We start from the raw sequence: 108347 nt of genomic DNA on the forward strand, positions 1-108347 counted from the left end.
CGGAGGTGGCTTCGGCGGCGGCGGTGGCGGCGGTGGCCGTGGCGGCGGAGGCGGCTTCGGCGGCGGCGGTGGCCGTGGCGGCGGAGGCGGCTTCGGCGGCGGTGGCGGGCGTGGCGGCGGCGGCCAGGGTGGCCGCGGCGGCGGACGTCCCGACCTTTCCGGAGGGATCTCTCGCTAATGCTGTCTCCTAAGCGCGTCAAGTTCCGCAAGGTGCATCGCGGGCGCCGGCATGGCCTCTCGCGGGGCCAGCAGACGGTCGCCTTCGGCGATTACGGCCTGAAGGCCCTCGAGGCGGGTTGGCTCACCAACCGCCAGATCGAGGCTGCTCGTATCGCGATGACCCGCAAGATCAAGCGTGGCGGCAAGGTGTGGATCAACGTCTTCCCGGACAAGGCCTTCACCAAGAAGCCGGCCGAGACCCGCATGGGTTCCGGTAAGGGCAACCCCGAAGGCTGGGTTGCCGTCGTCAAGCCGGGCCGCGTCATGTTCGAGCTCTCCGGCGTGCCGGAGGATCTCGCTCGCGAGGCCATGCGCCTCGCGGGTCATAAGCTGCCTGTGAAGACCAAGTTCGTGTTGCGAGAGGACGGTCAGTGATGAAGTCGACCGAGCTCCGCGACCTCAGCGACAAGGAACTGCGCACGCACGTCGCCACCCAGCGGCGTGAGCTGTTCGGCCTGCGTCTCCAGCACGCCACCGGCGAGCTGGAGAACACGGCGGGCATGCGCACCGCCAAGCGCGACCTTGCTCGTGCCCTCACCGTCGCGCGTCAGCGCGGCGTCGATCCGACCCAGAAGAACGATGGCTGAATCCGAAGAGACAACTGAAAACGTGGAGGAGGTCTCCTCCGAGGCGACCGCCGAAGCGACGGCCTCTGAAGAGACGACCACCGCTGCTGCCGACGAGTCGGGGACGCGCAAGGAGCGCAACGCCGCCAAGCGCGCTGCCAAGGCCGAGCCGGCGGGGAACGCTCCGCGTACGCTCGAGGACCGCCTGGCCGACCGCGCGGCGCACAAGGAGCGCAACGCGCGTCAGCGCCGCGCGTACCGCGCCAAGCAGAAGGTCAAGCGCGCCGAGGTGCGTGCCGCCGCGCCTGCCGCGGTCGAAGAGCACGCTCCCGAGCATGGTCCCGGCCGTCCGAAGGTGCGTCAGGGCATCGTCGTGTCCTCCAAGGCGGACAAGACGATCACCGTGCGCGTGGACATCGCGCGCCGGCACAAGCGCTACCACAAGATCCTCCGCAGCTCCGTCACGCTCCACGCGCACGACGAGAGCAACAACGCCAACGCCGGTGACACCGTCCGCATCCAGGAATGCCGGCCGATGTCGCGGATGAAGCGCTGGCGGCTGCTGGATGTGCTGGAGCGTGCCCGATGATCCAGAACGAGACCCGTCTGCGCGTCGCCGACAACACCGGCGCGCGCGAGATCCTCACGATTCGCGTCATGGGCGGCTCGCGCCGCCGCTACGCGGGCGTGGGGGACATCATCGTGGCGACGGTCAAGGCGGCCAACCCGAACGGGACCGTCAAGAAGGGCGACGTGGTCAAGGCCGTGGTCGTGCGCACGAAGAAGGAATTCGGGCGTGACGACGGCACCTACATCGCGTTCGACGAGAACGCGGCCGTGATCATCGACGCCCAGAACAACCCGCGCGGCACGCGCATCTTCGGCCCGGTGGCGCGCGAGCTGCGCGACGGCGGCTTCATGAAGATCGTGTCGCTCGCCCCGGAGGTGCTCTAGACATGGCGAAGATCCGCCACGACGACAACGTGATCGTCATCTCGGGCAAGGACAAGGGCAAGATCGGCAAGGTCATTCGCGTCGAGCCCGACAAGGGCCGCGTGTACGTCGAAGGCCTGAACATGATCAAGCGCCACCAGCGCCCGGTCGCCGGCCGTCCCAACCTGCAGGTCGGGGTGATCGAGAAGGAAGGCCCGATCCACGTCTCCAACGTGGCCATCGTGGACCCGAAGGACCACAAGCCCACCCGCGTGGGCCATTCGACCAACGAGCAGGGCAAGCGCGTCCGCATCGCCCGCCGCTCCGGAGCAGAGCTCGACTGATGGCACGCCTCAAGGACCGATACAACGACGAGATCCGCGACGCCCTGATGGCGAAGTTCGGATACTCGACGCCGATGCAGGCCCCGCGCCTGCTCAAGGTGACGCTCAACATGGGCGTCGGCGAGGCCAAGCAGGACTCCAAGATGCTCGAGCTGGCCATCGGCCAGCTCGCGGACATCGCGGGACAGAAGCCGAACATCCGGCGGGCCCGCAAGTCCGTCGCCAACTTCAAGCTTCGCGAGGGCATGCCGGTCGGCCTGACGGTCACGCTGCGCGACGTCCGCGCCTACGAGTTCGTCGACCGCCTCACGTCCGTCGCGCTGCCGCGCATGCGTGACTTCCGCGGCCTGAACCCGAAGTCGTTCGACGGCCGCGGCAACTACAACATGGGCGTCAAGGAACACGTCATCTTCCCCGAGATCGATTACGACACGGTCGATCAGGTCCGGGGCTTGGACGTCGCGTTCACGACGACCGCTCAGAGCAACGCCGAGGCCTTCACGCTGCTCGACGCGCTCGGCCTCCCCTTTGCGCGCGATGGCCGCCCGAAGCAGTACGAGAGCATCCGTTCCGGCGAGCCCGTCGCGGCGTAAATAGCTAACCGACCAAGAGAGAACTTCTCGAATGGCTAAGACCTCCAAGAAAGTCGCGGCAAACCGCACGCCGAAGTACATGACGCGCTCGCAGTCGCGTTGTCGGCGTTGCGGTCGCCCGCGCGCCGTGTACCGCAAGTTCGGCCTGTGCCGCGTGTGCCTGCGCGAGCTGGCGCACAACGGCTTCATCCCCGGCATGACCAAGTCGAGCTGGTAGTCGCATCATGTCGATGACCGACCCCATCGCCGACTTCCTGACCCGGATCCGGAACGGCATCATGGCCGCGCACGAGACGGTGGAGATCCCCTCCAGCCGGCTCAAGCGCGAAATGGCCCGCATCCTGACCGAGCAGGGATACATCGAGGGCTTCGACGAGGCTCCGGGCGTGCCCGGCTCCGCCGCCGACAAGATCCTCGTGAAGCTCAAGTACACTGAGAACCGGACTTCGGTGATCTCCGGCCTGCGCCGGGTGTCCCGTCCCGGCCAGCGGCGCTACGTGGATTCGAAGCACATCCCGAAGGTCCTGGGCGGCATGGGCACCACGATCCTGTCCACTTCGCACGGCGTCATGACCGGCCACGAGGCCCGCGCAGCGGGCGTCGGCGGCGAGGTCGTCGCCGAGGTCTGGTAGGCACGCATGTCCCGCATCGGTAGAAAACCCATTCCCGTCCCCTCGACCGTCACCGTGACGGTGGAGCCTGAGGTCGTGCGTGTGAACGGGCCGCGGGGCAACCTCGAGGAGCGCAAGAACCGCGCGATCGAGGTGGTCCAGGAGGACGGCAACCTGCTCGTCACCCGCCCGACGGACCGCGCTGAGCACCGCGCCCTGCACGGCCTGACGCGATCGCTGATCGCGAACATGGTCGAGGGTGTCACCAACGGCTTCACGAAGACGCTGGAGATCCAGGGCGTCGGTTACCGCGCGCTCTTGAAGGGCCGCGATCTCGAGCTCGCCCTGGGCTACTCGCACCCGGTGCCGATCAAGGCGCCGGAGGGCATCGAGTTCGAGGTTCCGATCCCGACGCGCATCATCGTCAAGGGCAACAACAAGCAGGTTGTCGGCGAGATCGCGGCGATCATCCGCAAGCAGCGGCCCCCGGAGCCCTACAAGGGCAAGGGTGTCCGTTACCAGGGCGAGTACGTCGCCCGGAAGGTCGGTAAGCGCGCATGACCGTTCTGTCGCCCCCCACGCGGCGCCTCAAGCGCCGCCGTCGCGTCCGCGCGAAGGTGCACGGCACCGCCGAGCGTCCCCGGATCTCGGTGTTCCGTTCCAATCGCGGCCTCTTCGCCCAGCTCATCGACGACGAAGCGGGTCGTACCCTCACCGCGGTCCAGTGGACCGAGGCCGAGGTGCGCTCCCTCAAGCCGATGGAGCAGGCCACGGAGCTGGGCAAGCTGCTCGCTTCGCGTGCCAAGGCCGCAGGCATCGACTCCGCCGTGTTCGATCGCGGCGGCTACCAGTACCACGGCCGTGTCAAGGCCCTGGCCGAGGGCGCCCGCGAGGGCGGCCTCACCTTCTAAGACCGCTACCCTCGAAGGACTCCATGGCAGCCCCCGATCGATCAATCTCAGCCTCCGGCTTCGACCTCCAGGAACGCGTCGTCGAGATCAACCGCGTCGCCAAGGTCGTCAAGGGCGGCCGGCGGTTCTCGTTCACCGCGCTGGTCGTCGTCGGCGACGAGAACGGCGTGGTGGGTGTTGGCTACGGCAAGGCCAACGAGGTCCCACTGGCCATTCAGAAGGGCGTTGAGCGCGCGAAGAAGAACCTGTTCAAGGTTCCGCGTCACGGCTCGACGATCACCCATCAGACCACGGGCATCTTCGGCTCCGGCCGCGTCTTCCTGAAGCCCGCGTCCCCCGGTACCGGCGTCATCGCCGGTGGCGGCGTGCGCGCGGTGCTCGAGCTCGCCGGGATCCACGACATCCTCTCGAAGTCGCTCGGCTCCCAGAACCCGATCAACCTGGTCAAGGCGACCATCGCCGGTCTGCAGGACCTGCGTAAGCCGGAGGAGATCGCCGCCCTGCGCGGCATCTCCGTCGACAAGGTCCTCGGCCTGGGCGGCAAGCCGCCCGTCGTGGCCGAGGCGCCCGTCTCCGAGGAGGCTCCGGCCGAGACCGAGGCCGAGGCCGCTGAGGAGGTCGCGCCCGCATGAGCACGCTCGTCATCACCCAGGTGAAGTCCGCCAACGGCACCAACGGCCGTCAGCGGGACACGCTGCGCTCGCTCGGCCTGCGCGGCATCGGTAAGAAGGTGGAGCGCCCGGACTCCGAGCCGCTGCGCGGCATGGTCCACGCCGTCCGCCATCTCGTTGTTGTCGAGGAGAAGTCATGAGTGAGCAGGACGCCGTCAACGAGGAGCTCCGCGCCGAGGGCGTCGGGCTCCATTCGCTGAAGCCGGCTCCCGGCTCCAAGAAGGACCGCAAGCGCGTCGGTCGCGGCCATGGCTCCGGTCACGGCAAGACCTCGGGTCGTGGCCACAAGGGCTACAACTCGCGCGCCGGCGCCAAGCAGCGCGCCCGCTTCGAGGGCGGTCAGAACCCGCTCCACATGCGGATGCGCAAGCTGCGCGGCCCGAACAAGAAGATGTCGATGCCGTTCGAGATGTTCCGGACGCACACGCAGCACGTGAACCTGGACGATCTCGAGGCGCGCTTCGACGACGGCGCCGCGATCGGTCTCGCCGAGCTCAAGTCGACGGGTCTGGCCAAGACGCGCGACGTGCCGGTCAAGATCCTCGGCCGCGGCGAGCTGACGAAGAAGTTCAGCGTGAGCGCCCACAAGTTCTCGGCGAGCGCTCGCTCGTCGATCGAGGGTGCCGGCGGCACCTGCCTTCTCATCGAAGACTAAGCGAGCGGCAACGTCATGATCTCCACGATCTTCAGTTCGTTCCGGGTCGCGGAGATCCGCAACAAGATCCTGTTCACGATGGCCGTGCTGGCCGTCTACCGGCTCGGGTCGTTCATTCCCGTCCCGGGCGTGAACACCCAGGCCGTCGACGACATCCAGAACAACTACGCCAACGGCGTGCTTGGGCTGCTGAACACGTTCACGGGCGGTGGGCTCTCGCGCATCGCCCTGTTCGCGCTCGGGATCATGCCGTACATCACGGCATCGATCATCCTGCAGCTGCTGGTCGTCGTCTCGCCCGCCCTGGAGAAGCTCCAGAAGGAAGGCGAGGTCGGGCAGGCGCGGATCACGCAGTACACGCGCTACCTGACGGTCGGCCTGGCTGCCGCCCAGGCCGTCGGCTACACGTTCCTCTTCCGCTCGCAGGGCTCCGCCGGCGGCACGCCGGTGTTCGAGAACTTCAACGCGGGCACCGTGATCCTCGTCGTGCTGTGTCTGACGGCCGGGTCGGTGCTGGTGATGTGGATGGGCGAGCTGATCACCCAGCGCGGCATCGGCAACGGCATCTCGCTGATGATCTTCGCCTCGATCGTCGCCCGCCTGCCGCACGGCATCCAGACGTGGTGGACGAACCCTGACCCGGTCTTCAAGATCATCATGCCGTTCCTCGCCATCGGCGTGGTCGCGGCGGTCGTGTTCATCCAGGAAGGCCAGCGCCGGATCCCGATCCAGTACGCCAAGCGCGTGATCGGCCGTCGCATGAGCTCCGGCGGGCAGACGTACCTCCCGCTGCGCGTGAACATGGCGGGCGTGATCCCGGTCATCTTCGCCGCCTCGATCATGGCGTTCCCGCCCACGATCGGGCAGCTCGTCCCGGGTCTGGAGGGTCTCGCGACCTTCTTCAACCCCGGCGGCTGGGCCTACGTGCTCGGCGAGACGCTGATGATCATCGTCTTCACGTACTTCTACACCGCGGTCACCTTCAACCCGGTCGACCAGGCGGACAACCTGAAGAAGTACGGCGGGTTCATTCCGGGTGTTCGCCCAGGCCGGCCGACGGCCGAGTTCCTGGACCGGATCCTCGCGCGGTTGACCTTCCCGGGAGCCCTGTACCTCGCGTCCGTGGCCGCGCTCCCGACCATCATCATCGCCTCCACCAACGCGCCGTCGAGCTTCTACTTCGGCGGTACCTCGCTCCTGATCGTCGTCGGCGTGGCCCTCGACACCATGAAGCAGCTGGAGGCACAGTTGATGATGCGCAACTACGAAGGCTTCCTGAAGTAGGCATGAGCGAGCTGAATCTCATTCTCCTCGGGCCCCCCGGGGCCGGTAAGGGCACCCAGGCCGCGCGGCTGCGCGAGGACTTCGGGCTGCCCTACATCGGCACCGGCGACCTCCTGCGCGAGCACAAGGAGAACGGCACCGAGCTCGGCCTGAAGGCCAAGGAGTACATGGACAACGGCGATCTCGTCCCGGACGAGCTCATCATCTCCATGATCCTGGACAAGGTCGAGGAAGACGGCGACGACGGGTTCCTGCTCGACGGCTTCCCGCGCACGGTCGGCCAGGCCGACGCGCTGAGCGAGGAGCTCGACAAGCTCGGGCGCCGGCTCACCGCCGCTTTGAGCATCGACGCGTCCGACGACGTCGTGCTCGCCCGGCTGTCCGGTCGCCGCCAGTGCTCCAACGGGCACCTGTACCACGTGGACTTCGACCCGCCCAAGCACGACAATGTCTGCGACCAGGACGGCAAGCCGCTTTTCCAGCGCAAGGACGACGAGCCCGAGACCGTCAAGAAGCGCCTGAAGACGTACCACAAGATGACCGAGCCGCTGAAGGACTACTACGACGAGCGCGGTCTGCTGCGTCGCTTCGACGGCACGCGGGACAAGACGGAGGTGCACGACCACATCCGCGCGACGCTCGCGACGCTGCGGTTGGAGGAACGGCTGTGATCATCCGCAAGTCCCCGGCCGAGATCGAGATGATGGCGGCTGCGGGCGAGATCCTGGTGCGAACCATGGATCTCCTTGCGGGCAAGATCCGGCCGGGCGTCACCACGCTGGACCTCGACCAGGCGGCGGAGAAGTTCATCCGCTCCCAGGGCGCCACACCCGCCTTCAAGGGCTACAAGGGTTTCAAGGGCTCGATCTGCGCTTCGCCGAACGACATGGTCGTCCACGGCATCCCGGGCAAGTACAAGCTCCAGCGCGGCGACATCATCTCCGTCGACATCGGCGTGGTGAAGGACGGCTGGGTCGCCGACGCCGCCCGCACCTTCCCGGTCGGCGACGTCTCACCGGTCGCGATGAAGCTGCTGGACGTGACCGAGGGCGCGCTGTTCGCCGCGGTCGAGCAGTGCCGCGTCGGCAATCGGCTGGGCGACGTCTCCCACGCCGTTCAGGAGCACGTCGAGTCGGCGGGATTGTCGATCGTCAAGTCTTTGGTCGGCCACGGCATCGGCCGCGACATGCACGAGGAGCCCCAGGTCCCCAACTACGGAGCCCCGGGCAAGGGCGTCGAGCTCAAAGAGGGCATGGTCCTCGCCGTCGAGCCGATGGTCAACGTCGGCCGCCACATGGTCCGCATGGGCGACGACGGCTGGGCGATCTACTCGCAGGACGGCTCGCTCGCCGCCCACTTCGAGTTCACCATCGCCATCACCGCGGCCGGCCCCCGCATCCTCACCCCCTGGCACCACCCCGAAGCGCAGCCCGCCGCCGCGGCCTAGTTCTGGCGGCTGCGCCGTAGCGCAGCCGTGGCATCATTCCGTCCGATGGATCGACGGAGCGGCGGCTGGATGGCGGCCTTTTTGGTGCTCGCGCTGATGGGGATCGGCGCGCCTGCGGCTCGGGCGGGGACGTATGACGTGTACGCGTGCGACACGCCCGCGGGGACGTTCACGAACCACTCGTGGGACATCAAGGCTGCGTCGCAGTTCACGACCGGGACGTGCTCTGCACCTGGCGGCACGATGTTCCTCGACGCGAATGCGAACCGGCTGTACGAACCGGGCGAGAACGTTTCGATGACGTTCAGCGCGCCGGCTGGCGCGACCATCGCCGAGTTCCGACTGCAGCGGTTCCTGTTCGAGTTCAACCCGGTCGACAACGACCCCGCGCGCAAGAAGCTGTACGACCTTGGGCAGCTCGGCTCGGTGCCGTTCGAGCTGACAGGGCAGCAGGACCCGGCGGTGCAGGCAGGACTGAGCGATCGATGGTATGCGGGTGGCGAGGCCTGGCAGACCGTCGACCCGGTCGTGACGCGAGGCTCGTTCGCGGCGCTCGCGGGCTACAAGGGGGACGCGACCTTCCTGCGGTACACGGTCGGGTGCCACACGACACCGTGCACTCTCTGGACCAACGGCGCGGGCGCGGCCGGGTCGATCCTGGCGCAGATCTTCTCCGCCACCGTCACGGTCAATGACCCGACGAAGCCGGAGATCGGGCGGGTGGTGCCGGCGGGGCTCGCGGCCGGTGGGTTCGTCGGTGGCGATGAGCCGCTGGCGTTCGACGCGAGGGACAACTCGGGGATCAAGTCGGCGCAGCTCGTCGACGTGACGTCGGGTGCGAGCGAGATCGTGATCGGCTCGCGTGAGTTCGCCTGCGACTACTCGTATCCCGCGCCGTGCCCGCAGGCGACGGGGGCGGAGATCACGCCGAGCGGGCTGCCGGCCGGGAATCGCCTGCTGCAGCTGCGGGTCACCGATGCGGGCGGGAACACCGCGGCGTCGGCGGCCTTCGGCGTGCTGGTGAGCGGCGCGGCGAACGGGTCGCCGCCGGACCCGAGCGCGAAGCTGACGGCGACCTTCGCGCGCAACCGGCGCAAGAGCATCGACGTCGCCTACGGCGGGCGGGCGAGCGTTCGCGGGCGGCTGACCGACGCGGCGGGCACGCCGATCGCCGGGGCGACGATCCAGGTGCTCGATCGGGCGCTGAGCGCCCGGACGACCTACGCGCCGCGGCTGGAGGTCACGACGGACGCCGACGGAAGATTCGGCGTGCTGCCCGGGCCCGGGACGGCGCGGGCGATCCGCTTCGAATATCGCTTCCGGAAGGCGCTGAGCGCGCCGAGCGCCGCGACCAGGGTCGAGCTGCGGGTCGCGGCCGGGGCGAGTCTCAGGATCTCCCCGAAGCGGGTGCGGCCGCGCGGGACGATCACGATCTCGGGGCGGCTGCGGGGCCTGCCGCTCCCGCGGTCGGGCAAGGTCGTGGACCTGCAGGCGTTCGAGAGCGGTAAGTGGCGCACGTTCGACACCGCCCGCGCGCGCAAGAACGCCCGCTTCACGAGCCGGTACCGGTTCCTGCGGGCGGGCAGCGGCGCATCCTTCCTGATCCGTGCCCGGATCCGCCGCGACGACTCGTACCCGTACTACCTCGGCTACTCGCCGCGCGTCCGTGTCCGGGTTCGCTGAGCGCCTGGCGGCCGCCGCGGCCGCGGCGGTGCTCGCCTGCCTCGCGCTCGCGCCGAGCGCGTCGGCGGGGACGTACGACGTCTACGCCTGCAACACGCCGGCGGGCCGGTTCGCCAACCACTCGTGGACGCTCTACACGACCGCAGGCGACTTCATCGCGCGCGACTGCAACCTCGCGGACGCCAACCCGGAGTTCTCGATCTCGAGCCCCAACGGGCAGACGTACGGCGTCTACCGCGGCGCGCAGCTGACATTCCAGGCCGCGCCTCAAACGACGATCGTCGGCTTTCGCTGGAACCGCAGCCTGCGCCACTTCAACCCGACCGACGGCGCGCCCGCCGGCTACGGCGCGTTCCTGAGCTCCTACGCGATGATCGGCGGCATCCCGCTCGAGGGCACCGGCGCCAACGACGCCGCGATCCAGGGCCCGCCCACGGCGGTCGGTGCGTGGGACGCCACGGGCGGGAAGGTGGACCGGACGGGCGACGTCTCGCTGCAGGACTACGCCATGGGTCGCGAGTACCACGGTGACGGCACCATCCTGCGGGCCGGGATCGGCTGCGCGGGCAACGGCTGCTCGCTGATGACCGACGACACGGAGGGGCCGGGCTACATCAGCTTCGCCATCCGCGGCGCGACCGTCACGCTCAACGACCCCGTGGCGCCCCGGATCGACCGTGTCACGCCCACCGTGCCGGCGGCGGGAGCGATGCTCGTGGGCGACGAGCCGGTGGCGTTCGACGCGGCCGACAACACCGGCATCAGGCGCGCGGAGGTCATCGACGTCTCCTCCGGCACCGCGCAGGTCGTCGGCGGGCGCGACTTCGCGTGCGATCACTCCTACGCCGCGCCGTGTCCGCTGACGCTCTCCGGCGAGCGGATCCCGGTCAACATCCCGAGCGGCGGGCAGCGGACGCTGCGGGTGCGGGTCATCGACGCCGGCGACAACGTGGCCGAGAGCCCGGCGTTCATCGAGGACGTCGGCGGCCCGCTCAACGGCAGCGGCGCGACCCCCGTGGCCCGCCTCAGCGCGTCGTTCTCGCGCAAGCGCAGCCGCGTCGACGTCGCCTACGGCCGCAGCGCCCGGATCAGCGGCCGGTTGACGGACGCGACCGGCAAGCCGATCACGGGGGCGACGATCCAGATCCTCGACCGCGAGCTCCGCAGCGGGACGCAGTACGGCCCGCGGCTGGAGGTCACGACGGACGCCGACGGGCGATTCAGCGTCGTGCCCGGGCCAGGTGCCGCCCGGGCGATCCGCTTCGAGTTCCGCTCCCGGCGCCTCCTTCCCGCGGCGGACGCGGCCGATTCGGTCGAGCTGCGCGTGGCGGCGGCAGCAACGCTCTCGATCACGCCGAGGCGGGTGCGCCCGCGGGGGACGATCCGGATCTCCGGGCGCCTCAAGGGCCTGCCGCTTCCGCGCTCGGGCAAGCTCGTCGAGCTGCAGGCGTTCGAGGCCGGCAAGTGGCGCGCGGTCGGCACGGTGCGCGCGCGGGGAGCCAAGGGGCGCTTCTCGACCACCTATCGCTTCCTGCGGGCGGGACGCGGCGCGTCGTTCTTGATCCGCGCCCGGATCCGCCGCGACGACTCCTATCCGTTCTACCTCGGCTACTCGCCGCGGGTGCGGGTCCGGGTCCGGTAGCGCCGGAACCCGAACAATCCCAGCAACGCCAGGAACGGCAGCGCGGTCAGCGCCTTCTCGCGCCCGTCGCACTCACCCACCTGATCGCACGCCGCCCGGCAGGAGCCGGCGGACGCCGCGAACGCCGCCGCGTCCCAGCGGCCCGGCTGGAAGAACGGCCCGAGCGGCGAGTCCTGCTCGGGCGGCACGTACCACCGGCCTCGCGAATCGCCCCAGGGAGTGCTCCGTCTCATCCACGACGGCGAGCTGGGCGAGACCTCGACGAGCCTCGGCGCCGTGACCACGCCGCGTCCGTCTGCCTCATCGTTGGGATCGGGCCACATGCGATCCCGCGTGCCCGCCCGCAGGTAGGACGCATGCGAGCCGTGGGCGGAGAACACCACCGGGCGCCCGTCGCGCAGCGTCACGGACCCGAACCCGCACCGCTCGGCACCCGAGTGCTGCGCGTAGACCGCCTCGACCGGACGCCCGCGAGCGGTCACCCGGAACTGCACGAGCTCCCAATCACCCTCGTGGCGGCCGGAGCGCACGATCCCGCGATCCTGGTCCTGGTAGTCATAATGCAGCCAGTACTGCAGCCAGGCGCCGCCGTCCGGCAACGCCACCGCGTGCCCGTACGCGGCGGGCGGGCCTCCCCCGACGGCGCTCAGCGGGAAGCTCTCGCGCGAATCGTGGACTACGATCGGGTTAAGAGCAGCGAGCAAGACCGCGGCTTCGGTGAGCATCGAGCAGGAGTATCGCGTGCCCTGGCATTCCCCGGAACCATGCGAATTGCAGGGCCTTAGCAGGCGGCCCGGCGGCAACGGAGCCTTTGCTAATCTACTCTGTCGCGCTCGGAGCCGGGAGGCTTCTGCGTGTGAACCGCTCCGGGGGCATGGTAGCGGCGGCCGACCCGGCCGCCAGAGCCACCCCGTCTGGATCATCAGCCGAAAGGGATCATGAAGGTACGACCGTCGGTTAAGCCGATGTGTGAAAAGTGCAAGATCATCCGCCGCCACGGTCGGGTGCTCGTGATCTGCCAGAACCCCCGGCACAAGCAGCGCCAGGGGTAAGGATCAAGCATGGCTCGCATCGCAGGGATCAACATCCCCCTCAACAAGCGCGTGGAGATTGGCCTGACCTACATCTACGGGATCGGGCGCCCCACCTCGAACGACATCCTCGCCGCAATCGGGATCGAGCCGGACCGCAAGGTACGCGATCTCACGGATGACGAGGTCTCAAAGCTCCGCGACATCATCGACCGCGACTACGTCGTCGAGGGTGACCTGCGTCGCGAGCGCAGCCAGAACATCAAACGGCTGATGGAGATCGGGTGCTATCGCGGCCTGCGCCACCGGCGCGGCCTGCCGGTGCGCGGTCAGAACACCAAGACGAACGCTCGCACGCGCAAGGGTCCCAAGCGCATGCAGGTGGCAGGCAAGAAGAAGGCAGGTAAGAAGTAATGCCCGCTCCCCGCCGCCCCCAGCGCGGTCGTCGCAAGGTCAAGAAGAACGTCCCGATCGGCCAGGCGCACATCAAGACGTCGTTCAACAACACGATCGTCGCCCTGACCGACCGCGAAGGCAACGTCATCGCCTGGGAGTCCGCCGGCGGCGCCGGGTTCAAGGGCTCGCGCAAGTCGACTCCCTTCGCTGCGCAGGTGACGGCTGACGCCGCCGCGCGCAAGGGCATCGAGCAGGGCATGCAGAAGGTCGAAGTCTTCGTCAAGGGCCCGGGTTCGGGGCGCGAGACCGCGATCCGCAGCCTGCAGGCCGCGGGCCTCGAGGTCACGGGCGTCAAGGACGTCACCCCGCAGGCACACAACGGCTGCCGCCCCCGTAAGCGGCGCAGGGTCTAGGAACACATGGCACGCGATACCTCTCCACAGTGCAAGCAGTGCCGCCGCGAGGGACAGAAGTTGTTCCTCAAGGGCGAGCGCTGCCTGACCGACAAGTGCGGCGTCGAGCGCCGGTCCTACCCGCCGGGTGACCATGGCCGCGGCCGTCAGAAGCAGTCCGAGTACCGGGTCCAGCTGCGTGAGAAGCAGAAGGCCCGCCGCTACTACGGCGTGCTCGAAAAGCAGTTCCGGATTTACTACGACAAGGCTTCGCGGCAGCCCGGGATCACGGGCGAGAACCTGCTGCGCATGCTCGAGTGCCGTTTCGACAACGTGCTCGTGCGCCTCGGCTTCGCCGCTTCGCGCCGTCAGGCGCGGCAGCTGATCCGTCACGGGCACTGGGCCATCAATGGCCGTCGTGTGGACATCCCGTCGTATCAGGTGCGCGAGAGCGACGTGATCACGTTCAAGCCCGGCAGCGATGCCGAGACCGTGATCCGCGACGCCACCGAGCTCGTTGCCCAGGTCCCGGCCTGGCTCCAGGCCGACCACGATCAGCTGACCGCGAAGGTCCTGCGGAAGCCCGAGCGCGCGGAAATCGCCGCGCCGGTGCAGGAACAGCTCATCGTGGAGCTTTACTCGAAGTAGGTCATAGCCCTCCCCACCCCCCTGGCCGCGCAGCCGGCGCCGCCAGGGCTTGCCTCCCCACACGAGAACGACGTTAGGACCCTGATGCTCGACTTCCAGATCCCCCGGATCACGTCCGAATCGGTTGAAGATAACCGCGGGCAGTTCGTGGTTGAGCCGCTTGATCGCGGCTTCGGCTACACATTCGGGAACTCGCTGCGCCGCGTGCTGCTTGCCAGCCTCGCGGGCGCTGCGGTGACCTCTGTCCGGATCGAAGGGGTTGCGCACGAGTTCTCCACGATCAAGGGCGTCACCGAGGACGTGACCGACATCGTCCTCAACCTCAAGGGCATCGTGTGCCGCATGCACTCGGATGCGACCGAGGTCGAGGCGCCGCTCGTCGTGACTGGGCCGGGTGAGATCACCGCGCGGGACATCGATCTCCCTTCGGGCGTTGAGATCCTCAACCCTGACGCGCACATCGCCACGCTGGACAAGAAGACGAAGCTGGAGCTCTATCTCACGATCGGGCGCGGCCGCGGCTACCGTCCGGCCGAGGAGAACAAGTCGCCCGATCAGCCGATCGGCGTCATCCCGATCGACTCGATCTTCTCGCCGGTGCGCCGCGTCGCGTACTCGGTCGAGCAGGCTCGCGTCGGCCAGCGCACCGACTTCGACAAGCTGACGCTGGACATCGAGACCGACGGCTCGATCGACCCGCAGGCCGCGCTCCGCGAGGCCGCCGAGATCCTGATCTCGAGCCTGTCGATCTTCACCGACGAAGACCGCATCGAGGACCTGCGCGCCGGCCCCGGCCTCGCGCTGGACAACGGTGCCGGCCCCGGCGGCCAGATGCTGCCCCAGGGCGGCGGCAACCGTGGCGGCGGCCCGATGGACGACATCCTCATCGAGGAGCTCGAGCTCGGCGTTCGCTCGTACAACTGCCTCAAGCGGGCGGGAATTCAGACGGTCGGCGACCTCGTGTCGAAGTCGGAGGGCGAGCTTGCCGCCATCCCGAACTTCGGTAAGAAGTCCATCGACGAAGTCATCGAGACCCTCTCGCAGCGGGGTCTGACGCTGCGCACCGACTGACACAGCCATGCGCCATCAAAAGACCCGTCATAAGTTGAGCCGCGACAGCGCCCATCGCAAGGCGCTGCTCGCGAACCTCTGCATCGAGGTCATCGACCACGAGCGGATCAAGACCACCGAGGCCAAGGCCAAGGCGGTCAAGCCGGAGATCGAGAAGCTGATCACGCTCGCGCGCAAGGGCGACCTGCACGCGCGCCGCCAGGCGACCTCGATCCTCCAGCACCCCGACAAGGGCGTGATCTACAAGCTCTTCGAGGAGATCGCTCCGCGCTACACCGAGCGGCCGGGTGGCTACACCCGCATCCTCAAGCTCGGCCCGCGCATGTCGGACAGCACGGAAATGGTCTACATCGAACTGGTCTGACCACCAAGCTCGTTCTTGAGTACGACGGCGGCCCCTTCGCGGGGTGGGCACTTCAGCCCGGACTGCGAACGGTGGCCGCCGAAGTCGTTAACGCCCTCAGCATCGTCCTGCGCCAGCCGGTCGACCTGGTCGTGGCGGGCCGCACCGACCGCGGGGTCCACGCGCTCGGGCAGGTCGTCTCCTATGCCGGGCCGCCGCCCATCCTGCGCGGGGTCAACGCGGTGCTCCCCGACGAGATCGTCGTGCTCTCCGCCGAGGTGGCCGACCCGGAGTTCTCGGCGCGCCACGACGCGCGCACGCGCAGCTACATGTACCGCGTCCTCGCCCGCCGGACCCCGTCCGCGTTCGAGCGCGGCCGGTCGCTGTGGTGGCCGCACCGCGTCGACTTCGAGGCGCTGCAGGCCTGCGCGGCGGCGCTCGTCGGCACCCACGACTTCACCGCGTTCACGCCGACGGAGACCTACCACCGCCGCTTCACGCGCGACGTCCTCTCCGCGCGCTGGGAGCGCCACGGCGACGTCCTCGAGTTCCACATCGAGGCCGACTCGTTCATGCGCAACATGAACCGGATCCTGATCGGGACGATGCTCGAGGTCGCCGAAGAGCGCCGGACGCTGGACGACTTCCTCTCCCTGCTCGACGGCGCGCCGCGCTCGCGGGCGGGCAAGACCGCGCCGCCGTACGGCCTCTACCTGAAGGGCGTCAGCTACGGGCCGGGGCGGCGGCCGAGGAACTAGCGACCCGGTCCTTGCCCGTGCGCTTGGCGTTGGCGAGCGCCGTGTCGGCGTATTGCAGCAGCATGTCGCCGCCGCGAGACCCGATCGCCCAGCCGACGCTGATCCGCACGGTGCCGAGCCGCACGGCGTCCAGGAGCCGGTGCGCCAGCGCCTCCATTCCCGCCTCGTCGGCGCCCGGGACCAGGACGGCGAACTCGTCGCCACCCAGCCGCGCCGCCAGATCGCCCGCGCGGCAGCTCGCGCCCAGGCAGCCGGCCAGGAACACCAGCGCGCGGTCGCCGCCCGGGTGGCCGTGCAGCGTGTTGACCGCCTTGAAGTCGTCGACGTCGAGCATCAGCAGGCCGACCTGCTCGTCGCGTGCGCGGCCGCCGGAGCCGTCCATCGCCTCGATCAGCGCGCGCCGGTTCGCCAGGCCGGTGAGCGGGTCGGTGCGCGCGAGCTCGTCGGCGCGGACCCGCAGCTCGATCATTCCGCGCTTGCCGGAGATCAGCAGCCAGGCGAGCAGCCAGTAGCAGGGGCCGACGATCAGCAGCTCGCCGGCCAGGCCGGTGTCGAGCGCGCTGGAGTCGTAGGCGAGCGGCAGCTCGTGGAGGGCGAGGACGAACGGGAGGTACGGCCACGCCTCCGACGTGCGGAAGAAGTACGCGGCGAAGACCAGGACGAGCATGGTCAGCAGCCGCGCGGGGGAGTGCGCGCCGCCGGTGTCGTGCGTCGCGACCGCGATCGACAGCCCGCCCAGGACGGTCGAGAGGTGCATGACCGAGCCGGGTGCCGTGCGCCAGTGGATCGTCGTGACGGCGACGATGCCCCACACCAAGGCCGCGATCCCGATCGGGAGCGTCGGCGTCAGGACCTTGCCGGTGGCTCCCGGGAACAGCGGCAGGAGCGTGGTGACGATCGCGCCGACGATGAACATCCAGCCGATGAGGCGCCCGGCAAGCGGGCGTTCGTCGACCACAGCGACGCCAACGACTCGTCGGGGGATGTCCATGGGTAAGTGATCGGCCGCGGGGCGCGACCTTCCCATCGGCCTATCGGATTAATGACCTTTGGGCCAATCGGACGACCTCGGCGGCCCCGCTGAAGACCAGCAGGCCCGCCGCAACGACGAGCGCGAGGTCCAGCGGGACCTCGGGCATCCACAAGAGCAGGGCGGCGAGCAGCACCAGACCGGCCGCGCGGACGAGCCGCAACGCGCTGCCCGAGGGTGCGGCCACGGTCGCCCACAGCCGTCGCCACGTGCCCGGCGCCCCCGGTTCGAAGGCCGCCGCGGCGATCACGCCGAGCGCGCCCAGCGCCAGCGCCCAGAGCCGCAGGTCCTCCAGGAAGGCGCTCCAGATCGTGCCTACGACGGCGTCGCCGTGGCTCGTGTCGAAGGTCGAGAGCACCACGGCACGGCCGATCGACGTGGCCGCGACCGTCGCCCCCGCGGCGAGCGCGACCCCCAGCGCCACCCGCCGCAGCCCGAGCCGCCGGGTCGGGGCGCGCCACGCCGCCCACGCGAGCAGGACCACGCCGAGGAGGATCGCCAGCGGCGCCAGTGAGGTGAGCCGCCGGACGTGCGGCGCCGCCTGGACGAGGCCCGATTCGAGCCGGCCGCCACCGAGCGAGAAGAGCTCAGGGTCCCCGGGACCGAGCTCCCGCGCCGCGGCGGGCGAGCGGGCGGCGACGGCGGCCTGCAGTTCGCGCCCGGCGCCGGGCAGGACCAGCGAGGTCACACGGACGCGCATGGTGCCCGAGCCGTCATCGGCCACGGCCAGGTTCCCGTCGCCGAAGAGCGCGTCATGCAGCGTCTTCGCGCCGGCGTGGAACTCACCGGGGAATCGCGGCTCCCGCATGAGGTCGCCGACCGCGGCCTCGAGCACCGGCCGGCGAGCGGCGAGCGACGGGTTGGCCTCGAGCTCGCGGACGGCGATCCGCGTGGCGATCTCGTCCATCACCTCGTCCTGCGCCAAGGCCCCGGTCGCCCGGTCGGCGAACGCGCTTCGGTCCAGCACGGCGTGACGCCCGTAGAGCGCGAGGCCGCCGAGCATCAGCGCCATCACCCCCGTGATCAGCAATACGGCACACGGCCACCCCGGTTTCCGTGCCATCCGAGTGACCATAAGCGCCAGGGACGGCTCAGTCCCTGGACGTCAGTAGAGTCGATCGGAAATGCTGCGTGTCCTGCTCACCAACGACGACGGCATCGACGCGGAGGGCCTGCAGGTCCTGCGCCGCGCGCTGGCGGCGCTCGAGGACATCGAGCTCGCGGTCATCGCGCCCGACGGCAATCGCTCCGCCACCGCTCGCTCGATCACCTTCCGGCGCCCGCTGTGGGTGGCCGAGGTGCCGTTCGAGGACGGGACCGTCGGCTACGCCTGCGACGGCACGCCGGTGGACTGCGTCCGGCTCGCCTCGCTCGGCCTGATCGAGGGCTTCACGCCCGACGTGATCGTCTCCGGCATCAACCACGGGGCCAATCTGGGTGACGACATCACCTACAGCGGCACCGTCGCCGCGGCGCTGGAGGGCATCGTGCTGGGCATCCCCGGCATCGCCGTCTCACAGCAGTCCGCGCGGCGCGAGATGGACTTCCGGCTCGGGAACCTGTTCGACTTCAGCAATGCGGCCGCGTTCACCGCGCAGGTCGTCGACCGGCTCGACGACGTCCCGCTTCCGCCCGGCACGCTGCTCAACGTCAACGTGCCCGCGGGCGACATCGGCGGCGTCGAGGTCGCCCGGCTCGGCAAGCGGATCTATCAGGACCGGCTGGAGCTGATCGAGGAGGACGTGGGCGGCCGCCGGCTCTTCCGGGTCTACGGCGACTCCCCCGTCCACGACGACGAGCCCGGCACCGACCTTTCGGCGGTCTCCGCCGGCCGGATCGCGGTCACGCCGCTGCACTTCGACCTGACCGCCGAGCACGGGATGGAGGGCTTGCGGGAGTACGACCTCGCCCGGCTGCTGGGGGAGCGGTGACGCCCGCGGACCGGGCGGCTGAGCTCCGCGAGCAGCTCGCGTACCACGGCCACCGGTACTACGTCCTCGACGACCCGGAGATCGGCGACGACGCCTACGACGCGCTGCTGGACGAGCTGCGCGGGATCGAGCGCGAGCACCCGGAGCTGCTGACCCCCGACTCACCGACGCAGCGGGTGGGCGGGGAGCCGGTGGGCAAGCTCGAGAAGGTCACGCACCTGCAGCCGATGCTCTCGCTGGCCAATGCGCGCTCGGAGGAGGAGCTGCGGGCCTGGATCGCCCGCATGCGCAACCACCTCGCGCGCGAGGGCATCGAGGACCCGAAGTTCGAGTTCGTGTGCGAGCCGAAGATCGACGGGCTCGCCATGTCCCTGCTCTACCGCGACGGCGTCTTCGAGCGCGGCGCCACCCGCGGCAACGGCGAGGTGGGCGAGGACGTCACCCACAACCTGCGCACGATCGGCGCGATCCCGCTGAAGATCGACGACGCGCCGCCGCTGGTCGAGGTGCGCGGCGAGGTCTACATGTCGCTGCCGGACTTCACGGCTTTGAACGAGCGGCGGGCGCAGGCGGGGCTCTCGACCTTCATGAACCCGCGCAACAGCGCCGCGGGGACGATCCGCCAACTCGACCCGGCGCTGGCCGCCGAGCGGCCGCTGTCGATGTGGTGCTACGCGATCGGGGTCACCGAAGGGCTGTCGTTCGCGAGCCACTGGGAGTCGCTGGAGTGGTTGCGCGACCACGGCTTCCGCGTCAACGGGGACATCAAGAAGCTCGGTAGCGAGGACGAGGTCGTCGCCCAGTGCCTGCGCTGGCAGGAGCGGCGCGGCGCGCTGGACTTCGAGATCGACGGCGTCGTGGTCAAGGTCGACGACATCGAGCTGCAGCGCCGGCTCGGGGTCGTCGGGCGCGACCCGCGCTGGGCGATCGCGTGGAAGTTCCCGCCGACGACGGCGGTCACGAGGCTGAACGCGATCAACTGGAACGTCGGCAAGTTCGGCGACCTGCACCCGTTCGCCGCGCTCGAGCCCGTGCACGTGGGCGGCGTGACCGTCAAGGCCGCGACGCTGCACAACGAGGAGGATCTCGCGCGCAAGGACGTCCGGCCAGGCGACGACGTGATCGTCCTGCGCGCCGGCGACGTGATCCCGCAGGTCATCTCGCCCGCCCCGCACGCCGTGGACCGCCCCGATCGCGCGGAGAAGCCGCGGGTGCCGGAGCGCTGCCCGTTCTGCGACACGCCGACGGTGAAGGCCGACGGCGCTGTCTTCACCCGCTGCCCCAACCGCGACTGCCCGGAGCGCCGCTGGCAGCTCTTGACGACGTTCGCGCACGTGATGGACATCGACGGGCTCGGGGAGAAGCAGGTCGCGCTGTTCCAGAAGCTGGGCCTGGTGCGGACGGTCGCCGACTTCTACCGCCTGCGGCCCGAGCAACTGCTGGAGCTGGAGGGCTTCGGCCAGGTCAGCGTGGACCGGTTGCTGGCGTCGATCGAGGCGTCGCGGGCGCGGCCGTTCGGGACGGTGCTGTTCGCGATCGGGATCGAAGGCGTCGGCTACGTCACCGGCCGCTCGCTCGCCACCCACTTCCGCAACGTCGACGCGCTGCTGGCATCCACCCCGGAGCAGATCGCCGAGACGCCTGGGATCGGGCCGATCGTCGCGCGGCTCATCCACTCGCAGCTTGAGGAGCTGCGCCCGCTGATCGCGGAGCTGCGCGGCGTCCTGCGCTTCGAGGAGGAAGGCCCGGCGCCGGGCGAGGGTCCGCTGGCGGGCAAGACGTTCGTCCTCACCGGCACCCTGCCGGACCTGACGCGCGAGCAGGCACAGGAGCGGATCACGGCCGCGGGCGGCAAGGTCACCGGCAGCGTCTCCAAGAAGACGGACTACGTCGTGGCGGGCGCGTCGCCGGGCTCCAAGCTCGAGAAGGCCGAGCGGCTCGGGGTCACCGTCCTCGACGAGCCTGGACTGTTGGGACTCCTAGAGGATGCGGGTGGGTAGCGCGGTCTCGGTGCCCGGCACGACGCGATAGCCGAGCGCGCCCTCGCGCAGCGCCACCGCCTCAACGAACTCGGTGCCGCGGAAATGCAGCGCCGCGTAGTCGTCGGCGGCGTACCCGGGCCCGAGCTCGCCCCGCGTCACCGCGCCCTGGTAGACCGGCCGCCGCTGCTCGTTGCCGTCGTAGTGCGGGCAGCAGGAGCCGGGGAGGATGCCGAGGCCGTCCCGCAGTGGGGCGAGCGTGGGCCCGAACGAGTCCGTGGTGGAGCCCTCGAACCAGCAGTTCATCCCCGCCGACACGCCGGCGAGGACCGCGCCGCGGGCGTAGGCGCCGCGCAGCAGCTCGTCGAGCCCGTGCAGGCGCCAGACGGCGAGCAGGTTCGCGGTCGAGCCGCCGCCGACCCAGAACACGTCCTGCTCGGCGACGAACGCAGCCAGATCCTCGACCACCCGCTCGAAGAACGTCAGCTCCGTCGGGCGGCACTCGTGGGCGCGCATGGCGTGGTAGAACGCCAGCCGCCCGCGCTCGTGGTCGCCGCCCGCGGTGCCGAGGTAACAGACGTTCGGGCGCGCCTTCCCGGTGAGGGCGAGGATGAAGGCGTCCAGACGCGGGTCCGGATCGTCGGTCTCGAACGATCCTCCGCCGATCGCTACGACTTGGCCGCTCACCGGGCGAGAAGACTACGCGCAGGTCCGGTAGACGCGGGTCTCGCGCACCGTGCGGCCCTTGCGCTTGGCGGTGACGGTCACCTTCACACTGCCCTTGGGCTTGCCGCGCAGGTCGACGGTGGCGCGACCGTGCTTGACGCGGACCCGCTTCCCGGCGACGGTGACCTTCGCGTGGGCACCGCGCACACGGATGCTGAACCGGCGCCGCGAGAGGCACTCGCGGGTGAGGGGGAGGACGCCCGCGCCACCCTGCACGGCGTTCGCGCCGACCGTCGGCAGCGCCACGGCGATCTTGGTGAACGTGATCGCCGCCGCTCCCCGCGCCGGTCCGTACAGCAGCGTCCCGCCGGTCAGCTGCAGTGTGTATTTCGCGCCCTTGGCCGCGCTGGCGGCGATTGCCTCGAGCGGGCGGGCGATCGTGTGCGGCTGCCCGTCGAGCGTGACCGGGATCGGCGTGGCCTGGTTGCCGACCACCACGCCGCGGCGCTCGTCGACGAGTTGGGCGAACACGTGGGTCCCCGCGCCGGTGCCGCTGTACGTCAGCTCGAGCTGTGGCTCGCCGACGATCTGGGCGGCCGCGGGCGCGGTGATCGGAACGTTGACGGCGTTGACGGCGCGCCCGGCGCTGGCGATCGTGCCCGAGGCGGCGTCGGCCGGGTTCAGCGCGAGCGTGCCGCTGCCGGTCGCGGTGACCGGCGCGCCCGGGCTGACGGGGTAGTCGGCGGCGGAGCGCCACTGGGCGTCGTCGGCGAGCCACTCGAACTTCGGACCGGTGTCGATGGTCGCGTCGCCCGCGACGTAGCGCTTCAGCCACGCGACCACGGCCTGCTCGACGTGGCCCTTGGGCCCGGAGCCGGTCAGACAGACCCCATGTCCGCCGCAGAACCACAGCAGCTTGGCCGGGACGCCGTTCGCCTTCAGGATCGAGTAGTTGGTGATCGCCTCCTTGAGCGTGAAGAGCGTGTCCGCGGTGCCCTCGACGAGAAAGGTGGGGATCGTGAGCTGCTTGACCAGGTCGCCGGGGCCGCGGCTGTCGAACCAGGCGCGGTCCTCCGCGCTCAGCGTCCCGGTGGCCGCGCCGCTCGTGAACGCGGAGGTGATGTGCGGGTCCAGCCGGCCCTTGGACGTCGGGATTCCGAGCGTCGTCAGCGCGCTCGCCCACCCGCCCTTGACCGTCTCCTCCTTGTAGAGGCTGGTGAGCAGGCTGTGCCAGGCGATGATCGGGGCGATCGCGTCGATGCGCTTGTCGCGCGCGGCGGTCACGAGCTCGATCCCGCCGGCGTAGGAGACGCCGGTCATGCCCACCCGCGGGTCACCGGCGCTGTCGAGCTGCGCCTCGGGCTGCCGCGCGAGCCAGTCGAGCAGCGCGGTGACGTCACGTCCTTCTGCGTCGGGCGAGTCGACCGTCACCGTCCCGCCGCTGTTGCCGAAGCCGCGTGAATCCCAGGTCAGGACGTTGAACCCGGCCTTGCGCAGCGCGCCCACACCGACGTTGCCCGTCACCTCGTCGCTCGTCGCCTCCGGGTTGGTCTCGCGCGAGCCGCCCCAGCCGTGGCCCTCGAGGATCGTCGGCGCCTTTGCGCCCTGCGGCGACGGGTGAAACGAGAGGACGATCTGCGTCCCGTCGAACGACGTGATGGTGGCGTCGCGTGCTTGTGCTGCGGCGGGCGCGGCGAGGACGAGCGCCGCGGCGAGGACGAGGGAGCGCATGGCTCCCGTGCCTACCCGTTTTACGGTGCGTCGTAGCGCGCGAGTGCCACGGTCATGCGGTCCTGCAGCGTGCGGGCGGCGCTCGGGTTCACGCGGTTCATCAGCAGCGCGAACGCGACGCGCTCCCCGCCGGTGGTGTTGCAGAAGCCCGCCAGGGCGGAGACGTCGTGCAGCGTCCCGGTCTTCGTGTGGCAGCGATCCTGGGCCGTGGTGCCGCGCATCCGGTTGTACATCGTGCCGTTGCGGCCGACCACGGGGAGCGACTCGTCAAACGCGACCCCCGACTCGGACTCGTCCATGCTCTTGAGCAACTGGACGATCTGGCGCGGCGTGGTGCGGTCCTGGCGCGAGAGGCCAGAGCCGTCGACCACCGTGGGATCGATGCCGAAGGGCGCGATCGCCTGCTTGATGACCGTCCCGCCCGCGGTTGTGCTGCCGGCGGTGCCGAACTGCGCCCCGAGACCCTTGATCAGCATCTCGGCGATGTAGTTGTCCGAGGGCTGGTTCATCAGGCGGATGATCGCCGAGAGCGGCGGCGACGGCAGCTCTGACAGCGGCGTCATGCCCTCGGGCGTGAGGCCTGCGCGGGCGGCGCCGGTGATCTTCACGCCCTCGTGCTCGAGCGCCTTCTCGAACGCGTCGGCGGTGAACTTGGCGGGGCTGGCCTGGAAATACGGCGCGGCCTTGCCGGTGCGGCCGTGGTTGTAGGACAGCGCGCTGAGCGGGCCGACCTCGCCCGTGAGGGCGTAGCCGGACGCGGGGACGCCCCGGAAGGCGTCGAACGCCGACTCGTCGCCGACGACGCGGCCCTCGACGCGCTTGAGCCCCGCCTGGGCGAGTTGCTTGGCGAGCGTGGTCACCGAGGCGTTGTTGAACGTCGGGTCGCCGCCACCGCGCAGGACGAGGTTGCCCGTGATCGTCCCGGTCTCGTCCGGCAGACCCGCGGAGAGCACGGTCGTCGTGAGCCGCCCGTCGGCCCCGTAGCGCAGCAGCGCGCCGGCGGTCGTGAAGAGCTTGTTGACCGAGGCGGGCATCCGCCCGACGTCGGCCTTGCTCGCGTAGAGCTCGGTGCCGGTGCCCAGATCGACCGCGTACGCGCCGGAATACGCGCCCGCGCGGGCCATCTCGCGCTGCAGGACCTTCTTGGTCGCGGCGAGGCTCGCGGCGTGCGCGCTCGGCGCGAGCGCGAGCACGAGGAGGGCGATCAGGATTGTGAGGCGGCGCACGGGCATCCGAGCGTACGAAACCCGGCGGCGGGACCGAAGTCGCGCCCGCCGAAACGGACCGCGGGGTCTTACGTCTTACACTGCCGGGGTGAGCAACGTGGTCGCGATGAACGCTCCCGCCCGCCGGAAGCGCCGTTCCTCCCGTACCGCGCTCGTGCTGGGCGGGGGCGGGTTCACCGGCGGCGTCTACCAGATCGGTGCCCTGCGGGCGCTCGATCTGCTGTCCTCGAACCGGTCGGTCAACCAGTTCGACATCTACGTCGGCACCAGCGCCGGCTCGTTGATCGCGTCGCTGGTGGCCAACGGCGTGACTCCCGAGCAGATGATGCGCACGGTCAACGACCAGTTGCCGTCCGCGCTCCCTCCGCTGGGCCGGGAGATGCTCCTGCGGCTCAACAAGGCCGAGTTCGCCATGAAGGCGCTGAAGTTGCCGCTGCACGCGCTCGGCGTCGCCCGCAGCATCGCGGGCTCGCTCGGGTCGCTGAGCGCCGTCGACCTCGTGCTGGCCCTCGGCGACGCGCTCCCGTCGGGCATCTACACCGGCGAAGGCGTCGAGGACTACCTACGCAAGGCGCTCTCCGAGGAAGGCCGCACCGACGACTTCCGGCTCCTGGAGCGCGAGCTCTACCTCGCCGCGACCGACCTCGACACCTGCGAGCGGATCGTGCTCGGCGCCGAAGGCTGGGACGACATCCCGATCTCGTCCGCCGTCCGGGCGTCGACCGCGCTGCCGATGATCTACAAGCCGCACCGCGTGCGCGAGCGCGAGCTCGTCGACGGCGGCATCGTCTCCACGACGAACCTCGACATCGCCGTCGAGGCGGGCGCGAAGTTCATCGTCGTCGTCAACCCGCTCGTCCCCTACGTCAACGACTTCTCCAAGACGATCCCGACCCTGTTCGGCACCCGCGTGCGTCGCGTCTCGGACATGGGCTTCCCGAAGATCGGCTACCAGACCTTCAAGCTGCTCGCCTACCAGCGCCTGCACGAGATGGCCGGCCACTGGAAAGAGCGCTACCCGGGCGTCGACATCGTCCTGATCGAGCCCGACCCCGACGACGAGCTGATGTTCCAGACGAACATCCTCAACTTCGCGTCGCGGGTCGATGTGGCGCGCCACGGCTTCGAGTCGGTGACCTTGAAGCTCGCCAAGGACTACGACGAGATGAGCGAGGTCTGCCGCCGTCACGGCATCGAGATCTCCGCCACGCGCGTCCGCAAGGTCGTCCGTCACTTCTCGGCCGAACGTGAGAAGACCCGCGCCTGGCGCCGGATCCTCGAGCAGACCACCGGCGCGCTCTTGCGTCAGAGCAACGCCTAAGGGCGTTCTCACACCCGCCGACGCGCCAGTTCGAACAGTGCGAGCCTGATCGAAGACCGCACGGCGATTCGAGGCAATAAGGGGGCGAGTTCTCGGCGCGTGGACCTCTACGGTTCATGCACAGAACCCGGCGCCTCGGTCTCCTCAGCTTCGTCCCGCTCGCGGCGCCCGTCGCCCTCGTCGCCGCGATCGCGCAGATCACGGCGACCGTTGCGGGCGCTCCCGGAGAGTCCTCGCCGGTCGCGCTCCTGATCGGATTCGGCGTTGCCGTCGCCGGCCTGATCGCGGCGATGGTCGTGTACGTCCGATTCATCGTCCACATCGCGCGGCGGAGCGACTTCACCTCTTCGGACAAGGCGATGTGGATCGTCGTGTTGTTCGTCGCCGGCCCGCTCGGCCCACCGATCTATTGGTTTGCGATGCTCCGCACGGGCGCCGCTCAGGAGTAGAGGCTCTCGAAGCGCTCCGCGTAGAGCTCGTTGACGACGTTGCGCTTGACCTTCAGCGTCGGCGTCAGCTCGCCTGTCTCCTGGGAGAGATCGTGGTCGAGGATGAAGAAGCGCTTGATCTGCTCGACGCGCGCGTAGTTGGCGTTCACGCGGTCGAGCTCGCCTTGGATGAGCTCGATCACCTTCGGGTCGGCGTGCAGCGACGGCAGGTCCTCGGGGAGCTCGTGCTGGCGCGCGAAGTGGACGATCTCCTCGGGGTCCAGCGTGATCAGCGCGACCGGGTAGGGGCGGCGGTCGGCGTGCATGACCGCCTGGGAGATCCAGCGGGAGTTCTTGAGGTCGTTCTCGAGGTTGGCGGGCGTGAGGTTCTTGCCGCCCGCGGTGATCATGATGTCCTTCTTGCGGCCTGTGATGGTCAGGTAGCCGTCGGCGTCCAGTGACCCGAGGTCGCCGGTGTGCAGCCAGCCGTCCTCGGTGACGGCGCCGAAGGAGGCGGTGTCGCCCGCGCCGTAGTAGCCGCGGAAGATGTGCGGGCCGCGGATGAGCACCTCGCCGTCGTCGGCGATCTTGATCTCGCAGCCCGGGATCGCGCGCCCGACGGTGCCGAGGCGGTGGTCGGCGACCGTCGAGGTCGTGCTCACGGTCGAGGTCTCGGTCATCCCGTAGCCCTCGAGCACGGGCGCGCCGCACGCGTAGAAGAACTCGAGGATGTCCATCGAGATCGGGGCGGCGCCGGAGGTCGCCTGCTTGAGGTTGCCGCCGAAGATGTTGCGGACGTTGGCGAACAGCTCGGCGTCGGCCTTCTCGAACGCGGCGGCCAGGGGCGCGGGGACCTCCTGGCCGGCCTCGCGCATCCGGCGCACGGTAAGGCCGAGCTGCGTCGCGGCCTTGATCTTCTCGGGATCGTTGTTGGACGTGACGAGCGTGTAGATCTTCTCGAAGATCCGCGGGACCGACGGCAGGTACGCGGGCTTGGTCGCCATCAGGTCGGGCACGATCTGCTGCGGGTCGCCGCTCCAGTAGACGAGCGGCGCGCCGAGGTCCACGCACAGCAGCTGGATCAGCAGCGCGTAGGAGTGCGCGAGCGGCAGGTAGAGGTAGACGGGCTCGCCGGCCTCGATGACGCCGATCTCCTCGCACATGCGGGTGACCTGGCGGTAGTTGTCCTGGGTGAGGACGCAGCCCTTGGGCGGCCCGGTCGTGCCCGACGTGTAGATGATCGTGTACGGATCCGCCGGCTTGACCGCCGCGGTGCGCGCGGCGACCTCGGCCGCATCGCGCCCACGCCCGCGCTCCCGCAACTCATCCAGCGAGAGCGCGCCCTCGACCGGCTCGATCGCGATGACCGCCTCCAGCAGCGGCAGCTCGCCGCGGACGGCGTCGATCTTCGCCACCTGCGCGGCGTCCTCACAGATGACGAAGCGCGACTCGGAGTTGCCGACCACCCACGCGCACTCGTCCGCCGAGTTGGTCGGATAGACGGGCACGACGACGCCGCCGGCGGTCGTGATCGCCAGATCGGCGTACGTCCACTCGACGCGGGTCGTGCAGAGCAGGGCGACACGGTCGCCCTGCGCCAGCCCGAGGTCCACGAGCCCGCGGGCGATCTCAGAGACCGTCGAGGCGAGCTCGGCATAGGACACCTCGCGCCACTCGTCGTCGCGCTTGAACCTCGCCGCCGGACGCTCGCCATAGCGTTCGGCGGCCAGGTTCACGATGTCCGCGATCGTGACCGACCCAGTTCCGCGTTGGGCCGGCCCTGCCGTCGTCTCCTGCATTCCTTGCTCCTCCTCGAAAAGCCGAGGAGGCGATCCTACCCAGAGCGGCGCGCTACGCGCCGCAGATCACGCCGCTACAGATACAGAGCGGTGCTCTTCGACGCTCGCCAAGAACAGTGTCTTGTCGATTCTGCCCTGGAAGATCGGCACGCCCATTTCCATGCACTTCTCGATCACGTCGCGCCGTTCCATACCGGCTTCGCGAGCGAGCTCCGTGGGCGTGAGATGGATTGCCATCAGTACGAGTCCTCCTGGTGAGGTTTGCCACGTATAGGGGCACGGTAGCGCCTTCACCGGATGACCACAATCCCTTTGAGGTCAACGTGAACTAAACGTTCGATCAGACCGGATTCAGCTGATCGAAGAAGACGTGTTCGACCGCAAATCGGTCCGCCAGTAGTTCTCCGAGAGCCCTGACCCCGAACGTCTCGGTGGCGTGGTGCCCGGCGGCGACGAAGTGGACGCGGTGTTCCGCTGCCTCGGCCGTGATGTGTTCCCGCGGCTCCCCGGTCAGGAACGCGTCCAGGCCGGCGGCGACGGCCTCGTTGAGCGTGTCAGCAGCGGACCCGGAGACGATGCCGATCGAGCCGATCCGCTCCGGCCCGCGCCCGAGCAGCAGCGGCTCGCGCCCGGTGACCGCGTGCACGCGCTCGTGCAGCTCCGCAGCCGTCAGCGGCGTCGAGAACCGCCCCCGGCGGCCGATCGGCGTGCCCTTGTAAAGCCCGAACGGCTCGATGTCGGAGCACCCGAGCTCCCGCGCGAGGATCGCGTTGTTGCCGACCTCGGGGTGCGCGTCGAGCGGGAGGTGGTAGCCGGCGAGGTTGATGTCGTGCTTGAACAGCGGCCGCAGCCGTTCCGCGAGCAACGGCGTCAGGCCGGTCGGGTGGAAGTTCCAGAAGAGCCCGTGGTGGACGAGCACGAGCTGCGCGCCGAGCGCCACGGCGCGCTCGTGCAGCTCGAGCGTCGCGGACACGCCGGTGAGCACCCGCGTGACCTCGTGCGCGCCCGGCACCTGCAGCCCGTTTGGGCCGAGGTCTGCGAAAGCGGCCGGCTGCAGGAGCTCGTCGAGCGTCTGAATGATGTCGTCGATGTGTGCCATAGAAGTTTGAGCCCGGACAGTTTGGGCGATCAAGCCTTACGTCGTCTGCTCGCGGGCTATTCAGGGACCCGCGGGTGACTGTAAGCGCCTCAGCGGGAAGGGACCTTCACAAGTGGGTAGGGGAATGAGCGGCGCCACGCTGGTGCCGACACGAAACGCGGACGAGCCCGCGGACTCCGACCGGCGGCTGGTGGCCGCGGTCCGCCGTGGCGACGATCGCGCCTTCGAGCTCCTCTACGAGCGCTACCAGCGCCGCATCCACGCCTACGTCTACGGGATGGTCAAGGACCACCAGCGCGCCGAGGACGTCACGCAGGAGGTCTTCGTCTCCGCCCTGCGCCGGATGCGCGAGACCGAGCAGCCGCTCGCCTTCAAGCCCTGGCTCTACCAGATCGCCAAGAACGGCTGCATCGACGCGTTCCGGCGCTCCAAGCGCACCGAGGAGGTCTCCTACGACGCCGACGACGCCCTCGCACCCGCCGATCACTCGAAGCTCGTGGGTGCCGGCCCGTCGCCCGACGCGGCGGTCGCGGCCAAGGAAGACCTCGACAACCTCTGCGGGGCTTTCGGCGGCCTGAGCGAGACCCATCACGAGATCCTCGTCCTGCGCGAGCTCGAAGGCCTCTCCTACCAGGAGATCGGCCGGCGGATGGGCATGAGCCGCCCGGCCGTGGAGTCCACGCTCTTCCGCGCCCGCCGGCGCCTGACCGAGGAATACGACGACATCGTCTCGGGCGCGCGCTGCATGCGCATCCAGGACATCATCGGCGTGGCGGCGCAGTCCTCGCTGGGCGCGCGCGACACCCGCCGCCTCGCACGGCACCTGGCGCACTGCCAGAACTGCCGCCGCGAGGCGCTGGCCGCCGGGCTGGACCGCGAGCTCTTCGCCCGCCGCAACGTCCGCGAGCGGGTCGCGTCGGGGCTCGCCGGGCTGTTCCCGTTCCCCGCGTTCGCGCGGTGGCGCCGTGGTGGCGGGACGGACGCGGCCACCGCCGCGGCACCCCAGCCGGGCCGCTGGAGCGCGCACCTCCCGCTGCTCTCCGATCACCTGTCGAGCGGCTGGGGCAAGGCCGCCGCGGGGGCCGCGATCCTGGTCGCCGGCGTGGGTGGCGCGGCCGGCGTGCAGCAGGTCACGACGACGCCCTCCACGCCCGCGCACCAGCGCCCCGCGCTCGTCACGCCCGCACGGTCCTCCGCGACGACGACGACGACGAAGACGACGCCGCCGGCGAACGGCACGCCCGCGACCCACGACGCGGGCAGCGGCGCGGCCGGGACCTCGGCGTCGAAGGCCAAGCACACTTCCGGCGCGCGCATCACGCCGGGCACCACTGGGGGGTCGAGCTCACCGGCCGCCGCCGACCGTGCCACGTCGGGCGGCGGCGGCTCGGTGCCGCCCTCGTCTGGCTCGAACCCGGACACGCCGAGCGCCGCCGCCGACAGCGCTGGGAAGAGCGGTGGCGGTGGCGGAAAGAGCGGCGGCGGTGGCTCGCCGTCGACCTCGACCCCGGACGTTCCCTCCACGCCCGCCGTGGACACACCCGCCGCGGGCGGCGCCGTTCCCCCGGTCACGACGGTCGTCCAGGACACCGTCGAGAAGACCACCGGCGCCGTCCAGAACGTGACGCAGCAGACCACCCAGGCGGTCGACGACACCGTGCACACGGTCACCGGCGACGGCCCGGTGTCCGACACCGTCGATCACGTCACGGACACGGTCGACGACACCGTCAATCACGTGACCGGAACGCTCGACGACACCGTCGGAGGGCTCACCGGAGCCCTCGGCGGTGGTCACGGCGGCTGACGCGGCTACACTCTCCGGGCCCCGGGGCGTGGCGCAGCCTGGTAGCGCGCACCGTTCGGGTCGGTGAGGTCCCCGGTTCGAATCCGGGCGCCCCGATGGAACAAAGAGATACCGGCCCACTTCGGCTCGTCGCACGATTCGTGCGGCGGGCCGTTTTTCTTAGCTGGTGATGGGGAAGATCGGCAGCGAGCTGTCGACCGGCGCGACGGCGGGCGCGGTCACCTGCTGCTCCTGCGCCGCGCGGATCAGCAGCACGGGGATCGGGCTCGCCTGCATGACCTTCTGCGACACGCAGCCCAGCAGCGAGGTGTGCAGCCGGCCGTGGCCGTGTGAGCCCATCACGATCAGGTCGAACGCGCCGGAGCGCGCCCGCTCGACCAGCGCCCGCGCCGGCGGGCCCTCGACGAGCAGCGTCGTGACGCTGACGTCGTCGGGGAGCGTCCCGGCGGCGACGCGCAGCATCTCGGCGTAGTGCTTGATGACCTCGCTGCGCGGCGGGGCGGCGCCCGAGGCGAGCAGCGCCGTCGCGGGGACCTGCGGGACCGCGGTCACCAGCGTCAGCCGCGCGCGCTGATCTCGCGCCAGCTCCGAGGCGTGCGTCAGCGCGGCTTCGGCATCGGGCGAGCCATCGACCGCAACCAGGATGTTCCGGTACACGCTGCTCATGGGCCTCTCCTGTGCCCGATGATACGAAGAATTCCGACTTCCGTGTCGGTTGTATCATGAAACCGATGCGGTCGAGGAGGGTCCACTACGGCTGGGTGGTGGCCGGGGCCGGGTTCACGGCGCTGCTCGCGTCCGCGGCGTTCCGGGCCGTTCCGGGCGTGCTGATGGTGCCGTTGCAGGACGAGTTCGGGTGGAGCCGGGCGACGATCTCCGCCGCGGTCGCGATCAACCTGGTCGTGTTCGGGCTCTCGGGGCCGTTCTCGGCGGCCCTGGTCGAACGGGTCGGTCTGCGGCGCGTGGTCACGGTGGCGTTGGCGCTGATCGCGGCGTCGGCGGGCCTCACCGTGTTCGTCACCCATCCGTGGCAGCTCTACCTCCTCTGGGGCGTCGTGACCGGCGCGGCGACCGGTGCCGTGGCCCCGGTGCTGGCGGCGATGATCGCCACGCGCTGGTTCCACGCGCGCCGCGGCCTGGTCGTCGGCCTGCTCACGGCGGCGAATTCGACCGGCCAGCTGATCTTCCTGCCGCTGATGTCGCACATCGAGATGGAGGGCTGGAAGTGGGTGATGATCGTGCCGGGCGGCGCGGCGCTGCTCGCGCTCCCGGTCGCCGGGCTGCTGCTGCGCGATCGCCCGTCGGACCTCGGGCTCCCGCCCTACGGCAGCGACGTGATCGAGCCCGCGCGCCCCGGGGCGAACGCGGGCAACGCCGTCGCGATCCTGCGCGAGGCGATGCGCACCGGCACGTTCTGGGCGCTGGCGGCGTCGTTCTTCGTGTGCGGGGCGACGACCGTGGGCCTGATCGCCGTGCACTTCATCCCCGCCGCGCACGATCACGGCATGCCGGCCACGACCGCCGCGTCGATGCTCGCCGCGATGGGCATCCTCGACATCGCCGGCACGACCGCGTCCGGCTGGCTGACCGACCGGACCGACCCGCGGCGGCTGCTGTTCTGGTACTACGCGCTGCGCGGCCTCTCGCTCGTCCTGCTCTCCAACGCGCTGGCCACCCAGAGTTACACGCTGGTCCTGTTCGTCGCGTTCTACGGGCTGGACTGGATCGCCACCGTCCCGCCCACGGTCGCCATCACGGCGCGCAGGTTCGGGCCGGAGAAGTCGAGCGTCGTGTTCGGGTGGGTGTTCACGTTCCACCAACTCGGCGGCGCGGCGGCGGCCTACGGCGCCGGCCTCGTGCGCGGCTGGCAGGGCGACTACCTGCCGGTCTTCATCGCCAGCGGGGTCCTCTGCGCGATCGCGGCGGTGATCGTGCTGCGGATCCCCCCGATGCGCCCCACCCCGGCGCCTCTCCCCGCGACCGCACCGGCCACTCCCTAAGCTTCCGGACCGTGTCGTCCGAGGACATCGACGGGCTCGACGCGCGCCTGCTGCTGATGCTGCGCGCGCACCCACGTGTGGGCGTGGTGGAGATCGCCCGCCGGCTCGGCGTCGCGCGCGGAACCGTGCAGTCGCGGATGGACAAGCTCTCCCAGCGCGGCGTGATCACCGACTTCGGGCCGGCCATCGAGCCGTCCGAGATGGGCTACCCGGTGCTCGCCTTCATCTCGCTCGAGATCGTCCAGGGGCGCCTCGAGGAGGCCGTCGCGGGGCTGGAGCGGGTCCCGGAGGTGCTCGAGGTCCACGGGGTGACCGGTGACCGCGACCTGCTGTGCCGCGTCGTGGCGCGCGACAACACCCACCTGCAGGACGTCATCAACGCGATGCTGCACACCGGCGCGGTCCAGCGCTCGACGAGCGCGATCTCGATGACGCGCCAGATCCCTTACAGGATCGAGCCGCTGATCTCGGCGGCGGGCACCGACCGGTAGGTGAGGACCACCATCGGCTCGGCGTCGGTGATGTGCCAGCCGGGCTCGCCGAGCAGCGCCGCGATCTCGTCCCGGCACTCCTCGTAGGCGCGGGTGCGGGCGGCGTGCCAGTCGGCCTCGCCGGGTTCGGGATCGACCATGAACGGCTCGATCTCGCCGAACGGGAGGACCGCCACGCGGACGACTTCCACGACGCCGTGCCGGCGCCCGGTGTGGTCGAAGACCGGAAGGCGCTGGCCGATCCGCGGCGGGCCGCCTTCCAGCTCCCACTCGCGCGCCAGCGAGACGCCCGTGGTGCGGGTGCCGGCGAGCAGTTGCTCGATCTTGCGCAGCCCGGTGCCGCCGTCGGTGTCGTGGCCGAACTCGAGGAACGGGTCCGTCGCGGTGCGCCAGGCGGCCAGCGGGATCGTGGCCTGCAGCGTGGTTCCGACTCGTTGCGGGCTGGTGACGTCGAGCCGGCCGCCCAGGGCCTCGACGCGCGCCTGCAGACCCTGGAGCCCGGTGCCGCGGGTGGGGCAGGCGCCGCCGGTGCCGTCGTCGCTGACGGTCGCGACGAGCGTGCGGCCGTGGAGGGCGACGTCGACCTCGAGGCGGGTGGCCTCGGCGTGCTTGAGGGCGTTCGAGAGCGCCTCGGAGACGAGGAACCAGATCGTCGCCTCGACCACCTCGGGGAGGCGGCGTTCGGGGAGGCCGAGGACGTCGATCGCGAGCGGCGACTGGGCGGAGAGCGCCGCGAGGGCGTTGGGGAGGCCGCGCTCGAGCCCGACCGGGTGCAGCCCGCGGGCCAGCTCGCGCAGCTCGCGCCCGGCCAGCGAGGCCTGCTCGCGGGCGGCGGCGATGCGGGTGTGGGCGCCCTCGGGGTTCTGCTGCAGCTCGCGTAGCGCGAGGTCGATCGCCTGCCCGAGCACGACGAGCCGCTGCTGCGCGCCGTCGTGCAGGTCGCGGCCGATACGGCGGCGCTCCTCGTCGGCGGCGTGGACGGCCCGCGCGCGGCTGGCCACGACCTCGTCGGCGCGGGCGCGCAGGGCCCGCTCGTGGCGGCGGCGGTCCAGCTCCGCTCCGGCGCGGGCGGCGAAGACCTGCAGCGCGTGCAGCTCGGTCGGCGTGGGGTCGACCGGGCGGGTCGAGATGACGCCGATGTGGCCGATCGCGCGGGTGTCGGCGCCGAGCAGGGGGATCGCGAGGTAGCCGTCGAGGGCGTGGCCGGCGAGGAACTCGTCCTGGGGGTAGAGCCGTTGGGCGCCGGTCGATACGACCAGCAGCTCGCAGCTGTAGGCGTCCTCGCAGGGGGTGCCTTCGAGGGCGAACTCGAAGCCCTCGGGCAGCTCCATCCCGGGCGCGTGGGCGGAGGCGATCGTGCGCGCGTAGCCGGGACGGTGCTCGATCAGCTCGGCGATGAAGGCGACTTCGGCGTCAAGTGCCGCGGCGAGCTCCTGCACGAGCCGGCGCAGGAACGCGGCGCCGACGACGCCGGCGGTTCCGGCGGCGAGCCGGCCGAGGAGGTCGCGCTCGCGGATCTCAGCTGGGGAGGCGGCCATAGGGCGAAGCGCAAGGCTAACCGGGGCGCTGGGGCGCCGACAGTGGAGCTGACTGCTGCGGTGAGTACGGTTACCTCCCCTCATGGAACGCCTCACGCCGCCGTTCGTCCGCAGCCACGATCACGCTCTCGGTTCGGCCGGGCCGGTCCTGGTCGTCTTCGGGGACTACGAGGACCCGGAGACCGCCGCGTGCGACCGCGCGGTGATGGAGCTGCGCTCGCGCTGGGACGGGTTCGTGTATGCGTGGCGGCACCTGCCGATCGGCGAGCTGCACCCGGCCGCCAACGGTGCCGCGCTGGCCGCCGAGGGCGCGGCCGAGCAGGACGCGTTCTGGGCCTATCACCACGTGCTGCTCGCGCGTCAGGATGCGCTGTCCGTGCCCGACCTTCTCAACTATGCGGGGCAGATCGGGCTCGAGGTGGCGCAGTTGATGGACGACATGCTCGAAGGGCGCCATACCGAGCGGGTGCTCGACGACGTGCGCTCGGCGGTCTCCTCGGGCGTGCTGGCGACGCCCGGGCTGTTCGTGGAGGGCGTGCGGTGGGAGGGCGGCTGGGAGCCGGACGCGCTGGAGGGCGCGCTGCGTGCAGCCCTGGCCGGGTGAGGTCCTCGACGAGCGCTCGGGGGAGATCGCCGTCGGGTTCGCCGCGCTGCTGACGCGCCAGGCGGCGTGGCGGCACCGGCGGGTGGAGACGATCTCAGTGCTCTCGCACGAGCGGGTGCGGCGGCACGTGTCGGTGGACTTCACGGTGCCGGCGGCGCATCGCGACGAGCTCGCGCTGTCCGAAGGCGAGTGGGTCGTGCCGCTCGCTTATCTGGCGAAGCGCCTGCTGGTCAACTTCGACCTGTTCATGGAGGACGAGGCCGCGGTGCCGCTGCTGCGCTCCGACGAGGCGCAGCTGATCTCCCGCGAGCTGCTGTACGTGATGCTCGACCTCGACACGGAGGAAGCGGTCGAGGCCGACGTGGGCCCGTTGATCGAGTGGATCCTCGCGGCGGGGCCGGGGGAGGAGGACGCCGTCGACGCGGCGGTGGGCGAGTTGGAGGACACGCTCGGCTCGCTGCCGGGGTTCGTCGCTTTGGCGGAGCAGCTGACCCGTGGGTTTCTGCTGTGCGCGGTGGTGGGTGACGTGTCGCGGCGGCGGGTGATCAAGTTCGCCTACGACCAGCCGCTGGCGCGGCCGGCGCGCTCGGTGCACTTCTACGACACGCCCGGGTGCACGGAGGCGGCCTCGTATCACGCCGAGGTCGACGTGCCGGACGAGATGCGGGCGCGGACGACGAACATGATCGACAACCTGACCGGCGAGGTGCTCGCGAGCGGGCCGCGGGACGCGGACCGGCCCGCGATCCATTACGTCGCGGCGGCCGAGGCGCGGGTGCTACCGGGGCTGATCGTCCGTTACGGGACCGAGCGGGGACGGTTCCTCGTTCCCGCCATGCTCGTGGCGTGGGTGATCGCTTTGGGCCTGACCCTGCCGTGGCTGTTCGCGGACCTGCCGTCGCTGGCGGGCTCGCCCAGCCCCGCGATCGCGATCCTGCTGTCCTCGTCGGCGATCTTCTCCGGGCTGGTGCTGCGCAGCGGCGAGCATCCGCTCGTGCGGCTCATGCTCGCGCCGTACCGGCTCTGCCTCGTGGCGGCGACGGTGGCGGTCGTCGTCGCGGGTGGCACGCTCGCGTTCCACGCGTCGGACGGGACGCTTCGGTGGGTATGGGGTCTCGGCGCCCTTGTGGCCGTCCTCTCGGCCAGTATCCTGAGTGTTGAAGCCGCGCGGGCTCCCGCGGCGGCCAGGGATCGTTAGATGGGCTCAATCCGCCGAATCTTCCGCCGCGAACCGGAATCCCTCAAAGGGATACGGGAACGGTCGGCCGTGGTCCGGTCGGCGGAGATCGCCGGCCCGGCGTTCCCGCGCCCCGTCAGCGGTGAAGAGGCGCGCGCCGCATTGGAGCGCTCCCGCGCCCGCCGCGCCGCTGCGGGCCCTGGAACCGCCTAGAGGTTCCTGCGGTCCGGCAGGCCGATGCTGAGCGCGTAGGCGCTGAGTCCGACCAGCGCCGCCATCAGGGCGTACCACAGGGCGCCGCCGCTGACGTCGGCGTCGTGCAGGACGGGGAGCAGGAGCAGGAGCACGCTCCAGCAGCCGAGCGTGGCGTAGGGGATGATCGCGTCGGCGGGGCGCCGCATCCCGATCGCGCAACTGATCAGCATCGTGCCGAACAGCGCGTACCAGGCGGCGACGGCGCGGGCGAGGAGCGGCGTCAGCGGCCACAGCCAGTGTTTGCCGAGATCGACGGGGGCGGCGAAGAGCGCGATCGCGCCCGCGAGGATGCCGGCGCCGAGGATGGCGCTGGCGATTCTTACGACGTTGAGCTTCGGGTCGGCCTGCGGCTCCGGGTCGGCGTTGGCGCGCTGGCGGAACACGAGGTAGGGCACCGCGAACGGCACGACCGCGTACACGAACGTCCACACCCAGGTGGGCGGGTAGTCGAACTTGAAGCGGTCGTTGTGGATCAGGGTCGCGGTGAAGAGGCTGGTCGCCAGCACCCAGAGCGCGATCGGCAACGTGGAGAACGTGCGCCAGCGGGTCGCGAACGCGAGCACGAGGCCGGTCGCGAGCGTGCCCGCGAGGAACCCCGCGCCGATGAACGCGGCGTTCACGGGCGGCTTGATCGACCAGGCGTAGTGCGTCTCCGCCTGCGCGGGCAGGAAGTACAGGAAGAGGCCGTTGGCCGCCGCGAGGATCGCCAGCACCCAGATCCCGGCCCGCGTGAGCGGTTGCACCCGCCCCGCCACGCCCACGTTCACGACTGTTGAGTCCATCTGTGCCGTAGACACCAGAAGACCCTCCCAAATTCCCGCCCACGAGGAAAGGGGGGCAACACCACCCCCGAGAGTGAGGCGGGTGAACCCCAGCGCCCCTGTGAGGGGGTCAGACCCCTTAATATTGCGAGCCCAGTCCCAGAGCCAAAAGAATTGTTAAGGGGTCTGACCCCCCTTTGGTGGGTGCTGGTCGGGTGAGACCAAGGTGGGGTGTCGCGGGCGGGCGTTCGGATCGACCGTGGGTGGGTGCCTCGGAACTGGATCTGGGTCTTGGTGGCGGTCACGCTCGTGGGTGGGGTGCTGCGGGCGCGGGTGGCGCTGGAACCCAACGGGCGCCAGTCGGCCGACGAGCACTCCTACGTGAACGTGGCGCTCGGCCTCGCCGATCGTGGGCGCTACGGGAGGCAGAGCCTGCACTGGCCGCCGGGCGCGCCGGTGGCGTTCGCGGTCGCGGCGAAGCTGAGCGGGCGGGTGCAGCGGGGGCCGGTGCCCGACATCCCCGCCGCGTACTGGGTCCAGTGGCTGGCGGGCACGGCGCTGATCCCGCTCGCGTTCGCCCTCGCGGTCGCGACGTGCCGCGCCGCCACGCCGCTCCCACGCGGGGCGCTGTGGGCCGGACTCGTGGCCGCGGTCGCCGTCGCGACCTACCCGCCGCTGATCGACGCGACGGGTGACCTGCTGTCAGAGCCGCTCGGGGCGCTGTGGTTGACCGCGGCGCTGCTCGCGCTCGCGTGCCGGCGACCGGCCCTCGGCGGCGCGCTGCTCGCCGCCGCGGTGCTCACGCGGGCGAACCTGCTGGTGCTGATCCCGGTGCTCACGGTCGTCCTCGGGCGGCGCGGTGGGCTGCGGTTCGCGGTGGCGGCGATCGTGCCGGTCGCGGCGTGGTCGCTGCACGTCGGCGCACCGGTCACGACCGGCGGCGGGAGCTCGCTGTTCGTCGGCACCTACTTGCCCGGCCACGGCACGCTCCCCGGCGCCAAGCGGGCGCTGAAGGCGGAGACGATCCGGTTCGCGCCCGAGCTGAGGGGGCGCCACGCGAGGGATCTGCCGGGCGAGCGGGTGATGGACGCGGTCGCCGCGCGGCGACCGGCGAGCGATCGGGACACCGCGCTGCGCGACGCGGCGCTCGCGAACCTCGCCACCTACCCGCGCGAGCACCCCGGGCGCTTCGCGGCGATGGTGGCGGGCAAGCTGCCGCGGCTGTGGCTCGGGCCGGCACGCGGCGAAGGCCGCACGCCCGCGGTGCTGCGGCTCTGGCACGCGCTGCTCGTGCTCGCGGCGTTCGCGGGCATCCTCGCCGGACGCAACCGGACGATGCTCGCCGTGCTGGTCGCGCTCACGCTCTTCCATCTGCTCGCGGGCGCGATGCCCCGCTACGCGCTCCCGCTCCTGCCCGCGCTGATCGCGACCGGCTGCGCGGGCTGGGCGCAACGCCGGCTCGATGCGGGCGGCGCCCACCGTCTCGCACCGCTCGAGCGCGCCGCGGACCGGGAAGTGACGCCCCGTCCGGTGGGCGCGCCGATACAGGCTTAGCCGCGCACGACTTCGAGCGTGCGCGCGTACTCGGCGCCGCTGATGCGCGCGTCGATCAGCGCCGGGCCTTCGCTCGCGGCCGCCTCGCGGATCGCCAGCCGAAGCGCCGCCTCCTCCTCGACGACCCAGCTCGCCACGCCGAGCCCTTCGGCCACGGTGGCGAAGCCGACCGGGCCGAAGTCCAGCCGGGCGCGATCGTGGCCCTTGGCCTCGTGCTTGATCCGGATCAGGCTGAGGCTCGCGTCGTCGAGCACGACCACCAGGACGCGGGCGCCGAGCCGCACCGCCGTCTCGAGCTCGAACGCCCCGTAGGCCATCCCGCCGTCCCCGGTGATGGCGACCGCGAGCCCGTCACGCGCCGCGGCGATCGCGGACGGCACCGCGAACCCCATCGTCGCCAGGCCGTTGGAGATCAGGAACCGGCGCGGCGCGTGCGCGCGCCAGAACCAGGTCGCGGGGAACATGTGCGCGCCGGCGTCGACCGCGACGGGCGTGTCGGCCGGCAGCTCATGGACGAGCGCCTCGATCACCCGCCAGCCGGTCAGGGCGCTGTCGGACTCGATCCGGAGCGCGCTCAGCGCCTGCTCGCGATGCGCGCCGGCATCGCCCCACTGCCGCGAACCCGGCAGCCGCTCGGTGAGCTCGGCGACGCCGGTCGCGAGGTCGCCGATCCAGGTCACTGCGGGCGCGCCGTAGTCGGCGCCGAGCGCGCACGTCCGCAGGGCGAACACGGGCGCGCTGTGGGGCCACGACTTGGTCAGGAGCTCGACGGGGTCGAGCCCGACGGTGAGGATCGCGTCCGCGGCGTCGAGCAACGGCGCCTCGAGCGCCCCGCCCGTGAGGATGCCGGCCCAGAGCGGGTGCCGCTCGTCGAGGACGCCCTTGGCCTTGTACGTGGTGAGGACCGGCGCCCCGAGCCGCTCGGCGAGCTCTTGCAGCGCCCCGTCGCTGAGGGCGCGGGAGGCCTCCAGGCCGGCCAGCAGGACGGGATGGCGGGCGGGGGAGAGCGCGTCGGCGATCGCGGCGAGGTCGGCGCCGTGGGGCGAAGCGGCGGGCGGCGCGGCCGGGTCGGCACCACGGGGCGGCGCGGAGTGGACGGGCGGAGCGGCGCAGCCGTCGCCGAGCGGCGCCGCGAGGTCGGCGCCGGGCGGAGCGCCGAGCGGCGCGGCGGGGTCGGCGCCGTGGGGCGTAGCGGCGAGATCGGCGTCGTGGGGCGGCGCGGCGACCGCGACCTCCCCACCCACCGTGCGCGGCATGTCGAGGTGCACCGCCCCGCAGGGCGCCGCGGACGCCACCGCCAGCGCGTGGTCGAGCAGCGCGCCCACCCCGCGAGCACCCACCGTCGCCGACCACTTGACGACCGGCGCGAGCAGCGCGCGCTGGTCGAGGATCTGGTGGCCCGTGGTCGTGAGCTCGGCGTCGGTGTAGCGGTCGGACAACACGATCAGCGGCACGCGATCCAGATGCGCGTGGGCGACGCCGTTGACGACGCTCGTCAGGCCTGGGCCGTTACCCACCACGACGACGCCGGGCACGCCGGAGAGCTCCGCGGTCGCGCACGCCATCAGCGCCGCCGACACCTCGGTGTGGCTCAGCACGAACTCGATCCCCACCGACGAGAACGCCTCGATCAGGTCGAGGTTGCTCCCTCCGCCCGGGAAGCCGAACGCGCGCGACACGCCGCCCGCGGCCAGCCGCGCGGCGATGAGCTCGGCGACCGTCAAGCCCGCGCGGCGGCGAGTTCCACGAACGGGTCCAGCGCCGCGGGGTTCGCCAGCGAGTCCCGCGCCGCGGCCTTCTCGGGCGGCATCCCCATCAGGATCCGCTTGACCGGGAGCTCGAGGACCTTGCCGCTGAGCGTCCGCGGCACCTCGTCGATCGCGATGACCTCGGACGGCACGTGGCGCGGGGAGCAGTCCTCGCGCACCCGCTTGCGGATCTCCGCGATCACCTCGTCGGTCAGCGGCGCGCCGTCACGCATGACCACGAACAGCGGCATCCAGGCGTCGGCGCCCTCCACCGGGATGTCGACCACCAGCGCGTCGACCAGCGCATCGACGGCCAGCACCGCGCGGTAGATCTCGGCCGTGCCCATTCGGATGCCGCCGCGGTTGATCGTCGCGTCCGAGCGGCCGCTGATGATCGCGGTGCCGCGCTCGGTGATCTCGATCCAGTCCCCGTGGCGCCACACGCCGGGGTAGGTGTCGAAGTACGCCTCGCGGTAGCGCGAGCCGTCCTCGTCGCCCCAGAAGTAGATCGGCATCGAGGGCATCGGCTCGGTCAGGACCAGCTCGCCGACCTGACCCACGTGGGCCACGCCCTCGGGGTCCCAGGACTCGATCGCGGCGCCCAGCGCCCGCGCCTGCAGCTCGCCCTCGTAGACCGGCTCCAGCGGCGTCCCGCCCACGAACGCCGTGCAGAGGTCGGTGCCGCCGCTGGTCGAGAACAGCCAGGTGTCGGCGCCGACGTGCTCATACACCCACCGGAACCCCTCGGGAGAGAGCGGCGAACCGGTCGAGCCGACCGCCTTCAACGCCGAAAGGTCGCGCCCGGAAGCCGGCTCGATCCCCGCCTTCATGCACGACCCGATGTACGACGCGCTCGTTCCGAACGTCGTCATCCGCGTCCGCGCCGCGAAGTCCCACAGCACATTGAGATCCGGGTAGCCGGGCGAGCCGTCGAACAGGAGCACGGTCGCCTCGGTCAAGAGCCCCGAGACGATGAAGTTCCACATCATCCAGCCGGTCGTCGTGAACCAGAACAACCGGTCGCCCGCCTGCGCGTCGAGGTGCAGGTGCAGCATCTTCAGGTGCTCGAGGAGGATCCCGCCCTGGGACTGCACGATCGCCTTCGGCAAGCCGGTCGTCCCCGACGAGTAGAGCACCCAGAGCGGGTGCTCGAACGGCACGCGCTCGAAGGTCAGCGCCTCGTTGGAGGCCGTCAACGCGGTCCAGCTCTCCTCGCCGACGACAAAGGTCCCACCCAGACCGGGCATCGCGTCGATGACCGCGTCCAGCGCTTCGCTGCGGTCGAACTCGCGTCCGTTGTAGCGGTACTTGCGCACGGCCAACAGCACCTTCGGCGAGATCTGCTCGAAGCGGTCGATCACGCTGCGCGCCCCGAAGTCCGGCGAGCAGGACGACCACACCGCACCCAGCGAGGCGCAGGCCAGGAACGCCGCCGCGGTCTCGGGGATGTTGGGCATGTAGGCGACGACGCGGTCGCCACGCCCGACGCCCTGCGCCCGCAGCCCGGCGGCGATCCGCTGCGTCAGCTCCCGCAGCTCGCCCCAGGTCCATTCCACGTCCTCGCGATCCTCGCCGCCCGCGATCAGCGCCGGCGCGTCGTCGGAGCGCCCGCGGAACGCGTGCTCGGCGTAGTTGACGGTCGTCCCCGGGAACCACTCCGCGCCGGGCATCTTCCGCGACGCCAGCACGGTGTCGCCGCGCTCGCCGACCTCGAAGCGATCCCAGATCGAGCCCCAGAAGCCGTCGAGGTCCTGGACCGACCAGCGCTGCAGGTCTCCGTAGGTCTCGAAGCCCCGCTCGCGCATGTATTTCGCCATGGTGGCGCGCTCGAGCAGCTCGGTCGGAGGGGTCCAGAGGATCGGCGGGGTCATCGTCAGCCATGATGCCATCCGTGCTGCGCACCGTGACCGCCACGCGTTACGTGACGCCCCTTCGGGAGGGAGGCTCGCTCCCGGGCATCGTCGAGGCCGACGACGACGGCCTGTACGTCCTGAAGTTCCGCGGCGCGGGCCAGGGCCCGAAGGCGCTCGCGGCGGAGATCGTCGCGGGGGAACTCGCCCGCGACCTGGGTCTCCCGATCCCCGAGTTGGTGCTGATCGACCTGGACCCGGCGCTCGGCGCGGCCGAGCCCGACCCCGAGATCCAGGAGCTGATCGCGGCGAGCGAGGGGATCAACCTCGGCGTCGACTTCCTCCCCGGCTCGCTGCCCTACAACCCCGCCCAGCCGCCCGATCCCGAGCTCGCGGCGAACATCGTCTGGCTCGACTCGCTCGTGACCAACGTGGACCGCACGCCGCGCAATCCGAACCTGCTGCGCTGGCACTCCAACCTGTACCTGATCGACCACGGCGCGGCCCTGTACGCCTTCCACGCGCCGGACCCGCTCGACCGCGCCCGCGGCACCTTCCCCGCGATCCGCGACCACGTCCTGCTGGGCGAGGCGGGCTCGATCGTCGACGCGGATACGCGCCTCGCCGGCAAGGCCGATCCCGCGCCCGCGGCCGCGCTGGTGCCGGAAGCGTGGGCGGACGGCCTCCCCTACGCGGAGTTCCTGGCCAAGCGCCTGGAGGGCCCGCGCGAGTGGGTCGACGAGGCCGAGCGGGCGCGGGAAGCGCGATGACGAAGCGCCAGCCCTTCCAGTACGCCGCGCTGCGGATCATCCCGCGCGTCGAGCGCGGCGAGGCGGTCAACGCCGGCGTCGTGCTGTTCTGCCGCCCGCTGCGCTTCCTCGGCGCCCGCACCCACCTCGACGAGCCGTTGCTCGCGGCGCTCTCGCCCGGCTGTGACGCCGGGGAGGTCCGGCAGCTGCTGACGACGATCGAGCACATCGCCCACGGCGACCCCCAGGGCGGCGCGATCGCGCAGCTCCCGGCGAGCGAGCGCTTCCACTGGCTCGTCGCGCCCGCGAGCACGATCGTCCAGGCCGGCCCGGTCCACACGGGTCTCACGAGCGAGCCCGAGGCCGAGCTCGATCGCTTGTTCGGGAAACTCGTCGAGCGGTGAGTGGAACTTTCCGCTCTCGGGAAACGTATACAGAAGCATGCGTCGTGGCGACCGGATGAGTGCCTAGACTCGAACGCTCGGAAATGCCTTACCTGTCGTGTTCCAGTTGTGGCTTGCGGACATACGCCGTGAGCGAGGGGACGTGCCCCTCATGCCTGACGCCGCTGCGTCGTCCGAATCCTCCGGCAGGGCCGCGGCCCGCCGCTCTGGATCGTGACGGCCAGGTGCGCGCCAAGCTCGCGATGGCGTGTCGCGAGCTCGACGCGGATGCCGCGCTGCTCTCGGAGATCCGCGCGGGTCGCGAGAACGTCCGCTGGGGCGCTGGGGAAGCCGGCTACGTCGGCATCTCGATGCTCTTGAGCGACACGGTCTGCGGCCGCCTGCTCGACGGCCGGATCGGCAACATCGTCTCCGACGCCACGCTCGAGGAGTCGCTCAACCAGCTCGCGGGTGTCACGGACGGCACCGTCCGCGCCTACATCGGTGTCCCGTTCGAGACCGAGGACGCGCGCGCCTACGTGCTGTGCTGCCTCGCGCGGGAGGCGCGGCCGGATCTCGGCGAGGCTGACGTCCGCTTCCTGCAGGGCGTCGCCGAGAGCCTGCGGCCGCTGCTCGAGACTTCGTGAGGCCGCTCAAGATCCTGTTCGCCGCGCTGCTGCTCGCGGGCTGCGGCGGGTCGAGCGGCGGGGGAGCGGCGACGGCGCCCACCGAGAGCGCCGCGGCGACCGCGAGTGGCGGCGGCCAGGCGGCCAAGAGCACGGCGAAGGCCGCCGCGGTGCGCCTGCAGAAGGTCGGCTCGTTCGACTCACCGGTGTACGTCACGTCCCCGCCGGGGGACACCAGCCGGCTGTTCGTCGTCGAGCAGGGCGGGAAGGTCCGCGTGATCAAGAACGGCAAGACGCTCGACACCCCGTTCCTCGACGTCAGCGACAAGATCGTGTCCGGCTCCGAGCAGGGTCTGCTGTCGATCGCGTTCGCACCCGACTACGCGGCCAGCGGGCTCTTCTACGTCTTCTACACGGACACCGACGGCAACGAGACCGTCGTCGAGTACCAGCGCAGCTCCGACGACGTGGCCGATGCAGGCTCGGCACGCAAGCTCTTCACGGTGCAGGACCCCGAGCCCAACCACAACGGCGGGCTGCTCCTGTTCGGCCCCGACAAGCACCTCTACATCGGGATCGGCGACGGCGGCGGCGCCGGCGACCAGCACGGCCCGCGCGGCAACGCCCAGAACCTCGGGACGCTGCTCGGCAAGATCCTGCGGATCGACCCGAAGGCGAGCGGCGGCAAGCCGTACGCGGTCCCGTCCGACAACCCGTTCGTGAACCGCTCCGGCGCCAAGCCCGAGATCTACAGCTACGGCCTGCGCAACCCGTGGCGCTTCTCGTTCGACCGCTCGACCGGCGATCTGGCGATCGGCGACGTCGGCCAGAACGAGGTCGAGGAGATCGACTTCGTGCGCAAGGGCAAGGGCCGCGGGGCGAACTTCGGCTGGCGGCCCTTCGAGGGCAACGACCGCTTCGCGCCCGGCGAGAGCGCGCCCGGAGCGATCAAGCCGGTGATCACCGAGCGCCACGAGGACGGCAACTGCTCGATCACGGGCGGGATCATCATCCGCGACCCGGCGCTCTCGTCGTGGCGCGGGCGCTACGTGTTCGGCGACTACTGCCGCGGCGTGATCCAGACCGCGGTGCTCGCGAGCGGCAAGGCGAGCAACCTCACCGACCGCAAGCTGAAGGTCTCACAGCTGTCGTCCTTCGGGGAGGACGCCCGCGGGCGCGTCTACGCGACCTCGCTCGACGGCCCGGTCTACCGTTTCGTGCAGTGATCGAGATCGAGCGCATCCTCGCGCCCAACCCGGGCCCGCTGACGCTGACCGGGACCAACACGTGGGTCGTCGGCCGCGACCCGGCGTGGGTGGTCGACCCGGGGCCGGTGATCGACGCGCACCTCGATGCCGTCGCCGCCGCCGTGGCCGAGCGGGGCGGGGCCGGCGGGATCGCGCTCACCCATCGCCATGCCGATCACTCCGAGGGGGTGGACGCCTTGCGCGAGCGGCTCGGCGGCACCGTCGCGCTCGGCTCGTTCGACAACGTGCTCGAGGGTCACACCTTCGGGCCGTTCGACGTCCTCTACATCCCCGGCCACGCCGACGATCACCTCGTCTTCGTCGCCGGCAGCGCCGCCTTCACCGGCGACACGGTGCTGGGGCAGGGGAGCGTGTTCGTCAGCGGCCGGCTGCGCGAGTACCTCGACGGGCTGCGCCGCCTGCGCGCGCTCGAACTCGAGCTGATCCTTCCGGGGCACGGCGATCCGGTCACCGACCCCGCGGCGAAGCTCGACCAGTACCTCGCCCACCGCGCCGACCGCGAACGCAAGCTGCTGGCCGCGCTGGCCTCGGGGGCGAGCACCGAGGACGAGCTGCTCGACGCCGCGTGGGACGACGCACCGCCCGAGGTCCGCCAGTTCGCAGCCATCTCCATGCGCACGCACATGGAGAAGCTGCGAGAGGAAGGCCTAGCCCCTTAGACGCTCTTGTCCGAGCGCCAGCGCCGCGGTGAGCGGCGTGGTGCCGGTGGCGGCGGCGGAGTCGAAGATCGTGCGCAGCGAGTCTCCGACGACGCGGACGTTCGTCTCGGCGCGAGCGGGGTCATAGCCGGACGGCTCGAGCTCGACGCAGATGTTGATGATCCCGCCCGCGTTGCAGACGAAGTCCGGCGCCCAGAGGATGCCGCGCTCCGCGATCTGCGCCTCGAGCGAGTCGTCGGCCAGCTGGTTGTTCGCCGCGCCGGCGATCGCCTTGCAGCGCAGCGCCGGGACCGTCTCGTCGTTGAGGACGCCGCCGAGCGCGCAGGGGGCGACCAGGTCGACCTCGGCCGTCATCGCCGAGAGCGGGTCCGTCCAGGTCGCGCCGAGGCGCTCGGCCAGCTCGCGCTTGGACTGGTCGACGTCGGCGACGACGAGCTCCGCGCCGCCCTCGTGCAGGAGCTCCGCCAGCCGGCCGCCGACGCTGCCCAGGCCGATCACGGCGATGCGGCGGCCGCTGGGGTCACCGGTGCCGAACACCCGCTCGAGCGTCGCGCGGACGGCGACCTCGCAGCCGATCGCGGTCCACGGGCTCGGATCGCCGCTCCCCGTGGCCAGACCGGTGACGTGCGAGGTCCGGCCGGCGATGACCTCCATGTCCGGCTCGCCCGTGCCGACGTCTTCGGCGGTCAGGTAGTCGCCGCCGAGCGCCTCGACGGTGTCGCCGAAGTCCTGCAGCACCGCCTCGCGGCGCTCGGGGGAGAGCGGGGGCTCGTCCGGGCGCAGCATGATCACGCCCTTGCCGCCGCCGAGGGGAAGCCCTGCGACCGCGGCCTTGAAGGTCATTGCGCGCGAGAGGCGCAGCACGTCGCGCACGGCGGCGCGAGCGTCGTCGTAAGTCCACATCCGGCAGCCGCCGAGCGCGGGGCCGCGAGCCGTCGAATGGACGGCAACCATGGTGAACAGCCCGGACCGGCGACCGCGCCGGACGAGCAGCGATTCGTGTGCGAGTGGCTCTGGGTAGTCGATGCCCGCGAGCCTAGCGGCCGCCCACGGTGCGGACGGTGAAGGCGCGTTAGCGCGCTATGTCAGGGGCCCAACCGGGCGTGCCCCCGATGGCCGGCTCAGCCGCCCGCGGGCGGCGGGGCGTCCACGGGCGCCGGAGCCTCGACTCCACCGCCGGCGGGTGGCGTCGCGGGCTGCTCGGACGTCGTCGCCGGTGCGGGCGTGGCCTGCGGCGTGTTGGCGATCGGCGCGACGGGAGCGGTCGGCGTCGTCGTCGCGACCGGCGTCGGCGTGACGCTCGCGTCAGGGGCGCGAACGCCGCCGGACGCGTCCTGCGTGTCGCCCACGGCGGTCGCCACGGGCGTGTCGGGCCGCTCCAGCGCCACCGGGACGGTGGTCACCTTCTTCTCCTTCAGCGCGCGGGTCTCGGTCGCCGGCTTGGCCTTCCGCTTCGCTGCTGCCGCCGGTGCGGCCGCTGCTGTCGCGTGCGCCGGCGTGAGCGTCGACGGCTGCGGAGCGGTGCGCACGGGCGCCGAGATCGGCGCGGGCGCGGACTGGGCCGGGCGGCTGTGAACGGTCTTCGTCGCGTGGGCGGGCGCTACGGGCGCCTTCTCGGCGATCTGGTGGTTGACCTCGACCGCGCCACCGGTCGCGATCGCCGCGGTGCAGACGACCGCCGCGACCTTGCAGGCCGTCGCGGTCGCGAGGCCGCCACCGGCCACCGCGGCACCCGCGCCGCCACCGCCGGCCGCCGCGCCGGCCCCGCCGGCGGCAGAGCCGCCGAGGCCGATCAGCTTGGCCGCGAACGCCAGCGGCCCGACGCCGACCGGCGTCAGCGCGGCGAACGAGCGGCGCATGCCGCGCAGCGCGCCGCGGTAGGAGGCGCAGCTGTCGCAGGTGCGCATGTGCTTGCGGGCGCGTCCGGAAGCCTTGACGCCCTTGTCGTACGCGCGAAGCAGGTCGGCCTGGATCTCGGCGCAGTCGGCGTCACGAGCCTCGGCGGCCTCGACCAGGCCCACGCGAGCGCGGACCAGGAGGGACTTGACCGCGGGGACCGTCACGTCGAGCGCGTTGGCGAGGTCGGCGTAGGTCATGCCGTCCATCTCGCGCATCAAGAGCGCGGAGCGCTGCTGCTCCGGGAGCTGGCCGACGTCGGCGACGAGCTGGCGCAGATCGTCGCGGCGCTGGGCCTCCTCGACCGGGTCGTGCAGCGGCTTGCGGGAGACCTCGAAGATCTCGGCCGCGGGCGGTACCGGGCGGCGCAGATGGTCGATGCAGCGGTTGTGGGCGACGCGGTACAGCCACGCCCGCACGTTCATCTCGCGGTTGTCGTTGCGCAGCGCCCCGTACGCGCGGACGAAGACGTCCTGCAGCACGTCCTCCGCGTCCTGGCGCGAGCCGGCGGAGAGCATCTGGCGCACGTAGGCGAACAACCGCTGGCGGTAGCGGTCGTGGAGGACCCTGAAGGCCTCGTCGTTGCCGCCACGGAAGGCCGCGACCAACTGCTCATCCGAGCGCAGACGCAGCAACCCACCGCCAAGTGGGAAGCGGTGCAGTGCTGCGGGGGCGTGTATCGCTGAGGCTTCCATGAACTGGGGCTCCTGACGCTGCCTTCCCGGCGACTGTAACTGTACGGGTTGAAGGAAGTTCCGCTCTATAGGTGTACGCCTTCCTCCCCCTGTGACCGACTTCCTGCACATTCGTGACGGACTTTCCGTCCCACTCTCTGAAATCGAAATACGTGCATCGCGGTCTTCAGGTCCCGGAGGGCAGCATGCGAACGTCACCGCCTCACGGATCGAGGCCACCTTCGACGTGCGCAACTCGAGCGTTCTATCCGAGGCACAGAAAGCGCGGATAAGCGCGAAATTGGGGCCGCGCGTGACCGCCGTCGCGCAGGATGCACGCTCGCAGGCGCGCAACCGCGAGCTGGCGCTGCAACGGCTCGCACAGCGGCTGCGAGACGCGTTGCACGTTCCCCGACCGCGGACGAAGACGAAGCCGACGGCGGGGAGCAAGCGTCGTCGCCTGGATGACAAGAAGCGCCGGGGCCAGACCAAGGAAGGGCGCCGCCGCGTCGACGGCGAGTGAGCGCTCGTTCGCGGTCCGGTTCCTGACCGCCGGGCACGCGCGGCTCTAGAACGGCAGACCGGGCACGACGACGTCGCCGTCCGGCCACGTGGCGCCGTCGCGCAGCGGGCGCCACATCGTGTCGAGCGGCATGTCGGCGCGCTGCCCGGACGGCTGGCCGGCGTTGACCGGCGCGTGCACGTGCTCGAAGCCGAGCTTGGCGTAGAGGCCGGCGCGGTCAGGGCGGCAGAAGAGCAGCCCGCGGGTGGGGCCGAGCGTGGCCGCGCGCTCGAGCGCGGCCTCCAGCACCTTGCGGGCGAGGCCTTCGCCGCGGCGCGCGTGGGTGACGATGACGCCGCCGAAGCCGACGACGTCGAACCGCTCGTCGCCCGCTTGGGCCGGCGCGACGACCAGGCCCGCGCACGCGATCATCCGCCCGCGGTCGACGATGACGATCCGGCGGTCGTGGTCGCGCCAGACCAGCCCGAGGTCGAGGCTCTCGAACGCGTTGACCTCGCCGTCGTGCAGCTCCGCCCGCTCGGCGTCGGTGTGGTCGCCCTCGAGCTCGACGAGCCGGAGCCGGCCGGCGCCCAGCGGCGGCGGCGCGTGGCGGCGGAGCTCGTCGAAGAGCCGGCGGGTCTCGCGTTCGGGCTTGACACCGGGGTCGGCGGCGAGTCGGAGCTCCAGTCCCGCGTACTCGGCCAGCGCCGCGGCATAGTCGCCGCGGTCGGCGAGCGCGCGCATCCGCTCGCGCGTCGCCGCCTCGTCGATCACAACCCGAGCAGCGCGACGGCGTTGTCGCGCAGGACGGCGTTCGCGACGTCTTCGGGGAGCTCGAGCCGGTCGAGCTCGGTCAGGCAGGCCTCGGGGTCGAACATCGGGTAGTCGGACCCGAAGCAGAACTGGTTGCGCAGCCGGCGCGGGATCTCGCGCCTGACCTCCTCGGGCAGGTAGCGGTACTTCCAGCCCGAGATGTCCAGGTAGACGTTGGACTTGTGCAGCGCCATCGCGACGGCCTCGAGGTGCCACGGCCAGCCGACGTGGGCGAGCACGATCTGCATGTGCGGGTGGCGCGCGGCGATGCGGTCGAGCAGGATCGGCCGCGCGAGGTCGATCCGCAGGCCCTGCCCGCCCGGCTCACCTGCCCCGAGCCCGCTCGTGCCCGCGTGGGTGAGGAGCACCAGGCCCAGCTCGGCGGCGGCGTCGAAGAACGGGAGGAACCGGTCGTCGCCGGGGTCGAACGCCTGCATCGTGGGGTGGAGCTTCAGGCCGCGCAGGCCCAGCTCCGGGAACCGCGCCAGCCGCTCCAGCGCGTCCTCGCGGTTCGGATCGACGCTCCCGAACCCGACGAATCGCCCATTGGACTCGGCGCAGATCCGCGCGATGTCGGCGTTGTCGAGCTCCTTGCCGCCCGCGTCCCACCCGAGCAGCACACCCACCAGGTCCAGCCGCTCGTAGAGCTCGAAAAGCTCCTCGACCGTGGTCGGCTGCGGCCTCGACCCGAAGTACCGCTCGATCGAGTCCGCGTAGTGCCCCACGCACCCGCACACCCAATCCCCCGTCGGCAGGTGCACGTGCATGTCGATTCCGCGCATGGTCGGCACGATACGCGACGCGTGTGGCATACTGATATTTCAGATGCCAGTTCCAGCCGACAGAGCCGCACTCGAGCGCGATCTCCTGCGCGACCGGGCGTACATCACGCTGCGGGACGCGATCGTCGACGGGACGCTTGCGCCTGGAGAGCGGTTGCGCGACCAGGAGTTGACCGAGTGGCTCGGGCTCAGCCGCACGCCGGTGCGGGACGCGCTGAGCCGGCTCGAGCAGGACGGGCTGGTGGAGACGGAGCCGCAGCGGTTCACGCGGGTCGCGCCGCTGGACCGGCGGGCGGCGCGGGACGCGTTCCCGATCGTCGCGGCGATCCACGCGCTGGCGGCCGAGCTCGGCGTGCCGAAGCTCACGGCCGCCGACCTCGAGGCGATGAGCAACGCCAACGCCCGGTTTGCGAGGGCGCTGAAGGACGTCGACGTCGACGCGGCGCTCGACGCCGACGACGCCTTTCACGCCGTCCTGCTGATCGCGAGCGCCAACGTCGAGCTGGTCAAGACCCTGGACCGCCTGATGCCGCGGCTGCGGCGGCTGGAGCGGCTGCGCTTCGGGTCGCTCGCGGGCCGCGGGTCCGTGCGCCAGCACGACGCGATCCTCGCCGCCGCCGGCCAACACGACGTACATACGACCGCCGAGCGCGTCAGGGAGAACTGGCTCTCGCTCGGGACCTTGATCGACCGGAGCTTCGAATGACGGCCATCGCACCCCCCGACATCCACGACGCCAACACGCTGGCCGCCGCGCGGGCGCTGCTCGACGCCGCCGGCGACCCGCGGCAGATGCAGCAGGAGGTGCTCGCCGCGGTCGCGCGCAACGAGCAGTGGCGCGGCCGGGAGTGCATCAACCTGCTCGCGCCCGAGGCGCTGATGAGCCCGACCGTCCGGCAGCTGCTGAGCGCCGAGGTCGGCCAGCGCGCCGCCGAGGGCCACATCGGCCCGGTCAACCGCTGGTTCGCGGGGACGAAGCACATCGACGAGATCGAGTCGCTCTGCGTCGAATTGCTGAAGCGCCTGTTCAAGAGCAACTACGCCGAGCACCGGCTGGTGGCGTCGATGATCGGCAACATGGCGGTCTACGCCGGGCTGACCGAGCCTGGCGACGCCGTGATGACGATCCCGCAGCCGGTCGGCGGGCACAGCTCGAACCGCCACGACGGCCCCGCCGGCATCCGCGGCCTGAACATCGTCGACGTCCCGTTCGACGCGACCGAGCTCGAGGTCGACCTGCCCGCCTTCGAACGCGTGGGCAAGCAGACCCGCCCGAAGCTGATCGCGCTCGGCGCCTCGATGACCCTCTTCCCGCTGCCGGTGCGCGAGATCGCCGCGATCGCCGACGAGTGGGGCGGCAAGGTCTTCTTCGACGGCGCCCACCAGCTCGGGTTGATCGCCGGCGGCCAGTTCCAGGACCCGCTGGCCGAGGGCGCCGCGGTGATGACCGGCAGCGCCGGCAAGACCTTCAGCGGCCCGCAGTCGGGCGTGATGGCCTGGAACGACCCGGAGCTGACGCCGCCGTTGCTGGACGCCGTCTTCCCCGCGCTCGCCGCCACCCACCAGGTCAACCGCGTCGCCGCGCTCGCCGCCGCCGCGGCCGAGCTGCTCGCGTTCGGCCAGGAGTACATGGCGGCGGTCGTGAGCAACGCGCAGACGCTCGCCCACGCGCTGCACACCCGCGGCGTCCCCGTCCTCGGCGCGCACAAGGGCTACACCCGCACCCACCAGGTGATCGCCGACGTGCGCGAGTTCGGCGGCGGGCTCGACGTCGCCCACCGCCTGGCGACGGCCAACCTGATCACCAACAAGAACCTGCTCCCCAACGACGAGGCCACCGACTGGGACCGTCCGAGCGGCTTGCGGATCGGCACCACCGAGGTCACCCGCCTCGGCATGGGCGAGGTCGAGATGCGCGCGATCGCCGACATGATCGCCGGCGTGCTCGTCGAAGGCCGCGACCCGGAGCACGTCCGCGAAGAGGCGAAGGAGCTGCGCGCGGGTCACCAGCGCATCCACTTCTGCTTCAGCGAATAACCTCTCACCCGATGGCGGTGGCCACCGAGCTCGACCTGCAGGCGCTCAAGCGAGTGGAGCAGCGCGTGCTCTGGCTGGCCACCAGCATCGTCCATCACGCCAACCGGGTCCGCGAGAACTCAAGCGGCGTGAAGGTGGGCGGCCATCAGGCCTCCAGCGCCAGCATGGTCTCGCTGATGACGGCGCTGTACTTCGGCGTCCTCGAGGCGCCGGATCGGGTGAGCGTTAAGCCGCACGCGAGCCCGGTCCTGCACGCGATCAACTACCTGCTCGGCCGGCTCGATCGCCGCTACCTGACGACCCTGCGCGAGTACGGCGGGCTGCAGAGCTATCCGTCGCGCACCAAGGACCCCGACCCGGTGGACTACTCCACCGGCAGCGTCGGCATCGGGGCCACCGCGCCGATCTGGGGCGCGCTCGCCCATCGCTACGTCGCAGGCCACTTCGACGTCCCCCGCGGCGGCCGCCAGATCGCCCTGATCGGCGACGCCGAGCTCGACGAAGGCGCGTGCTGGGAGGCGATCGCGGACCCGATGGTGGCCGGCCTCGGCGAGGTCATGTGGGTCGTGGACCTCAACCGCCAGTCGCTGGATCGCGTCGTCCCCGACATCGCCGCGGGCCGCCTGGCCGCGATGTTCGAGGCCGCCGGCTGGCACACGGTGATGGTCAAGTACGGCCCGCTACTGCGCAATCGCCCCGAGCTGCGCGCCCGGATCGACGCGATGCCCAACGAGGAGTACCAGCGGCTCATGCGCGCCGGCGCCGCCGAGCTGCGCACCCGTCTCGAGGTGCCGGTCGACGATCTCGGCGACGCGGAGCTGCTGGCGACCTTCCGCGACCTCGGCGGCCACGATCTCACCGCCCTGCTCGACGGCTACCGCCAGGCGGACGAGGTCCGCGACCGCCCCAGCGTCGTCTTCGCCTACACGATCAAGGGCTGGTCGCTGCCGACTGAGGGCCACCCCGCCAACCACTCCGCGCTGCTCAGCAACGAGCAGTACCGGGCGTTCGCGGCCAAGCTCGGCGAGAACGCCCAGGACCCGTTCGCGCCGCTCGACCCCGACTCGCCGGAGGCGCACCTGTGCGCGGCCACGGGCAGCCGGCTCAAGCGCGGAGCGACGCGCGCCGTGCCCGCGCCGAAGGTGCCGGACGACCTGGGTCGCAAGCACACCGGCAACGAGTCCACGCAGCAAGCCTTCGGGCGCTTCTTCGTCGACCTCGTGCGTGAGGCGCCCGAGGTGGCGGACCGCGTGGTAACCGTCTCGCCCGACGTCGGCACGAGCACCAACCTCGGCGGCTGGATCAACAAGGCCGGCATCTGGCACCCGGGCGACCGCATCGACTGGTTCGCCGACGACACCGACACGCTGGTCCGCTGGCGCGAGTCCGACCACGGGCGCCACATCGAGCTCGGCATCGCCGAGGTCAACCTCGTCGGCGCGCTGGGCGAGCTGGGCGCGACCTGGTCGCGCGACGGCCAGCCGCTGCTGCCGGTGGGCACGATCTACGACCCGTTCGTGGCTCGGGCACTTGAGCCGTGGTCGTTCGGCATCTACGCGGGCGGGCAGTCGATCCTCGTCGGCACACCGTCCGGCGTCACGCTCGGCCCCGAGGGCGGCGCCCACCAGTCGGTGATCACGCCGTCGATCGGCATCGAGCAGCCCGGCTGCGTCGCCTACGAGCCCGCCTTCGGGCAGGACTTCGAGTGGTGCTTCCTGCACGCGCTGGGCCAGCTCGGCAAGCCGGGTGGGACGAGCGCGTACTTCCGGCTGTCCACACGGCCGATCGACCAGACGCTGCACACCGGCACCCGCGAGGAGGCGCTCGCGGGCGGCTACAAGCTCAAGCCGCACGCTGCGCCCCAGGTCGCGATCGCCGTGATGGGCGCGCTCGTGCCCGAGGCGATCGAGGCGGCGCGCACGCTGACCGAGGACGCGGGGATCGACGTCGAAGTCGTCTGCATCACGTCCGCCGACATGCTGTTCCGCTCCTTCCAGGCCCGCTCCGGTCTCGGCGACGGGGACCCGAAGACGCTCGAGCGCCTGTTCCGCAAGGGCGTCCCGATCGTGTCGCTGATCGACGGCCACCCGCACACGCTCGCCTTCCTGGGGTCGCCGATCACCTGTCTCGGCGTGCAGAACTTCGGCCAGGCCGGCGACATCGCCGAGCTCTACGAGCACCACCAGATCGACGCCGAGTCGGTCGTCGGCGCGGCCCTCGATCTACTCGGTTAGCGCCTTCGCCCGCTTGGCGAGGTACATGCGCTGGTCGGCGAGGTCGATCAGCGCGTCGACGTCGCGTGGGTCGTCGACGTGCAGCGGCGCGATGCCGACGCTCGCCGACAGCCGGTTCGCGTGTCCCTCCGCCGCGAGCTGCATGCCCACGCGCGCCACCGCGTCGCGCATCTCACCCGCGACCTGCAGGGCGGCGGCCTCGTCGACGTGCAGGACGAGCGCGGCGAACTCGTCGCCGCCGATCCGGCCCAGTACGTCGCTGGAGCGCAGGCGCGAGCGCAGCGCGCGGAAGGAGCGGACGAGCGCCTCGTCGCCCACGGCGTGCCCCCACGAGTCGTTGATCTCCTTGAAGTGGTCGAGGTCGATGACGGCGACCGCCGCGGCTTCGCCATAGCGCTGGGAGCGCTCCGCGGCGCGCTGCGCCTCGGCGAGGAAGGAGCGCCGGTTGTACGCGCCGGTGAGCGGGTCGCGGGTGGCGAGCTCGGTCAGCTGGCGCTCCTCGCGCTCGAGCTCGGCGACCGCGAGCCGGGCCAGCGTGGCGAGGCCGGTGACCGCGGCCAGCGTCATCAGCCACGCCGCCACGCTGTAGGAGAACCAGCCGGCGCGTGCCGCGGCCATGCACAAGCTGCCGGAGAGGATCGGGATGCCGAGCACGGCCGGGACCACGCGGCGCGTGAAGCGGCCGGCGAGCCCGCGGTCCGACAACAGCCGTGTCGAGCTCCCCGGGTGGGCTCCGGCCAAGCCGATCGCGAGCAGGGTGGCGCACAACGCGGCCTGCCACGACATCTGCACCTCGCGTGACGGGCCGTAGAAGATCGGCACGCCCAGCAGGAAGCCGATCCCCGCCGCGCCGCCGATCGCCGCCGCGGCGAGCGCCAGCCAGCGCGTCAGCGGCCAGCCATGCCCGTTCAGCAGTTGCGCGCCGCCCAGCAGCGTCAGCACGATCGAGGTGAGCACCGAGATCCGCGCGTCGACGCCCAACAGCGCCGCGTTGATCGCGTCACCGCCGCTCGCGAGGTCATCGACGAGGCCGGCGACGCCGCAGACGAACATGAGCGTCCCCGCGGCGACCGCGAGACGGTGCTGGATCGGCCGCGCGCCGAGCGCGAAGACCCCAACGGCCCCCGCGAGGAACCCGGCGCACGACAGCGGGGACATCGGCTCGAGGTTGTCGGTCCGCATGGCGACGCCGGAACCCGCGAGCCACGCGATCAGCATCGTGCCCGCGAGCAGCGCGACCGCCCCCGCGGTGACGCGCACCAAAACTCGATCTATTGCGGGCATTTCATCCTGGTGAGAGTCTGCGACGCGCGAGCGCCGGTTCACACTGGGATGAACTACGGGATCGCGCGCACCAGTTCGTCCAGGGTCGCTCTCGAGTCGTAGCGCGGACGCCAGCCGAGCTGCTTCCGGGCCTTCCCGGTGTCCATGATCACCGGCGTCCGGAGCGCGTTGACCCACTGGGCGAGCGTCGGGACCAGCGGGAGGTTCGCGCCCAGCGCGGCAGGTTCGAGGAGCAGCCGCGGGATCGGGTACGCGAAGCGGCCGGTCGCGCGGGCGAGGTCGGTGAGCGAGATCGTCCCGTCGCCGGCGAGGTTGTAGGCGCCGGGCTCGCCTTCGCCCTTGGTCGCGGCGACCAGCGCCGTCGCGACGTCGTCGTGGTGGACGAGCTGGAAGCGCGTGCCCGGGTCCGGGATCAGCAGCGGCTTGGGCGGGAGCTGGCGCAGCAGCATCGGCGCATCCGGGCCGGCGACGATGCACGGGCGCAGCACGTAGGCGCCGGGGAACTCCTCGCCCAGCGCCCGCTCGAGCTCCGCCTTCTGGTGGGAGTAGTAGAAGCGCTCGCTCCCGCGCGGCGCGACGTCCTCGGTCAGCGGCTGCGGGTTGTCCGAATGGAACCCGTAGGCGGCGACGGACGAGGTGTAGACGAGGCGCTCGACATGCTTGCGCGCCGCTTTGAAGACGTTCCGTGACCCGGTCAGGTTGACGTGGCGGGTCTCCTCGCGCCCGCCCATGATGATGAAGGCGAGGTGGACGAGGACGTCGGCGTCGCGGGCGAGGGCGTCGACCGCTTCGGGATCCAGGACGTCGCCCTGGCGGTACTCGAGCTTGGTCAGGTCACCGCGGTCGAACGGGCGGCGCGCCATGCCGAGGACGCGGGTGATCGCGCCGTCGCGCTGCAGCGCGCGCAGGAACGCGCGTCCCAGCTCGCCGGTCGGCCCGGTGACCGCGACGATCATTCCTCGTCGAGCACGATCCGCGCCGTCTCGCCGTGACCCTCCACGCGGGGCTGGACGGGGCGCACCTCATGCGTCGAGGCCCATTCGAGCAACGCGTCCGCGTTGTCGAAGCGGGCGAGGACCTCGAGGTTCTTGATCGTCGGGAAGACCATCAGCAGCTCGCCGGCCTCGGAGCCTTCGAGGGCGCGGGCGGGCTCGAACCAGCGCGCGTCGATGATCTCGCTCCCGTCCGGGACCGCCTCGGCGCCGTCGGGGGCGACGGCGAGGAAGAAGTAGGTGTCGAAGCGGATCGACACCTCGGGCGGGGTGATCCAGCGCGCGAACGCCACCAGCGCGCTCGGGTCCGGGAGGGCGATCTGCACCTCTTCCTCGACCTCTCGGACCGCCGCGGCCCGGTGGGCCCGGTCGCCCTCGCCCTCGTGGGCATCGACCGCCCCGCCCGGGAAGACCCACGCTCCGGCCATGAAGCGCGCCTTGTGGGTGCGCTGCACGAGCAGCACCTCGAGCGTGGTCGACCCGCCACGCAGCACGACGACCGTCGCCGCCTGGCGCGGCACCGTCGGTTCGCCACTCTCGTTGAGGATCGTGCCTGGCTCCGGACCGTGCGTCATCGGGTCAGCCTAATATGCGCGCCAATGAGCACGGACACGGCCCGGCAATGGATCTGCGAATCATGTGGCTTCATCTACGACCCCGCGGAGGGCGATCCCGACGGCGGGATCCCGGCCGGCACCGCGTTCGAAGACATCCCGACGGACTGGTACTGCCCGGTCTGCGGCGCTCGCAAGGCTGACTTTTCCCCGTACGAGGGCTAGCCTCTTTGCGGTGACGGCGCTTCGGTCGAGCCCGGCTCGAGGGCTGGCGCTCCCGCTGGAGACGCTGGTCTTCGCAGTCGGCATGAGCACGCTGGGGGCGGAGATCGCCGCCCAGCGCCTGATGGCGCCGTTCTTCGGGTCCTCGACCGTGATCTGGGCCAACACGATCGCGGTCGTGCTGCTCGCGCTGTCGGTGGGCTACTGGCTGGGCGGGCGGCTGGCGGACCGGCGACCTACGGCGGACGCCTTGAACGGGCTCGTTGTGCTGGGCAGCGCGCTGCTGGCCGTCGTGCCGTTCATCGCGCATCCGTTCCTGTCTTTGAGCGTGAGCGCGTTCGACGACCTGTCGGTGGGGGCGTTCACCGCCTCGCTGTTCGGGACGCTGGTCCTGGTGGCGGTGCCGCTCTTGCTGTTGGGCGCGGTGTCGCCGTGGGCGATGCGGCTGAAAGTGGCGTCGGTGGAGGAGTCCGGCGTGGTCGCCGGGCGGCTGTACGCGATCTCGACCGTGGGCTCGTTGGTGGGTGTGTTCTTCGTGTCGCTGTGGGCGATCGAGGCGATCGGGACGCAGCGCACGTTCCTGGTGCTCGCGGCGGTACCGGCGCTCGTCTCCGCGGCGCGTCTGGGCGGGGCGTGGCTGACCGTGCCGGCGGTGCTGCTGGCCGCGCTCGCGCTGCCGCCGGGGACCACCAAGCCCGCCGACAACGGTCGCGTGCTCTACGAGAAGGAGACGCCGTACCAGTACGCGCGGGTGGTCGAGAGCCCCGACGGCACGCGCAAGCTCGAGCTCAACGAGGGCCAGGCGATCCACTCGCTGTGGCGCCCGGGGACCGTGATGACCGGCGGGTACTGGGACGGGTACCTGGTGCTGCCGTTCGTGACGGGAAGCGGGAAGCCGCCAGGGCGGATCGCGGTGCTGGGCACGGCGGGCGGAACCGTCCCGCGGGCGTACGCGGAGCTGTTCCCGTCCACGCTGGTCGACGCCGTGGACATCGACCCGGAGCTGTTCAAGATCGGGCAGCGCTACTTCGGGTTGAAGCCGCGGCCGCAGTTGCGCGAGTTCGCGCAGGACGCGCGGCCGTTCCTGCGCGGGACTGCGGAGCGCTATGACTCGATCTTCGTGGACGCCTACCGGCAGCCGTACATCCCCTTCTACCTGACCACGCGCGAGTTCTTCACGCTGGTGCGCGACCGGTTGAAGCCCGGCGGCTCGGTGATCATCAACATCGGGCATCCGGCGGATTCGGACGCTTTGGAGAAGGCGCTGAGCGCCACGTTGGGCAAGGTCTTCGCACACGTGGCGCGAGATCCGATCCAGGCCGAGAACTCGCTCGTGATCGCGTCCGACGTGCAGCTCAGCTCGGCGGCGCTGCGCGAGGCGCCGCTGCCGGCGGTCCTGAACCCGGTCGCCGCGTTGAGCGCCGAGCGGCTCCGGCCCGCGTTGCGCGGCGGCGACGTCTTCACCGACGACCGCGCGCCGGTCGAGTGGCTGATCGACGCCTCGATCGTGTCGTACGCGGCGGGGGAGACGGGCGGATGAGCGCTGCCGTTGAATCAGCTCGCCGCCGCGAGCCGTGGGGGTTCCCCGAGGGCATCGTCTTCGTCGCTGGCATCTCCACCCTCGGCGCCGAGATCGCCGCGGCGCGGCTGATCGCGCCCGCCTTCGGCGCCTCGACCGTCGTGTGGGCGAACACGATCGCGATCGTGTTGGTGGCCTTGGCGGGCGGGTACTGGCTGGGCGGGCGGCTTGCTGACCGCCATCCGCATGCGCGCGGGCTGGCGTTGACGGGGCTCTTGGGCGCGGCGCTGGTGGCGCTGATCCCGCTGCTTGCGATTCCGCTGTTGGGCGCGACGGAGGACGCGTTGGGCGAGTTCTCGGGCTCGTTGTTGGTGCAGATCGTGCTGGTGGCGCCGCCCGTGCTGGTGCTCGGCGCGCTGTCGCCGTGGGCGATCCGGCTGCGGATGCGCTCCGTGTCGGCCGCCGGCGACGTCACGGGGCGGCTCTACGCGCTCGGCACCGCCGGCGGGCTCGTCGGCAACTTCGCCGCGACGCTCGCGCTGATCCCGTGGGTCGGAACGCGCTGGACGTTCCTCATCTGCGCGCTGTTGTTGGCGGTCGTCTCGGCTCCGGTGGCATGGTCCTCCAGGCCTGCCTGAACGGCGACCGCGAGGCGGGCGTTCCGCGCTCTGCCGATGAGCTGGCCGCGGCGTCGCGGGCGTGCGTGGCGGCGGGTGCGGAGTCGTTGCATGCCCACCCGCGCGACCGCGACGGGCACGAGTCGCTCGACGCGCGCGACATCGCGACGGCGGTGAAGGCGATGCGGACGGCGGCGCCGGGGATCGAGATCTCGTTCTCCACGGGGTTGTGGATCACCGGCGGTGACGTCGAAGCGCGCGCCCGGCTGATCTCCGAGTGGACGGTCGTGCCCGACCTGGTGTCGATCAACCTGTCCGAGGAGGGCTGGCGCGAGCTCGCGGACGTCGTGACGGCGCGGGGGATCGGGATCGAGGCGGGGATGTGGACCGGCCGCGACGCGGAGATTCTCGCCGAGAGCGGCGTGCAAGTGCGGCGCGTGCTCGTCGAGCCGCGTTCGGAGAACGCCGAGGAAGCGGTGGCGATGGCGCGCGACGTCGACGCGGCGCTGGACCGCGTATTCATCCGCGCCCCGCGGCTCCATCACGGCGTGGGGGCCGCGACGTGGGCGGTGCTCGACGCGGCCGTGCCGATCGGTCGTGAGATCCGGATCGGGCTGGAGGACGTGCTGACGCTCCCCGACGGGCGCCGCGCTCCCGACAACGCGGCCCTCGTCGTGGAAACGGTCCTGCGCTACGCCTGACCGCTGCCCCGCCGCGTGAAGAGCGGCCGGACGCGGTGATAACGATCGTGCAGGAAGACCGGCGTATCCCGCGCGCCGGCCTGGCGCAACGCGGCCTGCTGGGCCTCGCCCAGAGTCGCGAACCACGCTGGTACGGAGCCCGCGGTATCGACGGTCCACCCGCCGGTGCTGGCATGGGGGAGCACGTGCAGTTCAGCGGCCATGACGAGCATTCAAGGACGCTCGCGCGACTTTCAGTTTGGACGGCTGGCCGAGATTCGCGTGGGACCGTTGTACCGGTGGGCCGGGGGGTGCCCCGTCCAACTCTCGCCTGGCGACACTTTGCCGGGGCACCCCCCGAGTTTCGGATGACCCGGGCATGCCGTGGGCGGCCCCCGCGGTGCGGCGGCGAGGGGGTGCCTGGTCTAACTCTCGCCTGGCGACACTTTGCCGGGGCACCCCCGAGTTTCGCGCGGCGGGGCGGGCGATGACCGGGCATGCCGCGGGCCCCCGCGGTGCGGGCGGCGATGGGCTACGCCGCGCGGGCGAGGCCCGACTGGCCGTCGAAGACGGCGCCTTGGGCGGCGGCGACCGGGAGGCCGGCGCCGGGGCGGAAGCCTGCGCGCAGGGCCGCGCGGCCCATTGCCGTCGCCGCTCCTCGGAGTTCCTCGCGGGTGTGGGAGGCCATGGCCGACAAACGCACCCGCGCCGTTCCCTCCGGGACGGCGGGTGGGCGGATCGCCTCGGCGAAGACGCCGAGCTCCAGAGCGTGGTCGACGATGCGGCTCGCGAGCTCCGCGTCGCCCACGACGAGCGGCACGACGTGGGCGGCGGCGCCGGCGACCTCGAAGCCCTCGCGGGCGAGGCCGTCGCGCAGCGCTTCGGCGTTCGCGCGCAGCTTCTCCACGCGGCGGGGCTGCTCCTCCAGGAGGTCCAGCGCGGCCATCGCGGCGGCGGCCGCGACCGGCGGCAGCGCGGTCGAGTGGAGCAGAGTCCGGGCGGAGTGCACGAGGAAGCGGGCGGTGACGTGGTCGCAGGCGACGAAGCCGCCGTAGGAACCCAGCGCCTTACCCAGAGTGCCGGTGACGACGTCGACCTGGCCTTCGAGGCCGGCTTCGGCCACGGCGCCGCGCCCGCCCGGGCCGAGCGCGCCCAAAGCGTGCGCCTCGTCGACCAGCACCCGCGCGTCGTACACGCGGGCCAGTTCGACGATCTCGGCCAGCGGGGCGACGTCGCCGTCCATGCCGAACATGCCGTCGGTGGCGATCAGCGTCGCGCGCCCGTCGGACTGGCGCAGCGCCCACGCGAGGTGCTCGGGGTCGGCGTGACGGTAGGCCACGACCTCGGCTCCCGACAGGCGGCAGCCGTCGGCGATCGAGGTGTGGCTGAGCTCGTCATGCAGCACGACCTCCGCGCGGCGCGCGAGCGCGGGGATCACCCCCATGTTGGCCATCGCGCCGGATCCGAACAGCAGCGCCGCGCGGTGGTGGGTGAACGTGGCGAGCCGCTCCTCGAGCCGGCGGTGCAGCGTCATCGTCCCGCTCGACACGCGTGCCGCGCCCGCTCCCACGCCCCAGCGCATCGCCGCGTCGGCGGCCGCCTGGCGCACCTTCGGATGGTCGGCCAACCCGAGCGCGTTTCCCGAGCACAGCAACAGCACCGGCCGCCCGTCGAGCACCACGCGCGGCCCCTGCGGTCCGGAGACCATCCGCATGCGCTGGTGCAGACCGAGCTGATTGAGCTCGTCCAGGCGGTCCTCGAGATCCAGCATCCAAGATCCTCCCTGGGCCGCCTCCGGCCCGGGCGTTCGAGTGGGCTCTGGCCGGAAAGTACGGGGAGGCTCGGACGAACTCAGCCCGGATCGACCGATCGATCGTGGATGACTCGTGGTCGTGGGCTCCGTTGATGGTCGATCGGACGGGCACCCTCAGGGTGGTCCCTTCGGGTCCCGTCCGATCGGCCAGGAGCGCTGTCCACGGCCGCGAGGGCCCGCGAGAATCGGTCGATCCGGGCTCAGTCGATCTCGGCCACCAGCTCGACCTCGACGGCGATGTCGAACGGCAGCTCGGCCATCCCGACCGCCGAGCGGGCGTGCCGGCCGGCGTCGCCGAAGACCTCGACGAGCAGGTCCGAGCAGCCGTTGATCACGGTGGGCGTGTCGTTGAACCCGGGCGCGCAGTTGACCATCCCGAGCAGCTTCACGATCGCCGTGACTCGGTCGAGCGAGCCGAGCTCGGCCCGCATCACCGCCAGCAGATTCAGCCCCACCAGCCGCGCGGCGGCCACGCCCTGCGACAGCGTCAGCGAGTTCCCGACCTTCCCCGTCACCATGCCGTCCGGACCCGCCGGCCCTTGCCCGGACACGTAGAGCATCCCGCGCGACACGCGCGCGGCGACGAAGTTCCCGACCGGCGCGAACGGCGGCGGCAGCTCGATCCCCAGCTCTGAAAGTCGCGTCTCGGCGCTCACGTTCCCCTCCACTTCGGTTGCCGTTTCTCGGTGAAGGCGCGCACGCCCTCGGCGAAGTCCTCCGAGCGGAACGCGGCGTCGCGCAGCGCGTGCAGCTCGGCCTCCAGCGCAGGATCAAGTGGCGGGACGAGCGCTCGAAGCACCCGCTTGTTCCCGCGCAGCGACAGCGGCGAGAGGGCGGCGATCTCCGCCGCCAGCGCCAGCGCGCGCGAGCCAGGCTCGTCGATCACCTCGTTCACGAGCCCCCAGGAGTGCGCCTCCGAGGCCGAGATCGGCCGCGCGGTGAGGAAGAGCTCGCGGGTGCGGGCGGAGCCGATCGCGTCGACGAAGCGCCGCAGCCCGGTGTGGGAGTAGACGACGCCGAGGCGGGCGGGCGGCATGCCGAGCCGGGCACCCGGTGCGCACACGCGCAGATCGCAGGTGACCGCCAGCTCCAAGGCGCCGCCGAAGGCGTGCCCGCCCAGCGCGGCGATCACGGGCACCGGCACCGCGTCCAGGGCGGCGACGGCCGCCTCGAACGGGTGGGTGAGCAGTTCCGCGGCCTCCTCCGCCAGCGCGCCGGGGGAGAGATCGCCGATGTCGTAGCCCGCGGAGAAGACGTCGCCCTCCCCGGTCAGGATCACGGCGCGTGCGTCGATCGCCGCCAAGGCCGTGACGAGGCCATCGAGCACACCCCGGTCCAGCGCGTTGCGCTTGGCCGGGTTGGAGATCGTCAGCCGCGCGACCCCGTCGGCCGGCGCGTCGACCAGGATCGAGCCCACTTAGGACAGGACGACGAGCACGTCGCCCTCCTGCACGGACTGTCCCTCCTCGACGCGGATCTCCGCGACCGTGCCGGCGTCCTCGGCCTCGATCGGCATCTCCATCTTCATCGACTCGAGGATCACGACGGTGTCGCCCTCCTCGATCGTGTCCCCGACGGAGACCTCGACCTTCCACACGGTGCCTGTGATGTTGGCTTCGACTTCTGCCACCGCCGCCCCCTGCTCGTGTTTCGCGCCACGATATAGACACCCGGTCGGTATGCGCCCTACTGATTGCGTACACGGCGTCGGTACGTGTTAACCACCGGCCTCGGCACCATGGGAATCGCTGTTCGTCGCGACCTCTCCTCCCGCGGCGCACGGCGAACCGGCGATAGGAAGCGGCGGGTGGGACTCCTGGACGACCCGCCCGCCGCTACCCGCCTCGGCGGTATTCTCGGCGCATCATGAGCCAGCCGGAGCTGAGCGAGCTCAAGGAGCAGGTCTACAAGGACTCCCGCGAAGGCGCGGAGTTCGACCGCTTCCACCAGCGCACCCGCACCCACCGGCCGAACTTCGTCTACGAGCTCGTCCGGATCCTGATGAGCCTGATGGCGTGGATCTTCTTCCGCGCCCGCAACGAGCATCCTGAGCGCGTCCCCGCGGTCGGCCCGGTGATCCTCGCGCCGAATCACTTCAGCTTCCTCGATCACTTCTTCCTGGGCGTGGCACTGCGGCGCAAGGTCCACTTCATGGCCAAGTCGCAGCTCTTCAAGCCGCCGCTGCAGTACGTCTACTCGCCTGGCGGCGTCTTCCCGGTGCGCCGCGGCGTGGCGGACAACGAGGCGTTCGTGACCGCGGTGACGATCCTCGACCGCGGCGACACGATGGCCATGTACGCCGAAGGCGGCCGATCCCGCACCGGCGAGCTCTCGACGAAGCCCCGGCGCGGCATCGGCCGCCTCGCGCTGCTGAGTGGCGCTCCCGTCGTTCCCGTCGCGATCGTCGGGTCCTCCCACGTCCGCAACTGGAAGCGCCTGCAGTTTCCGAAGGTGAAGGTCTTCTACGGCGAGCCGTTCGCCTACGAACGGATCGAGAAGCCCACCCGCGAGCAGGAGCAGGCCACGGCGAACGAGATCTTCGCCGAGGTCCGCGCCCTCTACGACAAGGCGACGGCCGGCTCGGCGACCTGAGCCTGCGCGTCCTCGGTGCGGGGCTTGCCCGGGACGAGCAGGGCGATGACCGCGCCGACGGCGAGGACCGCCGCGCCGACCCACGCGGCGCTGGTCAGGCCGTCGGTGAAGGCCTGCGGCGAGGCGTAGGACCCGTTGGCGGCGAACACCGACGCCAGCACGGCGACGCCCAGCGTCCCGCCGATCTCGCGGATCGCGTTGGTCGCGCCCGAGGCCTGGCCGGCCTCTTCGGGGCGCACGGCGTTCAGCACCGCGTTGGCCGTGGGCGCGAAGACCAGGGCCATGCCCGTGCCGGCGAGGATGAACGGGATCACCAGCGTGCTGTAGGCGACGGCCGGCGACGAGACGTCCGCCAGCCAGCCGATCGCGATCGCCTGCAGCGCGAGGCCGGTCGTCATCAGCGGGCGCGAGCCGATGCGGTCGCTGAGGATGCCCGCGATCGGCGCGACGAGCATCGGCATCGCGGTCCAGGGGAGCGTGCGCAGGCCGGCCTCGAGCGGCGAGAGGCCCTGCGTGACCTGGAAGAACTGGGCGAGCAGGAAGATCGAGCCGAAGACGCCGAAGTACATCGCGAACGAGACGCCGTTGGAGGCCGCGAAGGCACGGGAGCGGAAGAAGCGCATCGGCAGCATCGGGGCCGGCGAGCGCAGCTCCCAGGCGACGAACGAGGCGAGCAGTGCCGCGCCGGCGCCCAGCGAGCTGACCACGGTGGCGCTCGTCCACCCCAGCTCGGCGCCGCGGACGATGCCGTAGACGACGCCCAGCAGGCCGAGCCCGCCGAGCACGAGGCCGCGGATGTCGAGCTTGCCGGCCGGCCCGTGGGACTCACTCAGGCGGCGGTAGGCGAGCGGGGCGAGCACGAGGCCGAGCGGGACGTTGAGCCAGAAGATCCAGTGCCAGGAGATGCCGTCGACGACCGCGCCGCCGACCAGCGGGCCGAGCGCCACGCCGAGGCCGGAGATGCCGGACCAGGCACCGATTGCGAGGCCGCGCTTCTGCGCGGGGATGGCGCCGGCGAGCAGCGTCAGCGTGAGCGGGGTGACGATCGCGGCGCCGGCGCCCTGCAGCGCGCGGAAGGCGATCAGCGCGCCGGTCGAGGGTGCCAGCGCGGCGCCGGCTGAAGCCAGTGTGAAGAGGCTGAGGCCGATCACGAACATGCGCCTGCGGCCGAACCGATCGCCGAGGGCGGCGCCGGTGAGCAGCAGCACCGCGAACGTCAGCGTGTAGGCGTTGACCGTCCACTCGAGCGCCTGCAGCCCACCGCCGAGGTCGGCGCGGATCGAGGGCAGGGCGGTCGTGACGACGAGGTTGTCGAGCACGACCATGAAGAGGGCGACCGAGACGATCGCGAACGTCCAGACCGGACGGATGCGTGACGTGGAGGACATGGAAGTGAGTGTGCACTCACTTCCTTACCTAGTCAAGCCTCCGGCGAGCGCCTGGGCGCCAAGTTAGTGGTGACTCACAAACCTTAAACCCCACCTAAGGGGCCAGACCCCTTAGGTGGGGTTTAAGTCGTCGGGCGGTCCGCCCACGGGACCTCGACGGAGTCCTCCGTGGGCGAGTCGCGGGCGACGATGTACTCGGCCGGCTCGGTGTCGGAGAGGTTCGCGACGGTGTGCGTCTCGCGCGGCGGGACATAGAGCATGTCGCCCGCTTCGACCGTCAGCGACTCCTGGAGCTGGTCGCCGAAGCGGATCTCGATCGCGCCGCTGAGCATGTACAGGGCGCTCTCGCAGTTGTCGTGGTAGTGCGGGCGGCCGCGTGAGCCCGCGGGAACCCGGAAGATGCCCATGTAGAGGTTGTGCGCGCCGGTGGTCGACTGGGAGATCTCCGCGCCGCCGACGACGCCGCGCGGGACGTCGCGCTCTTCTCCGGAGGGCTTGACGAGCTTCACGACATCATCCCCGTGAGCTGCCCGCCGGTGATGTTCAGCACCTGTCCGTGGACGAAGTTCGACCACGGCGAACAGAGGAAGAAGACGCCGCCGGCCGCCTCCTCAGGAGTGCCCGGGCGGCCGATCGGAATCAGCATCGGCGCCATCGTGCGCATCTGGTCGGGAATGCCGAGCTGCACCGTTTCGCCCTCGATCTCCATGGTGTTCGACGCGTCCTTGGATGCGGTCAGACGCGTCTCGATCCAGCCGAACGCGACCGCGTTGACATTGATCTTGAACTGGCCCCACTCCTTGGCCAGCGTCTTCGTCAGTCCCACCACCGCGGACTTGCCGGACGCGTAGTTCGCCTGACCCGCGTTGCCCATCGTGCCCGAGATCGAGGACACGTTGACGATCTTGCGGAAGACCTCGACGCCCGCCTCGCGCTCCTGCTTGGCCGGCTCGCGCAGGTGCGGCGCGGCGGCGCGGACGACGCGGAACGGGACGATCGTGTGGATATCGAGCATCCGCTGGTACGCCTCGTCGGACATCTTGTGGACCGGCGCGTCGATCGTGTAGCCCGCGTTGTTGACGATGATGTCGATCTTGCCCCAGGCGTCGATCGCCGTCTGGATGAGCGCCTCGGGCGCGCCCGCCTTGGTCAGATCGCCGCCGTAGACCGCCGTCTCCCCGGCGATCTCGGACGCCGCCTGCGCGGCGAGATCGGCGTCGAGGTCGTTGATGATCAGCTTGGCGCCGTGCTCGCTCAACAGCTCGGCCGTCGCGCGGCCGATGCCGCGGGCGGAGCCGGTCACGATCGCCACTTTGTCGTCGAGAACACCCATGGCGGGGACCTTAGTCGGTGGCCCTCCGATAGGCGGACCACCGACTAAAGATAACCTAAGGGGTCTGGCCCCTTAGGTGGGGTTTATCTCACGGGCTGGTGGTCGAGAGCGTGAACGTGAGCGTCTTGGAGTAGGCGCCCGTGCGCAAGCCGTCGGTCTGGTTGATCACCTGGGTGAACGGGATCGTCACGGCGTCGTTGGACACCGGGCCGGCGTAGGTCTTCACGACGCCGAGGCCGCCGAGCGGCTGCGGGAGGAAGAACGAGCCGTTGACGAGGTGGTCGGTGTGGTTGGTGGACGGGTCGGCGACGGTCAGCGTCGCGTCACCCGCCGAGGAGATGACGTTGGCGGTCATCGCCGCGGTGTAGGTCTTCGTCACGCCCGGGGTGAAGCCCCCGAACGAGGCGTTGGCGCCCAGCGTGAGCCCCAGGGTGGCCGGGACCGCCCCCGCGACACCACCCGTGGTCTGCGTGTAGGGATCGACTCCGAGCGAGCCGAGGCCCTGGCGGATCACCGTCGCCCGCGTCGCGCGGTCGGCGATGTTCTCCAGGCCGAAGCCCCACAGCTGCGTGCTGCCCGTCGACACGCCCACCGCGTTGGTGGACCCGCTGACCAGGAACGACGCCTTGGAGTCGGCGAAGGCCGGGAAGGCCGCCGGCGACAGGGACGACGACGTCGGCGTGAAGCGCCGCAGGAACGCCTGGTTCGTGAGCTTGAAGGAGCTCTCCAGCGGCGCCTGGCCGGCGATCGTCAGCGCACCGACGGCGGCCTCCGTCGACGCCTGCGTGGCCTGCGCGTACGCGCCCATCCAGTACTGCAGGAAGTCGTTGGACACCTGCACGCAGTTCTCGAGCTGGCCGGTGGCCGCCGCGCCCGTGTTGGACGTGCACTGGGGCTTGTCGGGCACGCGTCCGAGCGGGTTGTAGGAGTACTGCGACCACGCGCCCGACAGAGCGCGCTGACCGGTGACGAGGACCTTGCCGCCCTCGTTGATGTAGTCGCGGATCGAATTCATCTGGTCGTCGAACATCTTCGAGACGCCGATGGTCTGGCCCGGATCGCGGACGAAATCGTCCAGCGACGTGTACCAGACGACCGCCTTGTAGTGGCTGAGGATGCCGAGCAGGTCGGCCTGCGTACGGCCCTGCGCGTCGATGTCGTAGACGTCGGCGGGGATGCCCGCGTCGGCCAGCGCATCGGTGTAGGTGGCGAGCGCGGCCGGGCCGGCGAACGGGGCCGTGTTCGGCGAGAGGCCCGTGTAGTCCTCAGCCGAGAGCACGAGGACGCGGTTGCCGCGACCCGCCGCCGACGCCGTGAACGTGAACGGATCCGAGCTCTTGCCACCCGCCTCGAACCACACCTTGACCTTGTCGCCCGCCTTGAAGCCGGCGACCGAGCCGCGCATGTGATGGAAGACGACGCCCGACTTCCCGTAGCGCGACCCGCCGTTGAACTCGTCGGTCGTGCCGGAGTAGACGGTCGGGGAACCCTCGATCTGCCACTTCAGCGTGACGGCGCCCAGCGAGCGCTTGGCGTTGACCTCGACGGTCTGCGGAGTGCCGTAGGACGTCGGGAACGTCACCGGGACGAAGTCCGGGATCGTCACGGCCAGGTGCGACGACGGGTTGTCCGGCGTCGGCGCGGACCGGGCCAGGTCGAGCATGAACGGCAGGTTGCGGGCGAAGACGTCCTGCACGTCGGCCTCGCGGTCCTGGAAGACGAACCCGCTCGGGTTGGAGCCGAAGGCGTTACCGGTGGTCGTCGTGCCGCCGACCGGCGTGCCGGACCCGCGTCGAGCTCGACCGTGTAGCCCATCACGTTCTCCTGCAGGTACATCGTGTCGGTGATCTCGCCGTTGGTGGTGTAGAGCTCGCCACCGACGTCGGGGTCGTATCCGGCCACGGCCGGCTTCTGATCGTTGCCGGCGAGGGCCTCCATCAGCGGCGTGTCGCCGCCGTAGCTCTCGACCTGCCAACCGATCGGATACAGGACGAGCTTCGCGTAGGAGTGGTAGTCGACGTAGAACTCGGGCTTGATCCGGTGCATCAGCGCGTGGAAGGAGGACACCTCGGGCTCGGACTCCGGCGACGGACCGCGGTAGGTGTCGCTGGACGTCGTGTCCGACGCGCCCTCGTTGTCGTAGCGCCACTTCTCGGAGAAGTTGCGGTTGGTGTCGATGCCGTCGCCCGACGCGATCGTGCCGTTGTTGTTGTTGTCGCGCAGGTTCTTGCGCCACAGGCGGGTCGCGCGCGTCTGGAACGTGTAGTCGTAGCCGTCCGGGTTGAGCACCGGGATGAACCACGTCTCGGTCGCCGCCAGCACCGCCGGGATGCCCGACGCGGCGTCCGTCGCGTGCTCGAGGAAGTACTGGTAGCCGCGGCGCACGACCTCGGCGGAGATCCACTCGCGCGCGTGCTGGGCGCCGTGGAACATCACACCGGGCTTGGCGCCGTCCGCCACGGTGTTCGCGCCGGCGGTGACCTTGTAGGCGACGAGATCGGTGCCGAGCAGCGACTGGCCGTAGACCTCGCGCTTGACCAGCGTCGGGTTCGCCGCCGCGAGCATGTCGTAGTACTTCATGAGCGAGATCGGCTTGCCCGCCGCGTCGACCGCGCCGGAGCAGGTCGTCTGGCAGGGCGCCGGGTTCAGCGCGTAGGGGCGGAAGACGTCATAGCCCCAGACCGGGTCGGCGAGCGGGCCGACCGCGGCCGCCGCGACGCTCTGCGTGTTCTCCTTGCCGACCGCCGTGACATCGAGCCCCTGGTCGCGCAGGCCCTCCGCCTGCGACGGGGTGGCGACGATGCCCGACCGACCGGGGGCGATCGCGCCCTCGGTGACGTCGTAGCCCTGCTTGCCGAGTCACCCAAGCTCGGCAGGCGTGCCTTCGACGATGTATTGATTGAGTGGCTCGACGCGCTCTCCCGCCATTGCGGGCGATACGAACGCGAGCGAGGCCAGGACGCCGATGGCGCCGAGATAGACCCTCCGCATCGACGGACCCTAACCGTGTTCACATGAGCGGCGAAACCGTACTTCTGTCCACTCGGGCTAGAGCCCGTACGACCGCCCGATCACGTCGAGCATGATCTCGTCGGTGCCGGCGCCGATCCGGTTCAGGCGCAGGTCCCGCCACGCCTGCTCGATCTTGTACTCGCGCATGTAGCCCGCTCCGCCGAAGATCTGCAGGCACTCGTCGGCGACCTCGCAGCACATCTGCGAGGCATGCAGCTTGGCCATCGAGATCTCGCGCACGGGGTACTCGCCGTTGGCGAAGCGCCAGGCGGTGGAGTAGACGAGCGAGCGCGACGCCTCGATCTTGGTCGCCATCGCCGCGAACTTGTGGCGGATGACCTGGAAGTGCCCGATCGAGCGGCCGAACGCCTTGCGCTCCATCGCGTAGGCGAGCGTGCGGTCAAAGGCCCGCTGGGCGCCCGCGACGCAGCCCGCGGCGCCGATCAGCCGCTCCCCCTGGAGCTCCCACATGATGTGGTAGAAGCCCTTGCCGAGCTGGCCGAGCAGCGCCGTCTCGGGCACCCGCACGTCCTGGAAGGCGAGCAGCGCGGTGTCGGACGCGTGCATGCCCAGCTTCTCCAGCCGCTTCTCGCGGATCACGCCCGGCAGGTCCATGTCGACCAGGAAGAGCGAGAACCCGTCGTAGCCCGCGTCGGGGTCGGTCTTGGTCACGAGCACGATGAAGTCGGCGCGATGACCGTTCGTGATGTAGGTCTTGGACCCGTTGATCACGTACTCGTCGCCGTCGCGCACCGCCCGGGTGCGGATGGCGCTCACATCGGAGCCGGCGTCGGGCTCGGTGATGCCGAGGCAGGAGATCTTCTCCCCGCGGATCGCGGGCACGAGGTAGGCCTGCTTCTGCTCCTCGGTGCCGAACTGCAGGATCGGCGGGGTGGCCATGTCGGTGTGGACCGCGACGCCCATCGACAGGCCGCCGGAGCCGCTGAACGACAGCTCCTCGGCGAGGACGAGGTTCGCGTAGTAGTCGCCGCCCTGACCGCCGTAGGCCTCAGGCATCGACAGGCCGAGGAAGCCGAGCTCGCCCATTCGGGTGAACACCGAATCCGGGAACGTCGTCTCCTCCCATTCCTCCGCGTGCGGAGCGAGCTCTTTGACCACGAAGGAGTGGATCGACTCGCGCAGCGCCTCGTGCTCCTCGGTGAAGATGAAATGGCGCCGCGGGGCGGCGTGATCGGGCTTCTGGACTTCGGTCGCGGCCATAGCGCCAATCTACGCCGTGCGGTTAGGGTGGAGCTGCAGATGCCCTTCGAGACCGTCAGCTACGACGTCGCAGCAAGCGGCGTCGCCACGATCGCGATGAACCGCCCCGAGGCGCGCAACGCGCTGTCGGATCAGCTGCTCGACGACCTGCTCGCCGCCTTCGCGGCCGCTCGCGACGACGACGCCGTGCGCTGCGTCGTCCTCACCTCCACGCACGAGAAGGTCTTCTCCGCCGGGGGTGACCTCGGCGCCTTCGCTTCCGAGGCGCCGCTGGTCGAGAAGTTCTTCGCGACCGACCGCTTCCCGCGCCTGTTCCACCTGATCGGCGAGCTCGGCAAGCCGACGCTGTGCGCCGCCAACGGCCACGTCCTCGCCGGCGCGCTCGGGCTCGCGCTCGCCTGCGACCTGATCGTGGCCAAGGAGGGCGCCCGCTTCGGCACGCCCGAGATCAACGTCGGGGTCTTCCCGTTCATGATCATGGCGCTGATCTACCGCAACGTCGGCCGCAAGAAGACCAACGAGCTGCTCCTGCTGGGCGAGCAGATCGACGCGCGCGAGGCGGAGCGGATCGGGATCGTCAACAAGGTGGTCGCGGCCGACGAGTTCGACGCGGTCGTCGCGGATTGGGCGGGCCGGCTCGCCGCGAAGTCGCCGCTGCTGATGCGCCTCGGCAAGGACGCGATGCACCGCCAGCAGGACATGGCGCTGGCCGACGCGATCGAGTACCTGCATTCGCAGCTGACGATCTCGTTCTCGACGAGCGACATCCAGGAGGGCGTGCGCGCGTTCTTCGAGAAGCGGGAGCCCGTGTGGACCGGCCGGTGAGCGTCACGGCACTGCGCTGTCGCACGTCGGACCGCACCGCGGGCGGCGCGCGCGGGGCCGAAGCCCTGGCGCTGGCTCTCGACCCGGCCGCGAAGCTCGTCGGCAAGCCCGGCGAGCCGCGGGTGTCGTCCTGGGAGGACGACTTGCGCGACTCGCACGGCTGCCTGCTCGAGGCGGGCGGCCAGGTCGAGGACATGCTGGCCGCCGGGCAGTTCCCGGTGCTGACCTCCTCGGACTGCTCGATCTGCATGACGACGTTCCAGGCCGTCGTGCGCCAGGTGCCCGACGTGCGCGTGCTCTGGCTCGACGCCCACGGGGACTTCAACACGCCCAAGACGACGCCGAGCGGCTTTCTCGGCGGGATGTGCCTGGCCGCCGCGTGCGGGCGCTGGGACGCCGGCTTCGAGCCCTCGATCGAGCCCGCGCGGGTGCTGATGTGCGGCGTGCGCGACCTCGACGCGGGCGAGCGGGTGCTGGTCGAGACCGCGGGGGTCGGCCACGCGGCGCGGTTGTCGCAGGTCGTGCCCGCGCTGGCGGGCGAGAAGGTCTACGTGCACCTCGACATGGACGTGCTCGACCCCAGCGTGCTGCCCGCGCAGTTCGCGGTCCCGAACGGGCTGAGCGAGACCGGCCTGCGGACGCTGCTCACGGACGTCGCCCGCGAGTGCGACGTCGTCGGCGTCGAGGTCACCGCGTACGAGGCGTCCGAGGACGACGAGACGCGCGCCGTCGCGACCGCGCTGGTCGCCTCGATCGTCGCGGCGCTGTTGCCATGATCGACCGTGGCCCAGGGACCCACGGACCGGTGATCGTCGCATGATCGACGGGCTCGCCGATCCGCGCCGGCTCGCGGCCCTGGCCGAGAGCGGCCTGATCGACACGCCCCCCGAGGCCGCGTTCGACCGCGTCACGCGGCTGGTCGCCGAGGTCCTGCACGTGCCCGTGGCGCTGTTCACGCTCGTCACGGCCGATCGTCAGGTGTTCAAGTCCTCCGTCGGCGTCGGTGACCTGCGCGAGACGCCGCTCTCGCACTCGTTCTGCCGCCACGTCGTCGAGTCCGGCGCCCCGCTGGAGGTCGTCGACGCGCGCTCGCACCCGAAGGTCCACGACAACCCGTCGATCATCGAGCACGGGATCGTCGCCTACCTCGGCGTGCCCTTGACCACCTCCGACGGCATCCGACTCGGCGCGCTGTGCGCCATCGACCACGAGCCGCGCCAGTGGACCGGGCGCGACCACGGCGTGCTCGAGGACCTGGCGGGCGCGGCGATGGCCGAGGTCGAGTTGCGCCGCGCCAACCGCGCGGTCGCCGAGGCCGCCGCCGAGCTGCACTTCGCGGCCACGCACGACTCGCTCACCCGCCTGGGCAACCGGCGCGCGCTGCTCGAGGATCTCGGGCAGCTGCTGAGCGAGAAGCGCGTGGCCACGTTCGCGCTGCTCGACGTGCACGGGATGCGCGCGGTCAACGACCAGCACGGCCATCAGGCCGGCGACGAGCTGCTGATGCGGCTCGCGCGCCGCCTGGAGACGGCGCTGGTCGGCGACGGGCACGTCTACCGGCTCGGCGGCGTGCAGCTGTGCGCGTTGCTCGCGGAGACCGGGCCCGCGGCGTCGCGGATCGTCTCCGCCGCGTCCGGCGCGCTGCGCTCGGAGGAGCACGCGGTGGGCTGTCGCGCGGCGACGGTCGAGCTCCCGCGGGAGGCCAAGAGCGTCGCTTCGGTCCTGCGCCTCGCGGACGCGCGGCTGGCACGCTACGGGCATGTTGCGACCGCTCGCGCTTGACCTCGAAGAACGCCGTGCCGCCGCGCGGCTCGGCGGGGGCGAGGAGAAGATCGCCCGCCAGCACGAAGCCGGCAAGCTGACCGCGCGCGAGCGAATCGCGCTGCTGATCGACGACGGTACGTTCACCGAGCTCGGCCTGCACGCCCGCCCGCACTTCTCCCAGCGCGCGATGGACGGGCGCAGCGCCCCCGCCGACGGCGTGATCACCGGGTGGGGCGACGTCGACGGGCGCCCGGTGGCGGTCGCCGCCTACGACTTCACGGTCATGGCCGGCTCGATGGGGATGACCGGCGAGGTCAAGGTCGCGCGGCTGCGCGAGCTGGCGCTGACGAAGCGCATTCCCATCGTGTGGCTGTTGGATTCGGCGGGTGCGCGCATCCAGGAGGCGGTCGGCTCGCTGTTCGCCGGCACCGGGCATCTCTTCCGCGAGGAGGCGGTGATGAGCGGCGTCGTCCCGCAGGTGGCGGCGCTGATGGGGCCGTGCGCCGCCGGAACCGCGTACATCCCGGGCTTGGCGGACTTCGTGCCGATGGTGAGCGGCCGCGGCTCGATGGCGCTCGCGGGTCCGCACCTGGTGCGCGCGGCGATCGGCGAGGACGTCACGCAGGAGGAGCTCGGCGGGGCGCGGGTGCACTGCCGCAAGTCCGGCGTCGGCGATCTCGAGTGCGCCTCCGACGAGGAGTGCATCGAGCGGATCAAGCAGTACCTCTCGTACTTCCCGTCGCATTGCGAGGAAGCGCCGCCGGTGCTGGGAGTGAGCGACCCCGTGGACCGGATCGAGGACGCGCTGCTGGACGTCCTGCCGGACTCCAACCGCAAGCCGTACGACATGTACGAGGTGATCCGTCTGATCGTCGACGACGGCTCGTGGTTCGACCTCAAGCCGAAGTGGGCGCGGACGATCATCACCGCGTTCGCGCGGATGGGCGGGCGGCCGGTCGGGATCGTCGCGTCGCAGCCGCGGCACCTCGGCGGCATCCTCGACAACGACTCGGCCGACAAGGCCGCGCGGTTCGTGAACCTCTGCGACGCGTTCGGGATCCCGCTCCTGTTCCTGGTCGACGTGCCGGGGTTCATGGTCGGCACGAAGGTCGAGGCCGCGGGGATCATCCGGCACGGCGCGAAGATGCTGCACGCGGTGGCGTCCGCCACGGTGCCGAAGATCACCGTCGTGCTGCGCAAGGCTTACGGGGCCGGCTACTACGTCATGAACGGCCGGGCCTACGAGCCGGACTTGATCGTCGCGTGGCCGAGTGCGGAGATCTCGGTCATGGGCGCCGAGGGGGCGGTCGAGATCGTCTTCCGCAAGCAGGTCGAGGCCGCCGAGGACCCGGCGGCCGAGAAGGCGAAGCTGATCGCCGCCTACCGCGAGCTGATCGATGTCTACGTCGCCGCGGGCAACGGCATGATCGACGATGTGATCGACCCGCGTGAGACGCGGCCGACGATCATCCGGGCCCTTGAGCTCGCAGAAGGCAAGAAAGTAGAGCGACCGTGGCGGAGGCATGGTGTGATTCCCGTGTGATCGGGTATGTTCGGCTCTGCGTGGGTGGTTCAGACGGGCGCCACCGCGTGTAGGTCGACTGTCAATGGACGCTGCCGATCGACATGTGCTGGACGTTGTGCCCGTCGGCCTCCAGGTATGGGAGGCGACCGGCGGCGCGCTGACGCTCCGGTACGCCAACGAGGAAGCCAAGGGCCAGATGCTGCCCTCCGATGCGGGCTGGGCGGACACGCTGCTCGACGCGTGCGAGGCGCAGCAGGCCGCGACGTTCGAGCTCGAAGCGCCGGGCGATGAGTGGTGGCGCGCCCAGATCACGCCGCTCGGCGCCGGGTCGATCCTCGCCGCGTACTGGAACATCACGGCGCAGAAGCTGCACGAGCGCTCGCTGCGGGCGTCCGAGCGCCTGAACCGCGAGATCCTCTCGGGGCTGCAGGAGGGCGTCGTGGTCGCCGACACCGAGGGGCGCGTGGTCGTCGCCAACGAGGCGGCGGCCGTGATCTTCGGCGTGCCGCTCGACGAGTTGACGGATCGGACCTTGAGCGCGATCCCGGTCGACCTGCTCGACGACCGCGGGCATCTGCTTCCCACCGAGCACCTGCCGCTGGTGCGTGCCTTGCGGGGCGAGGAGGTGAGCGATCAGGTCGTGCGCTTCGTGCGCCGTGACGGGTCGCTGCTGTGGGTCGAGGTGCACGCGAACCCGCTGCACCACGACGACGGCCAGCTCTACGGGGCGGTCGCCTCCTATGACGACGTCACCGCGCGGGTGGAGCAGGACCGGCGCACCCGCCACGAGGCGGACACCGACCCGCTGACGGGGCTCGCCAACCGGCGGGCGCTCGAGCGCACGCTGGCGGCCGCGCTGGGGCGGGCGGGCGCGCGGGCGCGGTCCGTCGGGCTGCTGATGCTCGACCTCGACGGCTTCAAGGCGATCAACGACACGCACGGGCACGCGGCGGGGGACGAGGCGCTGCGCGAGGTCGCGCGGCGGCTGTCGCGCTCCGTGCGTGAGCGCGACCTCGTGGCGCGGCTCGGCGGCGACGAGTTCGTCGTCGTGTTGACCGACCTCGGCGGCCGCTCGGGCGCGGTCCGGGACTCGCTGGAGCGCATCCAGGACGCGCTGGCCGAGCCGATCCCGTTCGCCGGCGCGAACCTCTCCCTGGGGGCGGCGGTGGGCGTGGCGACGTTCCCCGCCGACGGCGGCAACGCGGCCGATCTGCTCGCCCACGCGGACCGCGCGATGTACGCCGCCAAGGGCGCGCGCAACGGCTCGCTGCGCTAGTTTCGAGCCCGCGTTGGCCGACGACCCCGTCATCCTCACCTGCGCCATGTCGGGCGCGCTCGCGTCGCGGGAGCAGTGCCCGGCGATCCCGTACACGCCCGCGGAGTACGCCGCGGAGGCGAGGCGGGTGGTGGACGAGGGCGGCGTGATGGTGCACCTGCACGCGCGGACGCCTTCCGGGGCTCCTTCGCACGAGATCGCCGACTTCCGTGCGATTACTTCGGCGATCCGTGACGAGGTCGGCGACGCGGTGATCGTCAACTACTCGACGGGCGCGCTGGGGGTGCCGGTGGCGAAGCGGCTCGAGTACTTGACTGAGCTGCGGCCGGAGATCGGCGCGCTGAACATGGGGTCGATGAACTACGCGAAGTACTCCTCCCGGCGCAAGGACTTCGTCTTCGCGGCGGTGTTCGAGAACTCGTTCGAGACGATCCGGGCGCTGCTGGACGGGATGGTCTCGGTGGGGATCCGGCCGGAGCACGAGTGCTTCGACTCGGGGCACGTCGCGTCGCTGGATCCGTTGCTGGACATGGGGGTGCTCTCGCCTCCACTGTCGGTGTCGTTCGTGATGGGGGTGACGGGCGGGATCCGGCCGACGGCGCGCAACGTCGCCCACATGGCCGAGCAGGTGCCCGACGTGCCGCACCAGTGGGGCGTGATCGGGATCTCGCGCGGGCAATGGGGGCTTTTGGCCGCCGCGCTGTCGTTGGGCGGGAACGTGCGGGTGGGCCTGGAGGACAACTTCTACCTGCCCGACGGTTCGATGGCGCGATCCAACGGGGAATTGGTGGCGCGGGCGGCGCGGATGGCTTTGGACTCGGGGCGTCGGCTGGCGACGGTGGCCGAGGCGCGTTCGCTGTTGGGGCTCGCTTGATCGGGTCGCTTGCCGGGCTGCGGGTGCTGGACCTCACGCGGCTGTTGCCGGGCGGGTACTGCACGCTGCTCTTCGCCGATCACGGCGCCGACGTGATCAAGATCGAGGACACCGGGGCGGGTGATTACGCGCGGGCCGATCCGGCGTCGTTTGGGGCTTTGAATCGCGGCAAGCGGTCGGTGCAGCTGGACCTGAAGTCGGACGGCGGGCGGGACGCGTTGCTGCGGCTCGTGGCGTCCGCCGACGTGGTGATCGAGTCCTTCCGGCCGGGCGTGATGGATCGGCTCGGCGTCGGTTTTGACGTGCTCCGCGGCGTGAATCCGTCGCTGGTCTACTGCGCGATCACGGGCTATGGGCAGGACGGGCCGCTGCGTCTGCGGGCGGGGCACGATTTGAACTACCTGGCGCGGACGGGCGTCCTGGGGATGAGCGGCGACGCGGGTGGGCCGCCGGTGCAGGCCGCGGCGCAGATCGCGGACATCGCGGGCGGGGCGCTGATGGCCGCGTTCGGCGTGCTCGCGGCGCTGCGGTCCGGGACGGGCCAGTTCGTGGACATCTCGATGGCCGACGGCGCGCTGTCGCTGCTGGCGATGCCGGCGGCCGGCCTGCTGGCGGGCGGGGCGGTGCCGCGACGGGGCGAGCTGATCCTCGGCGGCCGCCTGCTCTGTTATCGGGTCTACGAGTGCGCCGACGGGTACGTCTCGATGGGCGCGCTGGAGCCGAAGTTCTGGGCCGCGTTCTGTCGCGGGGTGGGGCGCGAGGACCTGATTCCGTCGCAGTTCGACGCCCCGGGCTCTGCGGCGCATGCCGAAGTGTCGGCAGTGCTGCTGGGGCGCACGCGGGCGGAGTGGGAGGCCTTCAACGCGACGCACGACTGCTGCCTTGAGCCGGTCTTGGAGCTCGACGAGGTGCTGGAGGACGAGCACGTGCGCTCGCGCGGGATGGTCGTCGACGGGTTGCTCGCGACGCCCGTCCGCCTCTCCGAGACGCCGGCCGACTACGCGCGTGGGGGGCCGCCGGGGCTGGGCGAGCACACGGACGAGGTGCTGGGCGAGGCGGGCTACGACGCGGGTGAGATCGCCGCGCTGCGTTCGTCGGGTGCGGCGAAATGAGCTTCTTCATCCCCCTTGGCGACGGGCGCTACCGAGCGACGGAGCGGACCTCGGGCCCGTGGGATCCGCGCCATCAGCACGCCGGGCCACCGTCCGCGCTCCTCACGGGTCTGCTCGAGCGGACGGCGCCGCGCGACGACATGGTCCTGGCGCGGGTGACGGTCGAGATCCTCGGCGCGATCCCGATCACCGAGGTCGAGGTCGTGACCTCGGTGGAGCGGCCCGGGCGGTCGGTCGAGCTGCTCGCGGGCGAGCTGCGGGCGGACGGGCGCGTGGTGCTGCGGGCGCGGGCGTGGCGGGTGCTCGGGTCGCCGGTGGGGACGCCCGTGGAATCGCCGATCGCATTGCCCGACGACGCCGATGCGCCGCCGCCGCAGCTCGGCGAGACGTTTGGCTACGCGCACGCGATCGAGTGGCGGTGGGCGGGCGGCGGATGGACCGAGCGGGGCCCGGCAGCGGTCTGGACGCGGCTCTTGACCGGCATCGTGGAGGGGGAGGAGCCGACGCCGCGCCAGCGGGTGATGGCGGTGGCCGATTCGGGCAACGGCGCGTCCAACGTCCTGGACTGGGCGCGCTACCTGTTCATCAACACCGAGCTCACGGTGCACTTCCTGCGCGAGCCGGTGGGTGAGTGGGTGCTGCTCGACGCGCGGACGGAGATCGCCGAAGGCGGCGCCGGGCTGGCGACGTCGGTGCTCAGCGACCAGTCGGGACCGGTGGCACGCGGCGCACAGGCGCTGCTCGTCGCGCCACGCTGACCTGCGCGTCCTTGGCGGGGACGAGCGTGACCGCGCGGCGCTGCGGCCGCTCGCTCGAGCCGATCGGCTCGAGCGTCTCGACCGCGTCGGCGAGGGCGCGCAGCACGGCCTTCATCTCGAACAGCGCGAAGCTCGCGCCGAGGCAGCGGCGCACGCCGCCGCCGAAGGGGATCCAGGTGTAGGTGCCGGCGGGGCTGTCCAGGAACCGCTCGGGCTTGAACGCGAACGGGTCCGGATACACGTCCTCGCGGGTGTGCATGAGGAGGATGTTCGGCTGGACCGCGACGCCCGCGGGGAGGTCGTGGCCGGCGATGGTGACCGGAGCCTTGAGGAGCCGCAGGACGGCGGGGACGACCGGGCGCAGGCGCAGCGTCTCCTTCACGACGGCGTCGAGGTAGTCCTCGTCGCCCGTCTTCAGCCGTTCCCACGCGGTCGGATGGCGCGCGAGCCGCTCGAGTGCCCAGGCGAGCGCGGTCGCGGTCGTCTCGTGGCCGGCCATCAGCAGCGTCAGGAGCTCGTCGCGCATGGTGGCGTCGTCCATGTCGGTCGCCGAGACGAGCATCGAGAGGATGTCGTCGCGCTCGTGGACGTCGGGCGCGGCGCGGCGTTTCGCGATCTCGGCGGTGAGCAGTTGGTCGATCGGCGCGCGCATGCGGCGCATCGCGCGCTCGTTGAGTTGTGGGCCGGCGAGCACGATCAGCATCAGGCGCAGCGGGTCGCCCATCCAGTCCAGCAGCGTCGAGAGCTGCGCGCGCAGCTGCTCGTCGCGGGTGCCGAAGACCGCGCGCATGATGATCTCGAGCGTCAGCGCCTGCATCCGCGGGCGGACGCCGATCGGGGTTTGCGTCGGCCAGGACGCGACCTCGGCCTCGGCGATCCCGCGGATCAGCTCGCCGTAGGTCTGCATGCGCTCGCCATGAAACGGCGGCAGCAGCGTCTTGCGCTCGCGCATGTGCTCCGGGCCGTCGAGCAGCAGGACGCTGCGCGCGCCGAGCAGCGGCCGCAGGATCGCGTTGCCCTCGCCGGCGTGGAACACGTTCGGGTCGCCCGTGAAGACCTGCCGGACGTCGTCGGGGTGCGAGAGGACGACCCACGGCGCGCGGCGGTCGACGTGCAGGGTGAAGGTGTCGCCGAAGCGTCCGCGCAGGCGTCGCGAGTACGGGCCGGGGCGGGTGACCCAGCCGGCGGTCTGGAGCAGGTGCGGGCCGCGCGGGGAAGGCGGGAGCGTCACCGCGGCTCCGGTTTCGGTTTCGGCTTGGGCTTGGCTCCTGGTTTGGGCTTCGGCTTCGGCTTGGGAGGTGGCCCGTCCGGTCCGCCGCCGGGCCAGACCACCAGCACGTCGCACGGCGCGTGGTCGACGACGAAGCGCGAGGCGTGCTCGATCGAGTGCGGTCCGGGATGCCGGTTGTCGCGCGTCAGGACGAGAAGGTCGGCTTCAGCCGCGGCCTGCATGACGACATCCTCGGGCCACCCGCTCTCGGGCAGTGTGAAGATGGTCACGCCGCCCTGGTCGAGGCGCTCCACCGCGTCGTCGAGCAGCGCCTGCGCCGCCTCGCCGGCCAGGTCCGCCATCCGCGCCATGACCTGTTCGTGACGGCGACCGCGCGGGCCGGGCAGCTCCGTCGTCGCGACGTGCATGAGCGTGACCTCGGTGGGCTCGAGCCGGGCGACCGCGTCCACGCACGCCTCCCACCCGCTCTCGGTGATCCACGCCAGGACCTTCAGGTCACGAGCCACAGCGCGACCGTACAGGCCACGAGGATCGGCGGCACCGTCAACGCGCCGAGTCGATGGAACTCCGCGTGCCCCGGCTCCTCCCCCCGGTCACGCAGCGCACCCCGCCACAGCAGCGTGGCCAGCGATCCGGTGTAGGTGAGGTTCGGCCCGCAGTTGACCCCGATCAGCACCGCGAGCACCGTCTCCGGCCCGGCGGCGGCCGCGGCGGGAAGGAGCACGAGCAGCGCGGGCACGTTGTTGAGCACGTTGGCGAGCACCGCCGCGAGGGCGGTCGCTCCGAGCAGCGCGAGCAGCCCGTGGCCGTCGGGAAGGATGTCTGAGACGGTGTCGGCGAGCCCGTGATCGGCGAGCGCCCGGACGATCAACCCGAGTCCGAGTACGAACCCGAGGAGCGGGAGATCGACGGCGCGCGCCATGTCCCGTGCGGCGGCGACGCGCGGCGAGGCGGCGGGGCGCGGCGACGGCGCGCCCGGCGCGGTCACTTCGCGCGGCGCGGCGTGGACCGTCACCGCGGTCATCAGCAGCGCGCCGAGCGCGGCCGGCCACGCGGCGTCCAGCCCGAGCGGGCCGGCGACGACGAAGCCGGCGAGCGTGAACGCGAGCACGGCGAGCGGGGCAGGGGCGAGTGGCGGGATCGGGGCTTTCGGCGTTCGGCCGGGCGCCTCGAGCGTCGTGCGGAAGACCCAGCGCAGCGCGCCCCACTCGATCGCGATCGCGACCGCCCACGGCAGCGCCATCAATGCCGCGAAGCGGGCGAAGGAGAGCTCGCTCGCACGGAACGCGAGCAGGTTCGTGAGGTTCGAGATCGGCAGCAGCAGCGACGCCGAGTTGGCGAGGTGCGCGCACGCGTAGACGTGCGGGCGAGCGTTCAGGCGCGCCTTCGCGGCGGCGGCGAACGCGGCGGGGGTGAGCAGGACGACGGTCGCGTCGAGGCCGAGCACCGCGGTCACCGCCGCGGCCGCACCCACGACGAGGGTCAACAGCCGCGGCCCCGACCCGCGCGCGCCCGCCGCCAGCCGGGCCGCGAGCGCGTCGAACACCCCCGCCCGCTCACATCCCTCGCCGAGCACGAGCAACGACGCGAGCACGACCAGCGTCGGCGCGAGGTCACCCGCCTCGTCCCACGCGTCATCCCACGACAACACCCCGGTCGCGAGCAGCAGCGCGGCGCCGCCGAGCGCCACGGCGGCCTCCGGCGCGCGGCGGTCACGGACGACGGCGGCGGCGATGGCCGCCGCGAGCAGCACCGCGGCGAGGATCACCGACGGCCCGCCGCGGAACGAGAGTCGACTTTCTCGCGTAGAGCGCGAGAAAGTCGACGGTCGCGCGGCGCGGGCTCGGCCGGCATCACCACAGCGCCTCGTGGCGCTCCATCACGCCCCAGCCGTGGAGTGGGCCGGCGACCGGGAGCGAGCCGGTGAAGGTGCCGAAGGGCTGTTCGTAGTCGGAGGCGAGCACGAGGTAGTTCTCGCGCTTTGCCCGCGTGGCGAGCGCTTCGAACTCGAGGTCGCCGACGCGGGTCAAGCCGTCGAAGGGCTGCGGGCCCACCTCGTGCGGCTCGCCGCCGAGCCAGACCGTGCGCTCCGAGCGAAGCGGTGACGAGGCCCCCGGCCGAGGCAGGTGAGTGCCGTCGTGCAGGCCGTCGACGAGGTTCCAGATCACGTCGACGCCCGCCGGCGTCACACCCGCCCCAGCGGACCAGCGCCAGGCGGTGCGCCGCGCGTGGCGCCCCGCGGACTCGTCGAGCAGGCCCGGGGCCTCGACCGTGATGCTGCGGTCACCGAGGACCACGACGCCCTTGACCGCCAGCGGCGTCTTGCGCGTCCAGGCCGGCCCGGTGGTGACCTCGATCGGCGCGCCGTGCAGGAAGCCGAGCCCGATCCGCACGTCGCCGTCCTTCACCTGCGCCCGCTCACGCGAGAGCGTCACGCCACGCGTCCCCTCGCGCAACCGCGAACCGTCCCAGACCGCCCACCACGACCGCCGCATCACACCCACCCGCGCGTGGGCGACGCAGAGCATCACGTCCGGTCCGAACGCGCCCACCCATTGCCACGACTTATGGAGCGGCATGCGCGCGGAACGGTATCCTCCCGGACGCGATTGACTGACGGGTCAGTCCGTTGGGGAAGGAGAACCTCTCGTGCGTGTCGCCGCCGTCCAGCTGCATTCCACCCCGGACCGGGACCGCAACCTTGCGGCCGCGGACCGCCTCACCCGCGAAGCGGCCAGAGCCGGCGCGGAACTCGTCGTGCTGCCCGAGAAGTGGCCGGTGCTGGGCACGCCGGAGCAGACGATCGCCGCCGCCGAGCCGTTCGACGGCCCGATCCTGCACTGGGCCACGAGCATTGCCAAGGACCTTCAGATCGACCTCGTCGCAGGCTCGTTCAGCGAGAAGACCGGCGAGGAGCGCGGTGCCAACACGTCGATCCATGTCGGCCCCGACGGCGAGCTGAAGGCGAGCTACCGCAAGATCCACATGTTCGACGTCGAGGTCAACGGCCACGTCTACAAGGAGTCCGCGCACGAGGCGCCCGGGGACGAGATCGTCGTCACCGAGACCGCCAACGGCGTCCCGCTCGGCCTCACCATCTGTTACGACGTCCGCTTCCCCGAGCTCTACCGCATCCTCGCGGTCAAGGGCGCCCAGCTGATCGCCGTGCCCGCCGCGTTCACGTTCGCGACCACGCGCGACCACTGGGAGGTGCTGCTGCGCGCCCGCGCGATCGAGGGTCAGGCGTTCGTCATCGCCGCCAACCAGGTCGGCGAGCACGCGCCCGGGATCCGCTCCGGCGGGCGCTCGATGATCGTCGATCCGTGGGGCGTCGTCCTCGCCACCGCGCCCGACACCGAGACGTTCATCGTCGCCGAGCTCGACCTCGCCCGCCAGCAGGAGATCCGCCGCACGCTGCCCTCGCTCGCCAACCGGCGTCCCGAGGCGTACCGCTGGCCGACCGAGGTCACCGCGTAGTGGCAGCTCCGAAGCAGGCCGCAGTCGACAAGCGCAGGCTCATCCTCGACGCGGCGGTGCGGGTCTTCGCGCGCGAGGGCTTCCACGCCTGCCGCGTGTCGGACATCGCCAACGAGGCGGGCGTCGCGTACGGGCTCGTCTACCACTACTTCAAGTCCAAGGACCAGGTGCTGGACACGCTGTTCCTGGAGCGCTGGGACTTCCTGCTCGGGGCGATCCGCGAGACCGACCTCCAGGACGTCCCGGCCGAGCAGAAGCTGACCGCGATCGCCGGCTTCATCATCGAGTCCTACCGTCACGATCCCGACCTGATGAAGGTCATCATCGTCGAGGTCACGCGCGCGGCGAACAGCTTCGGCGCGACCCACATCGACAAGATCGGCGAGGCCTACGCGCTGATCCGCGGCGTGGTCGAAAAGGCACAGAAAACCGGCGAGTTCCGCTCCGAGATCCCGGCCGAGTTCGCCGTCATGGCGTTCTATGGAGCGATCGAGCAGGTCCTGACGGGCTGGATCTTCGGGCTGCTGCCGGAGAGCGAAACCGAGTACGAGCTGGCCAAGGCGCACATCGTCCGGACCATCGTCGGCGGCCTCGCCGCATAGACTCCGCCGCCATGACCGATAACGATCTCGTCAAGCGGCTGGCCTGGTCCGGGCTGCTCGCCGGAACCGGTGCACTGGCCTCGATCGTGACCACCCGCATCGCGGCCGTGGTATTCCGCCGCATCTTTGGGGAAGATCCGCCCGAGTGAAAGACGACGACCCCCAGCGCACCGAAGAGTGGAGCCCGCGCTTCGAAGAAGAGCCGGTGGCTCCGCCCGGTACGCCTGCACAGCAGTCTGAGGCCGCCGCGGGTGCGACCGCGGAGGATGCCACCGCGGCCGCCGCGGCCCGCGAGGCCAAGGCGCAGGCCGAGCGCGCGAGCGCCGAGGCACGCGGTGCGGAGCTGCGCCAGCAGTTGCGCGAGACCGACGAGCGCCGCGCCGAGGAGGAGACCGCCAAGGCCCACGACGAGGTCGAGGCCGCGGAGCAGCAGGAGGCGAAGCTCTCGCGCAAGGAGCGCAAGGCTCATGAAGCGCGCCAGCGCGCCGAGGCCGAAGCCGCAAGGGCGCGCGAGCAGGCTGCCAACGCCGAGAAGCTGGCCCGCGAGAAGGCAGGGTCCGCCAGGGCCACCGCGAACCTCTCGGGTGCGAACGTGATGTCCCCCGGACTGGGATCAGACACCGACCCCGCGGCCGCTGCCGCGGCGGCGGCCTCATACGAGGCTCCCCCGGCGAAGCCGGCCGAGCCGAGCCCGCTGGAGCGGCCCGAGGTGGTCGCCGGTGTGGCCTTCGCGAGCGCATTCCTGATCGCCCGCATCCTCAAGAGGCTGGTCGACTGACCTATGACGGATCCACAGATATCTGAGCTGGGCAAGGCGATCACCGAGGTCTCCGAGAAGGCCTCGCTGCTCGTCCGCGAGGAGATCGCGCTCGCCAAGGCGGAGCTGACCGAGAAGGCCACCGGGCTCGCCAAGGGCGCGGCCGTCGGCGCCGCCGCGGGCGTCTTCATCCTCACCGGGCTCATCTACTTCCTGCATTTCGTCGCGCTGGGGATCGCCGAGCTCCTCGGCAGCGGCGCGTGGCTCGGCTACCTGATCGTGTCGGGCACCCTGTTCCTACTCGGCGGGCTCGCCGGGTTCCTCGCCGCGCGCTTCTTCAAGAAGGGCTCGCCGCCCACCCCGACGATGGCCATCGAGGAGGCTCAGCTGATCAAGCAGACGCTCACGGCCCCGCATCCCGCGACGCCGTCCGGCGCCGTCACGCCGGCCACGCCCTCGAACGTGGAGGCGAAGCGATGAGCGGCGCGCGCACCCCGCAGGAGATCCGGGCCTCGATCGAGGCCAACCGCGCCGATCTCGCGGTCGCCGTCGAATCGCTGCGCGGCGAAGTCGCCAAGGCGACCGACTGGCGCGGCCAGCTGCGGGCGCACAAGCGTGAAGTGATCATCGGCGCGGCCGTCGCGGGCTTCGTCGTCGGCGGTGGCATCGCGGCCTTCACCGGCCTGCTCACCGGCCGGCGCAGTTCCCGCCGTTACTAGACGGCGGGGGCCGGCGGCGGCGTGTCGGCGGCAGTCGGTCCCGCTGGCGCGATGATGTCGTTCATCGTCTGGTCGTGGCGGAAGTCCCACCACTCGCGGATCGCGATCTGCACCGAGGCGGCGACCGGGATCGCGACCAGCGCGCCGATCACGCCCAGCAGCGTCGAGCCGAACAGCACGGCGACCAGGACGATGAACGGGTGCACGTTGACGGCGCGCTTCTGGATCTGCGGCTGGATCAGCGTGTTCTCGATCTGCTGATAGGCGATCGAGTAGATGACCCAGATGATCGTCGCCGTCGGGAAGTCGCCGAAGACGGTGACGACGCCCACGAGCACGGCGCCGATCGTCGCGCCGACCAGCGGCACGAGGTCGGAGAAGAAGATCACGATCGCCAGGGCGCCGGCGAACGGCACGCCGAGGATCGCCAGGACGATGTAGGCGAGGACGGCGGCGAGCGTCGCCTGCGCGAGCACGCCGCCGACGTACGCGCCGACCGCCTTGCCCATGTGGTCCAGCGCGGTGCGGATCCGCGTGGAGTGCTCGGGTGGTCGCAACTCCAACATGCGGTTCACCCACCCGGCGCCGCTGCCCAGTAGGAACGCCGTCAGCACGAGGATCGTGAACAGCGCGAACAGCGAGTTGACCAGCCCGAGGCCGATGTTGCCCAGCACATTGGCGGCGTCGCCCACCCGCGCGGGGAGCTTGTCGGCCTGTTGCTGCAGCTTCTCCGTGATGTTGTAGTCGGCCTCGATCTTGCGCAGCCGCTCGTTCTTGTTCGTGTAGTCCTGCACGTCCTGCGCGTACCGCGGCAGGTTCTGGATCAGGTTGTTGCCCTGCGTCACGAGCGGCGGGATGATCAGCGCGCCGATCCCGATCGGGATCAACAGCAGGCAGAAATAGACGATCGTGATCGCGAACCCGCGCCGCATCCACTGATTGAGGACGTTGACGGGGCCCGAGAGCGCGACGGCCAAGAAGGTCGCGATCAGCACCCACCCGATCGGCTTGCGCAGCAGGTACACCAGGTACAGCGAGATCGCGAACGACACGAAGATCACGAGCGTGCGCACGATGATCCGCGGCGAGAACGCCGGGATGACCTGGATCGTCGGCGGCTCAGCGTCGCGACGGTTACGAGGATCGAGCGGGACGCCCACCGACGCCCAGGTTCAACCCCGCAACGCTGATTCCTTCATGAACGCGGAAGGGCGAGCCGCAGGCGAGTCCTTCCAGCGACGCGAGCCCGCAGGGCGAGTCGTCGCCCTTTCAGAAAGGGCCGAGCAGATCCGTGCGCAGGCCGGTGACGCCGAGGATTCCCGGGCCGGTGTGCGTCCCGATCACCGGGCCGATCTCCGAGATCAGCTCCGGATCGCGCCCGTAGATCGCGCGACCGCGCTCCGCGAGCCGCTCGGCCTCGGCCGGCGCCTGGATGTGCTGGATCGCGAAGCCGTCACAGCCGTCCTCGCGCCGCTGCTCGAGGTGGGCGACCAGCCGTTCGAACGCCCGGCTCGCCGTTCGCACCCGCTCGACGGGCTGCATCTCGCCCTCGATCGTGAGAATCGGCTTGACCTTCAGCGTCGCGCCGATCCACGCCCGCGCCGCGCCGATGCGCCCACCGCGCCGGAGGTATTCCAGCGTGTCGACCATCACGATGATCTTGAGGTTCTCGCGCATCGCCGCGGCGGCGGCCACCGCGCCGGCCAGGTCGGCACCGCCGGCGACGGCGTTGGTCGCCGCGACCGCCATGAACCCGTGCCCGGCGCAGCCCGTCAACGAGTCGACCACGACCATCTTCTCGGCCTGCATCCCGCGTTCGATCAGCAGGTCGCGCGCCTGCTCGGCCGCTCGGACCGTGCCGGAGATCCCGCCGCTGAGATGGATCGAGAGGATGTCGTCGCCCCGTTCCACGAGCGGCTCATACACGGCGAGGAAATCGCCGACGCTCGGCTGCGACGTGCTCGGCAGCTCGCCGCCCGAGCGCAGGAAGGCGTAGTACGCGTCGTAGTCGGGGAGGTCGATCTCGCGGTCCGTACGCCCGTCCCAGTTCACGTAGAGCGACACCAGGTGCAGGCCATGGCGCTCGATCACCTCGCGCGGGAGATACTGCGTGGTGTCGGTCACGACGGCGACGGTGGACATGCCGCGTGAGCCTATCCCCCGGCTCGGACGAGCGCCGACGCGCCAAAAATGTCGAACGCGTCTCACCCAGACGTCGTAGGGTCACAACCGCGGCGAAGGCGTCGCGGACGAGCCCGAACGGAGGGTGCCATGTTGTTCTACGCGCTGATCTACAACGACGAGTCGATGTACGCCGAGGCGACGCCTGAGGAGAGCGCCGCGATCTTCCAGGCCCACGGCGAATTCGGTCAGGCCGCGCGTGACGCCGGCGTGTTCGCCGGTGGCGACGGCCTGCAGGGGACGCAGAGCGCGACGACGGTCCGCGTGCGCGACGGCGAGCGCATGCTCACCGACGGTCCCTTCTCGGAGACCAAGGAGCAGCTCGGCGGGTTCTACGCGCTCGAGTGCAAGGACCTGGACGAGGCGCTGGCCTGGGCGGCGAAGATCCCGGAGGCGAAGTTCGGCGCCGTCGAGGTCCGCCCGGTGATCGACTACGCCGCGCTCGAGAGCGCCCCGAGCGGGGCCGAGGCCACGGCCTGACCGAACCCCAGCACGTTCTCGTCGACCGCCTGTTCCGGCGCGAGTCCGGACAGGCGGTCGCCGTTCTCGCCCGCATCCTCGGCGATCTCGATCGCGCCGAGGAGGCGGTCCAGGACGCCTTCCTCACCGCGCTCGAGCACTGGCCCGCGCGCGGCGCTCCCGACAACCCGGCGGCGTGGATCGTCACCGCCGCGCGCAACCGCGCACTGGACCGGATCCGCACCGAGCGCCGGTGGGCGGGCCGGCGAGCGGAGCTCGAGGGCGAGCTGCGCGCGCTCGGCGGCGGCGAGGACGAATCCGAAGCGGAGCTTGAGCTCGTGAGCCCGATCCCCGACGAGCGGCTGCGGCTGATCTTCACGACCTGCCATCCGGCGCTCGCGCCCGAAGCCCGGGTGGGGTTGACGCTGCGCGCGCTCGGCGGCCTCACGACGGGCGAAGTGGCGCGGGCGTTCCTGATCTCCGAGCCGGCGATGGCGCAGCGGATCGTCCGCGCCAAGCAGAAGATCGCGTCCGCCGGCATCCGTTACGAGGTGCCGCGCGACGTCGACCTGCCCGCGCGGCTGCGCAGCGTGCTCGCCACCGTCTACCTCGTCTTCAACGCCGGCTACGGCCCGCCGGTGCGCGCCGGCCTGTGCGAGGAGGCGATCCGCCTGGCGCGCGTGCTCGTGGACCTGATGCCCGACGAGCCCGAGGCGATCGGGCTGCTCGCGCTGATGCTCCTGCAGCACTCGCGCCGCGACGCGCGCGTCGACGCCGACGGCCGGCTCGTGCTCCTCCCGGACCAGGATCGCTCGCGCTGGGACGTGACCGCGATCATGGAGGGCGAGCGGCTCGTCGCCCGCGGCTGGCGCCTCGGCCGGCTCGGTCCCCACCTGGCGCAGGCGTCGATCGCCGTCGAGCACTCCCGCGGCTCGGACTGGACGCGGATCGTCTGGCTCTACGACCAGCTGTGGGCGATCTCGCCGACGCCGATCGTCGCCCTCAACCGCGCCGTCGCCATCGCCGAGCGCGACGGCCCGCAAGCCGGCCTGGACCTGATGGACGAGCTCGATCTCGGCGGCTACCACCTCTTCCACGCCGCCCGCGCCGACCTCCTGCGCCGCCTGGACCGCCGCGACGAGGCCGCCGACGCCTACCTAAAGGCCCTGTCCCTCACCGACAGCGAGGTCGAGCGCGACTTCCTTGCACAGAGACTGCACAACATAAAGGGACTGTCCCTTTAGGTTGTGCGCGTGGCTGACGCACTCGCTGTTCATCAACTGCGCAAGCGCTATGGCGCGAATGAGGCGCTGAAGGGCGTCGATCTGAGGATCGGGGCGGGTGAGTTGGTGGGGCTGCTCGGGCCGAACGGGGCGGGCAAGTCGACGCTGGTGAAGATCGCGTGCGGGCTGGTGCGGCCGACGTCCGGGACCGTGCGGCTGGGCGGCGCGATCGGCTATCTCGCGGAGCTGTTCCGCTTCCCCGACTGGCTGAGCGCGGACGAGCTGCTGGTGCTGCACCAGAAGCTCGCGCGCTCGCCGGGCGGCACGGGCGAACGGCGGGAGCTGCTCGAGCTGGTCGGCTTGGCCGAGGTCGCCGACCGGCGGGTGGGCGCGATGTCCAAGGGCATGCAGCAGCGGCTCGGGATCGCGCAGGCGATGATCGGCGATCCGAAGCTGCTGCTGCTGGACGAGCCGACCAGCGCACTGGACCCGGCGGGGCGGCGGACCGTGCGCGAGCTGCTCGAGAACCTGCGCGAGCGCGGTGTGGCGGTGCTGCTGAACTCCCACCTGCTGTCCGAGGTCGAGCTGGTGTGCGACCGGGTGGCGATCATCGCCCGCGGGGAGGTCGTCGCGGCGGGCTCGCCGGACGAGCTCTCGCGCGCCGGCGGGGTCGAGGTGACGACCGGGCGCGGCGTGCGCAGCTTCGGGCAGGCCACGCGCGAGGAGGTCCCGCAGATCGTGCGCGAACTGGTCGAGGCGGGCGAGGACGTCTACGAGGTCCGCGTCGTGCGTTCCTCGCTCGAGGACACCTACCTCGAAGTGGTGGGCGGGAAATGAGCGGCGCGCTGATCATCGCCGGCTTCGCGCTGCGCGAGTCGCTGCGGCGGCGCGTGTTCGTCGTCGTGGCGGTCCTGACGATCGCCTTCCTCGCGCTCTACGGCCTCGGCACCTGGCAGATCTCCAAGGAGACCGGCGACATCAGCAACGGCAGCGGGGTCGACGGCGACATCATCGCGGGCGCGACGCTGCTCGGCCTCTCGATGTTCGCGACGCTCTTCCTCGGCGCGATCCTCGCCGTCTTCCTGACGCTCGGCGCGGTGCGCGGAGACGCCGAGCGCGGGCTGCTGCAGCCGCTGCTCGTGCGGCCGATCTCACGCGCGACGTTCCTGCTCGGGCGCTTCGTCGCGGCGGGCAGCGTGTGCGCGGCGTATGTGATCGTCGTCTTCCTCGCGAGCGCGGTGATCACGAACGTCTTCATCGACTGGTGGCCGGACCAAGTGATCGTCCCCGCGCTCGCGCTCGGCGCGGGCGTGGCGATCATCGCCGCGCTCGCCCTGGCCGGCAGCGTCGTGCTCTCCAGCACCGCCAACGGCATCGCGATCTTCATGCTCTTCGGCGCCGGGCTGACCGCCGGCCTGCTCGGGCAGATCGCCGAGGCGCTCTCCAGCGACACGCTCGAGAACGTCAGCCGCGTGGCCGCCTGGCTGCTGCCGTTCGAAGCCCTCTACCAGTCGGCGCTGAACGGGATCACCTCGGACACCTTCGGCTTCTCCCGCTTCGCGATCGACCTCGGCCCGTTCGGCGGCGCGCAGACGTTCGGCGCGGGGCTGTGGCCCTACGCGCTGGCCTACAGCGCCGCAGTTGGCGCGGGCGCGCTGTGGGCGTTCCGGCGCCGCGACTTGTGAGCGCCCGGGCGGGGTAGGTCACCACCATGATTCCCGTCGAGAACATCACGGACTGGCGCGGACAGGACGTCCTCGACGCCGTCGGCGAGAAGCTCGGCAAGCTCGAAGAGGTCTACTTCGACGGTGAGACCGACGAGCCGACGTTCGCCGCGGTCAAGTCCGGCACGTTCTCGAAGTCGCTCACGCTCGTGCCGCTCACGCGCGCCAGCGTCGGCCGCGACTACGTGCGCGTCGACCGGCCCAAGGCAGAGTTCAAGAAGGCGCCGTCGTTCGACACCGACGTCGAGCTCACGATGGACCAGGAGGCCGAGACCTTCCGCCACTACGGCCTCGACTACACGCCCGCGGGCGAAGGCGCGCGCCGCCTCGCCAAGCGGTAGCTACCGCCGGATCGCGACGAAACGGCGGCCGACGGCGGGGAGCTCGCCCGTGGCGATCAGCCGCTCCTCCTCGTCGCGCAGCTCCGGGCGCAGCGGCCAGCGGTAGAGGTAGGCGCCGGGGACGGGCTCGCCGAGGTCGAACCACGGCGCGAGCTCATCACGGATGTGCCCGACCGAGTACAGGTGCTCGCGCATCTCCGCGACGTGATCGGCCGGGTGCTTGGGGTTGTCGTGCTGGTCCAGCCACCAGGCCGAGGCGCGCTCGTCGAGCGCATCGACGTCGAACTCGTCGATCACGAGGCGGGCGCCGTGGCGCAGGACTTCCGAGAGGCGGCGCAGGGAGTGGCCGAGCGGGACGACGTGGTGCAGCGAGACCATCGCTACCGCGGCGTCGAACGAACGCGGCGGCGCGTCGAGGTCGATCAGCGCGACGGGCAGGACAGCGTCGGAGCCCTTGGGGTCGATGGCGGTGACGTCGTAGCCGGCGGTGCGCAGCAATGCGGCCAGCTCGCCGTCTCCCGCCCCGATCTCGAGGATGCGGGCGGGCGGCGGCGGAAGGGCGGCGCGAACGTAGGCGAGGGCGTCAGGCGCCGGCACCCGGCTCGACGATCCCGTGCTCGTAGGCGAAGACCACCGCCTGCACTCTGTCACGAAGGCCGAGCTTCATCAGGACCCGTGCCACGTGGGTCTTGACGGTCGCGTCGCCGACGATCAGCCGGCTCGCGATCTCCTGGTTGCTGAGCCCGCGGGCGAGCAGCTCGAGCACCTCCAGTTCGCGGGCCGTCAGCTCGGCCAGCGTGGCGGGCGGCGGCTTGGTCGCCACCCGCCGGCCGAACGCCGCGATCACGCGCTGGGTCACCGCCGGGTCGATCAGTGCGTTGCCCGCGGCGACGGTCCGCACCGCGCCGATCAGCTGCTCCGGCGGGGAGACCTTCAGCAGGAAGCCGCTCGTCCCGGCGCGCAGTGCCTCGTAGAGGTACTCCTCCTCGTCGAACGTGGTGAGGACGAGGACCTTGGGCGGGTCCGCGGCGGCGAGCATGCGGCGTGAGGCTTCCAGGCCGTCGAGCACCGGCATCCGGATGTCCATCAGGACGACGTCGGGCCGGACGCGGCGGGCGACCTCGAGCACCTGCTCGCCGTCGGCGGCCTCGCCGACGACCTCGATGTCCTCCTCGGCGTCGAGGACCATCTTCAGCCCGGCGCGCACGAGGAGCTGATCGTCGGCGACCACGACGGAGATCATGTGGAGAGCCTCGCACGGACGAGCCACCCGCCGCCCGGCGCCGGACCGGCTTCCAGCTCGCCGCCGAAGAGCTCGGCGCGCTCGCGCATGCCGACGATGCCGTGCCCCGAGCCCCTGGTGGGAGGGGTGCCGTTGACGCGCGCGCCGTCGTCGCGCACCTCGAGCTGGACCTCTTTGCCGCCGTAGGTGACCGTCACGCCGACGGTCGAGCCGGGCGCGTAGCGCAGCGCGTTCGTGAGCGCCTCCTGCACGATCCGGTAGGCGGACATGTCCAGGCCGGGGGCGAGCTCGACGGGCTCGCCGGCGATCGTCAGCGACGTGTCCAGCCCGGCGCCGCGGACCTGCGTGACCAGCTCCTCGACACGTCGCAGCGACGGCGAAGGTGCCAGCTCGGCGCCGGGATCGGCCTTGCGCAGGATGCCGAGCATGCGGTGCAGCTCGTGGACCGCCTGGCGGCCGGTCTCCTCGACGCCCGCGAGCGCCTCCCGTTCACGCTCACGCGCCGGGTCGCTGCCCAGCAGCCGGCGCACGCCGCCCGCCTGCAGCACCATCACGGACACGCTGTGCGCCACGGCGTCGTGCAGCTCACGGGCGATCCGCGCCCGCTCCTCGACGACCGCGACGCGTGCCTGCTCCTCGCGCTCGAGCTCCACGCGCACGACGTGGCGCTCAGCTGCGGCGCGGCGCTCCTCGTGGCCGCGCAGCGCGCGTCCGCCGCCCCAGGCCAGCAGGTAGAAGCCGGACTGCGCGCCGGCTTGGGCGATCTCCTGGATCCGCCCCGAGGAGAAGTCCACGATCACGTAGGCGAGGCCGATGCCGTAGCCGATCAGCGCGGGCTTCAGGCGCAGCTCGTAGGCGACGGTGAACATCAGGATCAGCTCGGCCAGGAACGGCGAGAGCGGGTCGGTGTCGTAGGTCTGGTCGTGCGCGAGCGACTGCACGACGACGACCGCGGCCAAGGCGCCGAGCGGCTGACGCCGGCGCAGCGCGACCGCGACGCCGTTGACCGCCGCGGCGACGAGCCAGCGCTCGGTGTGCTCGCGCACGAGCGCCTCGAGCACGCCGAGTGCGGCGATGGGGATCGCCATCGCGAGGTCGATCTGCTGGGCGCGGCTCAGTCGCACGATGCGGGCAAGGTACCGGCGCGCGGGGCGCAGTTCATCGGCCTCGCGGATGATCGGAACGTCCGCCGCGCGGGGGACGCGCAATCGCCGGGGCGGGCGACGACGGCAGACGTCGCCGCCCGTAGCTTGCTCGGCATGCTCTCTGACCCCCGCCGCTTCAGCCGCATCGTCGCGGCTGTCGCCCTGATTCTCGCCCCGATCATCACCCTCGCCGGCATGCTCGCCACGCCGTGGGAGGACGAGGCCACGACGGCCAGCTACCACGACGCGCTCGCCGCTCATCCGGGCCAGGCCGGGATCGCCGCACTGCTGCTGCACTTCGGCTATCTGCTGCTGCTTCCGGCCGCGCTCGGGATCATGCACCTCGCCCGCCGCTCGACCCCGAAGGTCGCCCACATCGGCGGCGTCCTCGCCGTGATCGGCCTGGCCACGCTGCCGGGCCTGCTCGTCACCGACTACTACGACCTGGCGCTGGCGCAGAACCTGCCGCGCGCCGAGTCGGTCAAGATCGCCGACGACGCCGCGAGCCACTGGACCGCGGCCGTCCTGCTCGCGAGCACGATCGCGCCGATGTTCTTCGGCCTCGTGACGCTCCTGGTCGCCGCGTTCCGGGCGGGTGTCGTCAAGTTCTGGGCGCCGATCGCGGTCGCCGTCGGCTGGATCCTGCCGTTCGCGTCCGGCACCGGGCTCGTCCCGGCGGCCGCCGGTGCCGTGCTGATCGGCGTGGCGCTGCTGCCGATCGGCATCAAGGTCGCGCGGATGAGCGATCAGGCGTGGGCCGAGGGCGCCGCCGGCCGCGTCCGCACCAAGCGCGCGAAGGCGCCGAAGATGGCGGTGGAGAGCGCCGCCTGACCGGGGAGATGGCGGGCGTCCGCCTCGCGGGCGCCCGCCACGGTCTTCCCGGCGGGCTCGAGCAGCTCACCCCACTCCGCGTACCACCCGTCGAGTGAGACCTCGTCGATCTCCGGGTGAAACTGCACGCCCCACGCGAGGCGGCCGATGCGGAAGCCCTCCGCCCGGCTGCCTTGTGGGCGTTTCAGGATCTCCACCGCGCCCGGCGGCGGCTCGATCCCGTCCTCGTTCCAGTGCAGGGCGTGGGCGCCAGGCGGGATCGCGCCGAGGACCGGGTCATCGGTGTCGAGGGGTTCGATCGGCGCCCAGGTGATCAGCCGGCGGGGCAGGCGGGAGACCTCGCCGCCGCACGCGTGGGCCAGCAGCTGCGCGCCGAGGCAGACGCCGAGGAACGGGATCTCGTGCGCCACGGCCTCGCGGATCAGCTCGACCTCGGGCACGAACTCCGGGTCCCACGCGGACTTCTCGCCGCCGAAGGACACGATCGCGTCGGTCGTGTCGAGGTCAGGCAGCGCGCCGTCGAAGTATTCCGTGACTTCACCCAGCGGGGCTGCGGCGTTGCCGAGGAACGGCTGCTGCAAATGGTGAATGACGGCGATGCGTGGGTAAGTCGTGGGCATGGTCGAGGAAAGCGGTGGTCTCCAGAGCGGCCTCAAGCGCCGCCACGTGACGATGATCTCGCTCGGTGGGGTGATCGGTGCCGGGTTGTTCGTCGGCTCGGGCGCCGTCATCAACCAGACCGGCCCTGCCGCTGTTCTCTCCTATCTTGCCGCGGGCCTGCTCGTGGTGCTCGTCATGCGGATGCTCGGCGAGATGGCGGTCGCCAATCCCAGCACCGGCTCGTTCGCCGACTACGCGGGGCTGGCGATGGGCAACTGGGCTCGCTTCGTCGTCGGCTGGCTGTACTGGTATTTCTGGGTCATCGTGCTGGCCGTCGAAGCGGCCGCCGGCGCAGGAATCATCCAGGAGTGGCTGCCGGGCGTCCCGATCTGGGCGTCCTCGCTCGTGCTCATGCTCGCCCTGACCGCGACCAACCTCGTGTCGGTCAAGGCCTTCGGCGAGTTCGAGTTCTGGTTCGCCTCGATCAAGGTCGTCGCGATCCTCGTCTTCATCGCGATCGCGATGGTCTACGTGATCGGGCACGGCGTCCCGGAGCTGACCGCCAACGGCGGGTTCGCGCCCAAAGGCGGCGTCGCGATCCTGTCCGGGATCGTGATCGTCATCTTCGCCTTCGTGGGGGCGGAGATCGCCACGATCGCCGCCGCGGAGTCCAAAGAGCCCGGTGAGGCGGTCACGCGCGCCACCAACTCGGTGATCGTCCGCGTGCTGACGTTCTACGTGCTCTCGATCTTCCTGATCGTCGCGATCCTGCCGTGGAACTCGGCCGAGCTCGGCAAGTCGCCGTTCGCCGCAGCGCTGGGAGAGATCGGGTTTCCGGCCGCGGAGCAGGTCATGAACGCGGTAGTGCTGACCGCGGTGCTCTCGTGCCTGAACTCCGGGCTCTACGTGGCGTCGCGGATGAACTTCGCGCTGGCGCGGTCCGGTGACGCTCCGCAGTGGATGGTGCGCCTGAACGGGCGCGGCGTGCCGGCCCGGGCGATCCTGATCGCGACCTCGGTCGGCTTCCTGTCGGTGATCGCCAACGTGATCTCGCCGGAGAAGGTCTTCCTCTTCCTGCTGAACTCCAGCGGCGCGGTGGCGCTGTTCGTCTACCTGCTGATCGCGGTCTCGCAGCTCGTGCTGAGGCGGCGGCTGGAAAAGGAGAACCCCGAGCACATCCAGGTGCGGATGTGGCTGTACCCCTACCTGACGTGGTTCACGATTGCGGCGATCGTGGTCGTGATCGGTTCGATGGCGTTCGTCGACGACGTCCGCTCGCAGCTCTACCTCGGCCTCTTGAGCGTGGCGGTCGTGCTCGCGGCCTACTGGCTGAAGTCGCGCCGCGGCGGAGCGGGCGAGCCGGCCGGTGAAGGCCGGTTCACCCGCGAGAGCGACCGCTCACCCGAGCGGTCGGCGACGCCTGGCTAGGCGAGGTTGTTCTTGATCTGCAGCGGCGGGGCGCCCGGCTCGGAGGCGACGGGGGCGTCCTCCGGCGCGTCCTCGGGCGGCACGATGCCGAGCGCGGTGGCGAGCTCGCCGGTCTCGTACATCTCCGTGACGATGTCGCAGCCGCCGATGAACTCCCCGTTGACGAACAGCTGGGGGATCGTCGGCCAGTTGGAGATCGCCGACAGCTCCTGGCGGATGCGCGGGTCCGGGAGGATGTCGACCGCCGCGTAGGAGGCGCTCAGCGCGTCCAGGGCCGCGACCGTGCGGGCGCTGAAACCGCACATCGGCTGCTCCGGGCGGCCCTTCATGAAGAGGATGACTTCGTGCTCGGAGATCGCCTTGGAGATCTCGTCGCGGATGGGATTGGTGGTGCTCACGGTCTACTCCGCCTTGGTGACGAGGGACAGGGCATGGATGGGGCCGCCGATGTCGGCTCCGAACACCGCGTAGACACGGCGATGCTGCTCGATGCGGCTCATACCGGCGAACTCCGGCGCGACAACTTCGGCGCGAAAGTGGTCTTCTGTGCCCGTGAGGTCGATAACCCGGGCAGTGGCGCCCGGAATCGCGGCCTCGATGCGCTGCTTCAGATCGTCCGTAGAGGGCATCTGACGTAGAGCGTAGCGGCCGCTACACTTCGGGAAGTATTGGCCCGGAGACCTCCACGGGAGTAGCAACGTGATCAGCTTCACCGAGAACGGCGCAGAGAAGGTGCAGGAGTTCCTGTCGTCGCAGGGCGCCGACGTGCAGACGTCCGGCCTGCGCGTGGGCGTGCGCGGTGGCGGCTGCTCCGGCTTCCAGTATTCGCTCGCCTTCGACACCGAACGCGACGGGGACACGGTCTTCGAGGACCACGGCCTCCGCATCCTCGTCGATTCCCCCTCGCTCCCGTACGTGCGCGGCGCGGTCGTGGACTACGTCGAGTCGATGCAGGGCGCGGGCTTCAAGGTCGAGAACCCGAACGTCATCGCGGCCTGCGGCTGCGGCTCTTCCTTCCGCGTGGCGGAGGAAGAGGAAGTCTCCGCGGTTTAGTCGACAAACGTTCACTTGTAACGCGCCGTTTCGGCGCTTGAATGGCGCGCATGTTCATGCGCGCCTTCTTTTTGTCCGCGGCCGTACTGGCGCTCGCCGCGCCGACGGCCGGCGCTGCGATCGCCGATCAGGTCGTCCCGGTCTACGACGCCGATGACGGCGTGACCGCGGGCCAGACGGCGCACGGGACGTTCCTGCGCTTCGGCCCGAAGGCGGCAAAGCTGTACCGCCGCTTCGCCGGGCACACGGTTCGCGTGGGCTGTGGCCGGCCGTCGGCCAAGGACGACGGCACCAGCGGCTTCACGGGGAGCACCGACGGGACGCAGGAGCTGTACGGCGACGGGTACCTGTCCGAAGATCGCCGGATGCCGCGGACGCGCGGCCGGGTCGGGCTCGGGTACGTCGGCGATCCTTACGACGTCTGCTTCATCGCGACCAAACGGCGCACGTCGGACGACATCTGCCTCCCGGTCAGCGCGCCGCCGTACGACGAAGACAGGTGCGTTCGTCTGCTGGTCGCCCTCACCCCGCAAGGGGTCGCCGACATCGACGAGCGCTCCCGCGTGATCGAGCTCGGCGAGCTGTTCGGCGCGCCGATCGACGAGGCGCAGAAGGAGTTCGGCGCGGACATCGTGGTGCTCGATTCGCCCGACGCCTCGCCGCCGGTCGGCAAGGTCGGCCTCTACGAAGTCGGGGCGAACACGGCCGCCGTCGCCATGCTGCGCGACGGGCGCCGGCTCTTCGTCCGCCAGGACGGCGAGGTCTACAGCACCAACGTAGGCCCGCTCAGCGGCGGCGAGGACGTGTTCTCACTGATCTGACCGCCGGCGCGTTGGAGGCGCATGCGCCTCTATGACTACGCCGCCTCCGGGAACTGCTTCAAGGTCCGCCTGCTGCTCGGCCTGCTCGGCCGCGAGTACGAGCGGGTCGCCGTGGACATCTTCGCCGGGGACACGCTGACCGACGCGTTCGGCGCGCTGAATCCGCTGCGGGAGACGCCCGTGCTCGAGCTTTCGGACGGGCGGCGGCTCACGCAGTCCAACGCGATCCTGTGGTTCCTGGGCGAGGGCACGCCGTTTCTGCCCGCCGATCCGTGGGAACGCGGGCTGGTCGCGTCGTGGCTGTCGTTCGAGCAGGAGCGGGTGATGGGCGGGATCGGCGGGCCGCGCTTCCGGGCGCTGACCGGTCGGCCGTTCGACGCGGGGCGGCTGGACACGGGGCGCGGCGCGCTCGCGCACCTCGACGATCACCTGCACGGGCGCGAGTGGGTGGTCGGGGGCGTGCCGTCGATCGCCGACCTCGGGCTGTTCCCGTACGTGAGCGTGGCGGGCGATGCCGGGCTCGAGCACCCGCCCGAGGTCGCCGCGTGGCTGGACCGGGTCCGCGCGCTGCCGGGGTTCGTGGACGACTTCGTCACGTATCCGGAGAACGCGCGGCCCGGCGTCGCCCGCTCGATCTACGACTCGATGAACTGATAGTCGAGCCGGATCCGGTCGTCGGCGTCGAGCACTAGGATCTGGAGGCCGGTCGCGGCGACGTCGCCGCCGGCCCGGGGGACCATCTCCCAGCGCAGCTTGACCATGTCGCGCAGCCGGGCGGCGTCGCCGGCGGGGCGGAAGACGAAGCCGCCGCGGGCGACGAACTCGTCGTGGGACTTGGTCACCCGCTCCTCGAGCGCGTCGTGGCCGCGGGCCTCGAGGTCGACGGCGACGCCGAGGGCACCGGCGGCGGTGCGGATCTCCTGCGGCGGCTGGAGGGTGTGGGAGGCGTCGTCGGTCCAGAGCCGCTCGACGGCGGCGCGGCGGCGGGTCGGGTCGGGCTCGTTCCAGACCGCGACGTAGCGGTCGGCGAGGATGGTGGCGTCGGTCATGCCTTCCATCGTCGAGGGCTGTGCAATTCCCTCGAGGGAATGGCGCGGAGGTGGAGACTGTGGGGTGTGAGCACCTTCGCGACCGAACTTCGCTCCTGGCGCACGCGGCGGCGGGTGAGCCAGCTCGAGCTGGCGCTTCGGGCGGGAACGACGCAGCGGCACGTCAGCTTCATCGAGGGTGGCCGGTCAGTGCCTGGGCGAGGGATGGTGGTGCGGCTCGCGGAGTCGCTCGACGTCCCGCTGCGTGAGCGCAACGCCTTGCTGCTGGCCGCCGGCTTCGCACCTGCCTACTCCGAGACGCCGTACGTGGAGCTGGAATCGGTGCGGGAGGCGCTCGGCTCCGTGCTGCGCGGTCACATGCCGTATCCGGCGGTGATCGTCGACCGGCACGGCGACCTGGTCGACGCCAACCCGGCATTCCACGCGATCGTGGCCGAGGGGGCCCCGGTGACGAACGTGCCGCGGCTGCTGCTCGGGCCGCTCGCGCCGCGGATCGTCAACTTCTCCGAGTGGGCGTGGCACGTGGTCGATCGCTTGCGCGAGAACGCGTTGCAGAACCCGGACGAGCGGCTGAGCGCCCTGGTCGAGGAGCTGACGATGCTCGCCGGTGAGCGGCCTCGCGCCACCACGCTGGGCTTCGCGGTGCCGTTGCGGCTGCGCTGCGGTGAGCACGAGCTGCAGCTGCTCACGACGCTCGCGCACTTCGGCACGGCGGTCGACGTCACCGTGGCGGAGCTGCGCCTCGAGGCCTTTCTCCCCGCAGACGCCGAGACGGCCGAGCAATTGCGTTCTCTAGCGTTGTCGGGATGAGCGAGACGCCGACGATCTACGAATGGGGTGGCGGGCGGGAGGCGTTCGAGCGCTGGCTCAACGTCTTCTACGACCTCGTCGAGGGCGAGCCGGCGCTGGCGCGGCTGTTCGGCGGGCGGGTGAGCGAGGAGCACCGCGCGCACGTCACCACCTGGTGGTGCGAGGTGATGGGCGGGCCGGCGACCTACACCACAGACAACGGCGGCTATGAGCACATGCTGGCCAAGCACCGTGGGCTGTCGATCACGCCCGAGTTGCGGCTGCGCTTCGTCACGCTGCTCTCCCAAGCGGCCGACGATGCGGGCCTCCCGGACGACCCGGAGTTCCGCGCCGCGCTGATGGGCTACGCGGAGTGGGGCTCGCGGCTGGCCGTCCACAACTCCCAGCCGGACGCCGCCGTCGCCGAGCACGCGCCGGTCCCGCGCTGGGGCTGGGGCGTCGCGCCGCCGTACGTCCCAGGGGCGTAGACGGGTCCGCCGTGGGTAGCCTCGGCTGGGTGCGGAGGTTCGCCCCGGCTCTTTACGCGCTCGCGGCCGCCGCGCTGGTCGCCGCGGTCGTCTTCGCGCTGACGCGTGACGACGACGCGAAGGTCAAGCCGGTGCGGCCGGGGCGTCCGCTGGTCGCGAAGGCGCCGCCCGCGCCGCCCGCGCCGCCCACTCCGCCGCCCGCCGGCACGGGCCTGGCGGTGGGGGTGACGGAGTTCAATGCGAACCTGATCGCCAGTCCTGAGGCCAAGGACGTGCCCGAGCCGTGGAACGCGGTGCGCGACAAGCTCGGCGCGATCAAGCCCGCGTACTTCCGGCTGGTGATCGATTGGGCTTCCATCCAGCCGACGGCCGAGACGCCCGCCAACCTGGACGCGCCCCAGGGCGGGTGCATGCGCGAGGTGGGGCCCTGCCTGGGGTGGGGTGGGGTGCGCGACCAGCTGCGCGCGCTGGCGTCGCGGCAGCGCGAGGGTGGGTGGACGGCGCTCGTCGTCTTCACCGGCACGCCGGAGTGGGCGGCGAGCGCGGCGGGTGGGTGCGAGCGCCCGCAGGCCGGACCGCGGTCGCGACCGCCGCGTGCGGACGCGCTTCCCGCCTACCAGCAGCTCGTCCGCGACGTGATCAAGGCGGCGGGGCAGGAGGGCGCCCGGCTGAGCTTCTTCAGCCCCTGGAACGAGCCCAACCACCCGGCGTTCATCAGCCCGCAGCGCGCGGCGTGCGACCCGTCGTCGCCGAGCACCGCGCCGGCCGCCTACGCCCAGATCGCCCAGGCGCTGCAACAGGCGCTGGACGCCGCTCCGGGCGAGCAGCAGCTCGTGCTGGGCGAGACCGCCGGGCTGATGAAGTCGACGCGCTACGTCACCTCGGTGCCCGAGTTCATCGCCGCGCTCCCGAAGGACCTGGTCTGCTCGACCACCGTCTGGTCGCAGCACGCCTACATCGGCGGCGATGACCCGGTGCAGGACGCCGACGCGGCCTTGAAGGCCTTCGGCTGCCCGCATCCGTTCACGTTCTGGATCACCGAGACCGGCGTCGGCCCGGCGCCCAAGGACCTCAGCGCGGGCGGGTCGATCGCCGACGCCGCGGCGGGCTGCTCCGCCCTGCACGACCAGCTGGTCCGCTGGGACGAAGACCCACGCGTCACGATCGCATTCCAGTACACGGTCCGCGAGGACGACAAGTTCCCCGTCGGCCTGGTCAGCACCGACATGACCACCGACCGCCCCGCCCTGAAGGAATGGACCGCGTGGGGCGGGAGCCGCAAGCCGGCCGACCCGCCCCCACCGTCCACCTGCGGAACCTAAACCCCACCTAAGGGGTCAGACCCCTTAGGTTCCCTTTAGGTATCCAAGCGCGGCGCAGAGCCAATCGACGTCGCGAACCGAACCTAAAGCGCGGCTAAGGGGCCAGGCCCCTTAGGTGGGGGTTAACTAGTTGACCTTTGCGGTGATGGTCTTTGTGATGGCGGTGCCGCCGGTGGGGCGCCAGGTGATCTTGACCGCGAGCTTGCCTTTGCGGGAGACCTTGAGCCGGAGGGACGCGGTGCCGGGTTTCTTCACGGTCGCCGACGCCTTGCCGACGGTCTTGGTGCCGGACTTGGCGGTGGCGGAGAGCTTGCCTTTGCCCGTGACCTTCACGGAGAGCTTGATGCCCGCGCGCCGCGTCGCCGCGAGCACCTTGACCGAGAGCGACGGCTTCGTCGTGTTCGTCTTGGTGGTCGGGTTCGTGGTCGTCGGGGTGGTGTTCGCCGCCGGGCGGGCCGCCGGGACGTCGGCGGGGCCCCAGTCGGGCTCGACGCCGTTGGGGATCACGACCGGCGGGGCGGGCGTCGCGCCGTCGAGCGTGCAGTCGCCGCCGAAGGCCGGGACCGCGGCGACGTGGATGCCGTCACCCGCGTGGTAGGCGATCGCGCCACCGTCCGGCGAGAACGTGGGCACGCCGAACGCGCCGCCCGCCGGGTTGCTGTAGCGGTAGCAGACGCGGATCTCGTCCGTGTTCGGATCGCCGTCCTTCCACGCGGTCGGGAAGGCCGGGACGTAGGAGACGGTCAGCGTCGAGTCGTTCTCACCCGACTGGTAGGCGAGCTTGCGCTTGTCGCGGGTGATGTCGCCGCCCGAGACGTGCGGGTTGTTCTCGGCCGTGTCCGACGTCCAGTTCATGACCATGTTGCCGTGGCCGTTGCCGCCGTCGGAGATGCGGTCCAGGATGATGTCGCGGTTCGGGAGGTGCGACGGGTTGGAGATCATCGTCATGTCGTTGTCGACCCATGACGGATGCCGCCAGCCGGAGTGGTAGCCGAGACCCGGCTCCTGCCACGAGGTCTGGCGGTCGGAGTACGAATAGCCGGTGCCGGCCTCGTTAATGGCGACGACGCAGGTGGGCGGGAAGCACCCCGGGTTCTGGCTCTGCGTCATGTAGTAGTACGTGTAGGCGACCTTCGTGCCGTCCGGGGAGATGGCGGGATCGAAGGGCCCGTAGAACGTCTTCGCCGGCGCGTCGCGGGTGTCGGAGACCGGGGTGTCGAAGTCGGCGAGAACGGTGCCGTCACGGGCGAGCTTGTTCAGCCGCACGCCCTTGAGCGCGATCATCGTGCCGTCGTCGGCCTGGGAGACGTCGCTGTAGCCGCCGGTCGTCGTGACCTGGTATTGCCGCGAACCGTCCGGAGTGGAGAGATAGACGTTGCCGTCGGTCTTGTTGACGTAGGCGATCGAGTCGGCGGACGCCATCGGGGCGGCGATCGCCGGCACGAGGAGGGCGGCGGAGAGCGCCGCCCAGGTCATGCGTTTCATACAGCTCCTGGGGAGAAGGAACGTTTGCGGCGCCAAGCATCGCCGCCGGCCGTTGCCGTCCCCTTGCCGAAAGGTTGCTCAGTAAACCGTGAGCTAGCCGGCCTGCGCCAGCAGCCACAGCGCCAGCGAGGTGAAGCCGACCATCACGCCCAGCATCCAATACTGCGAGCGCACGGCGAGCTTCGCGTCGCCGTACATCGTCAGAGCACGGTCGTGGGCGAGCATCAGCGCCGCGACATGGCCGACCACGACCACCGCGACCTGCACGTACCACGTGTCCTCCTGCGGGAAGATCGAGTAGTCGATCCCGGAGGTGACCGTGCCGAAGAGGTCCCAGCCCTGCCCGAAGGGGTCCGATGACAGGTAGATGATCGCCTGGCCCTCGAAGACGAGGAACGTCAGGTAGTGCGCGGCGACATAGACGGCGGCGATCGGCACCAAGGTGTGGATGAACCCGAACTCCAAGCGCGAGAACGACATCCCGCCGCCGACCGACCGCGCGCCCTCGATCCCGAGCCGATAGAAGCCCGCCACCAGTCCCACGCCCAGCAGCAGCCCGAACGTCGCGGCGATCTTCGACGCGGTCAGCGCCCCGATCCCGAGCCCGTCCAGCGCGTCGACGACGTCGGCCGACAGGTTCTTCCACAGCTGCCCCTGGGAGAGCCCGTCGAACGTGACCGTGCCGATCATCACCGTGACGAACGCGACCGTCCCCGCGGCCTTGTCCAGCCGCGGCAACCCGCCGAGCGGCCGGCGCACCCCGAGCGAGCCGTCGCGCACCTCCCAGATCCCCATCCGGGCGAACATGTCGAAGTAGACCGCGAACGCCTCGCCCCGCCGCGACCACGTCTCCACGCCCCAGTAGCACTGCGCGGCGAGCGTGAGGATCGTGTAGCCGAGCGCAGCGGTGACGAGCGTCGCCGGCGCCTCGCCCCACCCGGAGACGAGCTCGATCCACGTGAAGAACCACAGGCAGACGACCGCCGGCCAGCGTCCGAGCTTCTCGGGGTAGGGCCGATTCAACGATGGGAGCAGCCGCCCGATCGCCCGGAACGGGCTGAACGCGCGGTAGATCGGGCCGAGGATGATCGACGCGAACACCATCCCGACCCAGAAGGTGATGAGCAGGAACGTCGGCGCCCAGTTGTCCAGCGCGGTGCCGGACCCGAGGTAGCCGGCGAGGAGCGTGACGACGAGCAACCCCACGCCGATCGCGCCGCAGATGATCTGCGCCGGCAGCGAGACGATCGCCCGCCCGCCGTTGATCGGCCGCCAGTTGTCCTTCTCCAGCCGCGGCTGCGGCCAGAGCACGGCGAGCGCGAAAAAGGAGATCACGAGCACCGCCGCGGCCGCCCACGCGAACAGCCACTGCGGGATCGGGAGCTGCTGGCGCTGGACGAGGCCGTGCGCCTCGGCCGCCGCGGGCACGAGAAGAGCGGCGGCCCCGGCCGCCGCGAGCGCCGCGAAGACCCGCTTTCTCACAGCCCGGTCTTGACCGCGTTCTCGAACTGGTTCACGCCGATGGAGCCCTCGAGGCGGGCGGTGATGATGCCCTTGGCGTTGACGACGAAGAGCCACGGCTCACTGCGGAGGTTGAACTCCTTCAGCGGCGGCCGCAGGCCCTTGTTGATGTCGTTGTCGACGTAGACCTCCTGGTGGATGAAGTCCATCTTGTCGCCGTACTTGGACTTCATCTGCAGCTCCATGTCCGTCACCGGGCCGCACACCCGCGACTGGCACAGCTGCGGGGTCGAGAACAGCAGCGCGACCGGCTTCTTGCCCACCACGTCCGCGAAGTCCACGGCGTGCATGTCGCTCGGCGGGACCCGCGTGTCGATCTTCGAGACGTCGCCCTTGGCGGACGCCAGCGTGTCGGTGTGGACCTTGGGCGCCTTGTCGCCGACGCCCGGGATCGGATCATCGGCGACCGCGGACACGTTGATCTGACCGGTCGCGCCGGTCAGCGAGCCGTCGGCCTTCTTGGTCGTCGCCAGCACCGAGTACTTGCCGTTCTTGGCGAACTTCACGTCCGCGCCGTAAACGGCGACGAACGGGTCGGTCGTCGTCGCGGCCTGCTTGGAGCGATAGCGCGCGTCGGTGAGCAGGACGTCGGCCGGCGCGACGAACGGGCCCTCGGCCGGATCGGCCGGCGTGGGCGCGACGTAGACCGCGGTCGGGCCGTACACGGGCGTGCCGTCGTCG

At 71.1% G+C, this 108347-nt stretch carries 126 protein-coding genes and 1 tRNA gene (1 of these 127 running past the window's edge); 78 read left to right on the top strand and 49 right to left on the bottom strand.

What is annotated here, in order from left to right:
• The 19 genes from OM076_RS20310 to OM076_RS20400 all read left to right on the top strand — a co-directional run.
• A partial coding sequence (locus OM076_RS20310; RefSeq protein ID WP_270041886.1) for a hypothetical protein occupies window positions 1-191 on the top strand: 191 nt, incomplete at its 5' end.
• Window positions 178-594: a 50S ribosomal protein L16 gene (gene rplP / locus OM076_RS20315; protein WP_028061951.1), complete on the top strand. Its 417-nt coding sequence runs from the start codon at window positions 178-180 to the stop codon at window positions 592-594. The genes OM076_RS20310 and rplP, both read left to right, overlap by 14 nt.
• On the top strand, window positions 594-806 hold the full coding sequence (rpmC, locus tag OM076_RS20320; RefSeq protein ID WP_270041887.1) for a 50S ribosomal protein L29: 213 nt from the start codon (window positions 594-596) through the stop codon (window positions 804-806). Before rplP ends, rpmC begins: the two co-directional genes overlap by 1 nt.
• A complete protein-coding gene (rpsQ, locus tag OM076_RS46910; RefSeq protein WP_372518066.1) occupies window positions 799-1374 on the top strand; it encodes a 30S ribosomal protein S17 in 576 nt (191 codons plus the stop codon). The genes rpmC and rpsQ overlap by 8 nt, the downstream gene beginning before the upstream one ends.
• Complete coding sequence (gene rplN / locus OM076_RS20330; RefSeq protein WP_270041888.1) at window positions 1371-1739, top strand: 50S ribosomal protein L14; 369 nt, start codon at window positions 1371-1373, stop codon at window positions 1737-1739. The genes rpsQ and rplN overlap by 4 nt, the downstream gene beginning before the upstream one ends.
• A gap of 2 nt (window positions 1740-1741) precedes the next feature.
• Complete coding sequence (gene rplX, locus OM076_RS20335; RefSeq protein WP_270041890.1) at window positions 1742-2062, top strand: 50S ribosomal protein L24; 321 nt, start codon at window positions 1742-1744, stop codon at window positions 2060-2062.
• On the top strand, window positions 2062-2655 hold the full coding sequence (rplE, locus tag OM076_RS20340) for a 50S ribosomal protein L5 (RefSeq protein ID WP_270041891.1): 594 nt from the start codon (window positions 2062-2064) through the stop codon (window positions 2653-2655). Before rplX ends, rplE begins: the two co-directional genes overlap by 1 nt.
• A 31-nt stretch (window positions 2656-2686) precedes the next feature.
• A complete protein-coding gene (locus OM076_RS20345; RefSeq protein WP_270041892.1) occupies window positions 2687-2872 on the top strand; it encodes a type Z 30S ribosomal protein S14 in 186 nt (61 codons plus the stop codon).
• A gap of 7 nt (window positions 2873-2879) precedes the next feature.
• Window positions 2880-3287: a 30S ribosomal protein S8 gene (rpsH, locus tag OM076_RS20350; protein WP_270041893.1), complete on the top strand. Its 408-nt coding sequence runs from the start codon at window positions 2880-2882 to the stop codon at window positions 3285-3287.
• A gap of 6 nt (window positions 3288-3293) precedes the next feature.
• Complete coding sequence (gene rplF / locus OM076_RS20355; protein WP_270041894.1) at window positions 3294-3827, top strand: 50S ribosomal protein L6; 534 nt, start codon at window positions 3294-3296, stop codon at window positions 3825-3827.
• Window positions 3824-4177, top strand: a complete 354-nt coding sequence (rplR, locus tag OM076_RS20360) for a 50S ribosomal protein L18 (RefSeq protein WP_270041895.1) — start codon at window positions 3824-3826, stop codon at window positions 4175-4177. Before rplF ends, rplR begins: the two co-directional genes overlap by 4 nt.
• Before the next feature lie 23 nt (window positions 4178-4200).
• Window positions 4201-4809, top strand: coding sequence for a 30S ribosomal protein S5 (rpsE, locus tag OM076_RS20365; protein WP_270041896.1), 609 nt, complete (start codon window positions 4201-4203; stop codon window positions 4807-4809).
• Window positions 4806-4988 (top strand): 50S ribosomal protein L30, encoded by a 183-nt coding sequence (gene rpmD, locus OM076_RS20370; protein WP_270041897.1) that lies wholly within the window; start codon window positions 4806-4808, stop codon window positions 4986-4988. Before rpsE ends, rpmD begins: the two co-directional genes overlap by 4 nt.
• A complete protein-coding gene (gene rplO, locus OM076_RS20375) occupies window positions 4985-5503 on the top strand; it encodes a 50S ribosomal protein L15 (RefSeq protein WP_270041898.1) in 519 nt (172 codons plus the stop codon). The genes rpmD and rplO overlap by 4 nt, the downstream gene beginning before the upstream one ends.
• Window positions 5504-5518: 15 nt before the next feature.
• Window positions 5519-6787 carry a preprotein translocase subunit SecY gene (gene secY / locus OM076_RS20380; protein WP_270041899.1) on the top strand — a complete coding sequence of 423 codons (1269 nt, stop codon included), beginning with the start codon at window positions 5519-5521 and terminating at the stop codon, window positions 6785-6787.
• Between the two features lie 2 nt (window positions 6788-6789).
• Window positions 6790-7458: an adenylate kinase gene (locus tag OM076_RS20385; protein ID WP_270041900.1), complete on the top strand. Its 669-nt coding sequence runs from the start codon at window positions 6790-6792 to the stop codon at window positions 7456-7458.
• On the top strand, window positions 7455-8234 hold the full coding sequence (gene map / locus OM076_RS20390) for a type I methionyl aminopeptidase (RefSeq protein ID WP_270041901.1): 780 nt from the start codon (window positions 7455-7457) through the stop codon (window positions 8232-8234). Before OM076_RS20385 ends, map begins: the two co-directional genes overlap by 4 nt.
• 45 nt (window positions 8235-8279) lie before the next feature.
• Window positions 8280-9917, top strand: coding sequence for a carboxypeptidase-like regulatory domain-containing protein (locus OM076_RS20395; RefSeq protein WP_270041902.1), 1638 nt, complete (start codon window positions 8280-8282; stop codon window positions 9915-9917).
• Window positions 9901-11559 (top strand): carboxypeptidase-like regulatory domain-containing protein, encoded by a 1659-nt coding sequence (locus tag OM076_RS20400; protein WP_270041903.1) that lies wholly within the window; start codon window positions 9901-9903, stop codon window positions 11557-11559. Before OM076_RS20395 ends, OM076_RS20400 begins: the two co-directional genes overlap by 17 nt.
• Here OM076_RS20400 and OM076_RS20405 read toward each other — a convergent pair.
• Window positions 11526-12284, bottom strand: coding sequence for a Vps62-related protein (locus OM076_RS20405; protein ID WP_270041904.1), 759 nt, complete (start codon window positions 12282-12284; stop codon window positions 11526-11528). The two genes, OM076_RS20400 and OM076_RS20405, sit on opposite strands and share 34 nt — an antisense overlap.
• Window positions 12285-12497: 213 nt before the next feature.
• Between OM076_RS20405 and rpmJ the strand changes: the two genes are divergently transcribed.
• The 7 genes from rpmJ (at window position 12498) to truA (ending at window position 16198) form a co-directional block, all read left to right on the top strand.
• Window positions 12498-12611: a 50S ribosomal protein L36 gene (gene rpmJ / locus OM076_RS20410; protein ID WP_081685960.1), complete on the top strand. Its 114-nt coding sequence runs from the start codon at window positions 12498-12500 to the stop codon at window positions 12609-12611.
• 9 nt (window positions 12612-12620) lie between these two features.
• A complete protein-coding gene (gene rpsM / locus OM076_RS20415) occupies window positions 12621-13004 on the top strand; it encodes a 30S ribosomal protein S13 (protein WP_028061933.1) in 384 nt (127 codons plus the stop codon).
• On the top strand, window positions 13004-13399 hold the full coding sequence (gene rpsK / locus OM076_RS20420; RefSeq protein ID WP_028059524.1) for a 30S ribosomal protein S11: 396 nt from the start codon (window positions 13004-13006) through the stop codon (window positions 13397-13399). The genes rpsM and rpsK overlap by 1 nt, the downstream gene beginning before the upstream one ends.
• 6 nt (window positions 13400-13405) lie before the next feature.
• Window positions 13406-14026: a 30S ribosomal protein S4 gene (gene rpsD, locus OM076_RS20425; protein ID WP_270041905.1), complete on the top strand. Its 621-nt coding sequence runs from the start codon at window positions 13406-13408 to the stop codon at window positions 14024-14026.
• 84 nt (window positions 14027-14110) lie between these two features.
• The gene (locus tag OM076_RS20430; protein WP_270041906.1) at window positions 14111-15097 is read left to right on the top strand and encodes a DNA-directed RNA polymerase subunit alpha; all 987 of its coding nucleotides are present in this window, start codon (window positions 14111-14113) and stop codon (window positions 15095-15097) included.
• A gap of 7 nt (window positions 15098-15104) precedes the next feature.
• The gene (gene rplQ / locus OM076_RS20435) at window positions 15105-15461 is read left to right on the top strand and encodes a 50S ribosomal protein L17 (protein ID WP_270041907.1); all 357 of its coding nucleotides are present in this window, start codon (window positions 15105-15107) and stop codon (window positions 15459-15461) included.
• Window positions 15458-16198, top strand: coding sequence for a tRNA pseudouridine(38-40) synthase TruA (truA, locus tag OM076_RS20440; protein ID WP_270042047.1), 741 nt, complete (start codon window positions 15458-15460; stop codon window positions 16196-16198). Before rplQ ends, truA begins: the two co-directional genes overlap by 4 nt.
• Here truA and OM076_RS20445 read toward each other — a convergent pair.
• Both OM076_RS20445 and OM076_RS20450 read right to left on the bottom strand, forming a co-directional pair.
• Window positions 16164-17114, bottom strand: a complete 951-nt coding sequence (locus tag OM076_RS20445; protein WP_270041908.1) for a GGDEF domain-containing protein — start codon at window positions 17112-17114, stop codon at window positions 16164-16166. The two genes, truA and OM076_RS20445, sit on opposite strands and share 35 nt — an antisense overlap.
• Before the next feature lie 115 nt (window positions 17115-17229).
• Window positions 17230-18291, bottom strand: coding sequence for a hypothetical protein (locus OM076_RS20450; RefSeq protein ID WP_270041909.1), 1062 nt, complete (start codon window positions 18289-18291; stop codon window positions 17230-17232).
• A 61-nt stretch (window positions 18292-18352) separates the two neighbouring features.
• On the opposite strand from OM076_RS20450, the gene surE reads away from it, so the two are divergent.
• A complete protein-coding gene (surE, locus tag OM076_RS20455; RefSeq protein ID WP_270041910.1) occupies window positions 18353-19159 on the top strand; it encodes a 5'/3'-nucleotidase SurE in 807 nt (268 codons plus the stop codon).
• The gene (ligA, locus tag OM076_RS20460; protein WP_270041911.1) at window positions 19156-21159 is read left to right on the top strand and encodes an NAD-dependent DNA ligase LigA; all 2004 of its coding nucleotides are present in this window, start codon (window positions 19156-19158) and stop codon (window positions 21157-21159) included. The genes surE and ligA overlap by 4 nt, the downstream gene beginning before the upstream one ends.
• Here the strand turns inward: ligA and OM076_RS20465 are convergent.
• From OM076_RS20465 to dacB, 3 genes are read right to left on the bottom strand one after another with little or no spacing between them, the layout of a single operon-like run.
• Window positions 21139-21825, bottom strand: coding sequence for a Type 1 glutamine amidotransferase-like domain-containing protein (locus tag OM076_RS20465; RefSeq protein WP_270041912.1), 687 nt, complete (start codon window positions 21823-21825; stop codon window positions 21139-21141). The two genes, ligA and OM076_RS20465, sit on opposite strands and share 21 nt — an antisense overlap.
• Before the next feature lie 12 nt (window positions 21826-21837).
• Window positions 21838-23535 carry a CocE/NonD family hydrolase gene (locus OM076_RS20470; protein WP_270041913.1) on the bottom strand — a complete coding sequence of 566 codons (1698 nt, stop codon included), beginning with the start codon at window positions 23533-23535 and terminating at the stop codon, window positions 21838-21840.
• 20 nt (window positions 23536-23555) lie between these two features.
• Window positions 23556-24761, bottom strand: a complete 1206-nt coding sequence (gene dacB / locus OM076_RS20475) for a D-alanyl-D-alanine carboxypeptidase/D-alanyl-D-alanine endopeptidase (protein ID WP_270041914.1) — start codon at window positions 24759-24761, stop codon at window positions 23556-23558.
• 88 nt (window positions 24762-24849) lie between these two features.
• Between dacB and OM076_RS20480 the strand changes: the two genes are divergently transcribed.
• Both OM076_RS20480 and OM076_RS20485 read left to right on the top strand, forming a co-directional pair.
• A complete protein-coding gene (locus tag OM076_RS20480; RefSeq protein WP_270041915.1) occupies window positions 24850-26082 on the top strand; it encodes a patatin-like phospholipase family protein in 1233 nt (410 codons plus the stop codon).
• A gap of 116 nt (window positions 26083-26198) precedes the next feature.
• Window positions 26199-26531 (top strand): PLDc N-terminal domain-containing protein, encoded by a 333-nt coding sequence (locus tag OM076_RS20485; RefSeq protein ID WP_270041916.1) that lies wholly within the window; start codon window positions 26199-26201, stop codon window positions 26529-26531.
• Here OM076_RS20485 and OM076_RS20490 read toward each other — a convergent pair.
• From OM076_RS20490 to OM076_RS20500, 3 genes are all read right to left on the bottom strand, one after another.
• The gene (locus OM076_RS20490; RefSeq protein WP_270041917.1) at window positions 26522-28309 is read right to left on the bottom strand and encodes an AMP-dependent synthetase/ligase; all 1788 of its coding nucleotides are present in this window, start codon (window positions 28307-28309) and stop codon (window positions 26522-26524) included. The genes OM076_RS20485 and OM076_RS20490 overlap by 10 nt on opposite strands.
• Window positions 28310-28375: 66 nt before the next feature.
• Entirely contained in the window at window positions 28376-28546 is a 171-nt protein-coding gene (locus OM076_RS20495; RefSeq protein WP_270041918.1) for a hypothetical protein, read from the bottom strand.
• 103 nt (window positions 28547-28649) lie between these two features.
• Window positions 28650-29408, bottom strand: coding sequence for a Nif3-like dinuclear metal center hexameric protein (locus tag OM076_RS20500; RefSeq protein ID WP_270041919.1), 759 nt, complete (start codon window positions 29406-29408; stop codon window positions 28650-28652).
• Window positions 29409-29532: 124 nt separating this feature from the next.
• Here OM076_RS20500 and OM076_RS20505 point away from each other — a divergent pair, with 124 nt between their 5' ends.
• Complete coding sequence (locus OM076_RS20505; RefSeq protein ID WP_270041920.1) at window positions 29533-31215, top strand: RNA polymerase sigma factor; 1683 nt, start codon at window positions 29533-29535, stop codon at window positions 31213-31215.
• Between the two features lie 22 nt (window positions 31216-31237).
• Window positions 31238-31311: transfer RNA gene (locus OM076_RS20510), tRNA-Pro, on the top strand.
• A 63-nt stretch (window positions 31312-31374) separates the two neighbouring features.
• On the opposite strand, the gene OM076_RS20515 is transcribed toward OM076_RS20510, so the two are convergent.
• Window positions 31375-31881: a universal stress protein gene (locus OM076_RS20515; protein WP_270041921.1), complete on the bottom strand. Its 507-nt coding sequence runs from the start codon at window positions 31879-31881 to the stop codon at window positions 31375-31377.
• Between the two features lie 65 nt (window positions 31882-31946).
• Between OM076_RS20515 and OM076_RS20520 the strand changes: the two genes are divergently transcribed.
• Together OM076_RS20520 and OM076_RS20525 are read left to right on the top strand one after the other, a co-directional pair.
• Window positions 31947-33215 carry an MFS transporter gene (locus OM076_RS20520; protein WP_270041922.1) on the top strand — a complete coding sequence of 423 codons (1269 nt, stop codon included), beginning with the start codon at window positions 31947-31949 and terminating at the stop codon, window positions 33213-33215.
• 11 nt (window positions 33216-33226) lie between these two features.
• Window positions 33227-33706, top strand: a complete 480-nt coding sequence (locus OM076_RS20525; protein WP_270041923.1) for an Lrp/AsnC family transcriptional regulator — start codon at window positions 33227-33229, stop codon at window positions 33704-33706.
• On the opposite strand, the gene OM076_RS20530 is transcribed toward OM076_RS20525, so the two are convergent.
• Window positions 33661-35244 (bottom strand): GAF domain-containing sensor histidine kinase, encoded by a 1584-nt coding sequence (locus tag OM076_RS20530; RefSeq protein WP_270041924.1) that lies wholly within the window; start codon window positions 35242-35244, stop codon window positions 33661-33663. The two genes, OM076_RS20525 and OM076_RS20530, sit on opposite strands and share 46 nt — an antisense overlap.
• A gap of 82 nt (window positions 35245-35326) precedes the next feature.
• Between OM076_RS20530 and OM076_RS20535 the strand changes: the two genes are divergently transcribed.
• Window positions 35327-35848, top strand: a complete 522-nt coding sequence (locus tag OM076_RS20535; protein WP_270041925.1) for a DsbA family protein — start codon at window positions 35327-35329, stop codon at window positions 35846-35848.
• Window positions 35829-37046 carry a hypothetical protein gene (locus tag OM076_RS20540; protein WP_270041926.1) on the top strand — a complete coding sequence of 406 codons (1218 nt, stop codon included), beginning with the start codon at window positions 35829-35831 and terminating at the stop codon, window positions 37044-37046. Before OM076_RS20535 ends, OM076_RS20540 begins: the two co-directional genes overlap by 20 nt.
• Window positions 37047-37234: 188 nt before the next feature.
• Here the strand turns inward: OM076_RS20540 and OM076_RS20545 are convergent, their stop codons facing one another.
• On the bottom strand, window positions 37235-38077 hold the full coding sequence (locus OM076_RS20545) for a hypothetical protein (protein WP_270041927.1): 843 nt from the start codon (window positions 38075-38077) through the stop codon (window positions 37235-37237).
• A 231-nt stretch (window positions 38078-38308) separates the two neighbouring features.
• On the opposite strand from OM076_RS20545, the gene OM076_RS20550 reads away from it, so the two are divergent.
• The gene (locus tag OM076_RS20550) at window positions 38309-39595 is read left to right on the top strand and encodes a hypothetical protein (RefSeq protein WP_270041928.1); all 1287 of its coding nucleotides are present in this window, start codon (window positions 38309-38311) and stop codon (window positions 39593-39595) included.
• Here the strand turns inward: OM076_RS20550 and OM076_RS20555 are convergent.
• Both OM076_RS20555 and OM076_RS20560 read right to left on the bottom strand, forming a co-directional pair.
• The gene (locus tag OM076_RS20555; protein WP_270041929.1) at window positions 39592-41319 is read right to left on the bottom strand and encodes a thiamine pyrophosphate-binding protein; all 1728 of its coding nucleotides are present in this window, start codon (window positions 41317-41319) and stop codon (window positions 39592-39594) included. The genes OM076_RS20550 and OM076_RS20555 overlap by 4 nt on opposite strands.
• A complete protein-coding gene (locus tag OM076_RS20560) occupies window positions 41316-43214 on the bottom strand; it encodes an acetoacetate--CoA ligase (protein WP_270041930.1) in 1899 nt (632 codons plus the stop codon). Before OM076_RS20560 ends, OM076_RS20555 begins: the two co-directional genes overlap by 4 nt.
• An 11-nt stretch (window positions 43215-43225) precedes the next feature.
• On the opposite strand from OM076_RS20560, the gene OM076_RS20565 reads away from it, so the two are divergent.
• From OM076_RS20565 to OM076_RS20585, 5 genes are all read left to right on the top strand, one after another.
• Window positions 43226-43963: a HipA family kinase gene (locus OM076_RS20565; RefSeq protein WP_372518067.1), complete on the top strand. Its 738-nt coding sequence runs from the start codon at window positions 43226-43228 to the stop codon at window positions 43961-43963.
• The gene (locus tag OM076_RS20570) at window positions 43960-44346 is read left to right on the top strand and encodes a DUF3037 domain-containing protein (RefSeq protein WP_270041932.1); all 387 of its coding nucleotides are present in this window, start codon (window positions 43960-43962) and stop codon (window positions 44344-44346) included. The genes OM076_RS20565 and OM076_RS20570 overlap by 4 nt, the downstream gene beginning before the upstream one ends.
• A 224-nt stretch (window positions 44347-44570) precedes the next feature.
• A complete protein-coding gene (locus tag OM076_RS20575) occupies window positions 44571-44972 on the top strand; it encodes a hypothetical protein (RefSeq protein ID WP_270041933.1) in 402 nt (133 codons plus the stop codon).
• Entirely contained in the window at window positions 44969-46177 is a 1209-nt protein-coding gene (locus tag OM076_RS20580) for a PQQ-dependent sugar dehydrogenase (protein ID WP_270041934.1), read from the top strand. The genes OM076_RS20575 and OM076_RS20580 overlap by 4 nt, the downstream gene beginning before the upstream one ends.
• The gene (locus tag OM076_RS20585; protein ID WP_270041935.1) at window positions 46174-46878 is read left to right on the top strand and encodes an MBL fold metallo-hydrolase; all 705 of its coding nucleotides are present in this window, start codon (window positions 46174-46176) and stop codon (window positions 46876-46878) included. Before OM076_RS20580 ends, OM076_RS20585 begins: the two co-directional genes overlap by 4 nt.
• On the opposite strand, the gene OM076_RS20590 is transcribed toward OM076_RS20585, so the two are convergent.
• The gene (locus OM076_RS20590) at window positions 46867-47832 is read right to left on the bottom strand and encodes a Leu/Phe/Val dehydrogenase (protein ID WP_270041936.1); all 966 of its coding nucleotides are present in this window, start codon (window positions 47830-47832) and stop codon (window positions 46867-46869) included. The genes OM076_RS20585 and OM076_RS20590 overlap by 12 nt on opposite strands.
• 167 nt (window positions 47833-47999) lie before the next feature.
• The gene (locus OM076_RS20595; RefSeq protein ID WP_270041937.1) at window positions 48000-49469 is read right to left on the bottom strand and encodes an RNA polymerase sigma factor; all 1470 of its coding nucleotides are present in this window, start codon (window positions 49467-49469) and stop codon (window positions 48000-48002) included.
• Window positions 49470-49560: 91 nt separating this feature from the next.
• Between OM076_RS20595 and arfB the strand changes: the two genes are divergently transcribed.
• Window positions 49561-49971: an alternative ribosome rescue aminoacyl-tRNA hydrolase ArfB gene (arfB, locus tag OM076_RS20600; protein WP_270041938.1), complete on the top strand. Its 411-nt coding sequence runs from the start codon at window positions 49561-49563 to the stop codon at window positions 49969-49971.
• 45 nt (window positions 49972-50016) lie between these two features.
• Here the strand turns inward: arfB and OM076_RS20605 are convergent, their stop codons facing one another.
• Together OM076_RS20605 and OM076_RS20610 are read right to left on the bottom strand one after the other, a co-directional pair.
• The gene (locus tag OM076_RS20605) at window positions 50017-50724 is read right to left on the bottom strand and encodes a GNAT family N-acetyltransferase (protein ID WP_270041939.1); all 708 of its coding nucleotides are present in this window, start codon (window positions 50722-50724) and stop codon (window positions 50017-50019) included.
• Window positions 50721-51545 (bottom strand): amidohydrolase family protein, encoded by an 825-nt coding sequence (locus tag OM076_RS20610; RefSeq protein ID WP_270041940.1) that lies wholly within the window; start codon window positions 51543-51545, stop codon window positions 50721-50723. The genes OM076_RS20605 and OM076_RS20610 overlap by 4 nt, the downstream gene beginning before the upstream one ends.
• 43 nt (window positions 51546-51588) lie before the next feature.
• Here OM076_RS20610 and OM076_RS20615 point away from each other — a divergent pair, with 43 nt between their 5' ends.
• The 3 genes from OM076_RS20615 to OM076_RS20625 are packed head-to-tail and all read left to right on the top strand — an operon-like array spanning window position 51589 to window position 55816.
• On the top strand, window positions 51589-52251 hold the full coding sequence (locus OM076_RS20615) for a GntR family transcriptional regulator (protein ID WP_270041941.1): 663 nt from the start codon (window positions 51589-51591) through the stop codon (window positions 52249-52251).
• Window positions 52248-53582: a serine hydroxymethyltransferase gene (gene glyA / locus OM076_RS20620; protein ID WP_270041942.1), complete on the top strand. Its 1335-nt coding sequence runs from the start codon at window positions 52248-52250 to the stop codon at window positions 53580-53582. Before OM076_RS20615 ends, glyA begins: the two co-directional genes overlap by 4 nt.
• An 11-nt stretch (window positions 53583-53593) precedes the next feature.
• The gene (locus OM076_RS20625; protein ID WP_270041943.1) at window positions 53594-55816 is read left to right on the top strand and encodes a thiamine pyrophosphate-binding protein; all 2223 of its coding nucleotides are present in this window, start codon (window positions 53594-53596) and stop codon (window positions 55814-55816) included.
• Here the strand turns inward: OM076_RS20625 and OM076_RS46215 are convergent.
• The 3 genes from OM076_RS46215 to OM076_RS20640 form a co-directional block, all read right to left on the bottom strand.
• Entirely contained in the window at window positions 55805-57076 is a 1272-nt protein-coding gene (locus OM076_RS46215) for a GGDEF domain-containing protein (protein WP_270041944.1), read from the bottom strand. The genes OM076_RS20625 and OM076_RS46215 overlap by 12 nt on opposite strands.
• Window positions 57077-57153: 77 nt before the next feature.
• On the bottom strand, window positions 57154-58056 hold the full coding sequence (locus tag OM076_RS20635) for an NAD-dependent epimerase/dehydratase family protein (protein ID WP_270041945.1): 903 nt from the start codon (window positions 58054-58056) through the stop codon (window positions 57154-57156).
• Complete coding sequence (locus OM076_RS20640; protein WP_270041946.1) at window positions 58053-58667, bottom strand: NUDIX hydrolase; 615 nt, start codon at window positions 58665-58667, stop codon at window positions 58053-58055. The genes OM076_RS20635 and OM076_RS20640 overlap by 4 nt, the downstream gene beginning before the upstream one ends.
• A 24-nt stretch (window positions 58668-58691) precedes the next feature.
• Between OM076_RS20640 and rd the strand changes: the two genes are divergently transcribed.
• The 4 genes from rd to OM076_RS20660 are packed head-to-tail and all read left to right on the top strand — an operon-like array spanning window position 58692 to window position 61705.
• Window positions 58692-58871, top strand: a complete 180-nt coding sequence (rd, locus tag OM076_RS20645) for a rubredoxin (RefSeq protein ID WP_270041947.1) — start codon at window positions 58692-58694, stop codon at window positions 58869-58871.
• A 10-nt stretch (window positions 58872-58881) separates the two neighbouring features.
• A complete protein-coding gene (locus OM076_RS20650; protein ID WP_270041948.1) occupies window positions 58882-60408 on the top strand; it encodes a spermidine synthase in 1527 nt (508 codons plus the stop codon).
• Entirely contained in the window at window positions 60405-61025 is a 621-nt protein-coding gene (locus OM076_RS20655) for a fused MFS/spermidine synthase (protein WP_270041949.1), read from the top strand. The genes OM076_RS20650 and OM076_RS20655 overlap by 4 nt, the downstream gene beginning before the upstream one ends.
• Entirely contained in the window at window positions 61004-61705 is a 702-nt protein-coding gene (locus OM076_RS20660; RefSeq protein ID WP_270041950.1) for a 3-keto-5-aminohexanoate cleavage protein, read from the top strand. Before OM076_RS20655 ends, OM076_RS20660 begins: the two co-directional genes overlap by 22 nt.
• Here OM076_RS20660 and OM076_RS20665 read toward each other — a convergent pair.
• From OM076_RS20665 to OM076_RS20685, 5 genes are all read right to left on the bottom strand, one after another.
• Window positions 61696-61908, bottom strand: a complete 213-nt coding sequence (locus tag OM076_RS20665) for a DUF2188 domain-containing protein (protein WP_270041951.1) — start codon at window positions 61906-61908, stop codon at window positions 61696-61698. The two genes, OM076_RS20660 and OM076_RS20665, sit on opposite strands and share 10 nt — an antisense overlap.
• A gap of 308 nt (window positions 61909-62216) precedes the next feature.
• Window positions 62217-63455, bottom strand: coding sequence for an aminotransferase class I/II-fold pyridoxal phosphate-dependent enzyme (locus OM076_RS20670; RefSeq protein ID WP_270041952.1), 1239 nt, complete (start codon window positions 63453-63455; stop codon window positions 62217-62219).
• A gap of 242 nt (window positions 63456-63697) precedes the next feature.
• The gene (locus OM076_RS20675; RefSeq protein WP_270041953.1) at window positions 63698-64153 is read right to left on the bottom strand and encodes a RidA family protein; all 456 of its coding nucleotides are present in this window, start codon (window positions 64151-64153) and stop codon (window positions 63698-63700) included.
• On the bottom strand, window positions 64150-64914 hold the full coding sequence (locus tag OM076_RS20680) for an enoyl-CoA hydratase/isomerase family protein (protein WP_270041954.1): 765 nt from the start codon (window positions 64912-64914) through the stop codon (window positions 64150-64152). The genes OM076_RS20675 and OM076_RS20680 overlap by 4 nt, the downstream gene beginning before the upstream one ends.
• On the bottom strand, window positions 64915-65127 hold the full coding sequence (locus OM076_RS20685; RefSeq protein ID WP_270041955.1) for an acetyl-CoA carboxylase biotin carboxyl carrier protein subunit: 213 nt from the start codon (window positions 65125-65127) through the stop codon (window positions 64915-64917).
• A gap of 236 nt (window positions 65128-65363) precedes the next feature.
• Here OM076_RS20685 and OM076_RS20690 point away from each other — a divergent pair, with 236 nt between their 5' ends.
• Window positions 65364-66089 (top strand): lysophospholipid acyltransferase family protein, encoded by a 726-nt coding sequence (locus OM076_RS20690; RefSeq protein WP_270041956.1) that lies wholly within the window; start codon window positions 65364-65366, stop codon window positions 66087-66089.
• On the opposite strand, the gene OM076_RS20695 is transcribed toward OM076_RS20690, so the two are convergent.
• From OM076_RS20695 to OM076_RS20725, 7 genes are all read right to left on the bottom strand, one after another.
• Window positions 66056-67477 (bottom strand): MFS transporter, encoded by a 1422-nt coding sequence (locus OM076_RS20695; RefSeq protein WP_270041957.1) that lies wholly within the window; start codon window positions 67475-67477, stop codon window positions 66056-66058. The two genes, OM076_RS20690 and OM076_RS20695, sit on opposite strands and share 34 nt — an antisense overlap.
• A 122-nt stretch (window positions 67478-67599) precedes the next feature.
• Window positions 67600-67986 carry a cupin domain-containing protein gene (locus OM076_RS20700; protein WP_270041958.1) on the bottom strand — a complete coding sequence of 129 codons (387 nt, stop codon included), beginning with the start codon at window positions 67984-67986 and terminating at the stop codon, window positions 67600-67602.
• Window positions 67983-68810, bottom strand: a complete 828-nt coding sequence (locus OM076_RS20705; RefSeq protein WP_270041959.1) for an SDR family NAD(P)-dependent oxidoreductase — start codon at window positions 68808-68810, stop codon at window positions 67983-67985. Before OM076_RS20705 ends, OM076_RS20700 begins: the two co-directional genes overlap by 4 nt.
• An 88-nt stretch (window positions 68811-68898) precedes the next feature.
• Window positions 68899-70506: a hypothetical protein gene (locus tag OM076_RS20710; protein ID WP_270041960.1), complete on the bottom strand. Its 1608-nt coding sequence runs from the start codon at window positions 70504-70506 to the stop codon at window positions 68899-68901.
• Window positions 70413-71390: a M14 family zinc carboxypeptidase gene (locus tag OM076_RS20715; protein WP_270041961.1), complete on the bottom strand. Its 978-nt coding sequence runs from the start codon at window positions 71388-71390 to the stop codon at window positions 70413-70415. Before OM076_RS20715 ends, OM076_RS20710 begins: the two co-directional genes overlap by 94 nt.
• Before the next feature lie 279 nt (window positions 71391-71669).
• Window positions 71670-71801: a hypothetical protein gene (locus OM076_RS20720; protein WP_270041962.1), complete on the bottom strand. Its 132-nt coding sequence runs from the start codon at window positions 71799-71801 to the stop codon at window positions 71670-71672.
• A 57-nt stretch (window positions 71802-71858) separates the two neighbouring features.
• Entirely contained in the window at window positions 71859-73043 is a 1185-nt protein-coding gene (locus OM076_RS20725; RefSeq protein ID WP_270041963.1) for an acyl-CoA dehydrogenase family protein, read from the bottom strand.
• Window positions 73044-73082: 39 nt separating this feature from the next.
• Between OM076_RS20725 and OM076_RS20730 the strand changes: the two genes are divergently transcribed.
• The 8 genes from OM076_RS20730 (at window position 73083) to OM076_RS20765 (ending at window position 81177) form a co-directional block, all read left to right on the top strand.
• A complete protein-coding gene (locus OM076_RS20730) occupies window positions 73083-73868 on the top strand; it encodes an enoyl-CoA hydratase/isomerase family protein (protein ID WP_270041964.1) in 786 nt (261 codons plus the stop codon).
• Window positions 73865-74644, top strand: a complete 780-nt coding sequence (locus tag OM076_RS20735; protein WP_270041965.1) for an arginase family protein — start codon at window positions 73865-73867, stop codon at window positions 74642-74644. The genes OM076_RS20730 and OM076_RS20735 overlap by 4 nt, the downstream gene beginning before the upstream one ends.
• Window positions 74645-74684: 40 nt before the next feature.
• On the top strand, window positions 74685-75650 hold the full coding sequence (locus tag OM076_RS20740) for a GGDEF domain-containing protein (RefSeq protein ID WP_270041966.1): 966 nt from the start codon (window positions 74685-74687) through the stop codon (window positions 75648-75650).
• Entirely contained in the window at window positions 75628-77175 is a 1548-nt protein-coding gene (locus OM076_RS20745; RefSeq protein WP_270041967.1) for an acyl-CoA carboxylase subunit beta, read from the top strand. The genes OM076_RS20740 and OM076_RS20745 overlap by 23 nt, the downstream gene beginning before the upstream one ends.
• 64 nt (window positions 77176-77239) lie before the next feature.
• Window positions 77240-78433, top strand: a complete 1194-nt coding sequence (locus OM076_RS20750) for a diguanylate cyclase domain-containing protein (RefSeq protein WP_270041968.1) — start codon at window positions 77240-77242, stop codon at window positions 78431-78433.
• 13 nt (window positions 78434-78446) lie between these two features.
• Window positions 78447-79307, top strand: coding sequence for a beta-keto acid cleavage family enzyme (locus tag OM076_RS20755; protein ID WP_270041969.1), 861 nt, complete (start codon window positions 78447-78449; stop codon window positions 79305-79307).
• Window positions 79304-80419, top strand: a complete 1116-nt coding sequence (locus OM076_RS20760; RefSeq protein WP_270041970.1) for a CaiB/BaiF CoA transferase family protein — start codon at window positions 79304-79306, stop codon at window positions 80417-80419. The genes OM076_RS20755 and OM076_RS20760 overlap by 4 nt, the downstream gene beginning before the upstream one ends.
• Window positions 80416-81177: a thioesterase family protein gene (locus tag OM076_RS20765; protein WP_270041971.1), complete on the top strand. Its 762-nt coding sequence runs from the start codon at window positions 80416-80418 to the stop codon at window positions 81175-81177. Before OM076_RS20760 ends, OM076_RS20765 begins: the two co-directional genes overlap by 4 nt.
• Here OM076_RS20765 and OM076_RS20770 read toward each other — a convergent pair.
• From OM076_RS20770 to OM076_RS20785, 4 genes are all read right to left on the bottom strand, one after another.
• The gene (locus OM076_RS20770; RefSeq protein WP_270041972.1) at window positions 81116-82408 is read right to left on the bottom strand and encodes a cytochrome P450; all 1293 of its coding nucleotides are present in this window, start codon (window positions 82406-82408) and stop codon (window positions 81116-81118) included. The genes OM076_RS20765 and OM076_RS20770 overlap by 62 nt on opposite strands.
• Complete coding sequence (locus tag OM076_RS20775; protein ID WP_270041973.1) at window positions 82405-82914, bottom strand: universal stress protein; 510 nt, start codon at window positions 82912-82914, stop codon at window positions 82405-82407. Before OM076_RS20775 ends, OM076_RS20770 begins: the two co-directional genes overlap by 4 nt.
• Entirely contained in the window at window positions 82899-84176 is a 1278-nt protein-coding gene (locus OM076_RS20780; protein WP_270041974.1) for an SLC13 family permease, read from the bottom strand. The genes OM076_RS20775 and OM076_RS20780 overlap by 16 nt, the downstream gene beginning before the upstream one ends.
• Window positions 84177-84261: 85 nt before the next feature.
• Complete coding sequence (locus OM076_RS20785) at window positions 84262-84987, bottom strand: DUF2804 family protein (RefSeq protein ID WP_270041975.1); 726 nt, start codon at window positions 84985-84987, stop codon at window positions 84262-84264.
• Between the two features lie 70 nt (window positions 84988-85057).
• On the opposite strand from OM076_RS20785, the gene OM076_RS20790 reads away from it, so the two are divergent.
• From OM076_RS20790 to OM076_RS20815, 6 genes are read left to right on the top strand one after another with little or no spacing between them, the layout of a single operon-like run.
• The gene (locus OM076_RS20790) at window positions 85058-85885 is read left to right on the top strand and encodes a carbon-nitrogen hydrolase family protein (RefSeq protein WP_270041976.1); all 828 of its coding nucleotides are present in this window, start codon (window positions 85058-85060) and stop codon (window positions 85883-85885) included.
• Window positions 85885-86487, top strand: a complete 603-nt coding sequence (locus tag OM076_RS20795) for a TetR/AcrR family transcriptional regulator (RefSeq protein WP_270041977.1) — start codon at window positions 85885-85887, stop codon at window positions 86485-86487. Before OM076_RS20790 ends, OM076_RS20795 begins: the two co-directional genes overlap by 1 nt.
• A gap of 11 nt (window positions 86488-86498) precedes the next feature.
• Entirely contained in the window at window positions 86499-86636 is a 138-nt protein-coding gene (locus OM076_RS20800) for a hypothetical protein (RefSeq protein ID WP_270041978.1), read from the top strand.
• Window positions 86633-87265, top strand: a complete 633-nt coding sequence (locus OM076_RS20805; protein ID WP_270041979.1) for a hypothetical protein — start codon at window positions 86633-86635, stop codon at window positions 87263-87265. Before OM076_RS20800 ends, OM076_RS20805 begins: the two co-directional genes overlap by 4 nt.
• A 3-nt stretch (window positions 87266-87268) precedes the next feature.
• The gene (locus OM076_RS20810; RefSeq protein ID WP_270041980.1) at window positions 87269-87724 is read left to right on the top strand and encodes a phage holin family protein; all 456 of its coding nucleotides are present in this window, start codon (window positions 87269-87271) and stop codon (window positions 87722-87724) included.
• Complete coding sequence (locus tag OM076_RS20815; protein ID WP_270041981.1) at window positions 87721-87963, top strand: DUF3618 domain-containing protein; 243 nt, start codon at window positions 87721-87723, stop codon at window positions 87961-87963. Before OM076_RS20810 ends, OM076_RS20815 begins: the two co-directional genes overlap by 4 nt.
• Here OM076_RS20815 and OM076_RS20820 read toward each other — a convergent pair.
• Together OM076_RS20820 and OM076_RS20825 are read right to left on the bottom strand one after the other, a co-directional pair.
• Entirely contained in the window at window positions 87960-89123 is a 1164-nt protein-coding gene (locus OM076_RS20820) for an AI-2E family transporter (protein WP_270041982.1), read from the bottom strand. The two genes, OM076_RS20815 and OM076_RS20820, sit on opposite strands and share 4 nt — an antisense overlap.
• Before the next feature lie 109 nt (window positions 89124-89232).
• Window positions 89233-90105 carry a DegV family protein gene (locus OM076_RS20825; RefSeq protein WP_270041983.1) on the bottom strand — a complete coding sequence of 291 codons (873 nt, stop codon included), beginning with the start codon at window positions 90103-90105 and terminating at the stop codon, window positions 89233-89235.
• Between the two features lie 129 nt (window positions 90106-90234).
• On the opposite strand from OM076_RS20825, the gene OM076_RS20830 reads away from it, so the two are divergent.
• The 5 genes from OM076_RS20830 to OM076_RS20850 all read left to right on the top strand — a co-directional run bounded on the left by OM076_RS20830 (window position 90235) and on the right by OM076_RS20850 (window position 93891).
• Window positions 90235-90624, top strand: coding sequence for a YciI family protein (locus OM076_RS20830; protein WP_270041984.1), 390 nt, complete (start codon window positions 90235-90237; stop codon window positions 90622-90624).
• Between the two features lie 74 nt (window positions 90625-90698).
• Entirely contained in the window at window positions 90699-91847 is a 1149-nt protein-coding gene (locus OM076_RS20835; RefSeq protein WP_270042048.1) for an RNA polymerase sigma factor, read from the top strand.
• A gap of 9 nt (window positions 91848-91856) precedes the next feature.
• Window positions 91857-92663, top strand: a complete 807-nt coding sequence (locus tag OM076_RS20840; RefSeq protein WP_270041985.1) for an ABC transporter ATP-binding protein — start codon at window positions 91857-91859, stop codon at window positions 92661-92663.
• The gene (locus OM076_RS20845) at window positions 92660-93511 is read left to right on the top strand and encodes an ABC transporter permease subunit (RefSeq protein WP_270041986.1); all 852 of its coding nucleotides are present in this window, start codon (window positions 92660-92662) and stop codon (window positions 93509-93511) included. The genes OM076_RS20840 and OM076_RS20845 overlap by 4 nt, the downstream gene beginning before the upstream one ends.
• A gap of 26 nt (window positions 93512-93537) precedes the next feature.
• On the top strand, window positions 93538-93891 hold the full coding sequence (locus OM076_RS20850; protein WP_270041987.1) for a PRC-barrel domain-containing protein: 354 nt from the start codon (window positions 93538-93540) through the stop codon (window positions 93889-93891).
• Here the strand turns inward: OM076_RS20850 and OM076_RS20855 are convergent, their stop codons facing one another.
• From OM076_RS20855 to OM076_RS20865, 3 genes are read right to left on the bottom strand one after another with little or no spacing between them, the layout of a single operon-like run.
• Window positions 93892-94488, bottom strand: coding sequence for a class I SAM-dependent methyltransferase (locus OM076_RS20855; RefSeq protein WP_270041988.1), 597 nt, complete (start codon window positions 94486-94488; stop codon window positions 93892-93894).
• Window positions 94475-95134, bottom strand: a complete 660-nt coding sequence (locus OM076_RS20860; protein ID WP_270041989.1) for a response regulator — start codon at window positions 95132-95134, stop codon at window positions 94475-94477. The genes OM076_RS20855 and OM076_RS20860 overlap by 14 nt, the downstream gene beginning before the upstream one ends.
• Window positions 95131-96258 (bottom strand): sensor histidine kinase, encoded by a 1128-nt coding sequence (locus tag OM076_RS20865; RefSeq protein ID WP_270041990.1) that lies wholly within the window; start codon window positions 96256-96258, stop codon window positions 95131-95133. The genes OM076_RS20860 and OM076_RS20865 overlap by 4 nt, the downstream gene beginning before the upstream one ends.
• Window positions 96259-96393: 135 nt before the next feature.
• On the opposite strand from OM076_RS20865, the gene OM076_RS20870 reads away from it, so the two are divergent.
• A complete protein-coding gene (locus tag OM076_RS20870) occupies window positions 96394-97110 on the top strand; it encodes a hypothetical protein (protein ID WP_270041991.1) in 717 nt (238 codons plus the stop codon).
• On the opposite strand, the gene OM076_RS20875 is transcribed toward OM076_RS20870, so the two are convergent.
• Window positions 97026-97730: a type 1 glutamine amidotransferase gene (locus OM076_RS20875; RefSeq protein ID WP_270041992.1), complete on the bottom strand. Its 705-nt coding sequence runs from the start codon at window positions 97728-97730 to the stop codon at window positions 97026-97028. The two genes, OM076_RS20870 and OM076_RS20875, sit on opposite strands and share 85 nt — an antisense overlap.
• Here OM076_RS20875 and OM076_RS20880 point away from each other — a divergent pair.
• Window positions 97729-99138: an amino acid permease gene (locus OM076_RS20880; protein WP_270041993.1), complete on the top strand. Its 1410-nt coding sequence runs from the start codon at window positions 97729-97731 to the stop codon at window positions 99136-99138. The genes OM076_RS20875 and OM076_RS20880 overlap by 2 nt on opposite strands.
• Here the strand turns inward: OM076_RS20880 and grxD are convergent.
• Entirely contained in the window at window positions 99135-99536 is a 402-nt protein-coding gene (grxD, locus tag OM076_RS20885) for a Grx4 family monothiol glutaredoxin (protein ID WP_270041994.1), read from the bottom strand. The genes OM076_RS20880 and grxD overlap by 4 nt on opposite strands.
• A 3-nt stretch (window positions 99537-99539) precedes the next feature.
• On the bottom strand, window positions 99540-99767 hold the full coding sequence (locus OM076_RS20890) for a BolA/IbaG family iron-sulfur metabolism protein (protein WP_270041995.1): 228 nt from the start codon (window positions 99765-99767) through the stop codon (window positions 99540-99542).
• Between the two features lie 70 nt (window positions 99768-99837).
• On the opposite strand from OM076_RS20890, the gene OM076_RS20895 reads away from it, so the two are divergent.
• The 3 genes from OM076_RS20895 to OM076_RS20905 are packed head-to-tail and all read left to right on the top strand — an operon-like array spanning window position 99838 to window position 101666.
• Window positions 99838-100191: a HesB/IscA family protein gene (locus OM076_RS20895; protein WP_270041996.1), complete on the top strand. Its 354-nt coding sequence runs from the start codon at window positions 99838-99840 to the stop codon at window positions 100189-100191.
• Window positions 100192-100241: 50 nt separating this feature from the next.
• Window positions 100242-101012: a hypothetical protein gene (locus OM076_RS20900; protein WP_270041997.1), complete on the top strand. Its 771-nt coding sequence runs from the start codon at window positions 100242-100244 to the stop codon at window positions 101010-101012.
• A 21-nt stretch (window positions 101013-101033) separates the two neighbouring features.
• Window positions 101034-101666, top strand: a complete 633-nt coding sequence (locus OM076_RS20905) for a glutathione S-transferase family protein (RefSeq protein WP_270041998.1) — start codon at window positions 101034-101036, stop codon at window positions 101664-101666.
• On the opposite strand, the gene OM076_RS20910 is transcribed toward OM076_RS20905, so the two are convergent.
• On the bottom strand, window positions 101648-102061 hold the full coding sequence (locus OM076_RS20910; protein ID WP_270041999.1) for a hypothetical protein: 414 nt from the start codon (window positions 102059-102061) through the stop codon (window positions 101648-101650). The two genes, OM076_RS20905 and OM076_RS20910, sit on opposite strands and share 19 nt — an antisense overlap.
• A 66-nt stretch (window positions 102062-102127) precedes the next feature.
• On the opposite strand from OM076_RS20910, the gene OM076_RS20915 reads away from it, so the two are divergent.
• Genes OM076_RS20915 through OM076_RS20925 form a run of 3 tightly spaced genes read left to right on the top strand, consistent with a single transcriptional unit; the run spans window position 102128 to window position 104660 of the window.
• Window positions 102128-102871, top strand: coding sequence for a helix-turn-helix domain-containing protein (locus tag OM076_RS20915; protein ID WP_270042000.1), 744 nt, complete (start codon window positions 102128-102130; stop codon window positions 102869-102871).
• On the top strand, window positions 102868-103338 hold the full coding sequence (locus OM076_RS20920) for a group II truncated hemoglobin (RefSeq protein ID WP_270042001.1): 471 nt from the start codon (window positions 102868-102870) through the stop codon (window positions 103336-103338). The genes OM076_RS20915 and OM076_RS20920 overlap by 4 nt, the downstream gene beginning before the upstream one ends.
• Before the next feature lie 29 nt (window positions 103339-103367).
• A complete protein-coding gene (locus OM076_RS20925; protein ID WP_270042002.1) occupies window positions 103368-104660 on the top strand; it encodes a hypothetical protein in 1293 nt (430 codons plus the stop codon).
• A 126-nt stretch (window positions 104661-104786) separates the two neighbouring features.
• Here OM076_RS20925 and OM076_RS20930 read toward each other — a convergent pair whose 3' ends face one another.
• The 3 genes from OM076_RS20930 to OM076_RS20940 form a co-directional block, all read right to left on the bottom strand.
• Entirely contained in the window at window positions 104787-106145 is a 1359-nt protein-coding gene (locus OM076_RS20930) for a hypothetical protein (RefSeq protein ID WP_270042003.1), read from the bottom strand.
• A 93-nt stretch (window positions 106146-106238) separates the two neighbouring features.
• On the bottom strand, window positions 106239-107627 hold the full coding sequence (locus OM076_RS20935; protein WP_270042004.1) for a fenitrothion hydrolase: 1389 nt from the start codon (window positions 107625-107627) through the stop codon (window positions 106239-106241).
• Window positions 107624-108347 carry the 3' portion of a hypothetical protein gene (locus tag OM076_RS20940; protein WP_270042005.1) on the bottom strand. The gene runs 299 nt beyond the window's last position, so only the last 724 of its 1023 coding nucleotides appear in the window; its start codon lies off the right edge, out of view; the stop codon is at window positions 107624-107626. The genes OM076_RS20935 and OM076_RS20940 overlap by 4 nt, the downstream gene beginning before the upstream one ends.

Source organism: Solirubrobacter ginsenosidimutans, from assembly GCF_027587205.1.

Bases quoted from the DNA above. Each gene is read 5' to 3' on its own strand.
- OM076_RS20500 (WP_270041919.1), bottom strand. From the start codon at position 29,408: ATGGCACACATCGACGACATCATTCAGACGCTCGACGAGCTCCTGCAG.
- OM076_RS20565 (WP_372518067.1), top strand. From the start codon at position 43,226: ATGCCATCCGTGCTGCGCACCGTGACCGCCACGCGTTACGTGACGCCC.
- OM076_RS20590 (WP_270041936.1), bottom strand. From the start codon at position 47,832: ATGGTTGCCGTCCATTCGACGGCTCGCGGCCCCGCGCTCGGCGGCTGC.
- OM076_RS20450 (WP_270041909.1), bottom strand. From the start codon at position 18,291: ATGGCACGGAAACCGGGGTGGCCGTGTGCCGTATTGCTGATCACGGGG.
- OM076_RS20535 (WP_270041925.1), top strand. From the start codon at position 35,327: ATGGAACGCCTCACGCCGCCGTTCGTCCGCAGCCACGATCACGCTCTC.
- OM076_RS20720 (WP_270041962.1), bottom strand. From the start codon at position 71,801: ATGCGGAGGGTCTATCTCGGCGCCATCGGCGTCCTGGCCTCGCTCGCG.
- OM076_RS20430 (WP_270041906.1), top strand. From the start codon at position 14,111: ATGCTCGACTTCCAGATCCCCCGGATCACGTCCGAATCGGTTGAAGAT.
- OM076_RS20690 (WP_270041956.1), top strand. From the start codon at position 65,364: ATGAGCCAGCCGGAGCTGAGCGAGCTCAAGGAGCAGGTCTACAAGGAC.
- OM076_RS20640 (WP_270041946.1), bottom strand. From the start codon at position 58,667: ATGACGCACGGTCCGGAGCCAGGCACGATCCTCAACGAGAGTGGCGAA.
- rpsH (WP_270041893.1), top strand. From the start codon at position 2,880: ATGTCGATGACCGACCCCATCGCCGACTTCCTGACCCGGATCCGGAAC.
- OM076_RS20490 (WP_270041917.1), bottom strand. From the start codon at position 28,309: ATGCAGGAGACGACGGCAGGGCCGGCCCAACGCGGAACTGGGTCGGTC.
- OM076_RS20860 (WP_270041989.1), bottom strand. From the start codon at position 95,134: ATGATCTCCGTCGTGGTCGCCGACGATCAGCTCCTCGTGCGCGCCGGG.
- OM076_RS20810 (WP_270041980.1), top strand. From the start codon at position 87,269: ATGACGGATCCACAGATATCTGAGCTGGGCAAGGCGATCACCGAGGTC.
- OM076_RS20665 (WP_270041951.1), bottom strand. From the start codon at position 61,908: ATGGCCGCTGAACTGCACGTGCTCCCCCATGCCAGCACCGGCGGGTGG.
- rpmC (WP_270041887.1), top strand. From the start codon at position 594: ATGAAGTCGACCGAGCTCCGCGACCTCAGCGACAAGGAACTGCGCACG.
- rpsK (WP_028059524.1), top strand. From the start codon at position 13,004: ATGCCCGCTCCCCGCCGCCCCCAGCGCGGTCGTCGCAAGGTCAAGAAG.
- OM076_RS20395 (WP_270041902.1), top strand. From the start codon at position 8,280: ATGGATCGACGGAGCGGCGGCTGGATGGCGGCCTTTTTGGTGCTCGCG.
- OM076_RS20495 (WP_270041918.1), bottom strand. From the start codon at position 28,546: ATGGCAATCCATCTCACGCCCACGGAGCTCGCTCGCGAAGCCGGTATG.
- rplE (WP_270041891.1), top strand. From the start codon at position 2,062: ATGGCACGCCTCAAGGACCGATACAACGACGAGATCCGCGACGCCCTG.
- OM076_RS20880 (WP_270041993.1), top strand. From the start codon at position 97,729: ATGGTCGAGGAAAGCGGTGGTCTCCAGAGCGGCCTCAAGCGCCGCCAC.
- OM076_RS20570 (WP_270041932.1), top strand. From the start codon at position 43,960: ATGACGAAGCGCCAGCCCTTCCAGTACGCCGCGCTGCGGATCATCCCG.
- OM076_RS20920 (WP_270042001.1), top strand. From the start codon at position 102,868: ATGAGCGAGACGCCGACGATCTACGAATGGGGTGGCGGGCGGGAGGCG.
- rplP (WP_028061951.1), top strand. From the start codon at position 178: ATGCTGTCTCCTAAGCGCGTCAAGTTCCGCAAGGTGCATCGCGGGCGC.
- OM076_RS20750 (WP_270041968.1), top strand. From the start codon at position 77,240: ATGGACGCTGCCGATCGACATGTGCTGGACGTTGTGCCCGTCGGCCTC.
- rplF (WP_270041894.1), top strand. From the start codon at position 3,294: ATGTCCCGCATCGGTAGAAAACCCATTCCCGTCCCCTCGACCGTCACC.
- rplN (WP_270041888.1), top strand. From the start codon at position 1,371: ATGATCCAGAACGAGACCCGTCTGCGCGTCGCCGACAACACCGGCGCG.
- rpsD (WP_270041905.1), top strand. From the start codon at position 13,406: ATGGCACGCGATACCTCTCCACAGTGCAAGCAGTGCCGCCGCGAGGGA.
- rpsE (WP_270041896.1), top strand. From the start codon at position 4,201: ATGGCAGCCCCCGATCGATCAATCTCAGCCTCCGGCTTCGACCTCCAG.
- OM076_RS20745 (WP_270041967.1), top strand. From the start codon at position 75,628: ATGTTGCGACCGCTCGCGCTTGACCTCGAAGAACGCCGTGCCGCCGCG.
- OM076_RS20345 (WP_270041892.1), top strand. From the start codon at position 2,687: ATGGCTAAGACCTCCAAGAAAGTCGCGGCAAACCGCACGCCGAAGTAC.
- OM076_RS20830 (WP_270041984.1), top strand. From the start codon at position 90,235: ATGTTGTTCTACGCGCTGATCTACAACGACGAGTCGATGTACGCCGAG.
- OM076_RS20615 (WP_270041941.1), top strand. From the start codon at position 51,589: ATGCCAGTTCCAGCCGACAGAGCCGCACTCGAGCGCGATCTCCTGCGC.
- OM076_RS20610 (WP_270041940.1), bottom strand. From the start codon at position 51,545: ATGCGCGGAATCGACATGCACGTGCACCTGCCGACGGGGGATTGGGTG.
- OM076_RS20845 (WP_270041986.1), top strand. From the start codon at position 92,660: ATGAGCGGCGCGCTGATCATCGCCGGCTTCGCGCTGCGCGAGTCGCTG.
- OM076_RS20905 (WP_270041998.1), top strand. From the start codon at position 101,034: ATGCGCCTCTATGACTACGCCGCCTCCGGGAACTGCTTCAAGGTCCGC.
- OM076_RS20515 (WP_270041921.1), bottom strand. From the start codon at position 31,881: ATGAGCAGCGTGTACCGGAACATCCTGGTTGCGGTCGATGGCTCGCCC.
- OM076_RS20560 (WP_270041930.1), bottom strand. From the start codon at position 43,214: ATGACCCCGCCGATCCTCTGGACCCCTCCGACCGAGCTGCTCGAGCGC.
- OM076_RS20625 (WP_270041943.1), top strand. From the start codon at position 53,594: ATGGCGGTGGCCACCGAGCTCGACCTGCAGGCGCTCAAGCGAGTGGAG.
- OM076_RS20530 (WP_270041924.1), bottom strand. From the start codon at position 35,244: ATGGCCGCCTCCCCAGCTGAGATCCGCGAGCGCGACCTCCTCGGCCGG.
- OM076_RS20520 (WP_270041922.1), top strand. From the start codon at position 31,947: ATGCGGTCGAGGAGGGTCCACTACGGCTGGGTGGTGGCCGGGGCCGGG.
- rplR (WP_270041895.1), top strand. From the start codon at position 3,824: ATGACCGTTCTGTCGCCCCCCACGCGGCGCCTCAAGCGCCGCCGTCGC.
- OM076_RS20850 (WP_270041987.1), top strand. From the start codon at position 93,538: ATGATTCCCGTCGAGAACATCACGGACTGGCGCGGACAGGACGTCCTC.
- rpmD (WP_270041897.1), top strand. From the start codon at position 4,806: ATGAGCACGCTCGTCATCACCCAGGTGAAGTCCGCCAACGGCACCAAC.
- OM076_RS20715 (WP_270041961.1), bottom strand. From the start codon at position 71,390: ATGAAGTACTACGACATGCTCGCGGCGGCGAACCCGACGCTGGTCAAG.
- OM076_RS20405 (WP_270041904.1), bottom strand. From the start codon at position 12,284: ATGCTCACCGAAGCCGCGGTCTTGCTCGCTGCTCTTAACCCGATCGTA.
- OM076_RS20635 (WP_270041945.1), bottom strand. From the start codon at position 58,056: ATGATCGTCGCGGTCACCGGGCCGACCGGCGAGCTGGGACGCGCGTTC.
- rplO (WP_270041898.1), top strand. From the start codon at position 4,985: ATGAGTGAGCAGGACGCCGTCAACGAGGAGCTCCGCGCCGAGGGCGTC.
- OM076_RS20470 (WP_270041913.1), bottom strand. From the start codon at position 23,535: ATGCGCTCCCTCGTCCTCGCCGCGGCGCTCGTCCTCGCCGCGCCCGCC.
- rpsM (WP_028061933.1), top strand. From the start codon at position 12,621: ATGGCTCGCATCGCAGGGATCAACATCCCCCTCAACAAGCGCGTGGAG.
- OM076_RS20815 (WP_270041981.1), top strand. From the start codon at position 87,721: ATGAGCGGCGCGCGCACCCCGCAGGAGATCCGGGCCTCGATCGAGGCC.
- rplX (WP_270041890.1), top strand. From the start codon at position 1,742: ATGGCGAAGATCCGCCACGACGACAACGTGATCGTCATCTCGGGCAAG.
- OM076_RS20875 (WP_270041992.1), bottom strand. From the start codon at position 97,730: ATGCCCACGACTTACCCACGCATCGCCGTCATTCACCATTTGCAGCAG.
- OM076_RS20670 (WP_270041952.1), bottom strand. From the start codon at position 63,455: ATGCTGGATCTCGAGGACCGCCTGGACGAGCTCAATCAGCTCGGTCTG.
- rpmJ (WP_081685960.1), top strand. From the start codon at position 12,498: ATGAAGGTACGACCGTCGGTTAAGCCGATGTGTGAAAAGTGCAAGATC.
- surE (WP_270041910.1), top strand. From the start codon at position 18,353: ATGCTGCGTGTCCTGCTCACCAACGACGACGGCATCGACGCGGAGGGC.
- OM076_RS20695 (WP_270041957.1), bottom strand. From the start codon at position 67,477: ATGTCCTCCACGTCACGCATCCGTCCGGTCTGGACGTTCGCGATCGTC.
- secY (WP_270041899.1), top strand. From the start codon at position 5,519: ATGATCTCCACGATCTTCAGTTCGTTCCGGGTCGCGGAGATCCGCAAC.
- OM076_RS20705 (WP_270041959.1), bottom strand. From the start codon at position 68,810: ATGGGTGTTCTCGACGACAAAGTGGCGATCGTGACCGGCTCCGCCCGC.
- OM076_RS20655 (WP_270041949.1), top strand. From the start codon at position 60,405: ATGAGCGCTGCCGTTGAATCAGCTCGCCGCCGCGAGCCGTGGGGGTTC.
- OM076_RS20800 (WP_270041978.1), top strand. From the start codon at position 86,499: ATGACCGATAACGATCTCGTCAAGCGGCTGGCCTGGTCCGGGCTGCTC.
- OM076_RS20725 (WP_270041963.1), bottom strand. From the start codon at position 73,043: ATGGCCGCGACCGAAGTCCAGAAGCCCGATCACGCCGCCCCGCGGCGC.
- OM076_RS20785 (WP_270041975.1), bottom strand. From the start codon at position 84,987: ATGCCGCTCCATAAGTCGTGGCAATGGGTGGGCGCGTTCGGACCGGAC.
- glyA (WP_270041942.1), top strand. From the start codon at position 52,248: ATGACGGCCATCGCACCCCCCGACATCCACGACGCCAACACGCTGGCC.
- OM076_RS20505 (WP_270041920.1), top strand. From the start codon at position 29,533: ATGAGCGGCGCCACGCTGGTGCCGACACGAAACGCGGACGAGCCCGCG.
- OM076_RS20900 (WP_270041997.1), top strand. From the start codon at position 100,242: ATGTTCATGCGCGCCTTCTTTTTGTCCGCGGCCGTACTGGCGCTCGCC.
- OM076_RS20930 (WP_270042003.1), bottom strand. From the start codon at position 106,145: ATGAAACGCATGACCTGGGCGGCGCTCTCCGCCGCCCTCCTCGTGCCG.
- OM076_RS20740 (WP_270041966.1), top strand. From the start codon at position 74,685: ATGATCGACGGGCTCGCCGATCCGCGCCGGCTCGCGGCCCTGGCCGAG.
- OM076_RS20870 (WP_270041991.1), top strand. From the start codon at position 96,394: ATGCTCTCTGACCCCCGCCGCTTCAGCCGCATCGTCGCGGCTGTCGCC.
- rpsQ (WP_372518066.1), top strand. From the start codon at position 799: ATGGCTGAATCCGAAGAGACAACTGAAAACGTGGAGGAGGTCTCCTCC.
- OM076_RS20825 (WP_270041983.1), bottom strand. From the start codon at position 90,105: ATGTCCACCGTCGCCGTCGTGACCGACACCACGCAGTATCTCCCGCGC.
- rplQ (WP_270041907.1), top strand. From the start codon at position 15,105: ATGCGCCATCAAAAGACCCGTCATAAGTTGAGCCGCGACAGCGCCCAT.
- OM076_RS20385 (WP_270041900.1), top strand. From the start codon at position 6,790: ATGAGCGAGCTGAATCTCATTCTCCTCGGGCCCCCCGGGGCCGGTAAG.
- OM076_RS20890 (WP_270041995.1), bottom strand. From the start codon at position 99,767: ATGCCCTCTACGGACGATCTGAAGCAGCGCATCGAGGCCGCGATTCCG.
- OM076_RS20485 (WP_270041916.1), top strand. From the start codon at position 26,199: ATGCACAGAACCCGGCGCCTCGGTCTCCTCAGCTTCGTCCCGCTCGCG.
- OM076_RS20765 (WP_270041971.1), top strand. From the start codon at position 80,416: ATGAGCTTCTTCATCCCCCTTGGCGACGGGCGCTACCGAGCGACGGAG.
- rd (WP_270041947.1), top strand. From the start codon at position 58,692: ATGAGCACGGACACGGCCCGGCAATGGATCTGCGAATCATGTGGCTTC.
- OM076_RS20660 (WP_270041950.1), top strand. From the start codon at position 61,004: ATGGTCCTCCAGGCCTGCCTGAACGGCGACCGCGAGGCGGGCGTTCCG.
- OM076_RS20910 (WP_270041999.1), bottom strand. From the start codon at position 102,061: ATGACCGACGCCACCATCCTCGCCGACCGCTACGTCGCGGTCTGGAAC.
- OM076_RS20445 (WP_270041908.1), bottom strand. From the start codon at position 17,114: ATGTTCATCGTCGGCGCGATCGTCACCACGCTCCTGCCGCTGTTCCCG.
- OM076_RS20730 (WP_270041964.1), top strand. From the start codon at position 73,083: ATGCCCTTCGAGACCGTCAGCTACGACGTCGCAGCAAGCGGCGTCGCC.
- OM076_RS20595 (WP_270041937.1), bottom strand. From the start codon at position 49,469: ATGGAAGCCTCAGCGATACACGCCCCCGCAGCACTGCACCGCTTCCCA.